This window comes from Pseudoalteromonas apostichopi, assembly GCF_030297135.1.
GTDB lineage: Bacteria > Pseudomonadota > Gammaproteobacteria > Enterobacterales > Alteromonadaceae > Pseudoalteromonas > Pseudoalteromonas apostichopi.
Map to the genome: position 1 here is coordinate 1,557,126 of NZ_AP028065.1, position 115,343 is coordinate 1,672,468.

The window sequence follows — 115,343 nt, forward strand, 5'->3', positions numbered from 1 at the left end:
ACAAGATGTTGTCATAATTGAACGAGGTATTTTCAATTCTTTCCTCCTAAAAGTTAAAGGTCAAAACCGTTCGATTCGTGTAAAACGTACTAACTAATGAGCACTTCGCTAGTTGATGCTGGTGTCAACTTAAGCAATCATCAATTTGATGATATTCATGACGCTGTGTTACAACGTGCCGCTGAGGCAGATGTAACACAAATGCTGCTTATTGGCTGCGATCTTCAGAGCAGCCAAACTTCTTTGAAACTCGCCAAACAGTTCAATCAGTATTGCACAGCAGGGGTTCATCCTCACGATGCAAAAACAGCAGATAAACACCTTGAAGAACACTTAATGACTCTTAGCCAAAACATGGAAGTGGTTGCCATTGGTGAGTGTGGTTTAGATTACAATCGTGACTTTTCTCCTCGAGATGTGCAGCGTAGCGTGTTTAGACGCCAACTGAAGCTTGCTGAACAGCTTGATATGCCAGTGTACTTGCATGAACGAGATGCCTGCGAAGATATGCTCGCAATTTTGAGTGACTATAAGGTGCGAGGTGTATTGCACTGCTTTACTGGTGACCAAGATGCATTACAAAACTACCTAGCTATGGGGCTTTATATTGGTGTCACGGGCTGGGTATGCGATGAGCGCAGAGGTGAGCAACTACAGGCCTTGGTACCGTCAATTCCTTTGAATCGTTTGTTAATTGAGACCGATGCCCCCTTTTTGATGCCGAGAAATATCAGACCAAGACCGAAATCTCGCCGCAATGAGCCTCAGAACCTTCCTTATATATGCCAGCAAATTGCTGATTTGAAAGGATGCGAATTTACTGATGTTGCAAAACACACTACACTAAACTTTTGGCAATTATTTACCACTAAGGGTTAAGATGAAGCGCCTATGGTCACTGTGTGGCGTACTCTTCGTTGTTTTATTTACTCCTTACTTGCAGGCTAACTCCATTGTTGTTAGTTCACAATTCAAATCTCAACATACGCTTAATGTTGAGTACACTCTTGATCCTATTACTCAACAACAAGCATTTAGCAATGCTAATGTAAAATGGCAGACAATCGGAGGTGAAACCTTAAATCTAGGCATGATCTTAAAGCCCATGTGGCTCAAGCTATCGATAAAAAACACCTCATTAGATGATGTCCCTCTGATATTATCGATAGATAACCCTTTGCTCGATGAAGTAAGTGTCTTTCATCTGCAAGGTGGGCATGTATTATTTAACACCAAAATAGGTGACGCCGTTCCTTTAGCCAATCGTCAAATTAAGAATGAATCGCTGTTAGCCTCATTAACTATCCCAAAAGCCAGCCATTCCGAAATCTACCTTAAAGTTAAAAACAACGGTGGCTTAAGAGTGCCTCTAAGCCTTTGGAGCCCCGCTGAATACCTAAAACACAAAAGTAAGTTCAATTTATTGTACGGTTTATTAGTCGGTTTTATTTTATCGCTCGCACTCACTAATTTAGTACTTTATGGCTTTTCTAGGCGCCGCTATTTCGCCTACACAGGATTATTACTTACCTTACTTTGGTTGTCGTTAGTGTACCTTTATGGCTTTGGTTATCGTTACTTACAACCGAGCGGTTCATCGTTTCAACAATTGACTATTCCGACCCTATTTTTTATCTGTGGTGCGTTATTTGTGCCATTGCAAGGGTATATATTTGGCTTTGCCAAATCTCGCTTAAATCGCTTTAAGAATTGGTTAGCGTGGGTCGTAGTGCTTGTCACTGTAATAATGTGGTTCTTACCAATTCATATTGCAATTACACTTTGCTTATTAAGTTTACCTGTGGTGCTTATCATCTTTGCAAGTATTGCTCTAAAGCAGTTTAACCGTGAGTATAAACAGCCTTGTAGCGCTTTTCTAATCGCCCTATTCGCTTTTTTCTGCGCCATTATTTACAGCGCACTAGGAGTATTTAACCCATTTAATTTAAATATCGGCGTGCTTTCACTCACCTTCATTTGCTTTTTGGTTTGTAGCTTGAGCTTGAGTTATGCAGTCATAAAATTGTTTTTGATGCAGCGCGATGCTGAAGTCGCAGCACAACAAAATGCATTAGCAGAAAGCAAAGCTAAAGATACCTTAATGCGCGAACGCCTTGAACTGCAAGAACAAGCGCGCCAAGACCTTGAAGCAAATATCGAGGAGCGTACCTTTGAGTTACAAGTGACGTTACGCGAGCTTGAAGAGAAAAACCGAGAGCTTGAACAACTCAATATGGAAGACGCGCTGACAAAAACCAAGAACCGCCGTTACTTCGATAAAAAGCTACTGATGGATATTCGTCGCTCGCGACGTGAACAAACACCTTTAGCCATAATCATGTTAGATATTGACCATTTCAAAGCAATTAATGACACCTACGGTCATTTAAGTGGTGATCAAACCATTCAATCTGCTGCCGATGTCATTAAACAGCACTTGAAACGACCTCTCGATGAAGTGGCCCGCTACGGCGGCGAAGAATTTGTCGTGCTATTGCCTAATACGCCACTGACAGGTGCATTAGAAATTGCCGAACAAATACGCAAAGCCGCAGAAAAGACTGATATAATAGTTGCCGGAACAACGATTAAATTTACTTTGAGTGCAGGTGTTTACAGCGCAATTGCTGAAGACATTAATAACCCAAGTTTATTCACTGACTATGCCGACAAAGCCTTATATCATGCTAAGCAATCAGGTCGAAATCGCGTAGTGAGTTATCCTCTACCAAACTAGGAGTATACAAGCATGGCCCAATCAGGACTCGACCTTTTCCCTTATACACGTATGCGCCGCATGCGTCGTGATGGCTTCTCTCGTCGCCTAATGGCTGAAAACCAACTGACCGTTAATGACCTTATTTTTCCTGTATTTGTTTTAGAAGGTAAAAACCGCCGCGAAGCTATTGAGTCTATGCCAGGCGTAGAGCGCCTTTCTATTGATTTACTACTTGAAGAAGCAAAAGAACTCGTTGAATTAGGTGTACCTGCCGTTGCTCTTTTCCCCGTAACACCTAGCGATAAAAAATCTTTACTAGCTGAAGAAGCCTACAACCCTGATGCATTAGCACAGCGTACAGTTCGCGCATTAAAAGAAGCGCTTCCTGAGCTTGGTGTGATCACTGATGTTGCACTTGACCCGTTCACAGTACATGGCCAAGATGGCATAATTGATGAAGATGGTTACGTGATTAATGATGTAACAACTGAAATCTTAGTTAAGCAAGCGCTATCACATGCCGAAGCAGGTGCCGATATAGTCGCACCTTCAGATATGATGGATGGACGCATTGGTGCAATTCGTGAAGCACTCGAAGCCGAAGGCCATATCCACACTCGTATTATGGCTTACTCTGCAAAATACGCTTCAAGCTACTACGGTCCGTTCCGTGATGCAGTGGGCTCTGCAGGTAACTTGAAAGGCGCCGATAAAAAGACCTATCAAATGGACCCTGCCAACTCTGATGAAGCTATTCGTGAAGTAGCCCTTGACCTTCAAGAAGGTGCAGACATGGTAATGGTGAAACCTGGCATGCCATATTTAGATGTTGTACGTCGCGTAAAAGATGAATTTGGTGTACCAACATTTGCTTACCAAGTCAGTGGTGAATATGCCATGCATAAAGCAGCCATTGATAACGGTTGGCTTGCAGAAGAAGCAATAATCATGGAGTCATTATTAGCATTTAAGCGTGCTGGCGCAGATGGCATCCTAACTTATTTTGCAAAACAAGCAGCAGTTTGGTTAAAAAATAACTAATCTAAAGTAAATGTTCTAAAAATTGGAAATTATTCCTATTTTATTAACATTTTGTATTTAATTTGTCATAGATTTTTCTTAAAGTACTGTGTCCCATATTGGGACTTTAAAAATACATACACGGGAAAAATAATGATAAATACAAAATTAACGCCGCTCGCGCTTGTTATTGCAAGCCTGAGCGCGCCTGCTTCTGCCAACCTAATCATCTCTGAATACGTTGAAGGAAGCTCTAATAATAAAGCGGTAGAACTTTACAACAACTCTGGCGCTGAACTATCGCTTGATGGTTACACTATCTCTTTATACTCAAATGGTAATGGAGACCTAGCAGATCCAAACAACAGCTTAGCTTTAACAGGTACACTTGCAGCAAATGCGACCTACGTTATTGTTAACGCTGGTTCTGTTGATGAATTGAAGACAAAAGCCGATATAGAATCAACTATTACTTACTTCAACGGTGATGACGCACTAGTCCTAACTAAAGACGGTGAAATAGTTGATAGCTTTGGTCAACTAGGTGTTGATCCTGGTTCAGCATGGGATGAAGGTGGTGTAACAACAGCCAATAAAACACTACGTCGTAAAACGACTGTGACTTCAGGTCGTACTGATGCAACATCAGCATTTAACCCTAGCGAAGAATGGGAACAATTCGACCAAAATGATTTTAGCAATATTGGTCAATACGGTGAAAGCACAGAACCAACTCCTGAGCCAGAGCCAGTTACTCCGCTTGAGTGTGGAGCAACAAAAACATTAATCAACGCAATTCAAGGTGAAGGCGGCGACAGCCCACTTATTGACACTGAAGTTGAAGTTGAAGGTGTAGTGACCGCAGACTTCCAAGGTGATGATCAGCTAAAAGGCTTCTTTATTAGCTCACTTGCTGCGGATGCTGATACAAACCCACTTACCTCTGAAGGTGTATTTGTTTATTTCGCAGATACTGATGTTGCCGTTGGTGATCATGTACGTGTTAAAGGTAGCGTAGCTGAATACTACAGCGCGACACAGCTAGGTGATGTAAGCCAAGTTGAAATCTGTGCTACAGGCCTATCTACAGATCCAACCGTTGTTACTTTACCAGTTGCTGAAGTTGCAGACCTTGAAGCCTATGAAGGTATGTTAGTAACCATAGATCAACCTTTAGTTGTCAATAACAACTACGGTCTTGGCCGTTATGGTGAGGTTGACTTAGGTACTGAGCGTTTATACCAAGGTACTCAAATTGCACTACCGGGTGATGCAGCAAATGCTGTTGAAGCTGAAAACCTGAAAAAACAAATCTTACTCGACGATGGTTCAACAAAACAAAACCTTGATCCAATCGCCTACCCAGGCACAGGTCTTGATGCATATAACACATTACGTTTGGGTGACACAGTAAACACTGTTACTGGTGTGATGGGTTACAGTTTCAACCGTTACCGCATTCACCCTACAGTGCAACCTGAGTTTACAGCAACAAACCCACGTACCGATGCGCCAGAGCTTAACGAAGATTCAGATCTTCGTGTAGCGAGCTTCAACGTATTAAACTATTTCAATGGTGATGGCCAAGGCGCAGGTTTCCCAACTAGCCGTGGTGCAGACAGCGCAGAAGAGTTTATTCGTCAGCAAGCAAAAATTGTCAGTGCAATTACAGCTATCAATGCTGATGTCATTGGCTTAATGGAAATCGAAAACGATGGTTTCGGTGAAAACAGTGCTATTGCAAGCCTAGTTTCAGCACTTAATGACGAAGATGCAGAAAACACTTACGCATTTGTTGATTTTGATGTTGAAAAAATTGGTACTGATCAAATCACAACAGCTTTAATTTATCGCTCAAATAAAGTATCAGAAGTAGGTAAGGCAGCTCATACAACTGCTGAACCTTTTGATTACAGCAATCGTCCGCCTATTGCCCAAAGCTTCCAATCTCTTGAAAGCGAAGAAATCTTCACAGTTGCAGTTGCCCACTTAAAATCTAAAGGTGGCTGTGGCAGCGCTGAGGGTAATAATGCTGACTTAGGCGATGGTCAAGCCTGTTGGAATGAAATCCGTGTTGCGGGTGCTAATGCTTATGCAGATTGGTTAGCAACTTACCCAACTGAAGTTGAAGATGAAGATATCATCCTAGTGGGTGACATGAACTCTTACGCGATGGAAGATCCTATTCGTGCATTTGCAGACAAAGGTCTTAAGAGTGCGGTTGCTGAACTAGACGGTGATACATTAGGTTACTCTTATAGCTTCTCTGGCCGTATTGGTAGTCTTGACCACGCGCTAGTAACTGAATCTATGCTTGATAAAGTTGTTGCTGCGACTGATTGGCATATCAATGCCGATGAGCCAATCAGCCTAGACTACAACCTTGAGTATAAGTCAGCAACACAACAAGCAGGCCTTTATGCAGATAATGCATATCGTGCATCTGATCACGATCCTGTGATTATTGATATTCAATCTGCAGAGCCTATTCCTGAGCAACAAGCACCTATAATCGAAGCAGATCAAACATTCGAAATCGTAGAAAACAGTGAAATTGGCGCAGTTATAGGCCAATTAGTTTTCTCTGATGGCGATGCTGATTACACACCTGTAGTAAGTTTTAGTATTGTTGGTGAGCATGCAGATGCGATTGCAATCAGTGCCGCAGGTGAAATCACAGTTGCTAAAGAGCTAGATTTCGAAGAAGAAGACAAGCTTACGCTGATGATCCGTGCACAGGATAGCGCAGGCAACTTATCAGAAGCGCAACTGCTATACATCAACATTACTAACGATGAAGCAGATGATGTAACTGAAGAAGATGAAGCAGAGAAAGAGTCTAAAGATGATGATTCTGGTTCACTTGCTTGGTTAAGCTTACTAGCTTTACCATTTGCACTGCGTCGTCGTCTAAAGAAATAAACGACACAATATGAATAAATGGCCGCTTTCGCGGCCATTTTATTTGTATCGTTAAGCGATTTGTTCTTCTTTATTGTCAAGTTGGTAAAGTGCTGTTATCGAGCCCTGTTGCTGCTCATCAATTTGCCAATTAATAAACCTTAATACTTTGCCATTATTAAGGAAAACCCTAAAAACAGTCAAAAATGCCACCGATTTAAACTCAATTTCCTTAATGTCCTCAGCATTTATATAACGCTTTCCTAAGCCTAATGAGTAACATATCCCTGCCTTATAACAATATAAAGAGCGCATCCCTAAATAGCTCAGCACAAGAAATATAAGTAATACAGGCAAAATAATAATTAATAATGATGTTCCAAAGGAGTTGGCAACTAATGCAATAAGCATAGCCAACGCGATCTTGATTCCTTGTAAAATCCAGTTTGGACTTAACTTGATCATTTTCATAAATATAAATCTTAATTTGATAGCTTTAGAAAATTAATACTAAATAACTAAAAATGGTTGTTATCACGATTCTACATTGCTGAAAATAGGTACACAAGTGAATAAAAATACTTTATAAGTGCATTTCAATATTTGGATTGCAACCTGCTAAAAACACAGTCTTTTATGAAATATTAATTTTGTATGAAAATAACACTTAAAAAACCAACACCAAGACTTTAAGCTTAATGTTAGAGATATATAGATACTAAAGAATGAGATTATTGGATTGCGACAATTAATACCAATCCGCTTAATTAAGTAGTCTATTTTGAGGCAATTAAACCTCGTTGATAACAAGGCAAAAATTTCGTTATTTAGTTGTTCTAAATGAGAAATTTTTAACGCAGTTAGCGACAGGTTTAATCCCTCAAAATGATTAAGTATTATTGCGGGTTGGTATAAAAAGGACTGAACAAAAATCAACCATTTACATTGAATAGTTTTGTTTATATCAATTAAATATCTTTTTAGAATATAAAAAACCCGCAACTAGTGCGGGTTTTTTCAAAGAATTAAAAGGCTAATTACTTAGCAGCTTTTTTCTCTTTTTCTGCAGCGATTACTGTTTCAGCAACGTTTGCAGGACATGGTGCGTAGTGTGAGAACTCCATAGAGAACTGACCACGACCTGACGTGATTGTACGTAAGTGGCCGATGTAACCGAACATTTCAGAAAGTGGTACATCACCCTTGATGCGAACGCCCATTGCGCCAGCTTCTTGGTCTTTGATCATACCACGACGACGGTTAAGGTCACCGATTACGTCACCTACGTTGTCTTCCGGAGTGAATACGTCAACTTTCATGATTGGCTCAAGAAGTTGTGCACCCGCTTTAGGGATAGACTGACGGAAAGCGCCTTTAGCAGCGATTTCGAACGCGATTGCTGATGAGTCAACTGCGTGGAAAGCACCGTCGAAAAGTTCAACTTCAACGTCTAATACTGGGAAGCCAGCTAGAACACCTTCTTGCATCATTGATGCGAAGCCTTTCTCAACTGCAGGCCAGAATTCTTTAGGTACGTTACCACCAACAACTGATGAAGAGAACGTGAAGCCTGAGTTTTGCTCGCCTGGCTTGATGCGGTAATCGATCTTACCGAATTGACCAGAACCACCAGATTGTTTCTTATGCGTGTAGCTATCTTCGATTTCTTTCGTGATAGTTTCACGGTAAGCAACCTGAGGTTGACCAACAACTAGGTCTACGCCGTAAGTACGCTTAAGGATATCTACTTTGATATCTAAGTGAAGCTCACCCATACCTTTAAGGATGGTTTCGCCTGAATCTTCGTCAGTTTCAACTTGGAATGAAGGATCTTCTGCAACCATCTTACCGATCGCGATACCCATCTTCTCGTTACCGCCTTTGTCTTTAGGAGCAACAGCGATTGAGATTACTGGATCAGGGAAGATCATCGCTTCAAGTGTACATTCGTGCTTAGGATCACAAAGAGTGTGACCAGTTTGAACGTTCTTCATACCAACAACAGCGATGATGTCACCCGCTTGTGCTTCAGTAAGTTCGTTACGCTCGTCAGCTTGCATCTCAACCATACGGCCGATACGCTCTGTTTTACCAGTTGCTGAGTTAAGGATTGTGTCACCTTTCTTCATGCGACCAGCGTAGATACGGATGAACGTAAGTGCACCGAAACGGTCGTCCATGATTTTGAACGCTAACGCTTTAAGTGGCTCATCTGCAGAAACAGTTGCTACTTCACCAGTAGGCTCACCTGTTTCAGGATCAGTTAGAGGTTGTGGGTCAACTTCTGTAGGCGAAGGTAGGTAATCTACAACCGCGTCTAGTACTAACTGCATACCTTTGTTTTTGAATGCAGAACCACAGTATGTTGGGAAGAACGCAAGATCACGAGTACCTTTACGGATACAACGTTTGATATCTTCTAGAGAAGGCTCTTCACCTTCCATGTAAGCCATCATTAGGTCTTCGTCTTGCTCAACAGCAGACTCAACAAGCATTTCATGGTATTCATCAACTTTGTCTACCATGTCAGCTGGAACGTCTTGTACTTCGTAGTTTTCAGGAAGACCAGTCTCGTCCCAAACGTATGCTTTTTTCTCAAGTACGTCTACAACACCACAAAATTGGTCTTCGATACCGATTGGTAAAGTCATAACTAGTGGGTTAGCACCTAGTACTTTCTCAACTTGACCTACAACGCGGTAGAAATCAGCACCCATACGGTCTAATTTGTTTACGAAGATTACACGTGCAACTTCTGATTCGTTCGCATAACGCCAGTTAGTTTCTGACTGCGGCTCAACACCACCAGAACCACAGAATACACCGATACCACCGTCTAGCACTTTAAGTGAACGGTATACTTCTACTGTGAAGTCAACGTGTCCCGGAGTATCGATAACGTTTAAGCGGTGGCCTTTCCACTCACAAGTTACAGCTGCTGATTGGATTGTAATACCGCGCTCAGCTTCTTGTTCCATGAAGTCAGTAGTAGACTCACCGTCGTGTACCTCACCAGTCTTATGAATTTTACCCGTAAGCTTAAGGATACGCTCAGTGGTGGTAGTTTTACCCGCGTCAACGTGGGCGAAAATACCAATATTTCTGTACTTCGATAAATCTGCCATTATTTTACTCTTAATAAAGTCGAAAAATTATTCGGCGGGAGTATAGCATTACTTAAAGCGAACATCACCATCGAAGTCGCTTAAAATGCAATCAATTTTATAAAATTTTTCTATGCTCAGGATAAGCGGCACTTTTTAACGTGCTGAACAGTAAGTTTATGCTACTAAAATCGCTAATTTAGCGGTAATTTGGCAATTAAATGATGCGATTTAACTGCTTGTCATTTTATAACAGCGTTCGGGTCGACCGATACTCCCGTAGCTCTGATCAGCACTGACTTGCTCAGCTTCAAGCAAGTATTCGAGGTAACGGCGGGCTGTTGAGCGACTTACGCCCACTAAATCCCCCATTTGCTGAGCAGTAAAAGCCGTGCCAATATTCGCTTTAAAAGCTTTTAAGATCTTTTGCAAAGTAAGCTGATCCACCCCTTTTGGTAGCCTAACTGGCGTTTTTAACTGTTCTTGCGATCCAAATAAAGTATCGACCATAGATTGGGTTACTTCATCGGCATCTGAGAAACATTGTTGTCTTGCTTCGAATCGTGCCAATGCTTGATCTAAGCGATTTAGCATTAATGGCTTAACCAAGAAGTCACAAGCGCCAAGCTGCATGGCTTTTTCTAGTGTTTCTACTTCTTTTGCTGCGGTTAAAAGCATTACTTCGCTTTTCATTTCCTCGCGGCGCAACTCATTAAGTAAATCAAGACCATTGCCATCGGGTAAATGAATATCGAGCAAAATTAAATCGGCATTAACGGCCGATAATAACGCTTTCGCAGTGGCAAGATTGCCTGCAATACCAACAACCTGATATTGCCCTTGACGCAGTGTTTGCCGCGCCCCTTGTTGACCAGCTACGCCATGAGGAAGTAATAAATATTGCGCCAATAATTGGGCAACTTCTACTTCATCTTCAACAATGACAACTGAGTAAGTCATGTTCTTTACCTTTTATTTATAGGCTGATCATTTTTATTATTTTGGAATGTAGACACTTAAACGTGCCCCCATCAGATCAGACTCACCTATTTCTAAACTACCACGACACGAATCTAAGTTGGTTTTGACTAAATAAAGGCCAATACCATGCTCAGCCCCTGACTTAGAACTGTATTGTGGTGTAAATATCACATCCTTGTCATCGCCTAAACCAAAACCGCTGTCTTCGACATCAAACAATAATGTTTTACTGGTTTCATCAACCGTAACACGAACCTTAGGGGTACGTGTATCGCTAGCTCGAATAGCGGCTTCAATTGCGTTATCAATCAAATTGCCAAGTATCGAGACAACCCGTTCCAGCATATCTTTACGGGTGATTGATCCCAATAGGCTATCTGGATTAAGCTCAAGTATTACGTTTAATTCACGGGCTTTATGGTATTTACCAACAAGTAACCCAGCAAGTACCGGATCTTGGATCCTTTCGAGTAAATGATGGATCTGTGCTTGCGAGCCCTTGCTTTCTTGTCCAATTAACTCAATAGCCTGCTCAGTTTGTCCCATTTGAATTAATGCACCAATCAAGTTTAGCTTGTTTGAGTAATCATGAGTTTGTACTCGTAATAGCTCAGCAAAAGCTTGCACTTTAGTTAATTGCTGCGATAAATACTCAAGCTCATCCGCTGGGCGCATACTCAATAAAATCCCATCAGCCTGATCTTGCACTTGCAGTGCATATCGCGACAACACAATGCGTTTATCTGCAGCAAATAATTCAAAACCTACAATCGGACGCTGTTGGTTATGCATCAAAAACTCAGTATGTTCAGGAAGTAAATCTTCAAGCTTAAGTGGCTGATGAATGCAGCTGATCGGTTTACCAAGGATTTCGCAAGCACGTTGGTTTAAGTTACGCACGTTACCTTCTGGATCGAGGGCGATAATGCCGCTACGAACAGTATTCAAAATAGCATCTTGCTCTGAGAACAGCCTTGCAATTTCGTCAGGTTGTAAACCAAAAATAGCATTACGAACCCGTTGCCCGATATACACCGCAGCCAAAATACTTAAACCGACTAACAACAAGCCCCAAAGCATGATTTCAGCACTACGAGCACGAATGAGCGGTTCAATTGATTGTACTAAAAAGCCAACCGATACCAAGCCGATGACTTCGCCTTGTTCTGAGAGTACAGGGACTTTGCCACGGATAGACTCGCCCAAACTCCCCTTTGCAATCGACACATAACGCTCACCACGTAGCGCCGCTTTACTATCCCCACCCACCATAGGTTTACCCAGCTTGTCAGAGTCGGGGTGAACAATGCGACGGGTATTCCTATCACCGATAACAATAAAACTAGCTGCGGTTAGTTCACGAATATGCTCTATTTGCTTATTTAACTCATTAAGCCCTTGCTTCGTTTGTAATGCGTTTAGCACGTCATCTCGTGAAGCAATACTGGTTGCTAGCGAAAGCGCTTTATCACCCATGTGGTTATGTAAGCTTTCTGCAGTGATCTGATACACCAAAGCGCCAAACAACACAGCCTGTAAAACACATAGACCGGTAACCCAAATGATGAGCCGCGTTTCTAAGCGCTTTGGTTTTTTAACCACATGCTGAAATGGGTTTAGCTTATTGGTGTATCTCATATCAGTGCCTTGTACTACGCATGTTGCCCTGTTTGCGTAGCTGCTTTGTCTTTACGACGTTGGACAATATAGTCTTTCAGTGGGAACAACAACACTAAGATCGAAATCACAAAAATACTCAGTGTTAATGGGCGGTCCCATAAAAAGCTCAGCGAGCCATCTGAAATCATCATCGCACGGCGGAAATTTCGCTCAATCATATCACCGAGGATAAAGCCAAGTAATAAAGGCGCCATCGGGAAAGCTAACAATCTAAGCACCAAGGCCACCAGCGCAAAGCCCACCATCATAAATAAATCAAAGGTGTTAAATGACACTAAATACACGCCAATTAAGCTGAAGAATAAAATCATTACTGTCAGCACAGATTTAGGCATTGCCAGCACTTTGGCAAAATACGGGATCAACGGCAAATTCAAAATAAGCAGTACAATATTGCCAAAGTACATACTGACAATTACCGCCCAAAACACACTTGGGTTTTCTTGCATTAGCATAGGACCCGGCTGAATACCGTAGGCAATTAATGCACCTAGCATAATCGCAGTAGTGCCCGAACCCGGAATACCTAAAGTCAGTAATGGTACAAATGAGCCCGTACAAGCAGCATTATTAGCAGACTCAGGTGCGGCTAAGCCACGCATTGAGCCCTTACCAAATTTATCTTTCAGTGCCTTTGGAGCAAGGTTCCGCTCAGTGGCATAGGCCATAAAGCTGGCAATGGTTGCCCCTGCGCCCGGTAAAACACCGACAATAAAGCCAAGTAAAGATGAGCGGCCAACCACAGGAGCCATGTCTTTTACTTCTTCTTTAGTCAGTTTTGTTGAGCCAATTTTTGGCGTATCAGGATCATCAATTTTTTTATCTGGTTCAGCTTCAGGGCGTGCCACATTAATCAGAGCTTCAGCCAACGCGAACGTTGCCATTGCTACTAATAAAAAGCTAATACCATCTAATAAATCAGCTTGGCCAAAGGTAAAGCGCTCGGTACCTGAAGAGGGATCAATCCCTACTGTTGCCAGCATTAAACCAAATACCGTCATCATCATGGCTTTTAGAAATTGCCCTTTATTAGAGAACGCGGCAATGGCCGTTAAGCCTAAAAACATCAGTACAACATAATCAGGCGATTGGAAACTTAATGACACTTTTGCTAATAAAGGCGCAGCCACCATCAGTAAAATGGCCCCAATCGTACCGCCTATAAAGGATGAATAAGCTGCAATCGCAAGGGCTTTACCTGCCTTACCCTGCTTTGCTAGCGGGTAGCCATCAAACGATGACGCTACCGTCCCCGCCACACCCGGCGCATTAATCAAAATAGAAGAAGTAGAGCCACCGAATATAGCCCCGTAGTAAACACCGGCCATTAAAATCATGCCCGAATCAGCACCGATGCTGTAAGTGATCGGGATCATCAACGCAATCGCAGTAATTGGACCTAGACCAGGTAACATACCGATGAACGTGCCAACAAAGCAGCCTACAATCACATATAACAAGTTGTTCCAGTCGAGTACGGTCGACAAACCTAACATAATTCCATCAAGCATAACTTAACTCCACAAATTGCCAGGTACTAAGTAGATGCCCAGTACTTGTGTCATTAAAAACCAAAAAACCACGGCCACAGGCACTGAAGCAAACAACAACACCTTCTTACGGCGTTCACCCATAATAAAAAAGCCAGCAATTAAAAATGCACTGGTGGCAATTAAAAAACCAAACGGTTCAAGCATGGCGCTATAAGCAACCATTAAAACCAACAGTGCAAAGGTACGTAGTAAGTTGCCTTTACTGAGTAGCTCTGCTTTTCCTGCAGGCGCCTGCTTTAATAAGTTGGCACCAATCGAAAGTACACACACCACGATACCGAATACTGCATACACTTTTGGTAAGGTTGCTGAAGTAACACTTTCGTACTCTTCAAATGGCATAAGTGGAATTTGCCAAGCCACAAGGGCGTAGAGGGTAAAGAGGACCAAGAATAAACTTGGTCCAATTAGTTCACGGTTTAACATTGTCTAACCTTAGCCTCGGATAAAACCAAGTTCTTTCATTACAACGCGTAATTGCGCTTCTTGCTGCTCAAGCGATTTAATAAACGCGTCTTTTTCTTGAAACAGATTTAGCCAACCATTACGGGCACGAACCGCTTCCCATTCAGGGGTTTGTTGCAGCTTACGCAGCTTTTCTGTGTACTCTGCTAGCTTATCTGCAGGTAAATCTGGGGTCGCAAAAAAGCCGCGCCAGTTTACGAACTCCATGTCGTAACCTAGCGACTTTAAGGTTGGAATTGCTGGGTAATCTGGCAATTTATCTGCAGAAGTCACCGCTAAAATCCGTGCCTGACCGCCATTAGCGACTTCGAGTGCCTCACTTAAGCCTGTCGAAAGTAAGTTGACCTCACCCGACAATAAACCTGCTTTCGCTTTACCACCGGCATCGTAAGGAATGTAACGTAATCGACGACCATCAATACCCGCTGCTTTCACCGCTTGTGCTGCTACTAAGTGATCCATGCTGCCGCGCGCTGAGCCACCCGCTACTTTTACAGAGCCAGAGTCTTTTTTCATTGCATCAATAACGTCTTGCCATGTTTTAAAAGGTGAGTCATTACGGACAACAAACGCACCATAATCAGCAATCATGCTGGCAACTGGCGTTAAATCGCGATAACTGTAAGGGATTTTTCCTGATAATGCGCGCAGTACGATAGGCGTTGAGTTAACCATCAACATATCGCCTTTTTTAGTGCCCGACTCAATCAAATAAGCAATCGCACGGCCACCGCCGCCGCCCGACATATTCTGAAACGATGCATTATCTTCAATGCCCGCTTTCACCATTGCTTCACCGACACCACGTGCTGTGGTATCCCAACCGCCACCAGGGCCACCCGGTACCAAAAAGTGTAAGTTTGCCAATGCTAGCGGGCTGGTTACTAATAACGAAGCTGCTAAAAGAGAGCTTTTTAATGATTTAAACTTAGTCATAATGCACGACTCCTAAAATAAGTACTGCATACGAGCACTGATGCCCATACCTGAATCTTCATCACCTACCAGCGTAGAAGCACCGGCACCATCAACATCGCTGTAAATCAGGTTGCCCATAAATTTGATATCGCTGCTTAGGTAATATGATGTGCCTACTGTGTAAGTGGTTACGTCGGTACCTTGCTGTTTGCTGCTGGCGTTCATTTGTGACACACGTGCAACAAGCTCCCATGCATCTTTAATCCCTTTTGGTTGCACAAATAATGCTGAACCTGCTTTGTAACGGCGCTGCTCACCGCCTAAGAAATAACTTGCCGAAACATGAAAGCCATCAAAACGCTCTCCATCAAGTTCATTGCTGCTATCAACCGTATCGAGATAACGGCTGGCATATTCAGCCTCTAGAGTGAATGCATTCGCTTGGTAGGCAAATTCAAGACCGCTTTGCGACATGCTATCAAGCGCAGCCGTTTCACCACCGACCGCGTAATCCACTAAGCGAACATTGGTTTCACGCACTTCACCACGGGCAAAACGAGCGCTTAAATCATTACCACCCATATCACGATAAGAGTGCCAAGCACCTAAATGAATCACATCACCTGGTGCTGCACTAGACCACGTTAAGCGACCTGTTACAGCCAATGTCAGTTTGTCATCTTCGTCGTGGCCTGAGGCACCAAACGCATCGTTCTTGTAAACACCCACGGCATAACGTAAACCTGAGTCTTTAAAGTATTGATAAGCCGAGATACCCCAACGGAAGAAAGGTGAGAAAGAATTAGCAAGGGTGCTGCGCTCAATAGTATTAATATGTTTTGAACTGGTTAGTGCATTTAATGACATATCTTCGCGGATTTTACCGGCTTTTACTTTTAAGCCGTTGTCGAATGCATAACGTACACGCGCTAACACGATTTCAGCCGTGCCTTCAGCAAATTCGAGTAGTAGTTTGTGATCCCACTTGCCATGTTCACTTTCAACATAAGTACGGATACGACGAGGGAAGAATTCACTCCCCCCTGTACCTTCATTATTGGCATTGTAGGCACCATCAAAGTAGTTGTAGTCAAGTTGAACGCGACCGCCAAACTCTAAGTTAAAGCTACTTGATGCTTTCAATGAGTCCACTTCTTTTTGAAGTGCGTCGAGTTGTTGCTGTAATTGTTCAGTGTCGCTTTGTGCGAATGCTGATGTACTTGCTAACGCCGCTACAAAGGCTAAAGCGAGCTGTGTGTTACTTGCTTTCATGAATTACTCCACACCAGATTATAATTATTTGTTGTCGTTGATCGGCCTACTGCAAATGGCGATCTGGTTTGGAGCATAGTGTTAACGATAGATTAACGAAATGTTTAGGGGGTAAGTTGCATTGATGGTGATAAATGGCTTTTTGTTCATAAAAGTCATGAACAAAAAGCACATTATTGGGGTTTAGTATAAATTCTAGGCAAATTAACGGCTTAAAGTCGTAAAACTAGCTAAAAGTCATCTCAGGAATGTCGCCAGAGACAATAAGCTTGCCCTGTGTCTTAGCAATAATCTCATCAACCGAGACACCCGGGGCACGCTCTAATAAATGAAATGCACCGTCTTTAATTTCTAAAAGTGCCAAATCGGTGATCACTTTATTGATACAACCAACACCTGTTAACGGCAAACTACATTCGGTCAGCAGTTTTGATTCGCCATGCTTGTTGGCATGGGTCATGGTACAAATAATGTTTTTAGCACCGGCGACTAAATCCATCGCACCGCCCATTCCTTTAACCAACTTTTTCGGGATCATCCAACTGGCAATATTGCCGTTTTGGTCCACTTCAAACGCACCCAGCACGGTTAAATCAACGTGGCCGCCGCGGATCATGGCAAAGCTTTCAGCAGAGCTAAAAATAGCTGCCCCCGTTGCAGCGGTGACCGTTTCTTTGCCTGCGTTGATCATATCGGCATCAACTTGGTCTGCACTTGGGTATGGCCCCATACCGAGTAAACCATTTTCAGATTGCAGCATCACTTCGATGCCATCAGGGACATAATTAGCGACCAAGGTTGGAATACCTATACCCAAGTTAACGTAGTAACCATCCTGTAGTTCCATCGCCACGCGTTTAGCGATTTGTTCTCGTGATAATGCCATCAGCGTGCTCCTTATTGATTCTCTTGCTTAGTGGTAACTTTCTCGATGCGCTTTTCAAATTCACCCTTAATCACCCGATCAATATAGATACCCGGCGTGTGAATTTGGCTTGGCTCCAGCTCTCCTGGCTCAACAATTTCTTCAACTTCAAGAACCGTAACTTTGCCTGCGGTTGCTGCCATCGGATTAAAGTTCATCGCCGTATGACGATAAATGCAGTTACCGTAGCGATCTGCTTTCCACGCTTTAACTATCGCGAAATCGCCAGTAATGCTTGGCTCTAATAAATAATCGCGACCATTAATATTGCGGGTTTCTTTACCGTCAGCTACCGGGGTCCCCACCCCTGTTGCGGTATAAAATGCAGGGATGCCCGCCCCGCCAGCACGCATTTTTTCAGCTAAAGTGCCTTGCGGTGTTAGCTCAACTTCAAGTTCACCATTTAATAGCTGCTGCTCAAATAGTGCGTTTTCACCTACATAAGATGCAACCATCTTGCTGATCTGTTTGTCTTCAAGCAGCACACCTAAACCAAAACCATCAACGCCACAGTTATTCGATACCACAGTTAAATCACGGGTGCCTTGACGTTTAATTTGTGCAATCAGACCCTCAGGAATACCGCATAAACCAAAACCACCCGCTATCACTGTCATGCCATCTTCAAGGCCTGCCATCGCTTCGCTGTAACTTGTAACTACTTTATCAAAACCTGCCATTGGCTCCTCCTATTGTGCAGTCCAACCGCCATCAATGGCGATTGCTTGGGCGGTAATATTGCGTGCTGCATCGGCCATTAAAAAGCTAACGGTATGCAGGATCTCATCTAAACCGATAAATGCTTTTTTCGGCATTGGTGCCAGCATAATCGTGTCGATCACTTGTTGCTCTGAAATACCGTGTTCTTTTGCTTGTGAGGCAATTTGTTGCTCCACTAGCGGCGTTTTTACATACGCTGGGCACACAGTGTTAATAGTGATATTGGCATCGCCAGTTTCCAGTGCCATAGTTTTAGCAAAGCCGATTAAGCCATGCTTCGCAGCGATATAAGCTGACTTATATTTGGACGCCACCATGGCGTGGATTGAACCAATATTAATGATGCGACCAAAGTCTTGTTCACGCATTCGTGGTAGCACGGCTTTGGTCATCATCGCCGGGCCAACGAGCATAACTTGCTGTAAAAACTGCCACTTATCAGCCGGAAAATCTTCAAGCTTTGCAACGTGCTGAATACCCGCATTATTAATAAGCACATCAATCGGCTGATTAAGCTCATTGAAAAACTGCTCTATTGCATCACTATCTGCCACATTAAGTGCATACCCTTCAGCGCTACCACCTTGCTCAACAATACCTGCTGCCGCCTGTTTTGCAGCTTGCTGATTTAAATCAGTGACAATAATAGTGTGGCCTTGCATCGCTAGTTGCTGGGCAACATATAAACCAATACCACTGGCTGCACCAGTAATTAAAACTGTTTTGCTCATCGGGTTACTCCTCTAAAAACTCACTGATAAGCTGCGCTTTAGGGGCGATTGAGAAAATGCCATCAAGGTGTCCCCAGCCCCCTTCAATTTCTGAAATCTCAACGTCTTTACCTGCTGCTTTCATGGTGTCAAACACGGTGCGCATGTTTTCAGGGCGAAGCAGTAAGTCGTTCGTTGCGGGTAGTAATAATGTTTTGGCAGATACATTTTTAAGTGCAGTTGTTAAATCGCTTTGCATGCCAGCGGTAAATAGTTGTGATGCCCGGACCAAATAAAGTACATGATTTGCATCTTGGGTTTTCGCACGCGCCATTGCACGTTGTGCTAGTACTTGGTTTAACTTAGGCAAGGTACGAATGTCTTTTAACGCGCCTTCATCAAGCACGTTAAAGTCAGGGAAGCTCGCGTTATAAATAATTGGATGCATCGCATCTTGCGTAATATTAAGCATGGTTGCCGCTAAGCCATCTAACGGACGCTCTTTGCCGTAATAATTACCTTGCTGCCAGTTTTTATCTAAACGAATTGGTAACGCCCATTTTTCAAGTGCTGCGACTGTCCATGCATCCATCGTTGCAGCGCCAATCACATGAATTAAACGCTCAACTTTATCTGGGTAACGCGTTGCCCACTCAAGTGCTTGAAACGACCCCATTGATGCGCCCATCACAGCATGTAACTTAGTGATACCTAGGCTTTCAAGTAAACGCTTTTGCACATTCACAAAATCAGTAATCGTAACCACAGGAAAATCTAAACCATAAGGTTTGCCTGTTTTAGGATTAGTTGACGCAGGGCCTGTGGTGATTACATTTTCATCATGCCAGTTGGCATTCACTAACGTATCTGAACTAATCACATAATATTTATTCGTATCGATAGCTTTGCCTGGGCCGATAATCGCATCCCAATAACCCGGTAGGGCATCATCCGCTTTATATTTGCCTGCGGCATGAGAAGTGCCAGAGAAATAATGAGTAATTAAAATCACGTTATCTTTATTGGCGTTTAGTTTTCCGTAACTTTCCCAGCCAATATCCACTTGCTCCAAGGTCACGCCAGACACAGTGGTAAAATCCTTTGTCGTAAAATGCTGTTTTTCCACTAGCATGGTTTCGGCTTTGTTTTCGGCACCAAACGCAGTACTACTAAATACAACCAGCCATAGCAAAATTATTAATTTGGTTTTCATTGCTGTTCCTTAAAAGAAAATAAAGAGTCCAAGTGCCAATGCGACACCGATAAGCGGAACGACCGCAGTAAGTGCTGCCATTGACCAATACGCTCGTTGATGCGTTTCTTTACAGATAGCGCGTATTGTTGTCACTACATAGCCATTATGCGGCAAGGTATCGAGAGCTCCAGAACTAATTGCCACCACGCGGTGCAGCTGTTCAGGATTAACTCCCATATCTAAATAACCCGGTGCTACAAGTGGTAATGCAATAGCTTGCCCGCCAGAAGCAGAGCCCGTTAAACCAGCAATTACACTCACTGCCACTGCAGCGCCAACCAGCTCATTCCCAGGCATATGAGTCATCACATCTACTGCTGCGGTAAATGCCGGTGATACTTTCGCTACAGCTCCAAAACCAACCACTGCTGCAGTATTACCGATTGCCACTAAAGCGCCTGTTGTACCAACATTAATTGCATTTCCCATATCGTGAAAATGCTTGAAGTTGATAATCACAATACTCAATACGCCACCAAGCAAGGCTACAATAAGTGCTGTTTGCTGCAGTACATCATGTAGAGTAAATGATAAAAGTAACACCACGATTAGCGGGATCACACCAGTAATTGGGTGCGGACGACGACGCTCAATAATGACAGGATCATCATCACGAGCTTCAAAAGTTTCACCATTGGCAACGGCTTTTTTGATCATCTTGTTTAACCAAAAATAACCTACTGTTGCCATGAAAATGGCCACCACTAAGCTCACTTCCCATGCTGCATATGGCGACGTGCCAAGGTGCTTAACCGGGATCCAGTTTTGAATTTCTGGCGAGCCTGCCGAAGTCATGGTAAAGGTCACCGAGCCAAATGCCAGGGTTGCTGGAATAAAGCGGCGCGGTAAGTTTGCATCTTTAAACAAACTTAATGCCATTGGGTAAACAGAAAACGCAACAATAAAGACGCTCACGCCGCCGTAGGTTAAAACTGCACAGGCGATCACCACCGCAAGAACTGCGTGTTTCATACCTAGTTTGCCTACAATATAGCTCGCAACACTGTCTGCAGCACCGGTGTCTTCCATGAACTTACCGAATAAAGAACCCAGCAAGAACATAAAGAACCACGCACTTAAGAAACCAGCAAAGCCATCCATATAGGCGTTAATAAAGTTTGTATCTGCCGATACAGGGAAAATGGCCATGCCACTACTAAGTGCGACTAACAACGCACAGATTGGCGCGGCGATAAATAAATTTACCCCACGCAGCGTTAAAATGATCAGCAGTATTAAACCGCCTAACAGTCCTATCATGCTCAGCATAGACATTCCTATAATTATTGTTATTACACAGATGAGGTGACATCGGAATAATGCTATCAGTCTTACCTTAAGCGCCTAAAAAATACATAACACTAAGGTACTATCTGCTTTAAAAATAGCTTAATTGCTTGATAAATAAAGGGCTGTGGTGGGTATAGCACTATGGTACTAATTCAATTTTTGCAACTATCTTCTACATTAACTGACAGGTGACACGGGCAAACTTATTAAGTCTTCGGCAACATCAACGAGAGTGGCCATAAGACTAATGACAACAATAACAAGGAATACAACATGATAAAGCTTAACCCAAAAGTCGCGCCACTTACTCTGGCTGTATCACTTGCATTAGCAGGTGTCAGTGCTCAAGCGGCAGAACAAGCCGAACCTGCAGCAAAAAAAGGGGAACTAGAACGTATTCAGGTAACAGCGCGTAAAACCGTTGAAAACCTGCAAGAAGTTCCTGTTGCTGTAACTTCAGTTGGTGCTGAAGAGCTTGCAGAAAACGGTATCGTCGTTATGACCGAAGTTCAGCAGTTCTCGCCAAATACCACCTTGCAAGCAAGCCGTGGCACTAACTCTACAATTACTGCGTTTATTCGTGGTGTAGGTCAGCAAGACCCATTGTGGGGTTATGAGCCGGGTGTTGGTATCTATATTGATGATGTCTATCTTGCTCGCCCACAAGGTGCGGTGCTTGACCTTCTTGATGTGCAACAAATCGAAGTATTACGTGGTCCACAAGGTACGCTTTACGGTAAAAATACCATTGGTGGTGCAATTAAATACGTCACCAAAGAAATGAGCGGTGATGCAACTTTAAATATACAAGGCACTGTAGGTAGCTATAACCAAAAAGATTTAAAAATTACTGGTCAACTGCCAATTATTGACGAAAAACTCTATGTAGGTTTTGGTTTTGCAACACTTAATCGTGATGGTTTTGGTGAGTTTTTAACATCAGCTCTTGATAACCAAGACCGCGAAAACTACAACAAAGACGTTACCGCAGCTCGTGTTACTTTAGAATACACGCCTACTGATGACCTATTTTTCCGTTTTGCGTGGGATAAAACAGAAGATAAATCTAACGCGAAAGGTGGCTACCGCTTACTTCCTAGCCTACTAACAGATGCACCAGTTCCAGACAGTGTGTATGACTCATACACCAGCTTACCAACATGGAACAAAGTTGAACTAGAAGGCTACAGCTTAACTGCTCGTTGGGATATGACTGACAGCACGAGCATAAAATACATAGGCTCAAGCCGAGAGAGCTACTCACCAACTAATATCGACTTTGATAATACGTCGTTGCCGATTTTCGATGTACCTGCTATTTACGATGATGAACAAACTACTCACGAATTACAGCTAAACCATCAAGGTGATAACTACAAATTTGTATCTGGCCTTTACTATTACGATGGTGAATCATGTGGCCAGTTTGAGGCAATTTTAGGTATCTTAGGTCAAAGCTTAGGCGCTCCTGGCCTCACTCGTGAAGTTAGTGGTTGTAGTAACTCAAATAGTAAAGCTGCGTATATTCAAGGTAGCTATGACTTTAATGATCAATGGTCAATGACATTGGGTGCACGTTACACCAAAGACAAAAAAGAGGCGCTTGTTAACAACGGCCTAATTTTTGACATTGTATATCCAGAATCAGGTTGGATCCCTGGTTATACTCGCCCAGAAGGTCAACTCGTACCAACCGTACTAGATGATGAAGAAGAATGGTCACGCTTCACACCACGTGCTGGTGTTGAATATCAGTATTCAAACGACATCATGTTCTTTGCAAGTTATGCGCAAGGCTTTAAGTCAGGTACTTTCAACCCGCGAGCAACAACCGCAGAGCCTGCAGCAAAACCTGAAATCGTTGATTCATTCGAAATCGGTATGAAGAGTGAGTGGAATAATAACTTACGTGCGAACGTAACCTTGTTCACCCTTGATCATAAAGACCGTCAGTATATTTCGGTGTTACCGGGAGACAGTGCATCTGATCTAAACCAACGCTTAGGTAACATTGGTGAATCAACCTCAGATGGTATCGAACTTGAACTTAACTACGTAGCCACAGAATCACTAAGCTTTGATGCATCAATTGGCTATATAGACAGTAGCTTTGATAACGTAATTGATTACGACCCTGAAACAGGTGAGGCATTCGACAAATCAGATCGCTTCACAGTATCAAACACGCCAGATTTGACCTTCAATCTAGGTGCGACCTATCGCATGTACACAGAAATGGGTGATTTTGTAGTAAATGGTAACTACTACCACCGAGGCGACTACGCTCTATTCGAAGAAGATAGCCTACTCACTCAAGATGCTTACGGTATCTTTAACATGGGTATTACTTGGTACAGCACAGACGGTCACTGGACTGCTGGTCTTTACGGCAAAAACTTAACGGATGAAGAGTACATGATTGGTGGTTACCAATTCGTAGCACCTGATCCAACAGATCCAACTGATACGAGCAAATACACCCCTGGTTTAGGTGGTGATAATACGCTAATCGGTTACTACGGCGACCCTCGCACTGTTGCCTTCACTGTTGGTTACCGTTTCTAAAAAAGAACCTAAATCCTTGTGTGAGAAAGGTTTGTCTGAAACTTCCCTTCAGGCAAACCTTGTTTCAAAGCGCAAAATCACTTATAACATAACGCATTGGAGAATCGAGGGAATGTCTTTAGCTGTGAACACTATAATCGCCGATGATCACCCGTTATTTAGAAGTGCACTGCGTCAAGCCGCCGCGACATCAGTGCCCGAAGAACATATTAAAGAAACAAGTGACATTGATGGCTTGTTCGCACTATTAAATGCACATCCTGAAATTGAACTGATATTCTTAGACCTAACTATTCCAGGTGCAAATGGCCTACAAGCCCTTTCGCAATTACGAAATCACTACCCAGATATCTTAGTGATTATGGTCTCTGCCAATGAAACCCCCGCCATAATCAAACAAGCCATGAGTCTTGGCGCTGCAGGCTATATTCCTAAATCATCATCACTGGATGTGATAAGCGAAGCAATTAGCCATGTATTAAATGGCGACACTTGGCTACCACCCGAAGTTGATTTAACCGATGTAGTGATAAACGACGAACAAAGCGAATTTGCTCGCAATCTTGAAAAGCTTACACCACAGCAATATCGCGTATTGGCGATGATTGCCGACGGTTTATTGAATAAACAAATCGCTTTTGAAATGTCGATTCAAGAAACTACTATCAAACAGCATGTTTCAGCGATTTTACGCAAGCTTAATGTTTATAACCGCACCCAAGCAGGCATTTTGTTTAATCAACTTTCACAGGTTGGCAAAATCGAAGAAAGCTAATTTAAGCTTTCACTCCCAGTTTTAATTTGAAATTCCCATAAATGGGAATTCCTAAACCAATATACAAAATAAAAACTATAAATTTCAAAACGTTAAATATTGGCATACTCCTCGCTTTAGTGCTCACATCAAAACTATCTAAGTAAAAAGTAATAGATAAAAATGAACACTAAGGACAACATCGTGTACACAGCTTGCAAAAAACTAGCAAAAAAATTAATTCTTCCGACCATAACACTGCTATCAGCCAGTTTCTGCGCCTTTTCTGCACATGCAGATGAGCTTGACCAATGGGTGGTTGAGTTAATGCAAAAAAGAAATATTCCAGGGCTACAACTCGCCGTCGTTCGAGATAATAAAGTAACTAAAGTTGCCAGCTACGGAGTTGCAAATATTGAAGATAATATCGCCGTTGATGGCAACACTTTATTTGCCATTAATTCTGCAACAAAAGCTTTTGTTGGTGTGGCGCTGATGCAGCTTGTTGAGCAAAAGAAATTAGATCTTAATGCGCCTATTGGCACTTATCTGCCAGAATTGCCAACTGAGTGGCACGCTATATCAACCAGAGAGTTAATGAGCCATATATCAGGCTTACCTGACATAATAAAAGGTGAAGTTGCTGATTTAATCTCAGATCAAGGACCCGATGATGCATGGCAACTAGTTCAAACCAAGCCATTAGAATTCGAAACAGGCACTCGCTTTAAATACAACCAAACAAATTACGTTATTATTGGTAAGTTAATTAACAAACTATCGGGGATGCCATTTCAGCAATTTATCGAAAGAAACCAATTACAGCAGGCTGAAATGAGCAGAACACTTGAAGCGGGCTTTAATAATCTCAACAATGCTGTAAAGCACTCAGCAAGACGATACGAAAATCAAGGCGATGAACTGTTCAACTCAAGAGAAGCCATTTTTTCTGAAATGTTACAAACCGCCGCAGGCATGGCATCAACAGCAGCAGAATTGGCAAATTGGCTAATCGCTTTACAAACAAATCAATTTATTAGTGAAGACAGTATACAGCAAATGTGGACTCCGACTCGCCTAAAAAGCGGTCACACTCAAGGCTTCAATCAACGTTTAAACGGCTACAGTCTTGGCTGGCCTGTTATGGACCGAGAAGAGCATCCTGCATTAGCCGCTGTGGGTGGTAACAGGGCTGGTATCTTTGTTTACCCAGAAGATAATATGTCAATTGTGATCTTAACCAACTTAATGGGTGCAATGCCATCGCAATTTGTAGATGAAATTGCTGGCTTTTATATTCCAGAAATGAAACAAGAGAATGGCTTTGGCCTGCCCAAAAATATAAAACGCTTATGGCAAGTTCTTGAAGTACAAGGCTACGAAAATGCAATTGTGGCTGCGGATCAATTAAGTAAAGAAAAGAAGATTCAATTTGCTGAAAACGATATTAACTTATGGGGTTATTCGCTTATCAACCAAGACAAACTCAATGAAGCATTAGCGGTTTTTAAGCTTAACACACACCTTTACCCTAATAGTTATAATACCTTTGATAGCCTAGCAGAAGCGTACTGGTATCTCGGTAACCTTAAACAAGCAATAGCCAACTATAACCAAGTACTCAAGCTTAAACCTGATAACGCACATGCTAAAAAGCAACTGGCTAAACTTGCAGAATTAACCCAGTAAACACTGCATTATAGTTTGTCCCACTTTTGATTTTATTAATCCCAAAAGTGGGAAAGCCCACCTAATCACAAAATTAAAAAACGATAAAAATCAATAAATTAAACCTTGGCACGTTACTCGCTTTTGTGTTGCTAAACTTACAACGCAATGAAATATAGCCAATGGATTTAGACAGCACTCTAAAACGTAAACCTCAGCAATCAAAAGCTAAAAAATGGCTTATTGGTGCAGCTATTAGCGTGTCAGCGCTTGGCGCTATAATGGTTTATCAATGGGCGACACCCACCGTGGTTTCTGCAAGCCAATTGCAAATAGCAACCGTAGAACAAGCCGATTTTGTAGTAAAAATACGTGGCTTTGGCCGTTTAAAACCGAAGTATCAACGCTATTTAACCAATACTGACACCGCAATGGTCGAAGCTATCCACGTTTACCCCGGCACTATTGTTAACAAAAACACGGTGATTTTAAGCCTAGTAAACCCTCAGCAAGCGCAGCGTTTATCGGTCGCTCGGCTAGAACTCGCTCGCCAAAAAGCCAGTGTTAATGAGCAAAAAATTAACCAGCAAAGTGAGCTACTTGAACGCCAAGCGAATCTCGCCATTTTAAAAAGTGAGCTACAAAGCGCAGAGCTTAGAGTCGATGCCGAAAGTAAACTGATCGAACAAGGAATTGTTTCAAGCCTAGATTATAAACGAAGCATGCTAAACGTTGCACAGCTTACAGAGCGCGTAAGTATCGAGCAGCAACGCCTCGCTCAGCTCAAAGAAATGCACTTACAACGTAGCAAAATACAGCAAGAGCTATTAAGCCAATTTGAGCTTAATTATCAAGTTGAGCAACATGCTTTTGATCAGCTGCAAATAACGGCAGGTATCGATGGCATGCTACAAGAATTGAATGTTGAACTTGGTCAGAACCTAGTGCCGGGCACCCGCCTTGCTGTGGTTGGCTCAAACAAAGCACTAAAAGCAGAGCTGAGTGTGAAGCAAGCTGATGCCGAAAAAGTGGCACTCAATATGGCAGCAAAAGTAAACACCTTTAGCCAAGCAAGCCACGGTGAAGTTGATGCCAAAGTTACCCGAATTGACCCTATCGTTACCGATGGTCGGGTTATTATTGAACTTGATTTACAAGGCACACTGCCTGCCAATGCCCGCCCAGATTTAAGCATTGAAGGTTATGTTGTTAGCAACATTATTCCCGATGCGTTAACCATTAACGTGCCGCAAAAAGCGCAAGCACACAGCGAAGCCACGCTATTTAAACTTAATCCAAATACCCAGTTAGCAACGCCAACTAATATCGAATTTGGTACACTCAGTGACAATCAAATTCAACTTTTGAGCGGTGCCACCGTGGGCGAACAGCTGATCATTTCTGACCTTTCTAAATGGCAGCATTTGGCAACAATAAAAATCGAACAGGACAGCTTATGAAAACCAACACGCTTATCTCATTAAACAAAATCGCCAAAGTTTATCGCGGCCAAAATGTTGAAACCTATGCATTAAAAGACATCAGCCTGAATATTAACCAGGGTGACTATATTTGCATTAGCGGCCCATCTGGCTGTGGTAAATCGACGTTGCTGTCATTACTAGGCTTACTCGATAGCCCAACTGCTGGCGACTATTTCATTAAAGAAGTCGACACAAAAACCCTCGATATGGATCAGCAAGCTGAACTTAGAAACCTTCACATTGGTTTTATATTTCAGTCGTTTAACCTAATTGATGAATTATCGGTGTTTGACAACGTGGCACTGCCGCTCACTTACCGAGAGCCAGCCATGAGCCCGAGCGAAATAGAGCTTGCGGTAAAACAAGCCCTTGATGAAGTTGAAATGGGCCACCGTGCTCAGCATAAACCAAACCAATTATCTGGTGGTCAACAACAGCGTATTGCCATTGCCCGCGCATTGGCTGGCAAGCCAAGCATTTTATTGGTGGATGAGCCAACCGGTAACTTAGATTCAAAAAATGGTGATGCTGTCATGGACTTGCTCGATGAGCTAAATAAAAAAGGCACCACGATTTGTATGGTAACCCATGACTTACGTTATGCCGGGCGCGCTAAAACGCAACTTAAATTGTTAGATGGTGAAATTGTTTCCTACTCTGAAGCTCGCCAAGCACCTAGCAGCGACACTGCTGAGCAAGTTCTCGAAAGCGCCGAGGTGATGTAATGAAATTAACCAAAACACGCGCCCAATTAAGCTTAGCGTGGGCATCATTAATGAATGCACCGGGCTTTGTCACTGCGGTTATCGCAACGCTTGCTTTAACACTGGCCACCTTGTTTGTGGTGCTTAGCCTTGTTAACAGCTACTTTTTAAAGCCCCTTGATGTGTACGATGAAAGCCGCATGGTGGTGGTTGAGCAATCACTTACCTATGATGACTATGATGCTACTGGCTTTCAAAGCTATCAGTCGATGGTGCATTGGCTTAAGCATAATCAAAGCTTTGAACAAAGTATGATGATCAATGCAGGTGAGCAAATTTTTGCAAACCTTGATGGCGAACCGAAAGAGCCTGTGCTGTATGTTGGCGGCAACTATTTTGACTTATTAAACACGCCATTTTTAATGGGACAAGGTTTTGACCTTGGAGAAACGCTAGAAACTCCTGATGACCGGGTTGTTATATCTGCTAACTTCTGGCGCAAACATTACAACAGCGACCCGAACATTATTGGTAAAACACTCTCAGTCATGGCTGGTGAAACCGATTATGTTCACCGTATCGTCGGTGTTGTTGATGACTCATTCAGCCCACCTTACATGTTTAAAGCAAGTGATGTTGAAGTGTGGTTTCCATCCAGTGCTGACCGCCGTTTCTTTCACAATGACGATTGGCAAAGCCCATGGACAAACACGTTCAAAAACCTAAAACTAATTGCTGTTTTAAAGCCTGGGGTCACCATAGATCAAGTTAAAGTCGATTTAAAACAGCAAATTGATACGGTTAAATCAGAATGGCTAAACAACGGGGGGATCACCGATGTAAAACCTGAAGTAACCCCTTATCGTGACGTTGAGCTGGGTAATAACGATGACTTAAGCTTGATGATGTTAGCCGGTGCGGTAGGGCTACTGATTATTGCAGTACTTAATGTAAGCACTTTGTTCTTCTCACGCGCTCTTGCGCAACATAAAACCCTCGCCTTGCAGGCGGTGTTAGGTGCAAAACGCAGCACGCTATTTAAAAGTATCTTTTTACAATCACTGATTTTAATGACCTTATCAGTAAGCATTGCGCTGTTTTTATCGGTATGGGGCATACGTTTATTTAAAGTATTGGCAGAAGGGCGTTTACCACTGGTGAATAGCTTAGCCGTTGATACCACGTTAGTTATTGTTGCCATTATACTGTGTATTGCTCTTGCTTATATTTTCTCTGTAATTACAGCACGTTTGGTAAATTACAAAACCCTAAATACGCAAATGCAAAACAGTGGTAAAGGCGGTGTTTCGCAGGTATCTGGCCGTACAGTGCGTATTTTAATTGGCTCACAAATGTTTGTTGCCGCGCTGCTTGTTAGTTTTTCTGTGATGGTAGTCAGTAAAGCCATGGGCACGATTAACCGCCCACTCGGTAGTGATACCGAAAACCTGTATTTTGCTAACCTTTTCCAGCCAAATAATCAAATGTCATTGGCTGAGCGCTACGAACACATGCTGCAATACAAGCAGGTTTTGCTTGATAGCCAAGGCATTGATGATGTTGCCCTGGGTCACAGCCCTGTTTCGCAAAGGCAAAACGCCAACACCTTGACTGATGTAAACGGCAAAAGCTCAGTTTTCTTCCCTAGTCAGTGGGTAGGGCCTGATTACTTTGCTTTAGTTAACACCAAAATTCTCGCCGGCCGCACCTTTAGTAAACAAGCAATACGTGGTGAAACCAACGAGATACTGGTATCAGTCAGCGTGGCAGAGAACTTATTACCAGGCCAAGACTATAGAAATATTATCGGCAAGAGCTACCAAGGCTTAGAAGAAAAGATGTATGAAGTGGTGGGTGTAACCGAAGATTTTAATCACCCTAAATACTACGATGAATCGTTTGGTCGTCACATTTGGTGGCCTGCAACACCGTATAGCTACATGTTTACTATCAAAGCTTCTGAAGGCGTTAAGCTGACTAATAAACAAATACTTAATACGCTAAAAGAAAAGAACAGCGACTTAACCATGTGGCAGTTTAATGACCTGCAACAAGAGTACGACAATTTACTGTATATGAGCCGACTGACAGTGGTTCTGTGTAGTACCTTAGCGCTATTTACTCTATTATTAGCAGCAATCGGTATTTTTGGGGTACTGAGCTACAACCTGGGTCTACGCCGTTATGAGTTTGGTATTCGTATGGCATTAGGTGCGAAAAAAGCGCGCTTATTCAAGCTGATGAGTGTTGAAGCTATTATCCCTGTGCTCATTGGCTTTGCGGTTGCTCTCGCCGCGGTAATGGTGGGTTTTTACATGTTACAAGGACAGCTAATGTCATGGCTGATACTTGATGTAAGACTGCAATTACTCGCTTGGAGTATTACCTTATGTATTGCGCTATTCGCTTGCTTTAGACCTTTGGTTTTACTGCTTAAAGCAAAACCTATGGCCGCACTACGTAACGATTAACAGCACAAAATGGTGGCTTAAATTTAAGCCACCTCAACAGGATAATAAGAAAACATCATGGACAAAATCTTAGTCATAGACGATCAAGCTGATGTACGTCTGGCTGCTACTGTTGCATTACAACAACTGGGCTTACATTGCCTTGAGGCCGAAGGCCCTGAACATGCCCTTGAGTTATTAAAATCAGAGCACATTAGCCTGATTTTGCTCGATATGAACTACAAGCTCGACACCACCTCAGGTGAAGAAGGGTTACGCTTTTTAAAGCAACTAAATCAATTAGGATCGACCATACCTGTCATTGTGATGACCGCTTGGGCTAGCATTGATGTTGCCGTTAAAGCCATGCAATTAGGGGCTGTCGACTTTGTTGAAAAGCCATGGAATAACTTACGCTTAACCGCCGTTGTGCAACAACAACTCAAGCTCAAGCAAAGTAATCACGACAACGCGTGCTTAAAGGCGCTTACCAGTGACACACAAGCACATTACATAGCTAAATCAAAAATCATGCAACTGTTGCTTGCCAAAGCTGAGCGCGCAGCAAAAACCGATGCCAGCATTTTAATTACCGGCGAAAATGGTACAGGCAAAAGCTTATTAGCACATTATATTCATAAGCATTCTCTCAGATGTGATAAGCGCTATGTAAGCGTGAATATTGGCGCTATTGCGCCAACGCTATTCGAAAGTGAATTATTTGGCCATAAAAAAGGCTCTTTTACTGATGCCAAAGAAGACCGCTTAGGGCGTTTTGAAATTGCCGAAGGCGGCACCTTATTTTTAGACGAAATTGCGACTTTAAGCCTTGAGCTGCAAAGTAAAATGCTCCGCGTGCTAGAAAGCAAAGAGTTTGAAGTGCTAGGCTCAAGCCAAACCAAAACCGCCGATGTTCGCATTATTTCTGCCACCAATAGTGAATTAGCTACGGCAATTGAGCAGGGTGAGTTCCGCCGTGACTTATTATTTAGACTCAATACCATTGAACTGCACATTCCACCGCTTCGCGACAGAAAAGACGACATCGCCCCCTTGGCAGAACACTTATTATTGGTGCATGGTAAAAAATACCAACGTGCAAATATGGCGCTAAGTCCTGATGCTCTAAACGCGCTAAAAAACTACAGCTGGCCTGGTAATATTCGTGAGCTAAGCCACTGCATTGAACGCGCGGTGATCATGAGCGATAACAACAATATTCAAGCCAATGACCTCATTTTAGATCAACCAAGTTGCGAGCAAACGAATAGTAATGCTGAACAAGCCTTGCCACTATTGCCCCTTGAAGAGCTTGAGAAACAAATGATTCAAAAAGCGCTGCTGCAATTTAATGGTAATGTTATCGCCGCAGGAGAATTTTTAGGATTAAGTAAATCGGCGATTTATCGTCGCATTGATAAACATCAGCTCGATTTAAAAGAAGTAGAACGCTAAATGAGTAGCAAGTTGTCGTTAGAGCAGCGTATTCGACGCTATTTTTTTATGGTTATAGCGGTGCTATTTACGCTTGGTATTGCCCTTTCGCTCAGCTTAAAACTAGATTGGTTTGCCAGTATTAGCCTATTATTGCCGTTTATCGGGATAAGCGCTTTTGCTTTAATTAAAAGCTACCGCGTGATCATCGATGTGATTGAACGCTTTGGTCTGCAACTAGAAGCACTGGCAAATGACGAAAGTAATAGTTGGCATTTAGCGTCTTATCAAAGTGGACGAGTCGCAGCGCTTAAGCAAGATTTTGCCAAGCTCAGCAATAAAATAGCCAAAAATAAGCGCCATTATATGCAAACAGAAGAGTTTGTGTTTGAGTTTGCCAGCATGCTGGACTTACCCATCGTTATACTAGACCCCCATGGCTTGATTTACTTTAGTAATAAGGCGTTTAAAAACAGTATTATCCATCGCCAGATTGAAGGTAAATCGGCCTGCGACTTAGGCATTGCCCTGCATGGTGGCGAATGGCAACAAAACAACGACTCACTGTTTAAACAACGCTTTCAAATCTCATCGCAGACTTTTTGGCGGACCGGCAGAAACTTTGAATTACTGACCTTCTTTTCAATTGAGCAACAGCTTCGCGATAATGAACAACTTGTTTGGCAACGGTTAATTCGAGTGTTAAATCATGAAGTGCGTAACTCACTCACGCCGATTTATTCAATGAGTCAATCATTGCAAACCCTTAAGCGCCAAGGACAAATTAGCAGTCACGATGATCTCGCCCAAGATATGCTGCAAGTTATAGAAAAACGCGCTCAGCACTTGCTTGATTTTGTAGCCAGTTACAGTGCGTTTGCCAAGCTACCCCCCGCACAAAAACAGACAATCAGTAGCGAGCAACTAAACACACGTTTAAGCGCTATATTTCCTGAACTAGTGATAAATAGCAGTGAAGAATTATATGTTGATGCCGACTTAGGCCAGCTAGAACAAGCATTGATCAACCTGATAAAAAATGCCTTTGAAGCAGGCAGCAATTCAGCCCCTAGCCTCACTTGGTCAAGGCAAGGTGATAGCTTAAATATTGCAATTAGCGACCAAGGTTGTGGTATTCAAAACCCTGATAACTTGTTCGTGCCATTTTACTCAACCAAAGCAAATGGCACAGGTATAGGGCTTGTGATCACCCGAGAACTTGTGCGCAACCAAGGTTTTGAGTTATCGATAAACTCAAAACCCCAGCAAGGCACAGAAGCTAACATCACCGTACCTACTTAAGCAACGAAAAAGGTTAGTACTTTAAACAAAAACAACAGATTGTTGCGCTTATAAAAAAACCACGCTATGTTTATTTTTTAAACTACGGAAGGTCATAAAAATGAAAAACGCCATAAAACCCATCGTATTAGCAACATCACTTATTCTAGTTACAGCCTGTAATTCAACGGCCCCTATTAATAAAACAGCAACGACAGCTATTAACCAAGAAAAATTTAGCCAATTTCATCAGTACGATGAAAAATCAAATATCACCCTTGAGTACACTGACTACGGACAAATATTAAATGCCTCAGTGATTGATTTAGGTATGTCAGACCGCTATCGCATTTCAAATAATACGAGCAAAATAGGCACGCGGTTGTCGTCGAACCCAAAACCGTCGACTGCAACAGAAGCAAACCGCTTTTATTATGATTCGTACAAAAAGAATCCTCAGATGAAGCAAGACTTGCAAATAGTGCAAGAAAATATGGCCGACCTGCCAAACAAAATTAATTTAAGTAACTTACCAAAATCAGAGTTACTCGCTTACTGGCTCAACCTCTATAACGTGACGGTACTCAATGAATTAGTGCAGCAGTACCCTGTTAAAAACCTGACCAAGTTATTAAACGAAGAACCAAATTTTTTTGATAAGCCACGCTTTAACTTTAATGGTAACCAGTATTCATTAAACGATATTGAGTACAACATTGTTGCACCGCTATTTAACAATGACCCGCTATTAATATATGGCTACTACCGTGGCTACATTGGCAGCCCAAACTTGCTTGACCACCCATATACAGCAAAAAATGTGTTTACCGCCCTGACCACCAATGCAGTGCAATTTGTAAATTCAAACCGCGGTAGTGTGATAGGTAACCATAGCACTCGTGTTTCTTCTTTATACCTTGAAAAGAAAAACTATTTTCCTAACTTTGAAGAAGATTTAGCTGACCACCTTCAATCGTTAGTAATTCAAGAGCCAGATAAAGACCAAGTTGTGCAAAACCTCTCTTTTAGTATCGATAACTACGATATTACCGACATTCTAGGTAGCGATGTTGAATATGGTGGAGGTAACGCGACTGTCGCCGATCCGAGTATAGTAGCAGAGGGCTTCGATACTAATTTTGTTACTTATGGTGAAAACTTAACCAAAGAAGTCGGCCATGTAAGCCCGTTACGCCGCGAGATTTTGCAAAAAATCACGCAAAAATACTATGAAGCAAATACTCGCGTTGAAATAAAAGACTTACCAACTAAAGAGTCTGAAGATAAATAATATAAACCTAAAGCGGCTCGCTCTGAGCCGCTTTAATCCCCCTGAAATACCCAACTAAAACACTTAGCAAAACCGCAATAGCCAACTTTAAGTCTTGTTTTTTCTGTGTTAATTACCTGGATATTGCCAATTTAAAGTAAAAGTAATATGTTTGTTTTTTGTACTAAGGAAGGTGGTAAAAATGAAAAGCGCTATAAAGACCATCGCATTAACAACATCACTTATTTTGGTAACGGCCTGTAATTCAACGGCTCCTATTAATAAAACAGCCATCACAGCAATTAACCAAGAAAAATTTAGCCAATTTCATCAGTATGATGAAAACTCAAACATTACTCTTGATTACGCTGGCTATGGGCAAATATTAAGTGCTTCGGTCATTGATTTAGGCATGTCTGACCGCTACCGCATCACCTCACACACCACGACGATTGGTACACATTTATCATCCAACCCTAAACCTTCAACAGCAACAGAAGCAAACCGCTTTTATTATGATTCATATAAAGACAATCCTAAAATGAGGCAAGCCTTGCAGGTCATACAAAAAAATATGGCCGACCTGCCAAATAAGATTAACTTGAGTAACTTGCCAAAGTCTGAACTGCTCGCTTACTGGTTCAATCTTTATAACGTGACGGTACTCAATGAGTTAGTCCAGCAGTACCCAGTAAAAAACTTATCTAAGCTAATAAACGAAGAGCCAAGTTTTTTTGATAAGCCACGCTTTAACTTTAACGGTAACCAGTATTCATTAAACGATATAGAGTACAACATTGTTGCACCGCTATTTAACAATGACCCGCTATTAATATATGGCTATTACCGTGGTTATATTGGTAGCCCAAATTTACTTAACTACCCATATACAGCGAAAAATGTATTTACCGCCCTGACTAACAATGCAGTGCAATTTGTAAATTCAAATCGAGGCAGTGTTATTGATACTCATAGCACAAGTGTTTCTTCGTTATACCTTGAAAAGAAAAACTATTTCCCTAACTTTGAAGAAGACTTAGCTGACCATCTTCAATCATTAGTTATTCAAGAACCAGATAAAGACCAAGTTGTGCAAAACCTCTCTTTTAGTATCGATAATTACGATATTACCGATATTTTAGGTACCGATGTTGCTTATGGTGGAGGTAATGCAATTGTTGTCGATCCTAGTATTGTGGCAATGGGCTGGGATAAAACATTTACTACCTATGGTAACCACTTAACTAAAGCTGGCACCGTAAGCACATTACGCCGCGAGATTTTGAAAAAAATCACGCAAAAATACTATGAAGTAAATAGTCGCGTTGAAATAAAAGACTTACCAGCTAAAGAGTCTGAAGATAAATAATATAACCCTAAAGCGGCTCGCCATGGGCCGCTTAGACTCACCTCTTCCTACGAGACCTACCTATAAATATTTAATTTTTATTTGGCTCATGCCGTGAAATTCAGTAATTTGTCATATAAAACTAAACGTAATTAGAAAACAACAATGAAATGGATGCACTTACAACTTAAGGTACTGGCTGTTTTTTTATTCTTTGTGAGCTGCTTTGCAGCCGCTGAAGATTATCAGGTTGCACCTGCAGCTAACTGGGTAAAACAACATAAGTTACTAACCCCTGAGATTCCTCAAGACCAAATAAAAGACGGGACTTTCTACCTGATGCTCGACACTCAGCTTCAGGTATCTGAACAAGCCCCACAACAACGCTTTAATCGTACTGTAATGCAAGCGGTCAATCAGTCTGGAGTTGATTATATTAGCCAACTGAATATTGATTTTGACCCAAATTATCAATCTCTTACGCTCAATAGTTTAGGCATTATTCGTGACGGCCAATATATAGATAAACTAAATAGTGCCGAGCTTCAGGTGTTACAGCGCGAGACCGACTTAGCAAGTCGTATATACAATGGCACCTTAAGCCTAAATGTCATTATTGATGATATGCGGGTCATGGATATTTTAGATTACAGCTATACGGTTTCGGGCAGTAACCCGGTTTATCAGCACTTCAGCACCATGCGTACACTTAATTGGTCTGTGCCGATAGTGCAGCAATTTATGCGGGTAAAGTGGCAAAAGCCTACGCCCTTATATATCAACTTTATGAATGGCGAGTCGCCAGTTACTAAAACCAAGTTAGATACGGGTTTTGACTACCAAATTAGCCAACACAATGAGCCGACCCTTAGCTCTGCAAGCGAAGTACCGCATTGGTATTCGCCTTACAAGGAAGTGTATTTTTCTGAAGTAAATAATTGGCAAGAGGTAGTCAATTGGTCGTTACCTTTGTACCAATCTGCCATCGAAGTTAGCCCTGCTATTGAAACAATTGCCCGTCAAATTAAGTTTCAACATGCCGATTTAGAGTCTCAAATTGTCGCAGCCCTGCGCTTTAGCCAAGACGAAGTACGTTATTTGGGCCTAGAAATGGGCACCAACTCGCACCAGCCTACTCCTGCATCAGAAACCTTGGCACTGCGCTATGGCGACTGTAAAGACAAAACCGTCTTGCTCATTTCTTTACTTAAAGCGCTCGGCGTAGAGGCTCACCCTGCTTTAGTTAACACTGAAGACAGAAAACGTACTGCTAGCTTACCGGTCTCCCCTAGTTTATTTGACCATGTCATTGTCACCTTAGAGCACCAAGGTAAACGCTATTGGCTTGATCCAACCATTTCGTATCAGCGCGGCGATTTAGAACATTTAGCTCAACCGAACTATGATGTCGCGTTAATAATAAAGCAAGGTGAAACAGGCTTTACAGATATGTTCACAGAACCTGCCCTAAAACGCGTTCAGGTTTTTGATAATTATCAGATCCCAGAAGGTATTAATGAGCCAGTTAGTTTTTCAACTCAATATAAATACGGCGACTTTGAAGCAATTAACCGCCGCAGTTCAATCGCTAAAAACAGCTTAAAAAGCGTAGAAGATGATTACCGCGAATATTATCAAGATACCTACAAAGGCTTACAAACAGCCAAACCTATGCTGGTTGAATCTCCAAAGGACACCGGTCAGCTAATTACCAATGAGTACTATACTATCGATGACTTTTGGCGACCTGAGGGTAATGATTTTCAAAACGACTTTTACGCCAGTGAAATTCAAAACTCAGTTTATAAGCCAGAACAGCGAGAGCGTAACAATGCACCAATGTGGTTTCGTTACCCAAATAATATCGAAACAACCATAAAGGTTACGTTTACGGACTCTAATTGGCAGTTTGATGATGAGCAGGTCACAGTCGACAACCCATTTTTTCATCTCGAAAAACGCGTGACATTTAAAGACTCGGTGTTGACCTTATACTTTGATTACAGTGCGAAACAAGATCATATTCCAGCCGATCAAATAGACCTTTACCTAAGCGAGCGCAAAAAACTCAATAACGCGACCCATTTCGGCATCATTAAATACGGCACAAATAGCGCCACAACCACACCAGCGGATGACGAAGCCAATTGGTATAGCATTTTTATTTTAAGTTACTTGGCGGCAATCATCTTTTTCATCGCGGCTTGGCGTATAGAAGCAAGTAACCGCCCAGTTTTTGCTGAGCAACAGTTCTACCCTGTCAGTAACAGTAAGTTTGTTATTTACAGCTTATTGAGCTTAGGAATATTCATTAACTACTGGAGCTATCGCAACTGGAAAGCGATAAAAGAGCAGCAACAAAGCCATATTATGCCGATTGCTCGAGGGATATTCGCACCACTGTTTTTTATTCCGTTGTTACTTGAACTTTGCAAGCACAGCGAACAAACCTTTGGCAAAAATAAGATCATGCCCGTCGCGGTTGGGTTCGTGTTATGGCTGGCGATTATCATTTCTGAAATCGTAAGCTATAACTGGGAATATGGTACTTGGCTGTTTTTAGTTATACCTATTCTATGGTTGCCACTGGTTAATTACATTCAAAACCTCAAGCAACCACAGCAGGCTCTTGAGTACCACTCTCATTGGCGAGCGAGGCAGGTTATCATTTCGATATTCATGTTGCCTTGGTTATTTTATGGCTTAATTTATGAGCTATATTTGTTGCCAAGTTCAACCATAGTAACCGGTGATAAGCTTTGGTCTTATCAAGTTAACTTTTTAAAAAGAAAAGAAATTATTCCTGCTAACGAGAATGTACATTATTTTTATAGTGACGCATTTTTCGATTTTAAAACTGATGGAAACGGCATCACAGAAAACACCATTTTTAGTTACTGGGAAAATGAGCAAGGTGTGCTCGAAAAAGATCAACGCCGCTTTAGTGACATTAAAGAGCTCAACGTTGATTATGCTAAAAGCGCCCTACTAACCTCTACGCTAACTGTCATTGACCACAATGGCGATGAAATGCTGTTATTTTTGAGCCATGAAGATGACTTAGATAAGAAGTTTGTCGCTGAGGTAGAGCGCTTAATTAAAGCTAATACCCCAGCAACTGAGCAAAACGCAGATTAAGTCAGTCGCTTAATCATGCGTTTTAAAGCGGGCGCTTTCAGAGGCTTATAAAGCAATGGATAGCCCGCATCGAGCACTAACTCGCGTATTCCTTCGTCATGATTCGCGGTATTAACGATGGCAGGTAAGCGTGTTAGTGCAGCTTGCTCAATCACTTCAAGGCCCGTTACCCCATCATCAAGCTGATAATCAATAATCAACAATTGCGGCAGGGCTTGGCTTGCCTTTAACTGCTCAAGCTCCGCTAAGTTAGTGGCCGTTGATATTTCGCAGCCCCAATTTTCGAGTAACTGCTTTAGTGCCTCTAACACGTTGCGGTCGTTATCAAGCAACCAAATACGCAATTGCCCCAGCTCTGTTTCTTGTGATGCCTCAGCACCTTTCGCTTGCGCTGGCGCAGCACTCACTTTACAAGGTAGAGTGAGGGTAAATTGCGTGCCTTTACCAAGCTCAGACCCCATCACTAGGGGGATTTTAAGTAAGTCACATATACGTTTAGTGATTGCCAGCCCTAAGCCTAAACCCTCGGCGCTTGGTTTTGCACCAAGCTGTTTAAACTCTTGGAAAATAGTTTGTTGATCGCTCGATGCAATACCGATCCCTGTGTCTTCAACAATAAAGGATACATGGTCGTCGTCGTACTGCATTTTTAAGCGCACTTCACCTTGCTCGGTATAACGAATCGCATTACTCAAAAGGTTACGCAGCACTCGTCGCAGCAGCGCTTTGTCGGTATGCAAGCGCACATCGCAGGTTTCAATAATAAACTTTAAGCCTTTTTCGCGGGCAAGGGCTTCGTAGTCATTACGCAGCGGCTCAACCAACGAGCTGGCAGCAAACTCACTCATTTGTACTTTAAACGAGCCCGAATCGAGCTTGGTTAACTCTAAAATACTCGATAACAACTCTTCGGCGCTGCCCAATGAATTCTTAATATTCATCGCCAGCTCTTTAAGTTCGGTATCTTGGGCTTTTTCATTCATTAAAGAACAAAACAAGCTCGCAGCATTGAAAGGTTGCAGCAAATCATGGCTAGCAGCAGCAAAAAAGCGCGTTTTACTGACCGTTGCTTGCTCCGCCACTTGCTTTGCCATCGACAACTCTTGGTTTGCTTGGGTCAGAGCTAAGGTGCGTGCCGCTACTTTTTCTTCAAGGCTAACATTTGCTTCGGTTAACGCTTTTTGTTGTTTTACGAACTCGGTGATGTCGGTATAGGTTGTTACAAAGCCGCCACCAGGCAGTGGGTTACCTTGCATTTCAAACACACGGCCATCATTGTGCGAGCGCTGATATTTATAAGCACTACCTTGACGTAAATAAGCTAAGCGTTTTTCGACTTCGCTGGTCATACTCTCACCGCTAAATAAGCCGCGCTCGGCATTAAATCGAATAATATCAGCTACTGGGCGGCCAATGTATAAAGCATCGTCAGGATAAGCGAACATGCTTTTATAACCCTGGTTCCAAGCAACAAGACGCAGCTCACTATCAACCACACTAATCCCTTGTTGAATATTTTCGATTGTTGACTGCAATAAATCACGATTAAACTTAAGTACTTGGCTCGCTTCATCAACAAATTCAGCAACCTGCTCTAAAGGCTGACGCTGCTCATTTTTAGCCACATCTAAAATAAGCCGTGCTGATGCTCCCCCAATCACCGCTGACATCTCGCGCTCAACTAATAGCTCTAACTCAACATTGGCAGGACGCTTCCACTTACTTTTATCATCCGGAAAGTAATGATTTACCAAAGACTGTGCAGCTTCTTTTTCGGCAAATCGCTGCATTAGCGCGCCTAAGTCATGGTAACTCAAAGGCTGTAGATGATTACTCACTCGAGAATCACTAAGCTGAGAAACAAACTTATTGCTCTGCAAACGCTCAGCCAAAGTTGCACGACTAAATAACGGCACTAGGAAATACACTAAACAGTTCGCACCTAACGATAACAGTAGCGCCTGGCTGATGCTTTCCATACCTAAAGAGAATAAATCAGTAGGTGCTAACCAGCTTATTCCCCAAGGTCCATTCTCAAGCCATAAGCTATCGCTACCTAAACCTCCAGCGATATTCGGCAGTAAAAGTGTGTAACCCCAAATAATAAAGCCGCTCAAAATCCCCAGTTGCGCACCACGACACGATGCTTGTCGCCACCATAAGCCAATGATCATGGCCGGTGAAAATTGCGCGACTAAGGTAAACGACATCAAACCCACATTTGCAAGGGTTGTGCTTTCACCCAGCACTCGGTGAGTAAAATAACTAAGCAATAAAATCAATACGATAACGATTTTACGAGCATGTAATAGATTGTTTTTATCAAGCCCGCGGCTACTCGATGTAAGTTGAGAGCGGCGTAAAATAAACTGGTTAATAAAGTCATTGGTGATCATCACTGAAAGCACAATTGATGACACTATCACCATACTGGTTGCCGCTGAAAAGCCACCTAAAAAGGCTAATAACGCCACAAAGGCATCATCAGCAGCCATAGGTAAAGCTAATACAAAGGTGTCGTAACCTACTTCTTGGCCTTGAAAGTAAATTAATCCGGCGTATGCAATCGGTAGAATAAACAGATTAATGAGTAATAGATAAATCGGAAATAGCCAACGTGCCGAGGCCAGTTCTTTATCGTTATTTTTTTCGATAAAGCTCATGTGGAATTGTCTTGGCAAACATAAGGTCGCCAAAATACCGAGTAAAGTATGGGCAACATACACATAGGTTGGACTTTGCGTGGCAGCCACTTGCTGATCAATATTTAGATCTCGGGCTTTTTCAAACAGTGCTACAGGACTGTCGAACAAAGCAAAACAAACATACAAACCCACCGCTAAAAACGCCAATAACTTAACCACTGACTCAAAAGCAATACTGGCTATCAGGCCTGGGTTATGCTCACTGGGTTTTAAGCGCCGAGCTCCGAACAAAATAGCAAAAAGTGCCAACACGATGGTGATATAAAAAGTACTATCGGCCCACACTTCGTGGCTTTGCATCATTGAGCGGTTAGTTAGTAAATTAATACTTTGTGCAGTTGCACTTAGCTGTAAAGAGATATAGGGCACAATCGCAATCACTGAAATAAGTGAAATTAGCCCAGATAAGCTAGACGACTGACCATATCGCGTAGCGATAAAATCAGCCATCGAGGTTATTTTTTGTTGCCTACAAATATGCGCTATACGGCAATACACTTGCCAACCAAAAATAAATAGCAAAATGGTGCCGGCATAGGTCGGTGCCAACCACCAGCCGTTATACGCAGCTTGTGCGGTAGTACCAAAAAACGCCCATGAAGTGCAATACACCCCAAGAGACAAACCATAGGTTAACCCTTTGAAGGGTAATACTTTTCTTTTATCAGCCCACCCAGCAACCGCAAATAAAATTGCCAGATACACAATTGCAAGAAGGCTTATTGACCAAATTGAGAACATCGTATGTGATTATTTTAATTGTTATAGCCCCCAGCATAGTTTTTATTGCTAGTAATTTACAGCCTAACTTTAGTGCTAATGCACTGTATTACAGAAGTTTAAAAAACAGACACAAAGAAATGAGAATTATTTTCAATTGAGTGTTGACAGACATGCAAATCTAATTGATAATCAATATCAACAAGACAACGAAGTACTTGTTCGGAATAAACTGATTTGTTTCTCGACCCTGAAACACGTGTGGCCCACGATAAAGCTAAGATCGCCTGTTGCTAATCGCAACGCCCCTTGATGTTGGCAACAGGTGGTCGCCCTACTATTTTACTTGCTACATTGCTCATATCGGTGACGGTAGATATGAAACTAAAAAAGCCCTTATAGGGCTTTTTTTATGTCTAAAACAAAACGACGAGTTATTAACGGCGGTTTTTACGCGCACGCGCTCGGCGTTGCTTTTTTTCTTCTTCTTTAGCTGCTTTTTTAGCCTCAGCAGCAGCGCGAAGCTGAGCAACCATTTGCTCTTCTTCTTCTCGCATAGCCGGGGTTTCCATGGTAATACGGCCAATAATGCCATCGCGTAATTCATTAATAAGAATTTCAGACATTTTGTAAGTATCGATTTGATTACCACCGCGGATACAGCCACGCTTTTTACCTGCCATTTCAACAAACTCCCAGTCAGACTCTGGTAGCTCATCAATTTTATAACGGCTTTTTAAAAGCTCTGGGTATGCATGCAATAAATATTCAGCGGTGTAACTTGCCACTTCTTCATAATCGATAGCGGTATCACGAATTGCACCGGTTGCACCTAAACGATAACCTGAGTTTTCGTTCTCTACTTTCGGCCATAACATACCCGGCGTGTCGTAAAGCATAATACCATCGTCAAGCTTAATACGTTGCTGCGCTTTTGTTACCGCAGGCTCATTGCCTGTTTTTGCCACAATACGGCCAGCTAAAGTATTAATAAGTGTTGATTTACCAACATTTGGAATACCCATGATCATGGCTTTAATTTGTTTATCGGCACCCACTTTATGCGGCACTAATTTTTTACAAAGCTCATTAATACGGTGCACTTCACCTGCTTTATCATTACCAAAATCAATCGCTTTCACACCACTTTGCTGCTCAAAGTAGTCTTTCCAAGCTTGCGTTAACTTAGGATCAGCCAAGTCCGCCTTATTCATGATTTTGATCACCGGCTTATCGCCACGCAGCGCAGTAACCATTGGGTTTTCACTACTATAAGGAATACGGGCATCAAGTACCTCAATGATCACATCCATCTGTGGCATGATTTCTTTAATTTCGTTGCGGGCTTTGTTCATGTGACCCGGGAACCACTGTATTCCTGCTCTACTCATTTAATTATTAAGCTCTTATTTTAAAGGCTAACGCCATGGGGATTTTGCTGATAGGTATAGTTTACTACATCAAGCAGGATTGTTTAAAAATAAAATCACGCCTTCCATCACCACGAAAGACGAGCGACTACATGCGCTGTATCTGCATGCAGTGAGAATGACCAACCATTGCGCTCACATAAGCGTTGCACAATACCTAAACCTAAGCCATAGCCGTGAGAAGCTGTTTCAGTCGCCGTATGCTGGGCATCACCGCCACTGAACTGATTGGTGATTAATAATTCATGCTCTTTAATCAAAATTGCAATCGGTACCTGTCCTGCAAGGGTATGCTCAAACGCATTTCGCACCAGGTTATTAACCGCAATAGAAAATGCCTGTGCATGCCCATAAATTATGGGGTTGGCAAGCTCATCAAGTTCAACACCAACGAGTTTACCGTTTAACAAATAGCGTTGCTGCTCTACTGCTTTTCTTACCAGTGGCATTACTAAAAACTGCTCATCATACAAGCCATCATCAGTTTCACGAGCAAGACACAAAAACATTTCGATCATTTTATTCATGTCGTATGTTGCCCGCCTTACACGATCTATCACCTTCATATCGGCAGGAGTCAATTGGCTTTGTTCTAAAAGCTCTAGGGCGCCGGTAATGACTGTCACTGGCGTGCGCAATTCATGGCTTGCTGAGTCTGTAAAATAGCGTTCTCTTGCGATGAATGCACTAACTCGCTCAAAAGCCTGCTCTATTGTACTTGCGAGCATGCCAACTTCATCATTTGTATATCGGTTAGCATCTATACGCTTGTAATCTTCGTTTGATAATTGCTCAGGATCAATGTCGGCCACAGCTTTAGCAAGTTGAGTTACGGGAGCCAAAGCTCGACGCATCACAACAATTCCAAGCCCAAAGCCTAGTAACCCCAATGTTCCTACAAGGCTGCTAATAATGAATAATAACCACCAATCCTCTGACGAAGAAGCCTCAATCTGCGCGACATCAAACACTACAAACCCATGTGACTGCTCATTACCTGTATCAATAACGGCAACATGTAATTCTTCGCTATCAAATTCATACAACCCAACTGCTGGATTTGTTTGCGCCCACGTTTGAAGTGATTGAGGTAAGTTATCTACTTTATCGTACGCCTTAAGATTTGTAGTAATGGCAGGGTAGTTATCTGATGCAACTTGCAATTGCTGGGTTAGCACTCGATCTTCACTCAATCTTATTGCAGCAAAGAAAGCAAAACCCCATGCAATACTCAGCACAGCCACACACATTGCAAATGCGATAGCGACACGTTTGTGCAAACTATGCCGATACATTATTGGAAGTCCTTTGCAATTCGATAGCCGATACGGTGCACAGTATGAATCAATGGCGTATCAAATGGTTTATCAATTGCCTGTCTTAACTTGTACATGTGCGAACGAAGCGCATCACCATCAGGAGGCTCATCTGCCCATAATAAAGTTTCGAGACTATCGCGTGTAACAACAGAAGGAGATACCTCCATTAACCGCTGCAATAACTTCATACTTGCAGGATTAAGCTCAATAAGCTGGCCAGCACGATATACTTGCAAGGTGGACTTATTCATCGTTAGATCAGACACAGTCAATACTTTGTTGGTATTGCCGTGACTCCGCTTATAAAGAGCTTGCAGGCGCACATGTAACTCTTGCAATGCGAATGGCTTTACCAAATAATCGTCGGCTCCTACTGCAAATCCTCTCAGTTTATCATCAAGCGTGTCTCTCGCAGTGAGCATAAGTACAGGTGTTTCAACGTCAGCTTCAGCTCGCAACTTTTGACAAAAGTGTAAGCCATCCATCCCTGGAAGCATTAGGTCTAAAACAATGACATCAAACTTGTTGTTCATCGCTAGTTGCATTGCACTTATACCGTCATAAGCAAAGTCCAAGATATAACTGTGCCTTTCTAGATACGCAGCAATATTCGCACTAATGTCACGGTTATCTTCAACAATCAAAGCTCTGATCGGCTCAGTATTCAAAGCATCTAGCATTTTTATTCCTTACCAAGCGTAATCAAATCGCAACCCGATCAGCGGTTCAGCTTCGCTATCGTCAACGACTTCAATTCCTCGGCGGTAATCAAACTCAGTGTCATCAGCTGATGAAGCTGCCGTGACATTTATAACATCAAGAAAGGCGGTAACATCAATAGGACCAAAGGCACGTCGGTAATCTACACGAACATTCAATGAGCCTGATCCTTCTTTGCGGCCAACATTACGCTCTGTAATTTCCTTAGAGTAACGTAAAGGCTGTCCTGGCCCCAAAACATCTTCATGTACAATAAATATGTCATCTGGTCTGCCAGAAAGGTATTTATATCGTCCAGCAAGCTTCCAACGGTCACTTATCTCCCATGTCAGCCCTAACGTGGCAACATGTTCACGACTAAATTCAGCAGCTACGTCGCCAAAACCATCCTTTCGGTCTACGACCGCATCATTGTAAGAATAGGTTGCACTGGCGTAAAGACCTTCGAAAATAGTAGCATTAAGCACAAAATCAGCACCATATGAAGTACCATCACCATCATTTGCATAAGTTCCACTGGTACGGTCTAGGTCAACCACTAAGTTGCTAAGCTGCTGATAATAAACTTCCGTTAGTAATGACCAGTTGGCATTAGGGAAATATTTAAAGCCAACACTCGTATGGGTTATTTTTTCAGTTTTAAGATTATTAGTCTCGTTAGCCGCGAGTTCTAAATATCGCGGTGACTGATGAAATAACCCCGCCGTTGCAAAATACCTTATCTTTTGACTTGGCATCCAGTTAATGCTGAATCGAGGTGATATAAAACTTTCATCAGCAAACCCATCTCGTTCAAATCGTAAACCTGTACCAAAATCCCAATCACCCATTTCAAAAATTTGTTCTATATAGCCTGCATAGTTTACTTCTTTCAAAGACGTGACTGAATTAAGGCTTTCAGGTGTTAGTACAATAAACTTTTGCTGTGAGTCAGGTCTATAATCGTCACTATCATAAACAAACCGATTCCATTCACCATCTAAAAATGTGCTGTAATCTAGTTCAATTTGCGTAATTCGGGCACCGACGCTCAACATCCCTAATTGATTTTCTACCTCAAAATCACTTCTCCAACCAATTTCTGTTTCACCTTCAGATATAGTAATAATGTCTTCTCGACTAGGGTATTCAGAAGCTGGCGTTCCCTCGGGCACAAGATCTGGATAAGCCTCACCTTCAGAGCTCAATTTATCACTTTTTCGGTAGTAAACTTTATTAGTTAAAACAGCGGTTTCACCAAGCAACGTGGTCAATGTTAAACCATACAGGTCACTATCTTGCTCGGCATTTTGCAATGCAGTATCTTCAAAATTAGGTGATTCAGAAACATGCTCAACGCCACGAGTATATTTCTCATGCGTATCCATGAGTAACACTTCAAAAGTGTTATTTTGATTAATGGGTATCACTGATTTAAAAATAATATCCCTTAAAACAGGTTCACCAATATCTAGCTCTTCGATAGTTTCAAACAAGGCACCAAAATCTAGCCGCCTTGCAGAAAAAAGCATAGTTGCTTCATCAGTGATATTTATAGGGCCGTCATAACCAACTTCATAACCAGCAAGGTCGTAGCGAAAACTTGCAGATGGGCTAGGGTTACCATCGGCCACTTCTAGCTTCAGCAAAGATCCTGCACGACCACCATAAGCTGCTTGCCACCCGCCGGGGGAAAATTCTGCTCCATTTATTACATTTGGGGCAAATATAGAAAAGCGACCACCGCCTCCTACATCTTCCTCTTCACCTAACGTCGCATCAAAGTGAATAGCTTTATCAAAAGGAAAATCATCAACAAAGAGTAAATTATCTCTTGGGCCTCGACCACGCACACTAAAACTTGCAAATTCACTGTCAGATGCGACACCTGGCAATCCATCTAGAGAAAGTAGTGGATCTGCACCTCCTCCCACGGCACTTCGCAGAGATTCTCTGTCGAGATAGGTGCTAGAACCTGAAGTAAATGTATCAGCTTGTTGGGCTCTTACTTCAACTACCTCTATGGCTTGTTCTCTAAGGTCAAATTCAACCTTCGTATTTTTTCGTGTTACAACGCGAATACTTGGTTCGTATAAAGCCGCAAAACCACTTTTTGTAATCTTTATTGAGTAAAGGCCCGGATCGAGTTGTTCAACAACAATACGCCCTTGTAGATCAGTTTGTAAGGTTTGTATTGCAGAGGTTTCTCGTTTCTTAAGTATGACTTGTGCGTTTGGAAGTGGTCGATCTGTAGTCTGATTTTTGACAATAACCGTTATTGCCCCCGGCTCTTCTACTGCGTAAGAGTAAAATGCCAAACTACTCAACAATAGCCATGCAAGTGACCAGAGTATCTGTCTAAATTGTTCTCTCATAATTGCGTCCCTCTTGGCATCAACCATGATCTTGATTTCAATAACTTGCACATACTTTCATCCTCCCAAATAGCCCTAATTATTGAATTCGAGTTAATCAACTTTAGACGTTAGCAAAGTAAATGTGACTAAAATGTCACCGAAGTAATTTAGGTTTACGAATACCGCTTGTGATAATAAATAAGGATTAACCTAGAGTTTCGCTGGAGATATTTAAGTGTCGGTAAGATTAATTGCGCTATAATGACGCAAATTTTTTCAAGTAAGCAATTATGGCTCTTAAATCAACCATTATTAAAGCGCAATTATCGCTAAGCGATATGGACCGCCACATTTATCAAGATTTCAATTTAACACTGGCACAACACCCATCAGAAACCGAACAACGCTTGATGATCCGCTTGTTAGCTTTTGCACTTAATGCTCGTGAAGGCTTAGAGTTTACGAAAGGCTTATGCGCAGATGACGAGCCTGAGCTTTGGCACATTAACTACAGCGAAGAAATTGAATTATGGATTGAGCTTGGACTACCTGACGAAAAGCGCTTGAAAAAAGCCTGCAATAAAGCCAAGCAAGTTGTTTTGTATACTTACGGTGAAAATAACCAAGCAATTTGGTGGCAAAAACATCAGCCTAAGTTGTATGATTTTAAAAACTTGAGTATTTTTAGTCTCGATTATGCTGCTACTCAGGCATTAGCAGAGTTAGCCGATCGCAATATTAAGCTCACCATCACAGTTCAAGATGGCGAAGTATGGGTTAGCTCAGATACAGCAAATATCGAAATTAAACCGCAACAGTTAATGTAAGGAATGCGATGGCAATTAGGCAGGTTGTAGTATTACACGGACTTTATATGTCGGGCTTTGTGATGCGCCCACTGTGCGCGCGCCTTGAAAAGTCAGGTCTAAAAATACTCAATTTGACCTATAACACGCTCTCTCCCGATAGAGCGGCAATTTTCGATAAGATTGATCGCTTTATCGGTGGTAAACCTACCGCCTTAGTCTGCCATTCTATGGGCGGCTTAGTTGCTCGCGCTTACTTAGAGGCCAATTCTCTTCAAAGCCGCCATGTTGAAAAGGTGATCACCTTAGGCACCCCGCATAAAGGCAGCCATATTGCTAAGCAAATGCAGCAAAAGGGCTTTGAAATGCTATTAAAAAATAGCGTGGAGTTTTTATTATCTGAGAATGGGGATTGGCCGTTTGATGCCAAGCTTTATAGTATTGCAGGCGATTTACCAATAGGTCTAATGCCGCTTATTGCCAAAGGTAGTATCTCTGATGGTACGGTGTTGATGGATGAAACTAAGCTCCATGGCATGGCAGAACACAAGGTGTTTCATTTAAGTCACACCAGTATGATCTACTCACGCCAAGTGATGGATTACATTATTAAGCTTATAAATCAAAGTGAGTGATACTTTAATCTTCAGCACTTGCAGCCACTTTATATGAGATTAAAACGATGATCCCTAAGATCAGTGGCACAGGTGCAGCAATGTAGCCAAAGGTATCAAAGTTTGCGAAGCTAGCCCCAGCTAGATGACCTACCAAACCGATAACAAATGCAAGTAATGCAATCACTACAACAACTATTTCAGCTTTGCTTTCTTTAACTGTTTTACCGTCCATTTTTCTTCTCCTGGTTAAATGCGGTAAAGTCATTATGCGCTTCTGGTTCGTTGATTTTTTGACCCAAATCAAATTCTAAATCAGCGTGTTTGTAAGCAGATGCAAACCTTGTTTTAGATCATACTTTCTGCCTAATTTTTGGATATTTATTAAATAAGGTAGATTTTTTGCTCAGTTGCCCCAAGTCTATATAAAAGTAATTCAAAGTTATGTTGATAGTGCATAAATGGACAAAACAAACCTTTGATAGTTAAAACCTATCACTGTGTTCGAATTAAACCATTTTACAGATTAATCAAGATGACTAATACTTAACGTCAAGCACTAGCAAGTTAACACTTAACGGTTTTTTAAGGAGCAATCTATGTCACAGGTAAATGCAATTGGTTTAAACAGCGCAAAAAGTGAAGACATCGTAAATTCACTAAACTCTTTACTAAGCTGCTACCAAATTCAATATATGAACGCACGCGGCTTTCATTGGAATATCAAAGGTCGTAACTTTTTTGAATTACACCTTAAATTTGAAGAAATTTATAACTTACTACTTGAGAAAGTAGATGAAATTGCAGAGCGTATTTTAACTTTAGGTGGTACACCTGTACATGCATTCTCTGAGTACATCGAAGATAGCAAGATTAGTGAAGCAAAAAACATCACTGAAGGCACTGCTGCAGTAGAAAATCTATTAGCAGGTTACAGCACGCTTATCCAAATGCAGCGTGAAATTTTAGCACAAGCAGGTGATGCAGACGACGAAGGTACAGCATCATTAATGGGAGATTACATCAAAGAACAAGAGAAACTTGTTTGGATGCTAAAAGCTTACCTTGATTAATATTCAGAATTGACACGAAAAAGCCCTCAAATGAGGGCTTTTTTATATTCAGAAGGTATTACTTTAACCACTTTCTTAAATTATCGTACTCGGGTCTTGCTTGAAAAAAGCTTTCAGCATCTGGGTGAAAATTAATATCCATCTCTACACCTGACCAAACGGTTTCTAACAAATTGCGAGCAATAATATTTGCTTTAATATAGTCAACACGTTTGTAACCCCGCGCTTTTACAGCCTGAAAGTAAGCCCTTGCAATCTCAATACTATCAGCAGTCGCTAATTCAAATTGCTCCAAATTAACCACGGCATACTGAATTGAATGTTCAGGGTATTTCATGATTTCTTGACCAACTTCGATACTAAATGAAGCAACAGCTTCTTTGTTAAAGCTGCCACTAATTTCCACATAAATCACCGGCGGCTCAACAAAATAACGCCAATCACCATGGGCTTTAAACATGCTCACCCCTTTGAAATACAACTTAAGTTTTATGCTTATAACATCTATTCACTTATTTATCTAAGTCTTAATTTGGTAATAAAGCAATAAAAAATGCCATTTCTAATGCCTTTTCTTCAAGACTTTTAAAGCGACCCGATGCACCACCATGACCTGCATCCATGTCGGTTTTGAACACCAAGATGTTGTCATCGGTTTTAAATTCACGCAGCTTTGCGACCCACTTCATTGGCTCCCAATATTGTACTTGAGAGTCATGGAATCCGGTGGTGACGAGAATATTAGGATAAGCCTGGGGCTCGATATTATCGTAGGGCGAATAGGCTTTAATCACATCATAAAACGCCGGGTCATTTGGATCCCCCCACTCGTCATACTCATTCGTTGTAAGTGGAATACTCTCATCAAGCATAGTGGTTAACACATCTAAAAATGGCACATGGCAACCTATCCCTAAATAAAGCTCAGGCGCTTGGTTGACCACAGCTCCCATTAGCAAACCACCAGCACTACCGCCCGATGCAAATACTTTATGCGGATGTGCATAGCCTTGCTCAGTAAGCGCACGAGTAACATCAATAAAGTCACTAAAGCTATTTTGCTTATGTTGCTTCTTTCCTTGCTCATACCAATGGCGACCTAGCATTTCTCCACCACGAATATGGGCAATCGCATAAACAAAGCCACGGTCTAGTAAGCTTAATGAGCTACTTGAAAAGCTAGGATCAATGGTAATACCGTAGGCACCATAGCCATACTGTAACAGCGGGTTCGTGCCATTTTTATTAAATTGATCAATACGGTAAACCAATGACACTGGCACTTGCTCGCCATCTCTTGCTCTAACCATTAAACGTTCTGAGCGATAATGCTCTGGGTTAAAATCCCCAAGCACTTGCTGTTGTTTTAATAAGGTTTTGTTTCCTGTTTTTAAATCAACATCATACAAAGAGCCCGGTGTTGTTAAGCTTGAATAATAAATACGTGCAGAGCTCACATTCGGCTCAGGGTTCATTGCAATTGCAGCATAATAACAAGGGTCATCAAACTCTAACGTTAAGCGCTGAGCATGCTGATTGACCACCACAAAACGTGTTTGACCTAGCTCTCGTTCTGTAAGAATAAGGAAATTATCAAAAATCTCGACCCCTTCTAACAACACGTTTTCACGATGTGGAGTATGCTCTTGCCAACGCGTTTTATCGGCAATAGTGCTTTGCGTTGCAGTCATTAAGCGAAAGTTTTTCGCTTGCCAGTTCGTCACAATATAGAAGGTATCACCCAGTTTATCGACATCAAATTCATGGCCTTCTTCGCGTGGCATTAATGCGCTGAATTCACGCTCTGGGTTATTAGCGTCAAGCACCCACATATCATTTGTTTCTGTGGTCGCAAGATCAATAATAATTAGGCTTTCATCACGGCTTTTTCCTAGTCCCATAAAGAAGCTTTTATCTTGCTCTTCGTATACAAGTACGTCATTTGCTTGTGGCGTACCTAAAACATGGCGGTAAACTTGAAAACCCAACAGGGTTTGTAAGTCCTTTTTCACATAAAAAACTGTTTTATTATCATTAGCCCACACCACTTGACCTTCGGTATTTTCGAGAACATCGCTAAACATTTCACCACTGGCGATATTTTTAAAACGCACAGTATAAATACGGCGGCCCTCAGTATCTTCAGAATAGGCAAGTAGCTGCTCGTCAGGGCTAATTGCAACCTCGCCTAGTTCATAAAATTCGTAGTCAGCGGCTAATTGGTTTACATCTAACAATAACTGCTTATCACGCGCTTCAATTGAACTGCTGCGATAATGACGTGCATATTCATCATCGCCACGTACTTCTGAGTGATACCAATATTTGCCATCTTTCACGGGTACCGTGTTGTCATCTTTTACAATACGGCCTTTTAACTCATTGAATAACTGCTCACGAAGTGGTTTTATGTCGGCTAGTTGCTTATCGCAATAGTCATTTTCAGCATTTAAATGCGCTAATACATCTGTATTTTCACGTTCATCATCACGCATCCAATAATAATTATCGGTGCGCGTCAGTTGGTGAGTAGTTAATTGGTGTGGCTGTTTTTTTGCAACAGGAGGGTGCGCTAATAAAGACAAAGAATACGAATTTGACGACACAAGAAAAAACCAAAATAAAAAACGAATTGCTGGCAGTTTACCACAGAACTATACCAATCAGCTTAATTAAGTAGTCTATTTTGAGGCAATAAAACCTCGTTGATAACAAGGCAAAAATTTCGTTATTTAGTTGTTCTAAATGAGAAATTTTTAACGCAGTTAGCGGCAGGTTTAATCCCTCAAAATGATTAAGTATTATTGCGGGTTGGTATTAAAAAAGCCCACTCAAATTGAGTGGGCTAAGCAATGCTAAAATAGCATTTAGGGGGAAACTTTTAATGCGCTACTTGCTAATGCGATACTTGTTGCCAAGCCATAGCCCAGCTTTTTCCTACACCCGGTTCAAATAGCGGATTGTGTGAATCTTTAACACGACAAAACTCGCTAAATGGCCATGGTTTACACATATAAATATGGCCTGTTTTGGGCTGTAGAACTTTAACACCCGCACTGTAATCGCTGCATGCTTGTGGGTATACATAGTCGTAATCTTGTAGACTATCTTGCACTCGCTCTTTACATTTTGCGATGCAATTAAACGCCACTTTCACATGCGTAATGCCCGAGCCTTCAAGGGCATAAATTTGGTTTGAACGGTACGCAACCACTAAACCTTGTTCAGTCATTTTGCCCGCTTTTACTAGCGGAATATGCACGTTTATATGCTCAGCAACAGAACGTGGCCAATTATGAGGCTCACCCTGATCGGAACTGCTGATCGGGTATTCGAATGATAAATCGACTAGCTCTCCTTGCATGTCATAAAAGGTCACAATCACCCTATCACCAACAAACAGTTGGGTATGATGATTCAAGCAACCAATCGGCAACCACTTCCCGGAGGCCATTGACGTATGCATAAACAAAATATCACCCTAAGAACAACTAATAGGTATTATCCAACAACCGAACAAAAAATACTTTTAGTTTGAGGCAAGTGAACCAAAGCACTAGATTATGTGCTTATCAGCGGCCCCGCTATCATAGTATAAAACCTTAGACCGGAAACTTTGCGTCCTAACCTTTCAGTTAGTTTGCCAAAAACAAGATTGAGTATAATCGTGACCGAATCACAAATCAAACAAAAGAATGTAACCAAACATCTTATATAGCAAATAGTTACTAGAAATGCATGAGATACAAAAAAGCCAACCGCTTGGTTGGCTTTTAAACTGATGAGACTTTTAATCTCTTGCTAGATTTCTTCTGGTCACTACTCTGTGGCCTGCACGGAATATATTCAAGAAGCCATTACCTATATCACTCATAACAATATACAAACAAGGTACTAGTACTAAAGTGATTAGGGTTGCAAACATAACCGCAAAACCAAGTGCGACAGCCATCGGAATTACAAATTTAGCTTGCAGACTAGTTTCGAACATAATTGGTAAGACACCGGCAAAGGTTGTAATTGAAGTCAGGGTGATTGCCCTAAAACGCGCACAACCTGCTTCAATAACCGCTTGGCGAGTTGAAATACCTTCGCGGCGTGCTTGGTTCACAAAGTCGGTCATAACTAACGAGTCATTAATTACAACACCCGCTGCAGCAATCAAGCCAAAGCCTGACATCAAGCTAATATCTAAGCCAAACCAGAAGTGCCCCCAAATAGCACCAGTTAAGCTAAATGGAATAACCGACATAACAATAAGAGGTTGTGAATAGCTTTTAAGCGGCACTGCAAGCAAGATATACACTAAAATCATACCGCCTATGAAGAACATGATTTGCTCGTTAGCTTGCGCTTGTTGTTCTTCAATAGAACCACCTAGCTCAGTTTTAACTGATGGGTATTCTTCTTTTAACTGCGGTAATAAGTTCTCATCAACTTGCTTAACAACTTCACCCGGTTCAATCGCTTCTTCATCGATACTGCCGTAGATATACACAGTACGATAGCCACCTTCACGGCGAATATAGCTAATACCAGGTTTTTCGTTCAGTTCAACAACATCACCTAGCATCACCTCTTGGCCGGCTGGCGTTGTAATCACGGCATGCTTTAATGATGCAAACGCTTCACGGGTTAGTTTAGGGTAACGAACCATGACACGCACTTCTTCGCCGCGACGAATAACACGTTGTGCTTCACCACCATAGAAGCTTGCGCCTACTTGGTTAGCAATGTTGGCAAGGTCTAAACCTAGATCGTATGCCACAGGTTTTAAGCTTAATTGTACTTCTTTGCTCGCCGGATCGATGGTCGAACTAATATCAAACAAGCCTTTTTGCTGTTGTAATAGTTGGATAAAACGACGACCAGCATCATTTAAGGTATCGATATCTGGGCCGTACAGTAAATAACCAAACTCACCATCCATACCACCACCATTCACGTCATCGTAAATTTGCAGTGATTTCACGCCAGGGATACTTGGCATTTGTTCACGCCAACGACGAGATAATTCAAACGCGTTGTACGGACGCAACTCTTCGTCTACCAACGGAGCAAGTAACTGTGCTTCAGTACGACCTTGGTTGAACACTAAGATATCGCGAATAAGCTTTTGACCAAATTCTCGCTCTGTCTCTTGATCTACTTTTTGCACCATGGCTTCTATGTCACGAATAGCATTGATTGTTTGTATATCAGATGCATTTTCATTCATTTCTAGGCGAATTTGCGGGAAGTCATGAGGTACTTTTGGTGTTGGCACCACTCGCACTTGGTTTGATGAAATTAAGCCAAACGTCAAAATCAATAAACCGATAAATGCAAATAGAACAAACCAACGCCACTCTACACAAAGCTCAATAAAACGTTTATATGGACCATTAACAAAGCTAAAGAAACGTTTGTTAAAACGAGCTCGCCAGCTATTGGGGTTAATTGGTGGAAACTTAGTATGAGCAATGTGAGCGGGTAAAATAAGTTTCGATTCAATCAAACTAAATACTAGGCACAAAATTACCACAACCGCGATACCGAAGAAGAATGCGCTCTCTGGTCCACTTGATAATGTAAATGGTGCGAATACGGCAATTGTTGTTAAAACACCAAATGTTGCCGGGGTAGCAACACGCTTTGCGCCATTTACCACGTTCACAACACCACCGCCTTTTTTCTCAATTTCGGTATAGGCGCTCTCTCCTATTACTATGGCATCGTCGACCACGATCCCGAGTACCATAATAAAGGCAAATAACGACACGATATTAATACTGATACCAAATAATGGCATCATCATCATTGCACCTAAGAAACACACAGGTAAACCAATCATTACCCAAAGTGCTAGCTTAAAGCGTAAAAAGATAGACAACATAATGGCAACCAAGATAGCACCTTGAATTAGGTTGGTTTTCATCATGTCTAAACGTGCGTTAAGGTAGTAGGTCATGTCCATTAATGGCTCTAGACGTAGACCCGCTGGTAACTCTTTATTCTTTTGTTCGATAAACGCTTTAACCGAATCAGCAACCGGGATCATATTTTGTTCTTTGGTTGCTTTTACTGATAAATAAACGGCATTTTCACCATTAAATTTAAAGTAACGCTCACCTTCAATGAATTGGTCTTTGATTACAGCAATATCGTTTAAAAGCACTTTAGCGCCATTAGCACCAATTTTTACTGGGATCTGGCGGAACTCATCACCGTTATAATATTGGTTTTCAACGCGCACCGAGATAATACCTGCGTCAGTACGTAATTGACCTGCTGAAATATTAGCAGAGTAACGACGCACAGCACTGGCCACATCACTCAGTGTAAGGTTGTATTGACGCAGAGAGTCAGGATCGATTTCTATCGCAATTTCATCGAGTGGTACATCATTTTGTACAAGTGATACATTTGATAATTGCAGTAATTCATCTTCAATTCTGTTTGCAACTGGCTTTAGCTCAGTAAGCGGAATATCACCAACGAGCGTCATACCGATCACGTCCTGGCGAAATTCAACCTGGCTGATGGTGACAGGCTCCATTCCCGCAGGGAAAGTAGCAATACTGTCTACACGTAGTTTCACTTTATCGAGAACATCAGTAAGTTCTGCGTCCGTGTTGATCTCTAAACTCGCACGGCCACTATTTCGAAACGAGCGATATACACCACGCTTAATCTCGGTAACGTCTTTTAGTGACTCTTCAATTTTGATCAGAATACTTTCTTCAATTTCCTGTGGCGAAGCACCCGGATAATTGGCCTGTACTTCAATATAGTTAATTTCAACATTCGGGAACATCTGGCGTTGAATAGTGAAATAACTAATAATCCCCATGATGATGATAAACACCATCATTAAGTTCGCAGCGACCGAGTTATTGGCAAAATAGGCAATAAGGCCAGACTGTTTTTCTGTGTTTGTATCAGTCATAATGCTACCTTAAAGCTTTTCAACCGCTGCAGTTTCTGCATCGCTTGTCATTTCTTTCATACCAGCAATCTTCACTTCCATACCCTCTTGAGGATACTCAGGTAAAGTAAGAACCAACTGGTCATTCACTTCAAGGCCATCACTAATATAAAAGTACTCACCTTCTTCACGCACTACGGTTACTTTGCGTGGTTCAAGTTTATTCTCATCGTTAACAATCCACACTGTTTGGTTGTTCACCAAAGACTGAGGTAAACGGTAGATGTTTTGTAACGTTGCACCAGCAAAGTTAACTTGTACGTAAGCACCAAATTTAATTGGTTGCACGTCGTGCTTTAAGCCATATGGGTCATCAACACGAACTACTAGGTTGCTCATACGAGTCGCGTTATCAACAACACCTAAGTCACGATCAATTTCAGCTTCACGAGTAAAGCTGTTTAATCCTTTATTGATAATGGTCGCTTTTACGCCTTTTAAGCGTTTTGGTAAAAATACACTATCGAAGCCAGCGATTGGTACGATGATTTCTGCGCTTTCAATATTATTAATTTCAGCAACTTGGCTGCCCACATTAATGTATTGACCGACACCTATTTCACGGCTAATCACAAGTGCATCATAAGGTGCTTTCACTTCGCAGCGAGCAAGGTCACGCTCGGCACGTTTTAATGCAGCTTGCGCTGATTTAACAGCGGCTTGCGCGCTTAACACTTGAGGTTTACGTAGGAATAAGTCAGTGCGCTCACGTTCTGGGTAACGTCTTGCTTCATCTTCTGCTACTTTAGCTTGTGCTTGCTCTTCAATCAGTGCCGCTTGAGCACTGGCAAGTGCTGCTTCAGCTTGTAGTACAGCCGCTTCGTAGTTATCTTTTTCGATGGTGAATAACACTTCACCGCGAGCTACGATACCACCAGCAACAAAGTTTGGATGCCAGCTCGTTACTTCACCTGCCACTTGCGAGGCAATCAAAGTACTTTCTAGCGGTTTAACTTCGCCGTAACTGTTAATGATCACTTGATGATCATCGCTTGCTACTGGCTCAACCTGCACCAAAGGACGCACATCAACTACATCCTTGTCTTTAGGCTCTTGAGCAATAGCGTTGATTGCCATAAAACCAGCAACACCAACAATTAATGCAACAAATGGTAAGATCCATTTTAATAAACTTGTGCGCATAACTTACACCTATAATATTTTAACTGGCTCTATCATACCAAAGCTGACAGAAACATTAATGCGACATTTGTAAGGAACTGTTACAAAAACGGTTAAATAAAAAATATAAATCAGAAAAATGACTTAAGAACAATTTGTTACAAACAAAACAAAAGAAATATCAAAAGCTTACAACCATACTTTCACACTTGTTAACAAATGACCTTTTATCAAAGAGTTAATTCATTAAACTTGATTGAGAAATAATTAAAGGAACGAGTTAACAATGAAAATAACAAACATTGCGCTGGCACTAAGCCTAGCACTTGCCATGAATGGCCACGCAGCCGAAGCTAAAAAAGAAGAAAAAAAGCCAAAGACGCTGGCTGAAATGATCAAAGATAAAAGCGAGTTTGCTGGTGTTTTCAGCATTTACCAAGATGCGAAAACGGGCGACAACTTAATGGTGATCGACCAATCACAACTAGATACCCCGTTTGTGTATTTTGCTCACACGGTCGATGGTGTTACTGATGCAGGTCACTTCAGAGGGGCATACCGCGAGACAAAGCTCATTGAGTTTCGTAAGTATTTTGACCGTATCGACATTATTAGCAAAACGCCACGCTATAAATTTGATGAAAGCTCTGCCCTAGCACGCTCTGCTGATGCCAATATTAGCGAAGCTGTACTTGCTAGTATCAAAATTGAAAAAGAAGAAGATGGTAAAATCGCATTTAATGTTGATAAGCTATTTTTAAGTGAAGCACTTCATAAAGTGTCACCTTGGTCGAACCCAAAAGATAAAAATGCCAGCAAACGCTTTAAACTTGGTAAATTAGATGACAAAAAATCACGAATTGTTAAGCAACGACCTTATCCAAATAATCTAGATGTTGTGGTTGATTACGTATTTTCTAATGCCAACCCAACAGTACGAGGTTCAAACGCCGTAAGCGATCCTCGTAATGTTTCAATTAAAGTACAGCATTCATTTGTCGCGTTACCAAAAAATGATTATCAAGCTCGCCAAGATGACGCGCGTATTGGTTATTTCACTAACGAATTCGACAATATGACATCCGCTGATTGGGCACCTTATGAAGATGTAATCAAACGCTGGGACTTACAAAAGAAAGACCCAACAGCGGCACTTTCTGAGCCAGTTAAACCTATTACTTGGTGGATTGAAAATACCACGCCAGTTGAGTGGCGAGACACTATTCGTGATGCAGTGCTCGCGTGGAATAGCTCATTTGAAAAAGCGGGCTTTAAAAACGCCATTGAAGTAAAAGTACAACCTGATGACGCTGATTGGGATGCAGGCGATATTAACTACAACGTATTACGTTGGACTGCATCACCACGCCCACCATTTGGCGGTTATGGTCCTGCCCTTGCGAACCCATTAACCGGTGAAATCTTAGGTTCTGACATCATGTTAGAGTATGTTTTCATGAAAAACCGTTGGATGTACGACACCTTATATACCCAAGGTGCAGCCACGCTTGAAACTAGCCAAAGCAGCACAGAATTACATTGCTCACTAGGTCACAGCATTCAAGAAAACATGTTACTTGCAAAAGGCTTAGGCACAGGTGCAAGCATTGAAGACAAAGAGATTTTACGTCAAGGTTTAACTCAGCTTGTTTTACACGAAGTGGGTCATACCCTTGGTCTTAACCACAATATGAAATCATCTATCTTGTGGGATGAAAAAGAAGTTCACGATAAGAGTAAAACTCAAGGTATCGTAACTGGGTCAGTTATGGACTATGCCCCAGCAAATATCGCCCCTATTGGCATGCAGCAAGGTGATATCTTCCAAACAAAACCAGGCCCTTATGATGATTGGGCAATTGAATATGGCTATAGCCAAGCTTTAGCTGATAAAGCCGCTGAGCAGCAGCGCCTTGAAAAAATTCTCGCTCGCTCATCAGAGCATGCTTTAGCTTTTGGTAATGATGCTGATGATATGCGTGCCCCAGGCCGCCATATCGACCCACGTGTAATGATTGGTGATATGTCATCTAATCCGGCCGCTTATGCTGATGATCGCATGGAGCTTATCAATAAGTTGTTTACTGAGCTTAAAGACAAAGCCACTGTTAATGGTGAGTCATACCAACAGCTTGTTACCTCCGCGAACATTTTATTTAGAAGCTACAGAACACAAGCCGGCGTAGTATCTCGTCAAATTGGTGGTGTTTATGTAGAACGTAATGTGGTGGGCGATGACAAAAATGGCGCACCATTTACGCCAGTGCCACTTGAGCGCCAGCAACATGCAATGCAAGTGTTAGCCGACAAAGTATTCTCGCCTAATGTACTTGCTAACATGCAACCGCTTTATAACTACCTGCTACAGCAACGTCGTGGTTTTAATCATTACGGTAAAAATGAAGACCCTAAACCACATGGCATGATTTTAGGCATGCAAAAGCTGGTACTGGCTCAGTTATTACACCCGGCTGTAATGCTGCGAATTTCAGACAGTGCAATGTATGGCAACGAGTACTCACTTAATCAATTTATGAATGACTTAACGGCAAGCATTTTTGTAGATAGCAAAAAAGCAAATACTCTAAGTCACAATCTACAAGTTGAATATGTGAATCAGCTAATCGCGATTGCTGGTTTAGGTAAAGCGAGTAAGCACGACAACCTAGCCAAAGCTGCCGCGCTTTATCAGTTAAATCAAATTGCTGATATGAGCGTGCCATGGGGTGCAGACACCGCAGCAAAAGCGCATAAGCAATATATCGATCGCTTAATTAGTAAAGCCCTCGAAGCATAAGTAAAACAACATAAAAAAGGCTGCCAATTGGCAGCCTTTTGTTTTTTAGGTAATTTAAGCCATTGCTGGGCGCGACTTATAATACTGAATACAACCTAATTGAGCGGCATTAGTTAGTAAAATCATTACAAAGGTCAGTATGTGAGACACGCTCGGTGTGGCCATTGAAAGCTCGGCAGCGAGGCCGCAGCTACCTGCAACAAATTGCAGACTAAAATAACGAGCACTTAAATTACTAATATTACCGCTTTTGATGGTTTTATAAGTTTGCGGCATAACACGAATAGAGCTCATCACTAAACCCACATAGGTTAGCCAGTTCAGCACCGTTGCTGTTTCATAATGAGGGTTAAGCAACAAACTAAAAGGCACGACCGACATGGCTAATAACCCGGCTAGTTGCATACGTTGCTTTCGCGCAGCATTGTAACGAACAAAGTAATAAAGAATCACACCACTTAGCATGCCTGTTACAACAAACGGCATGGCCATGTAAAAACGCTGGAAATACAGGTTAAAGGTGATGAAATACAAGCTTTGCGCGACACCAAAGCTCATCATTAACAGCGAAACGCCCGACACACTGCGATTTTTACGGATCTTATTTAAAAGCGGATAAAAGCTAAACGCCAAAATAAAGCATGAAATAATCGGCAAAAAGTGCGCCAAAACAGACCTCTCTCGTTACAATTTAGTTAATAAGTTAGCAGTTTATAAATCGCCCATAAAATCAAGGTAAATATTTGTTTTTTAAGCAATTTAAAAGAGTGCGGCATTGTAATGAGAGAATATTAGAATGCAATTAAGAATAAAAAATAAACAACAGTCTATTGGCAAGATATCCATACAGGCTGTTTAGAACTGATGACATTAATTACTAACTTGAATAATCAAAGTTAACTGGGTAAATTGATTAAATAGCACTCAATAGGGTAAAGCCATGAAGTCAGTTTTATATGCACTTGTTTTGAGTGCCTTTTTAGTTGGATGTAAGAGTACGAAACAACCTACGCCACCGCCTAGTGTGGGCAGCTTACTTAACGCCGCACATTTTACCCAAGTTGAACTAAGCGACCCTGAGCTATTTACACTCCCTGCGGATGAGCAAAAACGTTTTCTTGATTATTTTACCAAACGTCAAGGTGGTGATTTTAGAGATGACCAAATCCTTTATCACTATTTAGAAAAGAAGCTCACCAATTTTAATTACTTTAGTGCCACACTCAATGCCCAGCAGACTCTTCAAGGTCATCAAGGTAACTGTATTAGCTTGGCAATTTTGACCCATGCATATGCTCAACTAGCAGGACTTCAAACGGGCTTTCAAGCGGTCTCAAGTGAGCCTGTTTATAGCAAACAAAATAACATAGTGTATGTGTCAGGGCACTTTCGCACCAAAGTCTACGCCCCTTTAAATGAGGACGATAATTACTTGGTGCCGCCAGGTACTGTCATTGATTACTTTCCTGCTCGCGGCAGTTTTTACTCTGGCCGAGCTGAGTTAAAAGACTTAATTAGCCGTTATTACAGCAACTTGGCTGCAAAAGCATTGGCCTTGCAACAATTCGATTTAAGCTACAGCTATATATTAAAAGCCAATGAATACACCCCAAATGCTGCATCACTTTATAATCTAGCTGCCGTATTACATCGTCAATCGGGTGATTTAGCTGGAGCAAAACATATTTATCAAACAGCAATGCAGTATGGCTTTAGCGATACGAATTTACTACATAATTACGCAGTTCTGGCCGAGCAACTTAATGATCAGGTTTTGGCAGAGCAACTCAATTCACAGTTAGCGATGCTTGAACAAGATCCATTCGAGTTACTGGCAACGGCAATTAACGCCCGTAACAATGGTAAGCTTTACAAGGCAAAACAACAGCTCGAAGACGCGATTGCATTAGCCCCTTATTTATCTGAACCCTATATAGAGTTAGCGATTATTAGTTATCAGCAAGGAAATGAACAAAGCAGTAAAGAATGGCTAGAAAAAGCCATTGAGATAGAAAATAAAGACGAAAAGCTAGCGCTATACCACGCCAAGCTTTTCGCCTTAAAAGACCAACACTAGGCTATAACGAGTAATAGAAGCTTAGCCAAGCCCGTAAATCATTTTCAAAGTCGTCGCCTTCTACCCGGGCGACGCCAAAATCAAGGTTTACATCGTTCAAACCTGCAGGCCCCATACCAAAGCTAAAGTCTCCTCGCCATTTTAGCCCGTAACTTTGTGCATAAACTCGGTTATCGACTTGATGCTGTTGGTAGTAAAGCCAAGGTAATGAATCTTTGTAACTAATACCCCCGCCATAGCCTTTATAGCGGTTACCTAATTGGCTAATAAACGGCAGCTCAGGGGCAACAACAAAGCCGCTTTGCGTGTCTTTATTAATTAAGTTTGACTCATATCCTCCAAGCGTAAGGTTACTGTCATCGCGATATTGCTGAGCAAAATTAACATAAACAGGAATATCAAAGGCATAACCGCTCAATACTGTGGCAAAGTTATAGCCCTGCCAATTATTCGAGTCAGCATCACCGGATAGCCACTCGGCACTTACAGACTGAGCAAAACCATATCGTTGTCTGTCATGTTGCCATTTTTGTTCAAGTCCAAACTTTAACCATTGATCATCACCTTTACTAAAATCACTGTAGTTATAGCTCAAACTCGGTGTAATACTGAACTGCTGAAACTGCAACGGGTAGCTCATGGCAAAATGTGCCCCTGTATTACTTATGTTCAGCGACGTTTGTGAATGGTACTGTTTTGCTGATTCGAGGTCGTAATCAAATAGCAGCGCTTTAAATTTTAAATCAAACGCAGAATACTTAGCGGTCGCGAACATCCCTTCTAGTGCTTTGTCATGTAAATCAGCACTATAGCCGGCTTGTAAATCGAGCTGTTTCAAGAAATCACTACTTTTCAGGCCAAGGGTAAGAAGCGATGATGAAGCCGAATAATACTGAGATGCCAACGAAAAGGTTGGTTTTTGCTGCCATATATCATAATTGATTGGCTCAGTTGGGCTTTGCGGGTAGATTTTCGCCTCAGGTAATACTTCGCTCGTTACCTGTCCTCGCGGTGGCGCTGCACTTTTAGCAAATTCAACAACCTCTAATCCTTGTGGTTGCTCAGCAAAATGCTTGATATTCGGCCCTTGTGCAGTGATCGATAAATACAAAAGTTCACCATTATGCATTGCCATTGGGTGCGCAACAGCTTCTTGGCCTTGTGTTAATTGGCGTAGTGAATTGCTATTAAGATCATAATGATACAAATCGAGAGCTTTATTTTTACCCGCGACAAAATAAATCCCTTTGCCATCTGCTTGCCAATTAGGTTGTGACACATATTGATAGCCTGCGGGCATAGGCACAGCAAGTGATTGCTGAGAGCTCACATCTTGTATATACAACTGCCAATTGGCATTCAATGTCGCTTTTAAATAAGCAAGTTGAGTTTTATTAGGGCTTAGTAATGGGTAGTCATAAACCGTTTCTAGGCTTTTCTCAAATAAAGGCGTAGCGACACCCGTATTGAGGTCAAGGCGCACTAGCTCAGAGAAGCCATGCTTAGTTTGCTCAGCATAAACAGTTTGCCCGTTATCACTGATACTAAAGCGGCGAAGCCCTGCATGATGCGTTAATGCGCTCACTTTTCCTGTGTCGATATCATAGCGGTATAGATCAGAAATACCTTGAATGGAGCCTTTAGCAACGGTTGTTGTGGCTGTGAAAAACAGTGTATTTTCATCTAACCACTGCGGGTTTTTTATACCCTGCCTATTAATTTGGTGAAGCACGTGTTTTTGCTTACGCTTAAAAACACTGGGGGCTTGATCAGCAATATCGACGGGATCATCATCAAGTAACGCTTGTTGCTGCTTTGCAAAATCATCGGCAGCCTGTTGATTGTCACCAGTACTGTAAATAACTAAACGCGTTTCACCATCTTTGTTTCGCTCAACGATGGCAAGCTTACTGTTATCTAAACTTAAAACAGGGTTCGAAGCATAAAATTCAAGCTCTAACCAAAGCTTGCTTGTAAGTGCTTGCTCACTCACTTCTTTAGCCATTGCTTTATAGGTATACTCGGCAATAAAACGACGATAGAGACGCTCAGGAGAATTACCAAATACACCGCTGAAGGCTTCATTAAAATCACGCGATTTAACTGCTTGCATACGCGTCCAAACTGCATCAAGGGTTTGCGGTGAATGATTCTCTTCAAGCCAAGCAAGAAAGCGAGAGCCTATTAAATAAGCCATTGAGCCAGCTAAAAAACCGCCTTCGGTACTATTTAACTGGCTATATCGGGGCAATGCACCCTGCTGTGCAAATTCAACTAGTATTGCCTCTGATAGATTATCGTATAAACGGCCTCGGCCTGTCATTTTCGACTCAAGTAAGGTTGCATATCCTTCTGCAGCCCAGCGCGGCATGTCACTTTCGATTAAATCATAAATATCCCAACTATCGCGAATAGCTTGGCGCAAATCGCTACGAGTCGGTTGAGCAAGGTGAACTAAATGAATATATTCGTGCAAAATCAATAACTGCTGCCAGCTATCGGTGTTAGAAATCACGGTGTCAGATTGCGGAGGCGTTGTAAACAAGGCCATTAAAGGCTTATTCGTCACCGGCAAAGCGAACCCATTAGAAGCATTAAACGGGTCGAAAACCAGCACATCGACCACTTCATCAAGGGCACGGTTTTGCTGCTTTAATACCTTATCGCGAACAATTTCAAGCTCTGTAGCAGCAGAGCGTGCCCATTGTTGATTCTCAGTACTAAAATGCACGTTAAAGTGTTCAGTATGAATAGTTTGCCAAGTCTCTTGGCTTGAGGCATGGCCAGCGGCAAGTAACGCCACTGATAACAGAGCTTTTTTCATCACAATCCTTGATTAGCAAGTTGCTTAATTTAAGAATTAGTATGCGATGCTTTTTTAAAAGGCTGAAGTTAAAAAGTGTAAGAAATTACTCGATTTTAATCGGGCGAACCAAGTCTAACAATTGATAAATAATAAAAATAGTCACGGCAAACATCAGGCTGCTTCTTAATGCACCGATCCCCGCGATGACTAAAGCTGCGGTTACAAGTAACGCTATTACTGTAACAGCGACACTCACACACAAGCCTTTACACTCTTGCTGAGAACGTGCATAAAACAATAAGGCAACAACACCTGAAATAGCTAAAATAGGTAGAAAATAAATCATTGAGCACCGTAGTTATTAACGTTGCGTTAGTATACCTCAATAACAATACGAATCAACGGTATTGATAATTATTTTCATTTAGAACCAGTTACGCTCGACACCTTCGATTTCATATAGCGCAAAATCAGTAAACCGCTCAGCCAACTCAGCTTTTAAGTAAGGCATTGATACTGAACCAGAAGCCAGTTGTATATACAAGCTCTTAAGCTGCGATCTTCGCATTAAGTAAGTACTAGTTGTTGTGACGCTTTGCGCTTTGTAGATTTCAAAAACACGATATTGAACACCCAACATGCCCGTTTTAAATACAGCGAAGAAACGACCGTCGTGTTGATACATTGCCATACCGGTTTTTTGATAACTTAAAAACACACCGAGCATCAAAGTTAGTCCAACCGCAACACTCCAAAGCATCGTAGCAGCATCAAATAAGCTATTGAGAATTAGTGCTGAAAGTATGGTTGGCAACATAACATATAAAAGCGTATTTTTATAAAGTAAAGCCCGCTCAGGCTTAATAAAGTTAAGCGCCGTTAAATCAACAAACCAAGGAAATAACCAACGACACACAACTTGTATTTGCTCTTTAGTTAATACCGGCATTACTAAAGTTTGTTTACTTTTATGTGCGGCAACCCCTGCGGCCATACCGCCACTACTCACTTGCGGGCAAATTAAGGTAAAGCGATTAAGTAGCCGAGCAATAATATTTTGTTTAATTTGCACACTTTGAATTTTCGAAACACTTATCGAGAGTTGCTGACGCTCAAATAAACCAGCTACACGCTTAAATTTATCATCCTGAAAATAGAGCTGAAAATTAAAAAAGCGCACTAAAGCCATAACAACAGACAGTAAAATGGCACACAAAACAATTGTGATAACCATAATTAACACGGCTATTGCAGCAGCACTACCAACAAAGGCAGCTTGCTCATTCAGTATGGCCTCTAGGCGATTTATAATGGTTTTTTCGAGATACTCAAAAATCACATTCATAAATGGGGCAAGTGCAGCCAATGCTAAAATTGCCATGTTCGACATCAAACCAAATTTAGCAATTTCACCATTGCTGATCGTTAAGCTTTGCTGCTTGTCTGTTGCTTCACTCTGCTCAATAGGCTGCAGATCTTCTTGTTGTAACTGAGCTTTAAATGCCATGACTTGTTCGCGCACTTGCTCGGCATAGCTAAGCTTTACTCCCGGGATCACAGCTTCTTGAGCACTACTCCCAGCTGCATCAAAAATACAATTAACTAAATTAACCGGCTGAAAATAAAAAGGCTCAGCAATATTTACGTTTTGCACTCGAGCAAACTTTAAGGTTAATCGCTCTTTTTTAAACACTCCTTTATTTAGCAGTATTTCGTTGTCATCAGTAATTCGGTATTTAAAATTACGGTAATAAGCAAAGGCATACAGCACTAAAACTACAGAGGCTGCGGCAACTGCTATTTGCCCCCAAAACAGCTTTTGCTCAACTTGCGTGACAAATAACACTAAAATTGGCAGTAAGTTAAGTAAGCCATCTTTTATAAAGCGCAGTGCAAAATGAACAATAAAATACAGTAGTGCCCATGGCGACACGCGTTGCCATTGTTGATTACTCATCGGCAAGCTCATTATCTTGAGTTGTTGTATTATCACCATAACTTTGCACGAACTGTCGGACATCATTACATTGTTCGTCAGTTAAACCACTGATATGTAAATCAGCACTCATGCCACCGGCACTGTAGAGTCTAAGTGTTGCCAAGCCTAACTTTCGTTCAATTGGACCGCGATGAATTTCGGTGTGTTGCACGCGAGAAATAGGTAATAAGGTGATTTGTTGCCAAATTAAACCTCGCTTAAAAGCGATATCGTGCTCTCTTACTGCAACTCCTTTGGCGCGTATACTGTAGAGGTTGTAAACCATTGATAGGATTACCAGCAATGGCAAAGCCAGCAGCCAAGGTGTAGCAATAGCTTCGCTAACGGCTGGATTAAAATGCCTTACAGCTATAATCACAGCCATGAGAGGCACATAAAACAGCAACCAATTTAGTTGTACATGCCATATCGCATTATCTGCAAGTGGTTGGAATTGAATAGTTTGATGCTTTGGGAGGGTTTCTATTTGTTGATTACTAAACACGGTAATTCCTTGTAAAGGCCAGCGGTGCCGACCTTACGTGCTAACACTGAGTTGTTATATGTTATAAATTATACCCAGCGTAGTTTTGTTGCAAGTGTGTGGCTTGCTCCAGGTGCAAGTTCAACACTGTCATCAAGGACATTAGCCGCTTCTAAACACAGCATTACGTGGTATTCGTCATCAGCAAAATTAGAAAGGCGTTTTGATTTATCAATCCAAGGATTCCAAAGCACACACGATGTTGAGTTTTCGCGTCCCACTTCAATAATGCCATCAGGCGTGATGATACGCTGAGTATCTTTCGCTTCGGTGTAAACCATGTCTGTTTCACGAGCGAACGACACTAATTCATTCTGCTCAAATGGACCTTCAGCAAATTCAATGTATTTCGCACCTTGCAAACCATCCACTTTTGTTTCTTCAATTGCAGGTGTTGGGAAATACGTGTGCAGTGCTTGAGTAAACTGTACAGTTTGATTATCTAAGTTAGTGGTTGTTAAACGCAGTTCTAAACTAGAGGTTAATATAAACTCAGCTAACAACTTAGTTTTGTAAGGCCAATACTTTTCATCAACTTGCGTCATCGGCAGCGACAAACTGATATAAATAGAATCGTCTTGCTCTTTCACTTCTTCTGCGCGCCACAAACTTGTGCGAGCAACACCATGAGCAGGCCATCCTTCATTTTGGCTTACTCCGAACCATGGCCAACAAATCGGAATACCACCTCGCACACCTTTGCCTTCTTGGTAATCTTCTAGTTCAGAGACCCATAATAATGGCTTTTTATTGGTTGGCGTGAACTCAGTGATCTGCGCACCTTGCAGAAAAATAGTTGCGCTACAAAACTCACTAGCAACTTTAATAAATTCAAGCCCGGTTTCACTTTGCTCAATCGTAACTGATGGCGATAACTTCATAATTCGTCCCATTTAATGAAAGAAAAATCCACCATACCCAATGCAGTGGCTATTAGTAAATAATATTTAGTTATTTGTATGAATTGTTTTACTACAAAGTGATGATGTCACCTCGAGTAGCATTTTAAGTATTAACAACAATTACTCCATCTAATTTTTAAACTTTACCTTTTAATTTCTACTCTAATTAATCATCAAACACGATAATAAGCATTATCGCCGAAAATTATAAGCTACATAGTTATTATTTATTTGAACTCAATTTATTAGATGTGTAATATTTCGCGATTGCGGTTGCCTCATGCCGCCTTTTTTAAGAGACAGAAACATGCAAAAGTATGACGAGTTATTAGTGTCGCTGCGTAAAGTGATCAGAGCCATCGACCTTCATTCAAAACAGCTCAACAAAACCTCAGGCCTAACCGGCCCACAATTACTTATCATGAATGAGGTTGCACAAACCGATGGTATTACCGCCAGCCGCATCGCACAAAATGTAAACTTAAGCCCGGCTACGGTTACCAATATATTAGATCGTATAGAAAACCGTAATCTGATCACTCGTGTGCGTAGCCAATTAGACAAGCGTCGAGTTAGTTTGCATCTAACAGAAGCGGGAGAACAGCTACTAGAGCAAGCACCTCAACCATTGCAAGAGCACTTCATCGAAAAGTTCTCAGCACTAGAAGAGTGGGAGCAAAGTTTACTACTATCATCAATGCAACGCATTGCTGCAATGATGGATGCGGATCAACTCGATGCTTCACCGCTGCTTGAGGTTGGCGCAATCACCAAGACATTAGAAGCACAGTAAAAATTAAAACTGATTGATTAATATTAATTTTCTGTGTCTAGGCTTGGGTTCAGCCTGAATATCAACTATTCTTAACAGTACCCATTCCAACACTAGCGAAAATTCATGCTTAAACTATCAAAGTTAGCCCTTGCTATAGCCTTGGGCACAACTTCAAGTCTTAGTCAGGCATCTGAAATTGATGACCTTCAAGAACAACTGCAATTACTGAAACAGCAAATGCAGCAACTGCAAAGCAAACTTGATGCTGCCGAAGCAAAATCGCAGCAACAAGCCGAGAAACAAGCGCAAATTGATGCACAAGTAGCAAAACAACAAAAGCAACTTGAGCAGCAAACAGCGGCCGTAGAAGCACCTAAAAAAGAATCTGGCATTAAAGTCGGTGGGGCTGTACGTACCAACTTCAGCCATACGTCGTATAACGATGGCAATAAAAACCGCGGTGGTGACTTCGATTTTGACATCTTCAGGCTAAATTTTGCAGGCGATGTCGGTGATGTACAGCTTAACGCTGAGATCCGTTTTTTCGATTACATGACCGCAGTTAAGTATGCCTATGCAGCCTATGACTTTGCCGAAGACTGGCAGGTGCAGGCAGGTATTACCAAAGTGCCTTTTGGTAACTGGCCTTATAACTCACACAACTACTTCTTTGGCACCACTTATTATATTGGTCTTGAAGATGACCATGACCTGGGTGTGCTATTCAAACGCAAAATTGCTGACAACTGGCAAATTGACCTTGGCTTTTTCAAAAATGATGAACTAGGTGGCGTTGACGGCTATGTGGACGACAGAAGCGACCGTTACTCATACGACGTAGTGGGTTTCCGCTCTGCAGGTGAAGGTGTATACGCCGAACCAACCAATGCGATTGGTGAGTACAACACCTTCTCTGGTCGTTATGGTTATCACTTTGAGCATGATGGCGGCACCACCGAGCTAGGTGTTTCAGCCTTATCTGGCGGCTTACATGATGGTGAAGATAAAGCTGGCGACTACTACGCTTGGGCTGTGCACTTAAACAGCACAATTGGTCCATGGAATTTCCAACTTCAGCATGGTGAATATAACTACGATATCGACAACGTCGATCGCATGGCTGTTGGCGCTTATGCTTTTTACGATAGTATCGCTGCAGAAGCGACCATGACTAATGCCAACATTGCTTACAGCCTTCCTGTAGAATGGGGTCCGGTAACAAACCTACAGTTTTACAATGACTACGGCATTATTTATGACAAGTCAGACAACAGCGAAGATACATGGATGAATGTAACCGGTGTATCTGTTGCTGCAGGCGGCTTATTCACTTACTTTGATTTTGTACAAGCGAAAAACCAACCATTCGTTGGTGGTTCAATTGCTGGCGACAGCGATGAGACTGAAACCCGCTTCAATATCAATATAGGTTATTATTTCTAATAGTAATATACCCGCTTAATTTAGCGAGCTATTTAGAGGCAAGGAGATGTTCTCCTTGCCTTTCTTTACTTTACTCAAAAACTCACAATAATTTCACGATCTTCTTAGCTTGAGTAATAACTAGCTTAATTTATACCTTACTCCTTGATAGCCACTATGCTCATATTTCAGGTCCGTTCTGTACCTTTGCAAGCACGTTTTTCTGGCTATACAAATGTAAATCATTATTATATTGCGCCATTCTAAACATGGTTTATTGACAAAAGCTGTATGTAATTGAAGGATCGCAATTTTCTGCACTACATTAGGCAAAGAAGTTGAAGCTGAGCTAAAGTTAAATAATCAATGTGGTGCAAGCTACCTTGCTAAAGCCAGTGTGTACAAAAAGGGCTGTCAACTAAGTCATCTTATTGATAGCCTTGAGCTCTGTGAACAGCAACAAGCCACTTTGATAGAGGGTGGCGAGCAAGCACTGCAACGATTTAAGTTTTATCAGGCCCAACTTTATTGATGAATGTGAAAGCGGCGTTTACCGCCTATAGAAATGGCTGCTATCAATTACTCGGGTTATTGATGGTGGGTTTAGGTATCATAGGTATTGCATTACCTGTGATGCCTACAACTATCTTTTTTATACTAGCATTGGCGTGCTTTACCCGCTCATCACCTAAGCTCTCTGCCTGGCTGCTACACCATCCAAGGTACGGCCAGCCTTTAAGGTTTTGGCAAGAATATAAGGTCGTTCCTACTCGCGCTAAGTTCTTAGCTGGTTTGGGCATGGCTATCGGGTATGCTTTTTTACTACAAAGTGCCGCGCCAATTTGGGTTATGTATTTGGTGGCGGTGATTGAATTAAGCGTTTTAGCCTATTTAATTAACCGCCCATCAGCGCCAAATAAACCAACCCTAATTCAAGTTAATATAACCACACACACCCGCTTAATGTTACTTGCTTGTTTTCTCAGCTCGCAACTTGCGGTAATGGCTTATCTTGCTATTCATTTCTAACGCAAAGAAATGTAAAGAACGTAAACTTGCTTGTTATCACTAATGCAAATCATTATCATATGCGTATAACAAACAAATACACCTAATTATGTTTTCTTTAAATAAACGCAGCTTTTATAGTGTAAGCCGCGCCTTACATATATACCTTTCAACTGCCCTATTCTTTTTACTTATTTTATTTTGTGTCAGCGGCATTATTCTGAATCACGTTAGTTGGCTCGAAAATGATAAACATAATGGTCAGAACCAACTACTTGTTTCTGCAAAGTTATTCGAAAAAGCACAAGCTAATCTCGACACGTTACCGAGCCTATACCCTGAAATAGAACAGTACATGCAGCAGCAATTTTCACTTAGTAATGTAAAAAGTATTGAGTGGGAAAAAGAAGATGCTTTGGTGATGCTCGACTATCCGCTGCCAGCAGGCTTTGCTTACGCCGAAATCGATTTTCAAACGGGCGAGCTCAATATTGATTATCAAACCGGCGGCTTTATGAGTCTGATTGGCGACCTACACAAAGGCCGCCATACAGGTAAAGCATGGAGCTGGGTCATTGATATCTCGGCTGTTTTGATGATTCTGTTTGCCATCACCGGATTAATTATTCTCTTTCAAAACCGTAAAAAACGGGCCGCAGGCCTTTGGTTAACGCTTCTTGGTGTTGCCACGCCTTTGGTCATTTATCTAGTTTGGGTGCCTCAACTTAAAGGAGTATCTTAATGAAAAAAGCCCACTTAATCGCAGCTCTACTAATTGGCTGTTTATTCAGCCCACTGAGCTTTGCAAAAGATCCCAACCTCACCGTTGAATTTACCTTACCTGAGCTAGATGTTTCTCCATATCATCGCCCTTACGTGGCGCTATGGCTAGAAACACCTGAACGTAAACACGTTACCACTATTGCACTTTGGGTCGAAAAAGCTGAATGGTTTAAAGACTTACGTCAGTGGTGGCGAAAAGCAGGTCGTAGCAACGACAGCTTTGATGGTGTAACAGGTGCAACAAAACGCCCAGGCACTTACACCATTGAGTGGCAAGGTAAAGATTTAAAAGGTAATCCAGTTAAACCTGGTAGCTACCTGCTTAATGTTGAAGTTGTACGTGAGGAAGGTGGCCGAGATTACACCCGCGTTGAAATCGACTTAACGAAAGACGGCAAAGTCACAATTAAAGGCGAAAAAGAGTTCGCGACTAGCTTTGTTACCATTACCAGTAATTAAGGACAAACAATGAAATTAAAATTATTAAAAACGGCGCTGATCGGCGCAGTAACCTTCACAGCACTTGCCTCTGGCTATGCACAAGCACACGCCCGTTGGTTAATGCCATCTCACACTTCTTTATCTGGTGAGAAAACTCACTATGTGATGATCGATGCCAGTATTTCGAATGAGTTGTTTAGCCCAGATAAAGCATACCGCCCGAAAGAAAAAGGCGCAGAGTATGACGACAACTTATTAATTGCCCTTGCTCCAAATGGTAAGCCGGTTGAAGAAACTATCCGCGCATACTACTTAAAACGCAAAAACTCAGCGGCAGTGAGCTTAACGCAAGACGGTACTTACCATATTGCTATGCAGCAAAAACCAATGCTAATGACTTTCTATAAAGACAAAGATGGCAACCGTGGCCGTGTGTTCGCAGGTAAAAAAGAAGCAGACCTACCAGCAGGCGCAACCGATGTACGCACTGTAAAATCAATCGCAACGGTTGATACTTTTGTAAGCCGTAATGGTACTTCTAAGCCAACATTGCTTGGTCAAGGTTTAGAAATTTCAGGCCCAACTCACCCGAACGATCTATTTGCTGGTGAAGAAGCTAAGTTCCAATTATTAATGGATGGCAAACCAGCCGCTGACGTTGAGCTTGCTATTGTTCGTGGTAGTGCACGCTACCGTAATGAGCGTGACGAAGTGAAAGTAACAACCGATAAAAAAGGCTTCTTTACTGTGACATTCGCTCATGCCGATATGTATCTGATTGAAGCATCTGTTGATCAAAAACCAACAGAGGCTGATATCGATAACGTACGCTATTCATTATTCACAACGCTTGAAGTGGCGCCTGAGTAGTTTGCTAATTAGGCCTTAAAATTGGCCTAATTCGACTTTCGAGGAAGGCGGTAGTCAACAGTGTGATCGCAGCTACCGTCTTTCTCGCAATCATTAACCCCATCACCATCGACATCCCAGCTTGGCTGCATGCCTTTTAATGTACTTTTTACGACGCTAATATCGGCAGTAAATTCACTTTGCTCATCACGGCGCGCGGCATTGCGCATCAAAAAGACCCGAATCACATAATCGCCATCATCAGAGATTTTAATCTCAGCATGATCACCTTTTACCGGGCCAACAAACAAAGCAGTTGGGTTGCCTTTTGGTAAAATATTAAAGTAGTTGCTTGAATTTGATGGAGCAAAATCAACCGTTAAGGTAGTGCCTTTATTAAGGTTAATTTGATATTCCAGCATCTCATAACCTTTAATTGTGTCTTTAACTTGCCAGCTTTGCTGCACCGCAATATCTGAAGCTAGCAACTCATAATGACGACTATTTGGTAAATTTTGTTCAGCAAACACCAAGCTACTTGTAGCCACCGAAAAACAAAACCCTATCAATAACAACAACTTCATATTCAACCTCTTTTTGGATTCTTTTTTAGAGAATGATAAATGCTGATTTTACAATTTTTAATTCTTTTAAAGTGAACTTATAGTTACTCCATCGCAGACACACTGCTTAACGAAACAGGATACCTACTATGAAACTTTTTACTTTAATCTCAGCTCAACCACACTTACAAAATATTAGCACTTTATTGGCACGTATTGGTTTATCGGCCATCTTTTTACTAACCGGCTTTAGCAAAATAGAGTTTTTCGATGCTACAGCGCAATATATGAGTAGTGTCGGTTTACCAGAGTTCTTACTGCCGTTTGTGATTGCCTTTGAAATTGTTGGCGGATTATTTATTTTACTAGGCTTTTTAACACAACTAACCGCTGTCGCTTTTGCTGGTTTCAGCCTAGTTAGTGCTTTGTTATTCCACTTTCAACTTGATGATCAAATGCAATTTTTAATGTTCTACAAAAACATTGCAATGGCAGGCGGCTTTTTAGCATTAGCCAGTGTTGGTGCAGGCAAAATCAGCCTAGATCAACTAGTGTTAAAACGTAGTCAGGCTTAACATTTATCCCAGCCAATAACCTAGGTTGTTGGCTGAATTTGTTTTTAAGAGGGCGCGAATATGGCAACGTTATTAACAGCAACCAGCCATGATATTGGTGGGCTCGATGTAAAACGCATCTTGCCTCATTTTGACAAAAAAATGGTTGGCCCATTTATCTTTTTTGACCACATGGGACCAAATCACTTTCCTCGCGGTGAGGGCATAAATGTGAAGCCTCACCCTCATATTGGCCTATCAACGCTCACTTATTTATTTACGGGCAGTATTTACCATCGCGATTCGCTAGGTAATAGCCTGCAAATAGAACCCGGCGATGTTAACTGGATGACCGCAGGTCGCGGGATAGTGCACTCAGAAAGAGAAAGCCTTGAAGTGCGGGCGAGCGAGCACGACATCAATGGTCTGCAATGCTGGGTTGCTTTACCTGAGAGTATAACCGAAATAGCACCGCGTTTTGAACATATCAAAAAACAGCAATTGCCTGAGAAAATCGAAAAAGGCGTGCTGATGAGACTCATTGTCGGTGATGCCTATGGCTTAAGCTCCCCTGTGAAAAGCTACTCACCGATGTTTTATGTCGATACGGTAGCAGAGCAAGGTAGCCATATAACTAAACCGCATCCTCATCATGAAACCGCAGTGTATGTTATTTATGGTGAAATTAGTGTGGGTGATACGCGCTATACCCAAGGCGACTTTGTACTACTTGATGACAGCGAACACGAAATAACGACTCTGGTGCACAGCCGCTTTATTTTACTCGGTGGCAGTAAATTCAATAAAGTCCCGTATTTACACTGGAATTTTGTTGCTTACAGCAAAGAGCGCATCGAGCAAGCAAAACAAGATTGGCAAGCACAGCGTTTTGCTAGAATCCCCGGTGATGAGCTTGAGTATATTGAGTTGCCCTCACCTAAAAAGTAAACTTTTTCAGTATTTACAGGTACTATTAGGTAGTTAAGTAAGCAAAGGAACATCATGCTAAGAATTACGCTAGAACAGTGGCGCATGTTTCGTGCTGTTGTTGAATTTGGAGGCTTTAACCAAGCCTCACAAGGTATTCATAAAAGCCAATCGAGTATTCATAATGCAGTTGGCAAAATTGAATCTGCACTCGATGTAAAGTTATTCAGCATTCAAGGCCGCAAAACCGTGCTCACTGAAGCTGGCGAAATGATGCTGCGCCGTGCTAATTACTTACTCGATGAAGCCGCAAAAGTTGAGGCAATAGGCCAGACGTTAGGTGAAGGCATCGAAAGCAAATTACGAATTGCTGTTGATGCTATTTTCCCACAGCAATTGCTTTATAAAGTGCTTAACGATACCTCGTCACAATACCCGCAACTGCGTATTGAACTCCATGAGTCTGTGCTGATGGGGGGGAATGAACTGCTCGAAAACGATCAGGTTGATATTGCTATTACCGGCTTTCCAATTGCGGCAAACTTTCACGAAGAATTATGTGATATTGAGTTTATTGCCGTTGCACACCCAGATCACCCTTTGCATGCAATAGAGCGTGAAATAACCCTCGAAGATTTAAAATCACACCGCCAAATTGTTGTCCGCGATTCAGCCAATAAGCACAAGCAAGATGGTGGATGGTTAGGTGCCGATCAGCGCTGGACGGTAACTCATTTGCGCACTTCTATTGATATGATCAGTAATGGACTTGGCTTTGCGTGGTTGCCAAAAATAGCAATAGAAAAACACCTTGCGGCGAGGCAAATGAAAGCACTTAATTTAACCCATAACAGTAGTCGCAGCGCTAAGTTACACTTGCTCTTTAAAGATGGTGATAAGCTTGGTCCAGCAGCACGCGCTTTCCTTGGAGAATTGCGTTACCAAGTGATGGAGAACCTATAGTTTCAGGGGCGTTTCAGCAATGCCTTTAACGCCCGGCTCGAGAATAAACACGCCACCACTGTGCGGGTAATCAGCGAGAACTGAGTCCTCCAGACCCACTGCAGCGGTAGTCACAGCTAAATGCATTAGCTCCTCGCCAACAAATGCGACACTCGTAACACGCGGTGCGGGCAAGCGAATAAACTGCACCTGCTCGCCGCTTGGTGAAAAACGATAAACGCCATAGCCATTCCAAGCGGCAACCCATAAATGGTCTTCGTTATCAACGGTCATGCCATCTGGAAAGCCCATACTTTCACTAAAGCGAATAAACTCTTGTTTATCAGAAAGCTCGCCCTGCTTATTCAGAACAAAACGATAGATAGTTTGTTTATCTGAGTCAGTAGAATATAGAAAATAGCCATTTTTACTCACCGCAGGGCCATTGCTGATGGTGTAGTTATGATCAACAGAAATCGGAGCTTGCCCATGTCCAAAACGATATAACTTACCACTATTGGTTTGCTCTTGAGAGTCCATAGAGCCAAAAAAACCAAAGCCTTGGCGAGACGTTTTGCCATCGTTTAAACGATTTTTTGAGGGTTCATGGTCTATTGAATAAAGTAGTTCGCGGCTGAAATTTTCACTACAAAGTTTATAAATACCTTTGGCAAAGCCTGCAACTAGTTCACCCTGCTCGGTTTCCATAACCCAGCAAATAGGCTCTGGCATGGAAAACTGGCTAACTCGCATTGATTGGCAATCTAAGCGAAACAAGCGCTGCCCTAAAATATCTACCCAAAATAAGCAGTTATGTGCTTTTGCAAAATAGGCCCCTTCGCCTAATTGGCACTGGCTAGAAATAATCATTTTGATGGTGTCATCGAGCATTGGCTTCACTACACGAACAGCTGAACTATTCTCATTCTATCTATGTATGAAAATAAGTGCTAGGCCAGATAACCCCGCAACGAGTAAGATTATGCCGCGAATGGCCTTCTCGTTGAGGTTATTGTTAATCACAAACGACAAGCCCCAGCCAATTAAAATTGCTGGCAAACAAAAAAAGAATAGCTTTACATCAGTCATATCGGCGGAACCTGTAAGCATCAATACGATAATGCCAAACAGGTTTATAAACACGAAAAATGCACTCAAGTTAGCTTTAATTTTTTCTTTATCTTCAGCTTGGTAGAGTAGCCCCATTGGAGCACCTCCTGCAGAAGTTGTGGTACCCAAAAAGCCCGACGACATTGATGCTAGTAAACTAGTAATTGTTGAGATTTTCGGTTTCATACCTATGATAGACAAAGCCACCACCACCAAAATACTCACCCCTAGCAGAAGCTGATACTGCTTCGCATTGACATACCACATCACGACAGCAGCTAAAATGACACCTATAGCACCGCCAATAATAGATATACCAGTTTGCTTCATGTCTATCGCGCCACGGTGCTTAATCATTAATACCGACGTTAAAAACAGCGCATTCAAAATCATTGGCCCAGGCACCAGATCTGGCATTAGCCAGTAAAGCACAGGCACACATAACATTCCTAAACCAAAGCCAATAACACTTTGTAGGCAAGCACCAATAATCAGAATTAAATAAACAAGTACAAAGTCGGTCAAACTTTCTTACCACCTTCCTAAGTATGAGCTCTGCTGAGCCTAAATCGTATATTTTATTATTATAGTATCATTTTAATTATGTAAAATTTTTATTTCACGCTAGTCATTTTGTTATCGTTTCGCAAGATTATGTCCAACCCGCATCCACTATCAATGATTGTGCAGTCATCATACAGCTGTCATCTGCGGCCAAAAATAGCGCGGCATTCACTACATGGTCTGGTTGAATAGTTTCGTTAATACACTGACTTAAACGAACATCTTCAATCATTTCTGGGGTTAGCCAATGCGTAATCTGGCGCTCTGTCATCACCCAACCTGGTACCAGTGAGTTCACACGAATATTATCTTTACCATATGAAGCAGCTAATGAACGGGTTAAACCTTCAATACCCGCTTTTGCGGTTGTGTAGGCTGGCATGCCGGTCTGCTTAATACGCCAGCTTACCGACCCCATATTGATAATGCTACCACCGCCTAAACGCTGCATCTGCTCAACCACTGCTTGAGATGAAAAGAAACACGGGCGTAAGTTAACTGCAAACTTGTCTTCCCAATATTTCACATCCATATTCTCTGCAGCATGACGAGTGTCATCGGCTGCGTTATTAATTAACACACCAATATCACCTTGCTGCTGGCGAGTTTGCTCAATGGCCGCTTTTAAAGCTTCAACATCACGTATATCACAATGGATAAATTGTGGGTCAAATTCATATTTACCAGCTAATTTTGCGCACAACGCATCGCTTTGCTCAGTTGCAATATCAACAAAGGTGACTTTCGCGCCCTGCTCGCAGAACCGCCTTACCATTACTTCACCAATTCCCGATGCACCGCCAGTAATAAACACACTCTTACCAGCAAGGCTTGGGTAAACTGTTTTTAGCTCGTTTGAATTTGGCATGATAACCTTATGTTTTAAAAGTCATTACAACGTAAAGAAGCGATACTTATTGAGCCGCTTCTTTATCAGCGATTTCTTTTTCAATAAACGCCATTGCTTCATCAATCATGTACGTCATCATGTTTTTAGCACGCTCAGGATCGCCGCTCGCAATTGCGTTATACACTTTAAAGTGCTCCTCAGCGATGGCCTTTTTATTGCCTTTAGCTGGCGTAGTATGCTGAATACTCACGTGCAGCGCTGTGCGAATAAAATCACGTAATTGGTAGAAAAAACGGTTACCACTGGCATGTAAAATTGCCGTGTGAAATGCAAGATCAGGCTCATGCATCACGCCTTCAGGCTCTTCTGCCGCAGCTTGCATTTTATCTAGTGCCATTTTAATTTCTGCAATTGCCGCTTGGTCGCCTTTTCTTGCTGCAAGTGCTGCTGCTTGAGGTTCGATAGCCAAGCGCACTTGTAAGAATTCTTTAAGTACGTAAAGTGAAGGGCTGCTTTCTAGTAACCATTTTAATACGCTTGTGTCGTATAAGTTCCAGTTCTCCGCCGATTCAACACGAATACCTTGTCGTGGACGAGAAGAAATCAGTCCTTTTGCAGCAAGCATTTTCACTGCTTCACGGACAGCTGTGCGGCTAATACCATACACTTCACATAGTTGTGCTTCAGTTGGTAGCCCCGTTTCAGTGTTATAATCACCAACAATAATTGCTTTACCGAGCTCATTGGTAACTTGTTGTGATAAGTTTAAATTTTCTAAACGCGCCATGTGTGTTCCTCAAAAGATCTGAGTAATATGATACATCTATAAAGCTATTCCGTCATCCTGCAAATAATCTATTAAAATCAATAGCAAACAAAAAACAACCTAATACAAGTGTCTAAAATTCACACAGTATAGTCACCATTTAGAACACAGACTGTCACCTTATTTTAACAAATCTCTTTCACTCGGCCTATTTATAATATAATATTTTTATTCAACAATTATAAAGCTAAACTCTCTTTTCAAAATTAGGTGGAACACACGATGGTCGAACTAAGTACCTTAGACTGGGCAGTGCTAGCAGGATTTTTTGTCCTGTTACTTGGCGTTGTCGTGATGTCTATGCGACAAAAAGAAGAAGACACCGCTGATTACTTTTTAGCGGGTCGTAATGCAAGTTGGTTAGTGATTGGTGCCTCTATTTTCGCATCAAACATTGGCTCAGAACATTTAGTGGGTCTTTCAGGTTCAGGTGCACAATCGGGTATGGCACTAGCTCACTGGGAGATGCAATCGTGGATCATTCTACTACTCGGTTGGATTTTCGTGCCTTTCTATTGGAGTAGTAAAGTCTACACCATGCCTGAATTCTTAGAGCGCCGCTTTAACTCTAAATCACGTACTTTCTTATCTGTAATCTCATTGATTAGCTATGTATTAACCAAGGTCGCAGTAACGGTTTATGCCGGCGGTATCGCATTTAAAACAATCTTAGGTATTGAGAGTATTTGGGGTATCGATTTCTTCTGGATCTCAGCCATTGGCCTTGTAGTGATCACGGGTATTTATACGGTGCTTGGTGGTATGAAAGCCATTATGTGGACCTCTGTGTTGCAAACTCCGGTGCTCATTATTGGCTCCTTAGTCATACTCGTTGTTGGTCTAGATAAAGTAGGTGGCTGGGCAGAAGTTGAGCGTATCAACGATGCTAATATGCATCTTATTCGTAGTGCTTCAGATGCTGAGTTCCCTTGGCCTGGCATTGTATTTGGTTCATTCATTATTGGTTTTTGGTATTGGTGTACCGACCAATACATCGTACAACGTGTTTTATCTGCAAAAGGCATTAAAGAAGCACGTCGCGGTACCATGTTCGCCGGTTACTTAAAGCTACTTCCTGTATTTATCTTCTTAGTGCCGGGCATGATTGCATACGCATTGAATGTTAAAGGTATTATTAGCTATGACAGTGCTGACCAAGCATTCCCAACTCTCGTTGCTGAGCTATTACCAGCTGGTGTTAAGGGGATTGTAATTGGTGGTTTAGTAGCAGCCCTTATGAGTTCTTTAGCATCATTATTTAATTCGTCAGCGACCTTGTTCACGATTGATTTCTATAAAAAATTCAAACCTGAATCATCTGAGAGGCACCTTCTTAAAGTAGGCCGTATTGCCACTATCGTTATTGTTATATTAGGCTTGCTGTGGATACCCGTCATGAGTTTAATAGCCGATGTGCTTTATGAATACTTGCAAAGTGTGCAGTCTCTTATTGCACCGGGAATTGCAGCAGTATTCTTACTAGGTTTATGCAGTAAACGCATCACTCCAACTGCTGGTTTTGTGGGTTTAGTATCAGGTTTTGTGCTTGGTATGATCCGCTTAGTGTTGCTGCCATTTAAAGATGATTTAACAGGTTCATCATTTGCGTGGATCACCACGATGAACTGGTTATATTACTGTATTCTGCTATTTGTCGTGGTCGTTGCGATTATGATTGTGGTGAGTATTTTCACCAAGCAAGCAGACGAAGAACAATTGAAAGGTCTTACTTTCTCAAGCCTAGATAAAGCAACGATGAAAGAAGTAGCTGCCGGCCTAGATAAGTGGGATTACATTCATACCGCGGGTATTATTGGTATTACTGCCTTTATTTACTACCGCTTCTGGTAATCGTTCGTTCCCAAAGTTGTAGGGCGCCAATTGGCGCCCTTTTTTTAAAAGTTGTTAATCGGCGAGTTCTGGTGAGAACACTGGAAAACCGTTTTTATCCCACGTAATAATGCGTGCTCGCGCATGGCGATTTGGGTCTGTCAGTGGTGTGCCTTTCAGCTCTTTATAGTCACGACTGTGATAAATCATTAAATCGGTTACACCATCTTCAGCTTTTACAAAACTGTTGTGCCCAGGGCCAAAACGACCTAGCTCAGCATTGGTGGTGAACACCGGCTCAGCCTTTTTATGCCAACTAGCAGGATCAAGCAAATCAGCATTCACATCTGCCCATAGCAAGCCCATCGCATATCGATGATCGGTGGCACTGGCTGAATACGTGACAAATATTTTATCACCATGGGTGATGACTGCAGCACCTTCGTTTACCTTGTAGCCTTGCACTTCCCAATCAAGGGTTGGCTCTGTAATCGCGATAATGGGTTCTTTAATTGATGTTGGTGAGTCCATTTCAGCTAACCATAAAGCAGAGTTATAAGTTGCAGGCTGGTTCTGCTGCGCCCAAATCATATAACGCTTACCCTTGTGCGTGAAACTTGTGGCATCAAGCGAAAAACTATCAAGGTGGCTGGTTACTTGCCCCATTTCTTGCCACTCACCTTGCATCGGATTAGCACTGTCGTTTTTAAGCGCATACATACGAATACTGAACGGCTTTTCGATATCACCTGCGGCGAAGTAGATATACCAACTGCCATCAATCTGATGTAGCTCAGGGGCCCAAATATTGACACTCATTAGGCCTTTATCGCGCTTTTGCCAAATAACTTTCGGCTCTGCTAATTTTAAATCGTTTAAACGACAAGCTTGGCGCAGCTCAATTTCATCAAATTTCGGCGAACTACCAATAAACGTGTAACAACCACTTTTATCATCACGAACTAACCATGGATCAGCACGTTTGAGTACAATGGGGTTATCAATTGGCGCAAGAGTCTTGCTACTATTAGCATCAGCAAAGGCTGACAATGACGAGGCGCTTAACGCACTAACAAGCGTTAGCCGAGATATTTTTTTGAGCATAATGTGTCCTGTATTTCGTCTCGATTTTATTGTTAATATTGTATTACATATTATATAGTAGCTGAATGAACACAAGAGTTAAAACAACAAAAGGTATTCAAGCATGAGACTCGTAAGTAACGTGACACAAGCGATGAAGTGGCTTTCAACAGGGCTACTTTTTTCTGCCGCAGCCGTATCTGCAAAGCAAGTTGAAGTACACGATCCGGTCATGGCCAAAGAAGGCGACACGTATTATGTATTTAGCACAGGCCCTGGCATTACCTATTATGAATCGAAAGATTTAACCAACTGGAAACTCACAGGTCGCGTTTTTAAAGATGAGCCAAGTTGGGCAAAGCGTGTTTCCCCTAATTTCGGGGGCCACTTATGGGCACCCGATGTATACGAGAAAAATGGTAAATTTTACCTTTATTATTCAGTCTCTGCATTTGGCAAAAACACCTCTGCAATTGGTGTAACGGTTAACGAAACCCTTGACCCAGCCTCACCTGATTACAAGTGGATTGACTACGGTATTGTGGTTGAATCAGTGCCAGAGCGTGACGATTGGAACGCTATCGACCCTGCGATTATCGTAGATGACAAGGGTACACCGTGGATGAGCTTCGGTTCGTTTTGGGGGGGCTTAAAGCTAGTACAACTTGATGATGACATGGTTCGCTTAGCAAAGCCTGAAAAATGGCACCACATTGCGAGTCGTCCAAACACGGAGCATGGTCCGATTGAAGCACCTTATATCTTTAAAAAGAACGGCTATTACTACCTATTTGTATCATTTGATAAGTGCTGCCAAGGTGTAAAAAGTACTTACAATGTTCGCGTAGGTCGCAGCAAAAATGTTGAAGGCCCATATTTAGATAAGCAAGGTCGCTCAATGATTGATGGTGGTGGTAGCTTAGTTATTGAAGGTAACAAAGATTGGGCAGCCCTTGGTCACAATGCTGCATATACCTTTGATGGTAAAGACTATTTAGTATTACACGCCTACGAAACAGCAGATAATGGCGTGCAAAAGCTACGTATTTTACCTATGAGTTGGAAAAACGATTGGCCTGTTGTTAACCCAGCCGACCTAAATAAGCTTACAACCAAGCTTAAAAAGTAATTATTCAAACGTAAAAAACCTGCAAAATTGCAGGTTTTTTATTTACTTAAGTGACCTAGTTTGAGGTTCCAAGAAGGTACTATTAATTAAAATCAAGCAAGGTAATATCAACTAGCATGGGGCTTTGACAGCCTTGCTGATGCTTCTCGTCAATAAACGAGCTATACACATCACGTGCAAGGTGCGCAGGTATTAAAATCTCAAAGCGACTCCCTTTATTCATTAATTGCAGCGCCTCTTGTAAGCCCACTATCGCCTCTGCAATTTCGTACTCTACAGCAGCACCTTGCTTGCGAGTATCGAATAACACCCGACCATTTTTAAGTGTAACCCGTTGATGCACAACCACTGTGGCATCCCAACTAGGTTTATCCCCCTGACCTTGCTCAATTATTCGATAACCAAGCCCTGTGGGTGTGTGATAAAAACTGTGTTGCTCAGCGTTGTTATCTAAAAGCGACGGTAAGATTTGCTCTTTAGCCGTCGCAAACACATTGTTGCTTAACATAGCCAACTCTTTATTGTGTGTTGATTAAACGAATACCATAGATACCACCAGCAACAGAGTCTTTGTCGGCAGCAAAACGTAAGGTAAGCGTTTTCGACTTTTTCATTGCCTCTGTTAATGGGTAATCAATGGTGTAGAACTCATCAGTTGGCTTGCCTACGGGCAAACTAACTGCAGCTAATTGCTCACCATTTAAATTAATAGAGAAATGACGGTCCACATCGCCAATAAAATAGCGAACACGCAAAGCAACCGCTTTTTGTTCTGGGTTACTAAGCTGATACTCAAACCAACCTGTCGCATCGCGCCAGTGATGACCATTATTGACACCTGCACGGGTTCCTTCACCTTTAAAGTCGTGTTCAACTTCAGGTTGTTGCTCACCCGGCGTAATTTGATCAACGGTTAATAAACGAAGTTGCTCTTTCGCTTGTTCAACAGCTTTTGCATTGGCAACAAATTGCGTGAACTGAGCTTTGCTTTGCTGCGGCCAATACACTTGATAACGACTATCGTGTAAGCGGAAGAACGGAATTAGCTCAGTACTTTTGGTGTTATCGATACCTTGTTTAGCAATCGCCACATTTTTATCGGCGATAAATGCTAGCTCTTGACCCGGCTTACGAGTGAGGTCGGCAATAAATTTTTCTGGCTCACTCAGCATGATTGGTAGAGCTTCTGGCGGACAAGTTGGCCCTGCAGCGATGTGGCCCATGCGGCTATTGTCAGCAACAAAGTTAAGCTTTTCATTTGCAAAAGCGTGTACTTTAGTAGCCATTACAACAGGTCCGTACATCACAGAATAATAATGCTGACCATCAGGTAGCTGCTCAGTATAAAGCTTAGGGCTAAGTTCAAAAGCAAGCTTATCACCGCTTTGCCATGCATGGCTGATACTGTAATAACCGTCTTTTTCGGTTGCGCTTACAGCCTGTCCATTTAAAGTAAAGCTCAGCTCACCCTGCTGCCAAGACGGTTTACGAATATGAATTACCGACTCAGAGCTTTGCTCTTCAGACAAGCGATTCACAGTAAGTGAGACCTTGTTATCATCTGGGAATTGGCTGTCTTGCGTGATCTGTAAACCCTGCTGCTGCCAATTTAACGTGCTTGGAATAAACAAGTTTACCCATAACTCTTTACCGGTATTGCTATAAATCAGCTCACCATATTTGCTGTGATTTTCAATACCTGAGCCTACGCAACACCACATAGAATCTTGCACTGACGAATACATGCGGTAATGCCCAGGGCGCATTGAGGTAAAGTAAACAAGACCACCATGCTCTGGGTGTTGTGACGATAAAATATGGTTATATGTGGCGCGCTCATAATAGTCTAAATAGCGCGTATCACCGGTTTTTAAGAACAATAATTTACTCAGTTTCATCATGTTGTAAGTGTTGCAGGTTTCTGGGCCTTCAACATCTTCAACCATGGGCGTGAAGTCACTTTTATCATGAAAATGCTCACGTACCGAGTTACCGCCAATAGATACTGAGCGCTCTTGGCTTACTGTTTTCCAGAAAAAGTCAGCACCTTGCTGCCATGCTTTATCATCGCTGGCATTAGCCACTTTCAACATACCAATAATTTTTGGTATTTGTGTATTGGCATGCAGGCCAGTTAACTTATCTTCTTTATGTAACAACGGTTCAATAATGATGTTATGAGAGAACTGTCGGGCTAGTTTTAAGTAGCGCTCATCGTCACTGATAAAATACATATCAGCAAAAACATCATTTAAGCCACCATGCTCTGAATACAGCATTTGTTGAACTTGCTCATCAGTTAGCTTAGCAGTGATCGCTAAGAACCATTCGCCTAACTTAAATAGCATTTGTTTGGCTTTATCATTGCCTGCCACGTCGTATGCATCACGCAAGCCATGGAAAATTTTATCGATGTTATAAAGTGGTACCCAGCGGTCGTTTAAGCTGAATAAGTCGGCTTTGATTTCACCTCTTTCAATCTGCTGCCACATTTCATCGCCATTTGGGATACCGCCTAAGTAACCACCTGTGGCTTGTTGAGCGCGATCCAGCTCACTCAGCATATAATCTAAACGTTGCTTTAATTCTTCATCACCTGTGGCAGCCCACGCAAGGCTCAAGGCAGAAAGATAATGACCGCCAATATGACCATCAAGGCCTGTACTTTCCCAGTTGCCATAGTTTGGCGCTTTTGGCTCAAGGCCTGCTTCACGCAGATAAGGAGCAAGCAGCTGATCAGGATGAAGTGCTAATAAATAACGCACATTCGTTTGTTGTGCATGTAAAAACGGGCTGGCACTTAAACTTATTTGCTTGAGGGCAAATAAATGTTGTTCGCTGGTATGTTCAGCATGCTCAACAGAAGCAGCTTGTTTACTGTCAGTTGGCATTTCACTGCAACCGCTCACAGTTAATATTGCAGCGCAAACGCTTGCCAAATAGCTAACTTTGAATGTGTTCATACTGTTGTCTCCCAGCGAATTGTTATTTTAAAGAGCAAAGCGCACACACTTTTTAAGTGTGTGCGTTTAAAGAGTAGTTATTTTGGTAGGCGTTTATGAATAACCATATCCGTATAGTACTCATCGGTAATTTTGTATTTTTTCAAGATCAGACCTAGCAAGGCGTGGAATACACCAGGAATGATAGTTAGCATCAGTGCTAAGCCCATTAGGGTAAATTCGGTTTGCTCAACGTTAGGCTTGTACTCAAAAAATGCCAGTAATAAACCACCCGCTAAGCCAGCTAAACCGCCCCCTGCTTTTTGGCAGAATGAAATACCACCAAACGATAGGCCCGATGCACGGACGCCGTCTTTAATTTCACCGTAATCTACGGCTTCAGCAATAGCAGACCAGAACACAGGTGCATGTAAATCAACCACAAATGACAAGATGATATAAAGCACAAACGCCATCATTACATCGCCCGGTTGCACCACAAAGTACATTAGCAATGAGATGAATAGCACGGCAATTTGTGATTGACGGAATAGCTTCATTTTACAGTAACGCTGGGTGATCCACGTACTTGCCACCATTGAGACAATAGATGCTGCAATACCCGCACTGGTAAAGGCCCCCGCTAAATCTGGTACACCTAAATAATACGTTGCGTAATACATAGCAACACTGCCACGGATCGCATAGCCAAGCGTACCAAGCACACATGCTGCACACAGTAGTAACCATTGGTCGTTCTTAATAAGTACTTTTAATTGCGTAAGTACACCTTCGGTTTGTGGCTCATGAGTAATACGTTCGCGAGTAGTAAAGAAGCAAAACAAAAATAGTGCTACGGCACATGCCGATACCAATGCCATTGCCAGTTTATAACCATACGACAAGCTGCCATCACCCCAATATGAGGCAAGTAGCGGTACTGAAAATACGATTATTACATTAGCAATTTTTGCGAAGAACATACGGTAGCCGTTGGCTGACAAACGTTCTTTAGGATCAGCGGTTAATACACCAATGTAAGAAATATAAGGAATGGCAACACCGGTAAACATCAAGGTTGCAAACAGGTAAGTGGCATAAGCCCAAGCCAACTTCATGTTGTAGTCGAAATCAGGCGTAGTAAATAACAGTACGACCGACAAACCATATGGCACAGATAAAAATAAGAACCAGTGACGGAACTGACCCCAACGAGTTTTCACTTTGTCGGTGATCACTCCCATTAATGGATCGGTAAAGGCATCAACAAAACGCGCCACTAAAAACAACACCCCCATATCAACCGGATCAAGCCCGTAGATATCGGTGTAAAAGAAAGACATAAAATAGAATAACGCTGCAACCATGACATTCACTGCCATGTCACCGGCACCAAAGCCGACCTTTTCTACAACGGATAACTTTTGAGATTCCATACAACAACACCCTAATTGGTCAATAATGAGTCGCAACTCACTATTTCAAGCAATGTCGAAAACCATCAACATTGCGCATCAAATAAATTTACAGCCTTAGATATTACACAGCTTGGCCATAGCGTTCGTTATTTTTGTAAATTTAATGCTAATCTAATTAATAGTATTATCATACTTATTAAATCGCAACTCTTTTCGACCGATAGTTTGGTTTATAAAAACCAATAAAAAACCCCAGCAAAGCCGGGGTTTTGGGTCTATTTTAGAAATTTAGAAAGAATAACGTGCGCCAAGTGCAAACGTTCGTGAGTAGATACCATTACCAAAGTTAAATAGGTTGTCGTTACCTTCACCATAGTAATTTTGATATACGTCATCTAGGATGTTCGTTGCATCAAAAGTAACCACTAAATCATCATTCACATTGTAGCTAAATTGGAAGTCTAAGCTTTGCTCAGGACGACTCCAAAACTGAATTGGATTAGCAAAGATTGCCGCTTCGTTACCTGTGTAGAACTCAGAACGCCACACATAAGATAAACGCATGTCGAATGAATCACGCTCGTAGATACCTACGATGCTGTACGATTCATCAGAAACACCGGCCATTTGCGAATCAACATAACCAGAGATTTCACCTAGCTCATTGAATTCAGGTGTATCCTGTTCTGAATCAAGCATCGTGTAGCTTGCTTGCACACCAAAACCGTTTAAGTAATCTGGTAAATTTTCAGGGAAGTAAACTAAACCAATTTCTAAACCAGACAACTCACCGTTTGAAGCATTCACTGGTGCGCTTAATACATATGGACGTGTTACGCCGTCATCACCTTCGCGCACAACTTGCTTACGACCCGCAACAACTAAGCCTTCAATTTCACGTTTAAAATAAGCAGCATAAAGTGAGCTTGTATCTGCGAAGTACCACTCAAGTGATACGTCGTAGTTCTTTGATTCTGTAGGTTTAAGCTCTGGGTTACCACCATTACCTGTACCGTATGTTGCACCTTCTGTTAGAGGATCGTACCAGTATTGCAGCGCGTTTAAGTCAGCAAAGTTAGGCATACGTAATGTTTCTGTGTACGCAACACGACCCACTACATCATCTGTGATGTTCCAGTTAAGCACAAAGCTTGGTAGTAATGCGCTGCTATCAGCACTTGCTGAGCTTTCTTCAAAAACGTTTGAGTTCATTCCGCCAGATTCAGCGACAAAGTCCATATCTTGCTCGTAGCTTACATAACGTAAGCCAAATTCACCGCTAATATCTTCCGTTAAGAAGAAGTTAGTTGTTGCATAAAGCGCGTATGAATTTTCTTCGATATCAAATGTTTTGTATACGTCCTCAGCTTCAATGCCATAAACACTACGAACAGCATCGCCGTTATCTAGCATGTATCCACCATCAGCAGTTATAAAGCTGTTGAATACGTCAGCGCGGCCATCGAAATAATCATCAACCTGGAATACAACGCCTGTACCATCGCCGGATGCACCCGCAGCTGCTAGCTGTTCAATAAAACTTGCTAAAGAAGTGTTAGCAATGCCAGCATCTTGACCACGTGTGTATTCTTGCGCTGTACGTTTTTCGTAACGACCACCAAACTTCACTTTATCGAAGATAGCGCCGCCAATAAGATATTCTGCATCAAATGTGAAGGTTAGTGCATCACCGGCATTACCGCCGCCATTGTCATAAATAGTGCCGGCATTCCAGTTTTCGATAGCAGCCATATCTGCTTCGTTTACCGCTGTATTTGGGTTATCCCAAAACGCGATACCTGGTACACCGTCTTTATCGTTAAAGTCAACGTCTAAGCCATAAGCTCTACGGTCAAAGCGCATTGCAAAAAAATCTGTTTCGTACTCACTGTCTTGGTAAACAACTTCAGTGTTGATGGTGAGATAATCGCTTGCTTGCCACTCGGCTCCTAGAGCATATAAGTAGCTATCTGTTTTACCGTATGAAAAATCGCCACTTTGGAAGCCACCTGCTCCAATTGCTTGCTTTTCTTTAATTACGTTAGTGCCATCAAACACGGTTGGCGTTTCAATAAAGCCGTTGCCGTTTTCAAAAGTATTTGAGAACCACATCGCATTTTGCGATTCGTTTTCGTAACCTGTATAGAAACCTTCTGCTGTAATTTCGAGGGTTTCATCTGGTGCCCACTGTAAAGATACAGACGCCGCAGGACGTTTACGAAGACCTGTGTATGAAGCACCAAAAATTGCATCACGCGCTAGTAAATATTCAGTTGGCTCACCATTTACATCTAAAGTAGAACCTGATGCAGTAGGTAGGCCTAACTCAGTACCTTGAGTCCAAAATTCATTCGGTATACGTGAATACGGCGAATAATTAGCCTGCGGTTTATCAGTAAAGAATGGAAATGCAGCGCCCGCAGTCATAGAATCATCGCGGTAATGTGTTTCAGCGTATGAAATATTAACTAACGCACCAAACTCACCAGCACCGTCGATTTCCCAACGGTTAGAGAGTAATGCACTGATATTTGGATCAACTTCATCGGGTTGATCAGAGTAAATCGCACGTGCCGCTAAAACAACTTTTTCACCTTCGAAGTTGAAAGGACGGTGAGTTTTAATATCAATCGCACCTGCGATACCACGTTCGATTTGATCCGCCGAACGGGTTTTATAAACTGTTACGCCTGAAAGTAAACTTGCAGGAATGTCTTGCAGTGCCACATCACGACCCGCACCTGTAAAGATAGCACGACCATTAACTGTGGTATTAACATCAGTAAGACCACGGATTGAAACCGCGCTTACTTCACCAGCACCACGGCCCGTTGTTTGTACACCTGTTACACGTTGTAGTGCTTCAACTACGTTGTTATCAGGGAATTTGCCAATATCTTCAGCAACAATTGCATCCACGATTTGAACGCTTGCACGTTTTTCATCTAGCGCTTTGTTTAAACTGCCGCGAATACCTGATACTTGAATGACTTCCATCTCATCGACGTTATTATCAGGAGTTTTTGGTGTTTCCTCCTGCGCAAAAGCAAATTGACAGGTAAATGCCATAACTACAGCACTGGCTATGTGTGTTCTTTTAAACATAAGCGGTGTTCTCCAAATTATAGTTATATCGGTCCGCTGAACTTTCCCCATTCAGTTACCGAAGAGTGACCACTGCATTGTGCATCGTGTGTTGTCAAAACGGTGCGCGAGTGTGTCTATATTTTTTATGTTAATACATTGCTGCCTGAACTTTAATCATATTGTATGATTATTTAACAGTCAACTCAAAAAGCCAAATTAAAATAACTGTCATTATGTTTACAAAAAACGTTGCAATTATAACATGTTACAAACTCAAATCGTGCTGCGTTTTTGTTTTGGGAATTTATTAAGGCCCATTATTATCAGTAGCTTAGCGTTTACTGGTTTGCTTATTTAATTTGTCTTTCACTCATCTAGAGCAACAAAAAAGGGCTAACAAGTTATTTACTCGGCGTATTTTGGTGCTACTATGATTAAAATACAATAATACAATATAGAGCTATTTTTTGCTGCACTTTTGCTGATTTGTTTTGATGTAAACAATCAGTTACTCAGTATAATCAGGCGTACACTGTGTATTATCTGGTCACTTAGAGCGAGCCTTAAGTACAAAAGCAGCAGTTCGAACAACAATTATTAATCACAGAGGACACTCATGAAGAAATTGAAAGCGTTAGCGCTGCCATTGCTTTTTTCGAGCAGCTTAGCCGTTGCACAAAACCCATTATTCACCGATGTATTTACTGCAGATCCTGCAGCACTTGTTCATAACGACACCGTATACCTTTATACAGGTCATGATGAAGCACCTAATAATGACGTATTTTTTGAAATGCATGACTGGTTAGCCTTTTCATCAACAGATATGGTTAACTGGAAAAAACACGGTCCAATCATGAAAGCTACAGACTTTAAATGGGCAAAAGGTGAAGCATGGGCTTCACATATGATTGAGCGTGATGGCACTTTCTACTTCTTTACAACTGTTCGCCACAACGATACAAAACCAGGTTTTGCAATTGGTGTTGCTACTTCTAAATCACCAACGGGTCCATTTAAAGACGCGATTGGTCACGCGCTTGTTACTGATGACATGACCAAGCACACACCAAATGATTGGGACGACATTGATCCAGCTATTTTCACTGAAGAAAACGGTGATACTTACATGTTCTTTGGTAACTTAATGCCAAAATACGTAAAGCTAAGCGACGACTTACTGTCTCTAGATGGTGAAATTAAAACGCTAGACTTGCCTAACTTTACCGAAGCATTATGGGTTCATAAGAAAAACGACAACTACTATGTATCTTACGCATGTGAGTTCCCTGAGAAGATCTGTTATGCCATGAGTAAAAGCATTCATGGGCCATGGGAATATAAAGGTATCTTGAATGAGATCGCAGGTAACAGCGAAACCAACCACCAATCAATCATCGAATACAAAGGTAAAGACTACTTTATTTACCATACTGGCGCTGTACCACCGATTGATGGCAAACCAAGTGGCGGGCGTTTTCGCCGCTCAGTGGCGATTGAGCCGCTATATTACAATGAAGATGGCACACTTAAACGTATTATCATGACCACTGAAGGTCTAAGTAAACAAGACAACTAATCTCAAAAAGGGCTCTTTAAGAGCCCTTTTTAGTGGTCAAATGTAATACAAATAAACAAATTTACCGGAAAATCCTCACTTGCAGATAAGCAAAAAACTTCCCTAATAGAGCAAAAACATCGAAAAAAACGCCAAAACTGGCAACTTGAAAAAATTAAAATCACGCTGTACACATTGTAAACACTGACACTTCGTGTTTACATATCAATTACCTTTGCAAAAGTATTTGCACATTTTAAATCGTACTATAAAATTACAATACTACGTTCTTATTAGTTTGATATAGGCACGCGGCAATTTTATTGACAACAATCGAATAAAAAAATGAATCCCAGTTTCAAGAGGACACATAAAATGAAATTAAATAAATTAGCCATGGTCATAGCCTGCTCTTTGGCTGTTACAGGTTGTGGCAAAGAAGATGGTACTAAGCTTGACACAGCACCAGCGGTTGCCGACCCACAAAGTGCAAAACCGACAGTAAGCAGCAGTGTTGAATACACTGAATCAGGTAGCGTAATGGTTACCAATGTAAGCGTGCACGATCCTTCTGTCGTTAAAGTTGACGATACTTATTATATTTTTGGTTCACACCTTGCTGCCGCTAAATCAACTGATCTCTTGAACTGGGAAATGATTTCGAGTCTTTCAGCTAACGAAGCTGTTAATGAAAGTCCGCTATTTGATTACAACTACACAGCTGAAATTGCCGAAGGCATCGAATGGACAGACGGTTTCACTGGAAACTGGGCTGCTGATGTTATTCAGGCACCAAATGGCAAGTTTTGGTTCTACTATAACCACTGTGCACAAGACAACCCAGATACACCGGATGTTGTTGATGAAGTGTGCTGGAATCGCTCTTACCTTGGTTTAGCTGAAGCGGACAATATTGAAGGCCCGTATAAAAACAAAGGCATTTTCTTACGCAGCGGTTATCGCTCAGAAGCAGAATTTACAGCATACCCACTTGATAACGGCCAAACAACATGGAACGGTGCCGTTGATCCTAATGCCATTGATCCTGCTGCCTTCTACGATGCTGACGGCAAACTTTGGATGGTTTACGGCTCTTACTCTGGCGGTATTTTCGTGCTAGCAATGGACGAAGAAACGGGTATGCCAGAAGCAGGCCAAGGGTATGGTAAAAAGCTAGTAGGCGGTGACTTCCGCGCAATGGAAGGGGCATTTGTAATGTACAGCCCAGAAAGTGAATACTACTACCTATTCTTCTCAGTTGCAGGGTTTGATCTTAACGGTGGTTACAACATCCGTGTTGCTCGCTCTAAAACACCTGATGGCCCTTACTTAGATAACGCAGGTAATGACATTGCAGCTATAGGCGGCCTTGAGGTCGGCGAAAAACTAATGGGCGGCTTTGAGTACACGCAAGAACTTGGCGAAACAGCACCAGCGTGGGGCTACCAATCACCAGGCCATAACTCTGCTTACTATGATGAAGCGACAGGTCGTCATATCTTAGTAACGCATACACGTTTCCCACAAACGTCTACTGAGTTCCCTGAAAATACTGCAGCGCACCAAGTTCGTGTACATGAAATGTTTATTAACTCATTAGGTTGGCCAATGGCTTCACCGCAACGTTATGTGCCGCTTGAAGGCGACAACATGGTTGTTGCTGATGAACTTTATGGTTACTACAAATTTATCAACCATGGTAACGATGTAAACACAGATGCTATTCGTTCAATGCATATTGCATTAAACGAAGATCACTCAGTAACGGGTGATGATCCAGGTATCTGGTACATGATTGATGACTCAAATATTAAACTTGAGTTAGATTCTGGTACTTACTTTGGCGTAGCTAAATGGCAATGGGATGATGCAACTAAAGCGATGGCGGTCACTGTATCGGCCACATCAAGCGAAGGTGCTACCATTTGGGCAAGTAAACGTGATGAAATCACAGATACTGCTAACGTACTGGGTACTGTTCAAGAAGCGCTTGATATTAAAACGGAATTATCAATTGCAGACGAAGGCTATTCATTACCAACAAAAGGTAAAGATGGTGCTGCAATTAACTGGGAAAGTAGTGATGAATACTACATCACCAGTGAAGGCTCTGTATTTATTCCAACACCAGACCGCGGCGATAAAGCGGTTACTTTAACGGCTAATATCTCTTTAAATGGCGAGAGCACAACCAAGACTTTTAATGTAAACCTTGAGGCGCGCCCTGAGTTTAAAAATGCGATTGCACACTATGCGTTTGAAGATTCGTTAAGTGATGGCTTAGGTAACCTTGATGATGCTGGTGTAACAGATAACAACCTGTTAAATGTGGGTGCTGGTACAGCTGCATACGCAGAAGGTCAAACAGGTAAAGCCTTTAACTTTGATGGTGCAACCGGCGTACGCTTACCTGATGAAATCATTAACTCTGACAGTTTTACCGTTTCTTTTTGGTCAAAACCAGACACACTCACTCCTTACACACCACTATTCTTTGCAGCAGAAAATGCCAATCGTTGGATTAGCTACATACCTGGTGGAGCTGCTCATTTTACCGAAAACCCATTAATTTGGAGTTTTTATCTTGGTGATAATGGTGAAGAGCTATGGAATCAAATAGTTCATACACAAAAAGCAACTCAAAGCGAATGGACTCATGTGGCCATTAGCTATGATGAAGGGATTATGAACTATTACTCGGATGGGGTCTTAGTTGGCTCTATGCCTCGCCCAGATATGTTCAGCCATGAATCTAGTAACTTTGCTCTGGGTGTGAACTACGGCTGGGATTTACCTTTCCAAGGTCAAATTGATGAATTCATTGTATATGACTATGCCCTTAATAGTTTTAATATTAATGCTGCAGCAATGACAAACCAAACCAACCCAGATAACTTCCCTGCATTCATTAAGAGTGCACTTGATTTAGGTGACTTATCTGCAGTACGTGAAAGCTTTGAGTTACCACGTGTAGGTCCATTCGTGTCTGGTATTAGCTGGACGTCAAACAACGAAGAGTACTTAAAACCTGTTAATGGCACTGCTGTTGTGACACAACCTAGCGCGTCTGCTGGCGACCAAGTTGTGACATTAACTGCAACCATTAAGTACAAAGACTTTACTGATACTAAGTCATTCGATGTAACCTTAAAATCACTTGCGCCTGCTGAATACAGCTTTGAAGGTGACCTAAGTGCATTAAACGGCGCATACGCGGCAGGTAAATCAACCGGTGGTTTCATCAATAATACAGGCGGTAGCGTGAGCTATGTTGACGGTATTATTGGCCAAGCAGTATTCCTTGAAGGTTCAGGTGTTCGTCTACCGGATAACCTAATCACTACCAATGACTACTCTGTATCTATGTGGCTTAAACCTGAAAGCTTCACAGATTACACATCCGTATTTTTTGCCGGAGCAAGTGCTAACGCTTGGTTAAGTTATGTGCCATCTATGGCTGGTACAGGCCTAACTCGTTTATGGGCAAATAACGGGGCCTTCTTCGATAATGCAGAACTAGATAGCCGTATTCCTGCAAAAGAGTGGACTCACGTTGCATTCACTGTTGATGGTACCAACGGTGACGTGTTGAAGATGTATGTTAACGGTGAACTACAGCTAGAAACCGGTGGCTTCCCGCGCGTATTCACGGTTCCTGGTGAAACAAATGAGTTTGCACTCGGTGTTAACTACTGGGATACACCTTATAACGGTGCTATCGATGAACTGAAAATTTTCAACGGTGCGATTAGTGCTGAAGAAATAAAAGCACTCTACGATGCAGCTGCTGCACAAGAGTAACAAAGTGAGGTGAGCTGCCTCACCTCAACTATTTGTTGTCTGGAAAGGCCGGGTGAAAACCCGGCTTTTTTCTAAAGCTTTAGTACCCCTTGCCGATACGTACATATCATTCACTTTCATCGCTATCATTATGGCTATTAACTCATTAGCAAGTGCGTTAACTATCTCAAACGCAGATACAGCAAGCGGTAATACCAACCCAAAAGTAGGCTACAAACTCAGCAACCTAGAGATAAATAAACTCTCTGGTCGTGAAACAGAGCCCGCTCAAAAAGAAGAAATAACTAGCGAACTCCCTGCTCATATTCGCAAAATGGTTGAACAGCTAGAAAAGCTTAAAGAGCAACTTGAACTTGCCAAAGAGCAATTAGCCAAACTGCAAGCACTTAAAAACCAAGAAGATGAAGCTGTAAAAGTGCAAGTTGAAACGCAGACCAAAATGGTCATGGAAATTCAAACGCAAATAATGTCTCTTAGCCAATCAATTAGCGACGCGCTAAAAGAAGCAGGTATTAGCGACCCAGGAGTGCTAATGAGTGTGTTGGTTTGATGGAAGCTGTAAGTTTTGAGCTATAAGCTTTACTCTTGTCGCTTTCCCCTCGCTTATTTCTCCCATAAAACCCAAAAAAGGGGCAAAAACCCAGTAACTATGCGGGCTCTGAAATATCGAGCACGCAAATACGAAACTTCCTTAGCAGTAAAAATAAGAGTTATTTATGGTCATTGTCGTTACATTTAGCAGCTGTTAACACGACTTTTTTTGCTCAACAAATCAACAGTATAAACTTAATAATTTAATCTACATCGCCACTTTGAGGACTCAGTTGCAAAGATCGTTCAAATAAAAAACAACACTTAAATCTCACCAAAACACCTTTACTAACACTTTTTTAGTATAGAAATTAACCAACTCATTCGTATTATGAATTCACCCTATGAACGAAGTGAGGGCGTCTTATGCGTCAAATTTTATTACTTTCTGTAAATGGATTTACGCTACAAAAACTATTTTTACTGACATCATTATTGGTTTGTTTATTTGCCAATGCTGAAGAGGAAAACCCTATTGCAACTGCCAGAGCATGGTTAAACTTGGTTGATTCGGGTGAGTACCACGAGAGCTGGCAGCAAGCTGATCAGGTCTTTCAAAGCACCACGCCCAAAGCTCGCTGGCAAACGGCCTTAAATCAAATACGCGTTCCTTTAGGCCGAGTTATGTCTCGCACCTATTTTGGCACAGCAAAATATGACTCATTACCCGGTCTGCCAAATGGTGAGTATTTAGTGGTCAAGTTTCAAACCGAGTTCATGAATAAAGAAGCTGTGATTGAAACGCTAAGTCTTAGTAAAGCTGCTGACGGCTGGCATCCGCTGGGTTACTTGATCAATTAGTTTAAAACAGTACAAAGCACCTTGAGCTATGTGCTGTAAGATTTATCGGCAGTCAAAATGCTTATCTGCGGGAAAATAAACCGCACAATTGATGAATAGTATTTATTGTTCGTCGCCGTAACATAAAAACACTTCAAGACGAATTCAATAAACAACAAGTAAATGGAATTGCTATGAGAAAAACGCTCTTATTGATCACTTTTTTAAGCTGCTTTTGTGCAAACGCTGAAGAACTCGAGGTTATAAATCACGCTAAAAGCTGGCTCGTATTAATTGATAATGGTCAGTATCAGCAAAGCTGGCAGCAAACAGACTCATTGTTTAAACAAGCAATGCCGCAAAGTAACTGGAGTAACGTGTTAAAACAAGTTCGTGTCCCACTTGGCAAAGTGATTTTACGTAAGAATTTAAGCCTGATGAAGTACGATTCTTTACCCGGAACACCTGATGGCGAATACGTGATCATTCAATTTCAAAGCCAGTTCATGAATAAAGAGCAAGCGGTTGAAACAATTAGCCTAAGTAAAAATAGTGGCCAGTGGCAACCTTTGGGTTATTTTATTAATTAAAAGATTTGCAGAGGCTTAGATGGGGTATGTTGGGTTTCGCTTCGCTCAAACCAACCTACCCGAGAATGAGCAAGGCAAGTAGTGTGGTAGGCGTCACGCTTGCTTGGCGCGTCATGAAATCAACACCCATCAAGCAGACAAACATATCACCAACATACAACATCGCTCGGCTAAAAACTGACAGCTGAAGGCTGACAGCCACAAAAAAAGCCACTCATAAATGAAGTGGCTTTGGTTGAGTCGATTTTTTACTTATAACTTAATTTGGTTCACGCAGATGGAACACTTGGCACTTGTTACCTAAATCAGGTTGTTGTGCGAAGTTAGTGTTTTCAGCTAAACCACAGTTACTTAAACCAAGCGCTTGTTTTGTGTAGCGGTTGATTAGCATCACGCCACCGCCTTCTACCGGAGCAATACGCCACTGTGCTGTTTTCGCCGTACAAGAAGCCATTTCTACGTTGGCACCAGGTACTAAGGCGTTATCAGCTACCGCAGCACAGAACTCGCTGTCAGCGCTTTGTTTAAGGCTCACATAACCTGTATCTGTTGGTGTGAAGAACCATTGTTGTGCATCTTTATGCGTATAGGCTTGTTGCTCAACATTGGTACCCACTTTATCCGTACCGGCCACACTAAGTGCTTTACCGCTTTGTTGGCTTAATACTACAACACTACCCATAGGGCGTAATTGCCAGTCGCCACACGCTGTTGCGTCGCTTTGCTGTAAAACTGCTTGGTTTTGTGCAGCAGAACAGCCCGCAACCGCTAATGGCTTGCCTGTGTAACGGTTAGTAATAGATACATTACCATCTGTGCTTGGTGCTACTTTCCATTGCTGGCAGAAGTTATTGCGCCATGCTGCAGATTGCACTTTAGCGTTATCGGCATCATTACAGCTTTCAAGCTCTAAAAACTTGCTATCTTCACGGTTAGCTAAACGAACAAAACCAACTGTTGTTGCATCAATAACCCATTGACCATTGGTGCTCGCACACTGACGTTGCACAGCACGTGCATCTTGTGGATCAGCTGCAATATCTAAACATAAGCCGCTTGTTGCATTCACTAATTGGTAGCGCTGACCTTGCACTCGTGTTACCAGTGGACCGTATTCACCTGATGGCGGTGCTACTTCAACGCCTGGTGTTAATGGTTTACCAAAGCTTGGCGTGCCATCGTCATTCCAAGTAAATTTTTGTGCGCGTAATGAGCGAGTCGCACTACAACCGTGCTCTACCGAATCATTACCGTGATAAACTAACCAATCTTCTGTGCCGTCTGGCGATGTGAAAAAGCCGTTGTGGCCAGGGCCAAACACTTCTTCTGTACGCTCAAATACTGGCTTGTCGTATTTTTTCCAGCTGCTCGCTTTAAGCGGATCGTCACCAACAAGCTCAAGCATACCTAGTTTGTAATCTGGCGTATTACAGAAGCTTGCTGAGTACGTCATAAACGTACGGCCATTGTGCTGTAAAATTTCAGCGCCTTCAGTTACTTTACGACCACTGATTTCCCAATCTAGCTCAGGACGCGTGATCACCGTATGCGGTGAGTTCTCTTTCAATGTCCACGGGTTTTCCATTTCAGCAATAATGTTTAATTGCTGATCGCCTTGCCATTGTGAGTAGATCACATATAGCTTGTCTTTATACGTTAGGTAGTTACCGTCGATGTTCCATACGTTAGGCATTAATGCGCCCTTGTATTCATATGGGCCCATAGGATCATCACCAGCACTTTCTAATACATTTAAGTGTTGGTTATCTAGAGTGCCATCAGTACCAGCTGTGTACATCATGTACCAACGGTAACCGTTTGGCCCTTTTAGACGATGGAATTCAAACGCCCAGAAGTTACAACAACGCTCAGGGTTTGAATCAGACCAAACATTGACAGGGGTTGCATCAGCAAGGCCAGCTAGTGTTGGTGATTTACGCATCACTAACTCAGATGTCCATGTTGTTGTGGTCAGGTAATAGTTACCATCCCAGTACTCAAGCCATGGATCGGCGCCATTTGGAAAAAGTGGATTGGTAAAAATACCATTATCTTGGATTGGTGCTTTTGCTGCGGCTGCGACATCTGCTTTGGCTGTGTTGTCTTCAGCCGTAGTCTGACAGCCCGTCAGAGCACCAAACGACAAGGCAAATAGGCTAGCTAAACCAGCCTTTTGCATTGCGCTTTTAAGCTTTGTTGTTTTCACGATTGTGTTCCTTTATTTTGTACCAAATTCGTACACGATGCGTGTTGAATACACTTCACCCGGTAATAATGTTGTGCTTGGGAACGTTGGCTGATTTGGTGCATCAGGGAAATGCTGTGGCTCTAAACAAAAACCACTTCTAAAATTATGCACTAAGCCAGACGCTTGCACAGTACTACCGTCTAAGAAGTTACCTGAATAAAACTGTACTGCAGGCTCTTCTGTGTAAACTGTTAACGTACGGCCAGAGTTTGCTTCGTAAACCGTAGCAGCTTCAATAAGCTCATTGCTTGGCGTGTCTTTAAGCACAAAGTTATGGTCATAACCTTTACCAAGTTTCAGTTGTTCGTTGCTTGCTTTGATATCTTGACCGATTGCTTTAGCTGTACGGAAGTCAAACGGTGTGCCAGCCACATCCATCACCTCACCAGTTGGGATCAAGCCGCCATCCACAGGCGTAATTGCTTTTGCGTTAATTTGCATTTGGTGATCAAGAATGTCGCCTTTACCCGCTAGGTTGAAGTAGCTGTGCTGTGTCATATTGATGATAGTAGGCTTGCTTGTTGTAGCAATAAACTGCATATCTAGCGTGTTGTTGTTCGTTAGCGTGTAAGTCACTTCTGTCGTCACTTCACCCGGGTAGCCTTGGTCACCATCAGGGCTCACTAAGCTTAAGGTAACACCTGCGCTGTTTTGCGTCGTGAACGGTGTCATGTTCCACACTTTTTTATCGAAACCTTGCACACCACCGTGTAAATGGTTGTCACCATCGTTGGTTGCTAATTGGTATTCAGTGCCATTTAACGTGAATTTACCGTTTGCAATACGGTTACCAAAACGACCGATGATTGCACCGTAGTAAGTTGTCGCTTTTGTGTACGCTTCTAGGTTATCTAAACCGAGAACAATATTACCCATTTCACCTTTTGCATCAGGTGTTTCAATACGCGTGATAATGCCGCCGTAGTTGATTACATCAACACTAATACCATTGCTGTTAGTCAGCGTTACTTGATTAACTGGCGTTTGATCAGCGAGTACGCCATAGGCCGTCATTGATGCTGAAGGGGAAGTAGTCATATTGTCTCCTTGATGAGCACAAGCTGGTGTAAGGGCAATCCCACATGTCACCAACAATGCATAAAGCCCGCGCGACTTTTTCGTGTTCGAACTGGCTGTTTGATGAGTTGTTTTTAAACCTTGGAAAACACATTGCAATGACATATGAATAACCTTTTTGTAATTGTATTTATAGTTTTATAATACAAATAAGGGTGCCATTGCAAATTTAATCGCTAAAGTTGGATTTTTCCGTCTTTCACCATGATGCAATCCATTCCCGCACTTTTGGCAGCTTGATAGCCAATTTGCGTGTCTTCAAACACCACACACAGGCTTGGCTCAACACCTAATTGCTCTGCCACTTTTAAGAATGTTTCAGGGTTTGGCTTGCCTTTACTTACATCACTGGCAGTCACTAACGCTCCAATTTTATTTATTAAATTGGTATCAGTTAAATGATCAATTGCATGTTCGCGGTCAGCACCTGTGCCCACACCCATCGGTAATACACCATGGTACTTTTCAAGTACTGCGACGGTTTCGTCAATCACTAGCGGTTGGTGCTGTAAATCAACCCAAAATTGGTGTTTATCTTTTGCCACAACTAGAGGGTCATGATCTAAGCCAAATTTTTCATTAAGCATTTCAATTGTTTTAACGGTCGGAATGCCACCTAAGCTGTACATGTAGTCGTAATCGAATGGATAGCCATAGGCTTCGCAAGCTTTCTGCCATGCCTGTAAGTGACTGCCCATTGAGTCAATTAAGGTGCCATCCATATCAAAAATAATGCCTTGGTAGGCGCTTAAATCGATCATATCTACTCCTAAAAAGTTTCGCTTCACAATAGCATAAGCCAGCGAAGAGCGTGGCTCATCACTGGCTTAATCGACAACAAAATTTGGGGTGAACGTGCTCACACACAGCACGTTCTAGTACATAAAGTACTAATTCTTACAGGCCACGTTTTAGCATGTAGTAAGCTGCGTTATGACGAAGCTCTGTTTTGAAACCACGGATCGTCGTATCGTTATCGATGATCATCGTTTCAACGCCAGCCATTTCAGCAAAATCGACAATCATATCGGTTGTTACTGCTTGGCTGTATGCAGTGTGGTGTGCACCACCGGCGTGGATCCATGCAGCTGATGCTACAGATAGATTTGGTTTTGGTTCCCAAAGCGCTGAAGCAACCGGTAAGTGAGGTAAATCAGCTGGCGGAGCCACTGTATCTACTTCGTTAATTAGAATACGGAAACGGTTACCCATATCAATTGGTGATACGTTGATTGCAGCACCTGGTTTTGCAGTAAACAATAAACGACCTACATCACATTTCACACCGATCGTGTGCTGGTGAACTTCAAGGCGTGGTTTTTGCGCAGCAATTGAAGGACACACTTCTAACATGTGCGCGCCAAGTACTTGGTCAGTCTCACCCATGTTGTAAGTGTAATCTTCCATGAATGAACAACCGCCGTCACGGCCTTCACCCATTACTTTCATGATGCGAACCATAGCAGCTGTTTTCCAGTCACCCTCACCACCGTAACCATAGCCTTTCGACATTAGGCGCTGTGTAGCAAGACCCGGAAGACCAGAAAGACCTGATAAGTCTTCAAAACAGTTTGTGAATGCTTTAAAGCCGCCTTTCTCTAGGAAGCGCTCCATACCAAGCTCTAAACGCGCTTCGTTGCGTAGCATTTTCACTGCGTAATCGTCTTGTAGCGTTTCGTCAGCAATTACGTAGTCTTGCTTATAAAGCTCTAACTGTGCATCAACTTCTTCTTCAGTGATAGTATCAACCACTTTCACAAGCTCAGCGACACCAAACGCGTGTACTTCATAACCAAAAGTAATTTGCGCTGAAACTTTGTTACCTTCAGTCACCGCAACTTGACGCATGTTGTCGCCAAAACGCGCAACTTTTAGTGTTTGGCTTTCTGCCCAACCTTTCGCCGCACGACACCAGTCATCTAACTGCTGTTGTACATCAGCACGTTGCCAGTGACCCGCAACAACTTTACGCTCTTTACGCATGACAGTACCGATGAAACCGAACTCACGGTCACCGTGTGCACTTTGGTGCGTATTCATGTAATTCATGTTGATGTCAGACCAAGGAAGGGCTGCATTGAACTGAGTATGAAGGTGTAACCAAGGCTTACGTAATTCGCTTAGGCCAGCAATCCACATTTTCGCAGGTGAGAAAGTGTGCATCCATAATACTAAACCAACACAGTTAGGATCCGTATTTGCCGCCTGGCAAACAGCATGAATTTCTTCAGGTGACTTAACGGTAGGCTTACATACCAAGTTTACCGGTAGATTCGCTTCGCTGTTTAAGCCCGCTACAATTGCTTCGCTGTCTTTGGCAACCGTTTCTAACACCTTAGGACCATAAAGATGTTGTGAGCCGGTAACAAACCAGACTTCTTTCGTCATCGTCGTCATGTTAATAATCCTCTAAATTCTTGCTATTTGCTCTGACCGTAATACGCGTTTTTACCGTGCTTACGTAGATAATGTTTATCCATCACTGCTTTTTTAAGTTCAGCTGCGTGTGGATCTAAAGTGCGTGTTAAATACGCCATGCGTGCAATCTCTTCGAGTAGCGCTGCATGGTATACAGACTGAGCGGCATCTTTACCCCACGTGAAAGGCGCATGACCCGCAACAATCACCATAGGTGCAGCTTTCGGATCGCGGTCTTGATACGCATCAGTAATTTGAATACCGGTTTCTAATTCATAATCGCCATTCACTTGCTCATCAGTTAGCTCACGAGTACAGGTGATGTCACCGTGTACATAGTCAGCGTGAGTTGTGCCAAGGCAAGGAATGCTTTGTTTTGCTTGCGCCCATGCAGTTGCATAGGTCGAATGCGTGTGTGTTACACCGCCAATTGCATCGAAGTGACGATATAAATGAACATGCGTTTTAGTGTCAGAAGACGGACGCATAGACCCTTCAACAATGTTGTTTTCAAGGTCGACGATCACCATGTCTTCGGCTTTCATTTGGTCGTACGAAACACCACTTGGTTTAATCGCAATCACGCCTTTGTCGCGGTCGATTTGCGATACGTTACCAAAGGTATAAATTACTAAGCCACGACGTTGCAGCTCCATGTTCGCTTCATAGACTTCACGTTTTAGTTCAGTAAAACTCATGCCTTGTCTCCGTTTACATAGCTTGCAAGTGCTTGGTAGCTAGCATAAAGCTCGTCATACACAGCAACGCGCTCAGGGTTTGGTAAGTACTGATGACATACTGACGACGCCATCACTTTTTGAGCATCTGCCACGGTTGCGTGCTCACCCGCAGCAACCGCAGCCATAATTGCCGCACCTAATGCACAACTTTGCTCACTTTCTAAAACGTCAATTGGGCAGTTCCAAACATCAGCACACGTTTGCATTACGTAGTCTGATTTTTTAGAAATACCGCCGATAACAACTACTGACTCGATTGGCACGCCCTCGCTACGAAAGCGCTCAGTGATAGCACGTGCGCCAAAGGCTGTTGCTTCAACAAGCGCTTTGAAGAACTTAGGTGCATCAGTGCCCATTTTTAAGCCTGTTAATGCCATGGCAACGCTTTGGTCAGCATCTGGCGTACGACGACCATTTACCCAATCAAGCGCAGTTACGTCGCTGCTTGATACAGGCAGTGCTGCCGCCGCTTTTGATAAATCAACTAAGATTGAGTCTTCTAGCTTGTTAACTAACGCTTGCTCAGCGTCAGATAGATTTGTAAGTTGGCGAGTTGGCCAAAGTACTAAGTTCTTGAACCATGCGTATAAATCACCAAATGCAGATTGACCAGCTTCTAAGCCAATTAACCCTGGGATCACCGAGCCATCAACTTGACCACAAATACCCTTAACGCAAGTATCACCTAGCTGCTCTTGAGACGTTACTGTGATGTCACACGTTGAGGTACCCATTACTTTGGTTAGCACACCAGGGCGAACATTGGCTGCTACTGCGCCCATGTGACAGTCAAATGCACCGTAACCAACAACAATACCTTGTGGTAAACCAAGCTTCTCGGCCCACTCAGCAGTTAAGTTGCCAGCAACTTGGTCGCTTGGCTCTGTGGTTGCATTTAACGTATCAACAACACCATCTAATAGTGGATCGATATTGCTGAAGAAGCTGTTTGGTGGGAAACCGCCCCACTGCTCGTTCCACATTTGTTTGTGGCCCGTTGCACAACGACCTAACTTTAATGCTTCAGGGTGTGTTGTACCGCACATTAGCGCGGTCATCCAATCGCAGTGCTCAACCCATGAATAAGTGGCTGCTTTAACACTGCTATCAACGCGGAAAATATGTAATGCTTTGGCCCAGTACCACTCAGAAGAGTAGATACCGCCCATGTGTGAAAGGTAGTTCACATCGTTGTTAGTTGCAGCTTCAGTGATTTCATTTGCTTCTTTAATAGACGTATGGTCTTTCCACAAAATGAACATTGCATTTGGGTTTTCTGCAAATTCTTCAGTTAATGCCAGTGGTGTACCTTGGCTATTAATTGCTACAGGTGTTGAGCCAGTCGTATCAAAGCTCATACCCACTACTTTGTCTGCAGTACCTGCTGGAACTTGTGACCAAAGACCATTTACTACTTCTACAAGGCTATCGATATAGTCTTGTGGATGCTGACGAAACTGATCTTTACTTGGGTCACAATATAAACCTTGTGCCCAGCGCGGGTAGTTTACTAAATGGCTGGCAAGTTCTTCACCAGTCGCAACATCAACGAGTAATGCTCTTACCGAGTCCGACCCGTAGTCTAATCCCAACGTATAACGAGACATAATTACCTTTCACTAATTGCTTACTAACATTGTTAGTCATTATCTTTATTTGTATGATAATATCAACAATACCAGATTGTAAAGGTATTATAAAAATATTATTAACAGGATTATTTGCTGCTGGCGGGCGATTTTTTGCGCAGTTTCTCTGGAAGATTAGATTGTTTTTTCAGCACAAATAATAGGTTAAAGCCACTACATTAACTTTTGTATGATAAGAATGGGATAACTATGTCTAGTCAATTAGAACAACTTAAAGCAGTGACAACCGTTGTTGCTGACACGGGTGATTTTGAAGCAATCAACGAATATAAACCGCAAGATGCAACAACAAACCCATCACTCATCTTAAACGCGATTCAAATTGAGAAATATCGCCCACTCGCTGCAGAAGCCGTATCATGGGCAAAAGCACAAAGCAGTGACGCAGCTGAAGTTGTAACAAAAGCAGCTGACAAACTAGCGGTATTAATTGGCTCTAAATTAATGGAGCAAGTGCCAGGTTTAGTTTCAACAGAAGTTGATGCACGTTTATCATTTGATACTCAGGCAACCATTGATAAAGCACTTGAGCTTGTTGCTCTATATAAAGAGCAAGGCATCGACACATCGCGCGTGTTAATTAAAATTGCTTCAACATGGGAAGGTATTCAAGCGGCTAAAGTACTTGAAGCAAAAGGTATTCGTTGTAACCTAACGCTGGTATTTGCATTTGCTCAAGCACGTGCTTGTGCCGAGGTGGGCGCTTACCTAATTTCACCATTCGTTGGCCGTATTCTTGATTGGTACAAAGCACAAGATGCAAGCGCTGATTTCGACGGTGCTAACGATCCGGGCGTTAAGTCAGTTACGCATATCTACAACTACTTCAAAAAGCACGGCTACGACACGATTGTAATGGGCGCGAGTTTCCGTAACATCGGTGAAATCCAACAATTAGCAGGTTGTGACCGTTTAACTATCAGCCCTAAGCTACTTGCTGAACTAGCTGCAACTGACGCACCATTAACTCAAAAACTATTACCAGCAACAGAAAAAGCAGAAGCGCCAGCAGCAATGACTGAGCAGGCTTTCCGCTGGGGAATGAATGAAGATGCCATGGCAACTGAAAAACTAAGCCAAGGTATTCGTCAGTTCGCAATTGACCAAGAGAAACTAGAGTCAATCTTAAGCGAATTAGTTTAAACCGATTGTTTAAGCAGCAAAAAGCCCGCAAACCAAGGTTTGCGGGCTTTTTATTGCCTGCCTTTTAGTAAAAGCAGGCTTATCGTGTTGCGATTACGATAATTTTTTCGCCTGTCACATTATTCAGCAAGTAATGCGTTTGCTTTTGCAACTAGGTTTGCCACTGTGAAACCAAAATGCTCAAGCAATACGGCACCAGGCGCTGACTCACCAAATGTATCCATGCCTAGTACATCACCATCTTGGCCAACATACTTAAACCAGAAGTCACGGTGCGCAGCTTCAACAGCAATCTTTGGTGTACCAGTTGGTAGCACGCTTTGACGGTATGCTTTGTCTTGGCTGTCAAACTGATTCGTTGATGGCATAGATACCACGCGAACTTGCTTGCCTTGTGCTGTTAATTCAGCAGCGGCATTCACAGCTAGTTCAACCTCAGAACCCGTTGCAATAAGAATAAGCTCTGCAGCTTGTTCGCTATCAACAAGTACATAACCCCCTTTTGCAATGTCAGCAACTTGCTGTGCATCACGAGCCATTGCTTTTGTACCCTGACGGCTGAAGATCAGTGAACTTGGGCCGGTTTCTTTTAATAACGCTTGGCGCCAAGCTACCGCTGTTTCAGTTTCATCACATGGACGCCATGCAGTCATATTTGGTGTCATGCGAAGGTTAGCGATTTGCTCGATTGGTTGGTGAGTTGGACCATCTTCACCTTGACCGATTGAGTCATGGGTATACACAAAAATGCTCTGTGCTTTCATTAATGCTGCCATGCGTACTGCATTACGTGCGTATTCCATAAACATTAAGAAGGTTGCGCCAAATGGGATAAAGCCACCATGTAATGCAATACCATTCATGATTGCGCTCATACCAAACTCACGTACGCCATAGAATACGTAGTTACCATCAGCTGCATCTTGTAAGCCTTTTGCTTCTGGCCATAAGGTCAAGTTAGAACCTGCAAGGTCAGCAGAGCCACCCATTAGTTCAGGAAGCTGGTTAGCAAAGAAAGTGATCGCATTTTGTGATGCTTTACGTGTCGCAATGTTTTGCATGTCAGCTTGGCATTTAGCAATGTACTCATCAGCTAATTCAGCAAAGTTAGCTGGTAATGCTTTTTCCAAGACACGACGAGTATATTCTTTTGCAAGTTCAGGATGTGCTTTGCTATAAGCCGCAAATTTTTGCTGCCATGCACCTTCAAGCTCTTGTCCTTTCGCTTGATTATTCCACTCGTTATAAACCTCTTGTGGAACTTCAAATGCTGGGTGTGGCCAGTTTAGCTGTTCACGTACTGCGGCAATTTCGTCGTGACCAAGTGGTGCGCCGTGACAGTCGTGGCTACCTGATTTATTTGGCGAGCCAAAACCAATCACTGTTTTACAACAGATTAGTGTTGGTTGCGTGGTGTTGCTTTGTGCCGCTTCGATTGCATCAGCAATCGCATGCATATCGTGGCCATCAACATCTCGAATAACTTGCCAACCGTAAGATTCAAAACGTGCAGGTGTATCGTCGGTGAACCAACCTTCTACTTCACCATCGATAGAGATGCCATTGTCATCCCAGAATGCGATTAGCTTGCCTAGACCTAAAGTACCTGCCAGCGAACATGCTTCGTGCGAGATACCTTCCATTAAACAACCATCACCCATAAAGCAGTAAGTGAAGTGATCAACAATATCAAACTGTGGCTTATTAAATTGCGCTGCTAAGGTTTTTTCAGCGATGGCCATACCAACCGCGTTAGCAATACCTGAACCTAATGGACCTGTAGTTGTTTCAACACCTGGTGTGTAACCATATTCTGGGTGACCCGGTGTTTTAGAATGAAGCTGACGGAATTGCTTAATATCTTCGATGCTTACGTCGTAACCGCTTAGGTGTAACAATGCATATTGAAGCATTGAACCATGGCCATTTGATAACACAAAACGGTCACGGTTAGACCAGTCTGGGTTTAATGGGTTATGGCGGTTAAAGTTTTGCCACAATACCGCTGCAATATCAGCCATACCCATAGGCGCACCTGGGTGGCCAGAGTTAGCTTGTTGAACGGCATCGACAGCAAGTATGCGAATAGCATTTGCAGATTGAGAACTAGGCAGAGTCATCTTATTAGCTTCCTGTTAATATTATAATATAATTAATATCGCAAAAACTCACCCAAATAGCAACTTAATAAACCGCTATGCCAGTAATGACGTGTACTTAAGCCCGCTCTATAGCGCTAAACACAGGTTTAAACACCATTTACTTTTAACAACTTTTCCTAAGTAAATTCATTGCAGCTCTACCAAAAAAGCTAAGAAAAAAAGTAGAGTCTACATAAATATCAAACCAATTTACCTATCTAACTTAAATTACAAAAACCAGAGCTTGCTACAATTTGGTACATTATTTCATTGTTCAAGCAGTTAATAAAAACTTAATGTTAACAAGATTTTTCATTAAGGTTTTTTATTTGTGACTATTCTGGGTGGTTGCTCACTGGGGCTGCGAGTTCTATTTCTAATCAGTGCTACTTGCCTTTCATCAATGGCAAATAGTACTGACTCTGCCTATTTGGCTGATGAGGGAGTAAGTCTTGGTTTAAGCTTAGGTTATGGTCAACTCGACAACCCCGTATATAAAAAAGAAGACATAGCTCTGTTTGCTTTACCACGCATTGAGATATTCGCTGGTGACTTCTCATTTGCGAACACTCAGTTTGCTTGGACACCTATCTGGGGTGACAATTATCAAGTGTCATTTTTCACCCAACTCAATGAAGACGGGCTTTATTTTGCTAAACACTCAGCAGTACTGACTGCAATTAGAACAACCAGTGGTCGCCCTTCAATGACACCGCGACCACCTGGTTCAAGTTTTGAAGAACCTTTGGTGATAAAGCGCCGCGGTGATATTACTAAAATATCAAAACGTAAACTGTCTGCCATGAGCGGTATTGAAGCTATTGTTGACTGGCAAAGCTGGCGATTTAGCGCGTATTGGTCAATGGAGCTCACCAACTATCACAAAGGGTTACAAGGCGCATTGTCTGCACAGCGTTTGTTTTTGTTTGATCAGCATCTGGTTTTGCTCGGCGCAGAAATACAACATTTAAGTGCTGGTTTGGTGGATTACTACTATGGCAGTGCTTTACAAGAGATAGGAGCAGGGTTTAGCCCTTTTTTAGGCCACTCTAGTCAAAAGTACAATCTAAAAGCCAGTTACCAATACCAATTTAATGAACAATGGCAATTTATAAGCGATGTAAAATACCAACGCTTATCATCGGGTATAGCCAATAGCCCCCTTATTGATGACAGCAACTTACTGTCGTTTTATGCTGGCTTTGCATGGAATTACTGATGATGTTGCGCACCAAGCTCTTTTCAATCTTATTCATTTTTAGCATTGCGTTTGTTAGCAGCACATTCGCACAAGCAGCCTATATCGAAGCAACTCCCGAGAACTGCGTAACAGTAGAGCAAGACTGCATAATGGATGTCTCGATTAATTGGTATACCGAGGTAAGCGAGACTGTGTGTATACGCGTTACTGATCAACAAATTAGGTTATTTTGCCAAAAACCGAATAAAGGACAGAACTTTGCAATCACAGTACAAAACAATCGCAACATTGTGTTAGAGCTACTCAGCGAACAGCTCGAACCATTAGAAAGTACCGAAATTAGTTTATTCCACCAGCATGTTAAAAAACGCCGTCGTGATATCGCATGGAGTATTTTTTGATGAGCCAGCATACTATTTTATACATTGAAGATGATTTTAAACTTGCCCAACTAGTCTCTAATTATTTAAGTAGTCATGGCTATACCCTTGACCACTTTGATAGTGGTTGCCATGCCTGTTACCAAGCGAGCAGTAATAAATACGACTTAATTTTGCTGGATGTTGGATTAGGATCAGAAGATGGGTTTGAGGTATTTAAAGAGCTTAAACAATACCAAGATACGCCAATTATTTTTATGACTGCAAGGCAGAGCCAAGTCGATCATATTACTGGCCTTGAACTAGGAGCCGATGATTACCTAACCAAACCGGTTTCCCCATCTATATTATTAGCGCGAATTAATAATACCATTCGCCGCAGCCAAGCCGTCAAACCAATAAGTAACACCCATAATGCGTACAATATTCGCTTTGGTTCTTTAAGTATTAATACGATTCAGCGCGAGGCTTACCTGCATAGCCAGCCACTTGAACTGACCAGTGCTGAGTTCGAGATACTGGTCCAGCTTGCTAAATCACCAGGCCAGTTGGTCAGTCGAGACCAATTATTTGATGGCACCATAGGCCGTAAATACGATGGTCAAAGCCGCACCATCGATGGCCGCATTAGCCGCTTACGTAAAAAGCTCGGTGATGAAGCTGTACCTGCACAAAAAATCGTCACCGTTTGGGGTAAAGGATATATTTTCTCTCCACAAGCGTGGGGGTGATGAAGTTTGTTGCGGCTGTTTTGTTATTTGTATTTAACGCTGGCAGTTTGTCTAGGGAGTGCTGCTTGGTTACTAGAAACCTATTTTCCAAACCCACCGAGCCACAGCACTGAGCAGCAATTGGCAGAAAAAATCCTGAGCCTTGCGCCTAATAACTCAGGCATTAGTCAAACTCCTCTAGCGAACTTTTACCTTGGTGAGGAGTTACAGGCTTCGCTTTTAGCTGGACAAGTGATTAGCGTTAACGACGCGGACAACAACGTTTACTTTCATAAGCTTGCAGATGATAGAAACACCTTATTAAGCATTGGCCCCTATAGCCAACCGGCTGATTTGGGTTATCAATCTTTAGTTAGCCTTCTGTTTTATAGTAGCTTAGCCTTAGCTGTGGTGATTTTTACAGGCCCACTCCTGTTTGATTTAAATAAGCTACGTAAAGCCAGCAGTAAAATCTCCAATGCTGATTTTACAGCACAAGTGCACTTCACGCGCTTTAGCTTACTAAAAAGTATTGGTGATACCTTTGATAATATGGCTTTAGCGCTGCACAATCGTAATCAAAGCCAACGCGAATTAATCAATGCTGTCTCCCATGACTTTTTGACGCCTATTTCACGAGCTAAATTCGCCCTAGAAGCGGTTGTTGATAACAACAGTTATCGCCACA

General features: G+C 42.2%; 88 protein-coding genes, 1 pseudogene and 1 riboswitch (2 of these 90 cut by a window edge). Of the genes and pseudogenes, 42 read left to right on the forward strand and 47 right to left on the reverse strand.

Annotated features, from left to right (window positions below):
• The 5 genes from QUE86_RS07020 to QUE86_RS07040 all read left to right on the forward strand — a co-directional run.
• Positions 1 to 97: the 3' portion of a hypothetical protein gene (locus QUE86_RS07020; protein ID WP_130050246.1), read on the forward strand. It extends 437 nt beyond the left edge of the window; 97 of the gene's 534 nt are visible here — the last part of the coding sequence; its start codon lies beyond the left edge, outside the window; it ends in the stop codon at positions 95 to 97.
• On the forward strand, positions 97 to 879 hold the full coding sequence (locus QUE86_RS07025; protein ID WP_130050245.1) for a TatD family hydrolase: 783 nt from the start codon (positions 97 to 99) through the stop codon (positions 877 to 879). The genes QUE86_RS07020 and QUE86_RS07025 overlap by 1 nt, the downstream gene beginning before the upstream one ends.
• Before the next feature lies 1 nt (position 880).
• A complete protein-coding gene (locus QUE86_RS07030) occupies positions 881 to 2,737 on the forward strand; it encodes a sensor domain-containing diguanylate cyclase (RefSeq protein ID WP_286260117.1) in 1,857 nt (618 codons plus the stop codon).
• A gap of 12 nt (positions 2,738 to 2,749) precedes the next feature.
• On the forward strand, positions 2,750 to 3,760 hold the full coding sequence (gene hemB, locus QUE86_RS07035) for a porphobilinogen synthase (protein WP_286260119.1): 1,011 nt from the start codon (positions 2,750 to 2,752) through the stop codon (positions 3,758 to 3,760).
• Between the two features lie 132 nt (positions 3,761 to 3,892).
• Complete coding sequence (locus tag QUE86_RS07040) at positions 3,893 to 6,661, forward strand: ExeM/NucH family extracellular endonuclease (RefSeq protein WP_286260120.1); 2,769 nt, start codon at positions 3,893 to 3,895, stop codon at positions 6,659 to 6,661.
• Positions 6,662 to 6,712: 51 nt separating this feature from the next.
• On the opposite strand, the gene QUE86_RS07045 is transcribed toward QUE86_RS07040, so the two are convergent.
• The 13 genes from QUE86_RS07045 to QUE86_RS07105 form a co-directional block, all read right to left on the reverse strand.
• Entirely contained in the window at positions 6,713 to 7,111 is a 399-nt protein-coding gene (locus QUE86_RS07045; protein WP_286260122.1) for a hypothetical protein, read from the reverse strand.
• 566 nt (positions 7,112 to 7,677) lie between these two features.
• Complete coding sequence (gene fusA, locus QUE86_RS07050; RefSeq protein ID WP_130050239.1) at positions 7,678 to 9,765, reverse strand: elongation factor G; 2,088 nt, start codon at positions 9,763 to 9,765, stop codon at positions 7,678 to 7,680.
• Positions 9,766 to 9,975: 210 nt separating this feature from the next.
• Complete coding sequence (locus QUE86_RS07055; RefSeq protein ID WP_130050238.1) at positions 9,976 to 10,704, reverse strand: response regulator; 729 nt, start codon at positions 10,702 to 10,704, stop codon at positions 9,976 to 9,978.
• A 36-nt stretch (positions 10,705 to 10,740) separates the two neighbouring features.
• Positions 10,741 to 12,363 carry an ATP-binding protein gene (locus QUE86_RS07060; RefSeq protein WP_130050237.1) on the reverse strand — a complete coding sequence of 541 codons (1,623 nt, stop codon included), beginning with the start codon at positions 12,361 to 12,363 and terminating at the stop codon, positions 10,741 to 10,743.
• Positions 12,364 to 12,377: 14 nt separating this feature from the next.
• Positions 12,378 to 13,916 carry a tripartite tricarboxylate transporter permease gene (locus QUE86_RS07065; RefSeq protein WP_167658247.1) on the reverse strand — a complete coding sequence of 513 codons (1,539 nt, stop codon included), beginning with the start codon at positions 13,914 to 13,916 and terminating at the stop codon, positions 12,378 to 12,380.
• 3 nt (positions 13,917 to 13,919) lie between these two features.
• A complete protein-coding gene (locus tag QUE86_RS07070; RefSeq protein WP_178926383.1) occupies positions 13,920 to 14,384 on the reverse strand; it encodes a tripartite tricarboxylate transporter TctB family protein in 465 nt (154 codons plus the stop codon).
• Positions 14,385 to 14,393: 9 nt separating this feature from the next.
• The gene (locus QUE86_RS07075) at positions 14,394 to 15,359 is read right to left on the reverse strand and encodes a Bug family tripartite tricarboxylate transporter substrate binding protein (RefSeq protein ID WP_286260124.1); all 966 of its coding nucleotides are present in this window, start codon (positions 15,357 to 15,359) and stop codon (positions 14,394 to 14,396) included.
• Positions 15,360 to 15,371: 12 nt separating this feature from the next.
• Positions 15,372 to 16,613, reverse strand: coding sequence for an OprO/OprP family phosphate-selective porin (locus QUE86_RS07080; RefSeq protein WP_178926384.1), 1,242 nt, complete (start codon positions 16,611 to 16,613; stop codon positions 15,372 to 15,374).
• 226 nt (positions 16,614 to 16,839) lie between these two features.
• Complete coding sequence (locus QUE86_RS07085) at positions 16,840 to 17,499, reverse strand: 3-oxoacid CoA-transferase subunit B (protein WP_130050233.1); 660 nt, start codon at positions 17,497 to 17,499, stop codon at positions 16,840 to 16,842.
• An 11-nt stretch (positions 17,500 to 17,510) separates the two neighbouring features.
• Positions 17,511 to 18,218, reverse strand: a complete 708-nt coding sequence (locus QUE86_RS07090; RefSeq protein ID WP_130050232.1) for a CoA transferase subunit A — start codon at positions 18,216 to 18,218, stop codon at positions 17,511 to 17,513.
• A gap of 9 nt (positions 18,219 to 18,227) precedes the next feature.
• A complete protein-coding gene (locus tag QUE86_RS07095; protein WP_130050231.1) occupies positions 18,228 to 18,989 on the reverse strand; it encodes a 3-hydroxybutyrate dehydrogenase in 762 nt (253 codons plus the stop codon).
• A 4-nt stretch (positions 18,990 to 18,993) separates the two neighbouring features.
• A complete protein-coding gene (locus QUE86_RS07100; RefSeq protein WP_167658249.1) occupies positions 18,994 to 20,181 on the reverse strand; it encodes an E22 family MetX-like putative esterase in 1,188 nt (395 codons plus the stop codon).
• Between the two features lie 9 nt (positions 20,182 to 20,190).
• Positions 20,191 to 21,492, reverse strand: a complete 1,302-nt coding sequence (locus QUE86_RS07105) for a GntP family permease (protein ID WP_130050229.1) — start codon at positions 21,490 to 21,492, stop codon at positions 20,191 to 20,193.
• 294 nt (positions 21,493 to 21,786) lie between these two features.
• Between QUE86_RS07105 and QUE86_RS07110 the strand changes: the two genes are divergently transcribed.
• From QUE86_RS07110 to QUE86_RS07160, 11 genes are all read left to right on the forward strand, one after another.
• Positions 21,787 to 24,078, forward strand: a complete 2,292-nt coding sequence (locus QUE86_RS07110) for a TonB-dependent receptor (protein ID WP_130050228.1) — start codon at positions 21,787 to 21,789, stop codon at positions 24,076 to 24,078.
• A 112-nt stretch (positions 24,079 to 24,190) separates the two neighbouring features.
• Entirely contained in the window at positions 24,191 to 24,853 is a 663-nt protein-coding gene (locus tag QUE86_RS07115) for a response regulator transcription factor (protein ID WP_130050227.1), read from the forward strand.
• A gap of 162 nt (positions 24,854 to 25,015) precedes the next feature.
• The gene (locus QUE86_RS07120) at positions 25,016 to 26,521 is read left to right on the forward strand and encodes a serine hydrolase domain-containing protein (protein ID WP_286260125.1); all 1,506 of its coding nucleotides are present in this window, start codon (positions 25,016 to 25,018) and stop codon (positions 26,519 to 26,521) included.
• Between the two features lie 161 nt (positions 26,522 to 26,682).
• Entirely contained in the window at positions 26,683 to 27,960 is a 1,278-nt protein-coding gene (locus QUE86_RS07125) for an efflux RND transporter periplasmic adaptor subunit (RefSeq protein ID WP_178926386.1), read from the forward strand.
• On the forward strand, positions 27,957 to 28,709 hold the full coding sequence (locus QUE86_RS07130) for an ABC transporter ATP-binding protein (protein ID WP_130050224.1): 753 nt from the start codon (positions 27,957 to 27,959) through the stop codon (positions 28,707 to 28,709). The genes QUE86_RS07125 and QUE86_RS07130 overlap by 4 nt, the downstream gene beginning before the upstream one ends.
• Entirely contained in the window at positions 28,709 to 31,159 is a 2,451-nt protein-coding gene (locus QUE86_RS07135; protein ID WP_286260126.1) for an ABC transporter permease, read from the forward strand. Before QUE86_RS07130 ends, QUE86_RS07135 begins: the two co-directional genes overlap by 1 nt.
• Positions 31,160 to 31,216: 57 nt before the next feature.
• Complete coding sequence (locus QUE86_RS07140) at positions 31,217 to 32,593, forward strand: sigma-54-dependent transcriptional regulator (protein ID WP_239976653.1); 1,377 nt, start codon at positions 31,217 to 31,219, stop codon at positions 32,591 to 32,593.
• Entirely contained in the window at positions 32,594 to 33,874 is a 1,281-nt protein-coding gene (locus QUE86_RS07145) for a sensor histidine kinase (protein WP_286260127.1), read from the forward strand.
• A 100-nt stretch (positions 33,875 to 33,974) separates the two neighbouring features.
• Positions 33,975 to 35,144 carry a DUF547 domain-containing protein gene (locus QUE86_RS07150; RefSeq protein WP_130050220.1) on the forward strand — a complete coding sequence of 390 codons (1,170 nt, stop codon included), beginning with the start codon at positions 33,975 to 33,977 and terminating at the stop codon, positions 35,142 to 35,144.
• A 181-nt stretch (positions 35,145 to 35,325) separates the two neighbouring features.
• Entirely contained in the window at positions 35,326 to 36,492 is a 1,167-nt protein-coding gene (locus tag QUE86_RS07155; protein ID WP_286260128.1) for a DUF547 domain-containing protein, read from the forward strand.
• A gap of 144 nt (positions 36,493 to 36,636) precedes the next feature.
• Positions 36,637 to 39,609 carry a DUF3857 domain-containing transglutaminase family protein gene (locus QUE86_RS07160; protein WP_286260129.1) on the forward strand — a complete coding sequence of 991 codons (2,973 nt, stop codon included), beginning with the start codon at positions 36,637 to 36,639 and terminating at the stop codon, positions 39,607 to 39,609.
• Here the strand turns inward: QUE86_RS07160 and QUE86_RS07165 are convergent.
• From QUE86_RS07165 to QUE86_RS07185, 5 genes are all read right to left on the reverse strand, one after another.
• Positions 39,606 to 43,055 carry a PAS domain-containing hybrid sensor histidine kinase/response regulator gene (locus tag QUE86_RS07165; protein ID WP_130050218.1) on the reverse strand — a complete coding sequence of 1,150 codons (3,450 nt, stop codon included), beginning with the start codon at positions 43,053 to 43,055 and terminating at the stop codon, positions 39,606 to 39,608. The two genes, QUE86_RS07160 and QUE86_RS07165, sit on opposite strands and share 4 nt — an antisense overlap.
• 416 nt (positions 43,056 to 43,471) lie before the next feature.
• Entirely contained in the window at positions 43,472 to 44,425 is a 954-nt protein-coding gene (ylqF, locus tag QUE86_RS07170; protein ID WP_138558098.1) for a ribosome biogenesis GTPase YlqF, read from the reverse strand.
• Between the two features lie 107 nt (positions 44,426 to 44,532).
• Positions 44,533 to 45,759: a sensor histidine kinase gene (locus QUE86_RS07175; RefSeq protein ID WP_233786769.1), complete on the reverse strand. Its 1,227-nt coding sequence runs from the start codon at positions 45,757 to 45,759 to the stop codon at positions 44,533 to 44,535.
• Positions 45,759 to 46,463, reverse strand: a complete 705-nt coding sequence (locus QUE86_RS07180) for a response regulator transcription factor (protein WP_434784471.1) — start codon at positions 46,461 to 46,463, stop codon at positions 45,759 to 45,761. Before QUE86_RS07180 ends, QUE86_RS07175 begins: the two co-directional genes overlap by 1 nt.
• A gap of 9 nt (positions 46,464 to 46,472) precedes the next feature.
• Positions 46,473 to 48,857, reverse strand: coding sequence for a TonB-dependent receptor (locus QUE86_RS07185; RefSeq protein ID WP_286260134.1), 2,385 nt, complete (start codon positions 48,855 to 48,857; stop codon positions 46,473 to 46,475).
• A 272-nt stretch (positions 48,858 to 49,129) separates the two neighbouring features.
• Here QUE86_RS07185 and QUE86_RS07190 point away from each other — a divergent pair, with 272 nt between their 5' ends.
• The gene (locus tag QUE86_RS07190; RefSeq protein ID WP_138558096.1) at positions 49,130 to 49,666 is read left to right on the forward strand and encodes a YaeQ family protein; all 537 of its coding nucleotides are present in this window, start codon (positions 49,130 to 49,132) and stop codon (positions 49,664 to 49,666) included.
• A gap of 8 nt (positions 49,667 to 49,674) precedes the next feature.
• Positions 49,675 to 50,280 carry a PGAP1-like alpha/beta domain-containing protein gene (locus QUE86_RS07195; RefSeq protein WP_130050212.1) on the forward strand — a complete coding sequence of 202 codons (606 nt, stop codon included), beginning with the start codon at positions 49,675 to 49,677 and terminating at the stop codon, positions 50,278 to 50,280.
• A 4-nt stretch (positions 50,281 to 50,284) separates the two neighbouring features.
• On the opposite strand, the gene QUE86_RS07200 is transcribed toward QUE86_RS07195, so the two are convergent.
• A complete protein-coding gene (locus QUE86_RS07200) occupies positions 50,285 to 50,494 on the reverse strand; it encodes a hypothetical protein (RefSeq protein WP_054562952.1) in 210 nt (69 codons plus the stop codon).
• A 364-nt stretch (positions 50,495 to 50,858) separates the two neighbouring features.
• Between QUE86_RS07200 and QUE86_RS07205 the strand changes: the two genes are divergently transcribed.
• Positions 50,859 to 51,332 (forward strand): Dps family protein, encoded by a 474-nt coding sequence (locus QUE86_RS07205; protein WP_167658259.1) that lies wholly within the window; start codon positions 50,859 to 50,861, stop codon positions 51,330 to 51,332.
• A gap of 58 nt (positions 51,333 to 51,390) precedes the next feature.
• Here the strand turns inward: QUE86_RS07205 and QUE86_RS07210 are convergent, their stop codons facing one another.
• From QUE86_RS07210 to QUE86_RS07230, 5 genes are all read right to left on the reverse strand, one after another.
• Complete coding sequence (locus QUE86_RS07210; RefSeq protein WP_130050210.1) at positions 51,391 to 51,792, reverse strand: hypothetical protein; 402 nt, start codon at positions 51,790 to 51,792, stop codon at positions 51,391 to 51,393.
• A 67-nt stretch (positions 51,793 to 51,859) separates the two neighbouring features.
• Positions 51,860 to 53,938 (reverse strand): S9 family peptidase, encoded by a 2,079-nt coding sequence (locus QUE86_RS07215; RefSeq protein ID WP_286260143.1) that lies wholly within the window; start codon positions 53,936 to 53,938, stop codon positions 51,860 to 51,862.
• A gap of 290 nt (positions 53,939 to 54,228) precedes the next feature.
• Entirely contained in the window at positions 54,229 to 54,798 is a 570-nt protein-coding gene (locus QUE86_RS07220) for a chitin-binding protein (RefSeq protein ID WP_250661439.1), read from the reverse strand.
• Between the two features lie 105 nt (positions 54,799 to 54,903).
• Positions 54,904 to 54,987: riboswitch (cyclic di-GMP riboswitch) on the reverse strand.
• A gap of 135 nt (positions 54,988 to 55,122) precedes the next feature.
• A complete protein-coding gene (locus QUE86_RS07225) occupies positions 55,123 to 58,260 on the reverse strand; it encodes an efflux RND transporter permease subunit (protein ID WP_286260146.1) in 3,138 nt (1,045 codons plus the stop codon).
• Positions 58,261 to 58,269: 9 nt separating this feature from the next.
• Entirely contained in the window at positions 58,270 to 59,442 is a 1,173-nt protein-coding gene (locus QUE86_RS07230) for an efflux RND transporter periplasmic adaptor subunit (protein ID WP_130050206.1), read from the reverse strand.
• Between the two features lie 265 nt (positions 59,443 to 59,707).
• Here QUE86_RS07230 and QUE86_RS07235 point away from each other — a divergent pair, with 265 nt between their 5' ends.
• Complete coding sequence (locus QUE86_RS07235; RefSeq protein WP_178926397.1) at positions 59,708 to 62,218, forward strand: zinc-dependent metalloprotease; 2,511 nt, start codon at positions 59,708 to 59,710, stop codon at positions 62,216 to 62,218.
• Between the two features lie 54 nt (positions 62,219 to 62,272).
• Here QUE86_RS07235 and QUE86_RS07240 read toward each other — a convergent pair whose 3' ends face one another.
• Positions 62,273 to 62,887 (reverse strand): PQ-loop domain-containing transporter, encoded by a 615-nt coding sequence (locus QUE86_RS07240; RefSeq protein WP_130050202.1) that lies wholly within the window; start codon positions 62,885 to 62,887, stop codon positions 62,273 to 62,275.
• Between the two features lie 271 nt (positions 62,888 to 63,158).
• Between QUE86_RS07240 and QUE86_RS07245 the strand changes: the two genes are divergently transcribed.
• Positions 63,159 to 64,295, forward strand: a complete 1,137-nt coding sequence (locus QUE86_RS07245) for a tetratricopeptide repeat protein (RefSeq protein WP_130050201.1) — start codon at positions 63,159 to 63,161, stop codon at positions 64,293 to 64,295.
• A gap of 1 nt (position 64,296) precedes the next feature.
• On the opposite strand, the gene QUE86_RS07250 is transcribed toward QUE86_RS07245, so the two are convergent.
• From QUE86_RS07250 to QUE86_RS07270, 5 genes are all read right to left on the reverse strand, one after another.
• Complete coding sequence (locus QUE86_RS07250) at positions 64,297 to 67,119, reverse strand: TolB family protein (RefSeq protein ID WP_286260149.1); 2,823 nt, start codon at positions 67,117 to 67,119, stop codon at positions 64,297 to 64,299.
• A gap of 85 nt (positions 67,120 to 67,204) precedes the next feature.
• Positions 67,205 to 67,447 carry a hypothetical protein gene (locus tag QUE86_RS07255; RefSeq protein WP_286260151.1) on the reverse strand — a complete coding sequence of 81 codons (243 nt, stop codon included), beginning with the start codon at positions 67,445 to 67,447 and terminating at the stop codon, positions 67,205 to 67,207.
• Positions 67,448 to 67,525: 78 nt separating this feature from the next.
• A complete protein-coding gene (locus QUE86_RS07260) occupies positions 67,526 to 69,058 on the reverse strand; it encodes a PH domain-containing protein (protein WP_130050198.1) in 1,533 nt (510 codons plus the stop codon).
• The gene (locus QUE86_RS07265) at positions 69,051 to 69,584 is read right to left on the reverse strand and encodes a PH domain-containing protein (protein WP_286260154.1); all 534 of its coding nucleotides are present in this window, start codon (positions 69,582 to 69,584) and stop codon (positions 69,051 to 69,053) included. Before QUE86_RS07265 ends, QUE86_RS07260 begins: the two co-directional genes overlap by 8 nt.
• Before the next feature lie 68 nt (positions 69,585 to 69,652).
• Positions 69,653 to 70,504, reverse strand: coding sequence for a D-hexose-6-phosphate mutarotase (locus QUE86_RS07270; RefSeq protein WP_167658267.1), 852 nt, complete (start codon positions 70,502 to 70,504; stop codon positions 69,653 to 69,655).
• A gap of 328 nt (positions 70,505 to 70,832) precedes the next feature.
• On the opposite strand from QUE86_RS07270, the gene QUE86_RS07275 reads away from it, so the two are divergent.
• From QUE86_RS07275 to QUE86_RS07300, 6 genes and pseudogenes are all read left to right on the forward strand, one after another.
• Positions 70,833 to 71,318 carry a MarR family winged helix-turn-helix transcriptional regulator gene (locus QUE86_RS07275; protein WP_130050195.1) on the forward strand — a complete coding sequence of 162 codons (486 nt, stop codon included), beginning with the start codon at positions 70,833 to 70,835 and terminating at the stop codon, positions 71,316 to 71,318.
• Positions 71,319 to 71,423: 105 nt separating this feature from the next.
• Complete coding sequence (locus QUE86_RS07280; protein ID WP_130050194.1) at positions 71,424 to 72,743, forward strand: porin; 1,320 nt, start codon at positions 71,424 to 71,426, stop codon at positions 72,741 to 72,743.
• Between the two features lie 510 nt (positions 72,744 to 73,253).
• Positions 73,254 to 73,643 (forward strand): annotated as a pseudogene (locus QUE86_RS07285) (YbaN family protein); the annotation flags it as partial.
• Between the two features lie 196 nt (positions 73,644 to 73,839).
• Positions 73,840 to 74,472, forward strand: coding sequence for a PepSY-associated TM helix domain-containing protein (locus QUE86_RS07290; protein ID WP_286260159.1), 633 nt, complete (start codon positions 73,840 to 73,842; stop codon positions 74,470 to 74,472).
• Entirely contained in the window at positions 74,472 to 74,972 is a 501-nt protein-coding gene (locus tag QUE86_RS07295; RefSeq protein WP_286260161.1) for a DUF2271 domain-containing protein, read from the forward strand. Before QUE86_RS07290 ends, QUE86_RS07295 begins: the two co-directional genes overlap by 1 nt.
• A 9-nt stretch (positions 74,973 to 74,981) precedes the next feature.
• Complete coding sequence (locus QUE86_RS07300; RefSeq protein WP_286260163.1) at positions 74,982 to 75,824, forward strand: DUF4198 domain-containing protein; 843 nt, start codon at positions 74,982 to 74,984, stop codon at positions 75,822 to 75,824.
• Positions 75,825 to 75,850: 26 nt separating this feature from the next.
• Here the strand turns inward: QUE86_RS07300 and QUE86_RS07305 are convergent, their stop codons facing one another.
• On the reverse strand, positions 75,851 to 76,387 hold the full coding sequence (locus QUE86_RS07305; RefSeq protein ID WP_286260164.1) for a hypothetical protein: 537 nt from the start codon (positions 76,385 to 76,387) through the stop codon (positions 75,851 to 75,853).
• A gap of 128 nt (positions 76,388 to 76,515) precedes the next feature.
• On the opposite strand from QUE86_RS07305, the gene QUE86_RS07310 reads away from it, so the two are divergent.
• From QUE86_RS07310 to QUE86_RS07320, 3 genes are read left to right on the forward strand one after another with little or no spacing between them, the layout of a single operon-like run.
• Positions 76,516 to 76,941, forward strand: a complete 426-nt coding sequence (locus QUE86_RS07310; protein ID WP_105173868.1) for a DoxX family protein — start codon at positions 76,516 to 76,518, stop codon at positions 76,939 to 76,941.
• Positions 76,942 to 77,001: 60 nt separating this feature from the next.
• The gene (locus tag QUE86_RS07315) at positions 77,002 to 77,868 is read left to right on the forward strand and encodes a pirin family protein (protein WP_286260169.1); all 867 of its coding nucleotides are present in this window, start codon (positions 77,002 to 77,004) and stop codon (positions 77,866 to 77,868) included.
• Between the two features lie 54 nt (positions 77,869 to 77,922).
• A complete protein-coding gene (locus tag QUE86_RS07320; protein WP_130050188.1) occupies positions 77,923 to 78,810 on the forward strand; it encodes a LysR family transcriptional regulator in 888 nt (295 codons plus the stop codon).
• Here QUE86_RS07320 and QUE86_RS07325 read toward each other — a convergent pair.
• The 4 genes from QUE86_RS07325 to QUE86_RS07340 form a co-directional block, all read right to left on the reverse strand.
• Positions 78,805 to 79,680 (reverse strand): SMP-30/gluconolactonase/LRE family protein, encoded by an 876-nt coding sequence (locus tag QUE86_RS07325; protein ID WP_286260351.1) that lies wholly within the window; start codon positions 79,678 to 79,680, stop codon positions 78,805 to 78,807. The two genes, QUE86_RS07320 and QUE86_RS07325, sit on opposite strands and share 6 nt — an antisense overlap.
• 36 nt (positions 79,681 to 79,716) lie before the next feature.
• Entirely contained in the window at positions 79,717 to 80,424 is a 708-nt protein-coding gene (locus QUE86_RS07330) for a sulfite exporter TauE/SafE family protein (protein ID WP_130050187.1), read from the reverse strand.
• A 127-nt stretch (positions 80,425 to 80,551) separates the two neighbouring features.
• On the reverse strand, positions 80,552 to 81,331 hold the full coding sequence (locus tag QUE86_RS07335; protein WP_167658272.1) for an SDR family NAD(P)-dependent oxidoreductase: 780 nt from the start codon (positions 81,329 to 81,331) through the stop codon (positions 80,552 to 80,554).
• Positions 81,332 to 81,377: 46 nt separating this feature from the next.
• Complete coding sequence (locus QUE86_RS07340; protein WP_054552285.1) at positions 81,378 to 82,100, reverse strand: FadR/GntR family transcriptional regulator; 723 nt, start codon at positions 82,098 to 82,100, stop codon at positions 81,378 to 81,380.
• Between the two features lie 261 nt (positions 82,101 to 82,361).
• On the opposite strand from QUE86_RS07340, the gene QUE86_RS07345 reads away from it, so the two are divergent.
• Positions 82,362 to 83,990, forward strand: coding sequence for a sodium:solute symporter (locus QUE86_RS07345; protein WP_167658273.1), 1,629 nt, complete (start codon positions 82,362 to 82,364; stop codon positions 83,988 to 83,990).
• Between the two features lie 54 nt (positions 83,991 to 84,044).
• On the opposite strand, the gene QUE86_RS07350 is transcribed toward QUE86_RS07345, so the two are convergent.
• The gene (locus QUE86_RS07350; RefSeq protein WP_286260177.1) at positions 84,045 to 85,073 is read right to left on the reverse strand and encodes a glycoside hydrolase family 43 protein; all 1,029 of its coding nucleotides are present in this window, start codon (positions 85,071 to 85,073) and stop codon (positions 84,045 to 84,047) included.
• 103 nt (positions 85,074 to 85,176) lie between these two features.
• Between QUE86_RS07350 and QUE86_RS07355 the strand changes: the two genes are divergently transcribed.
• Complete coding sequence (locus tag QUE86_RS07355) at positions 85,177 to 86,181, forward strand: arabinan endo-1,5-alpha-L-arabinosidase (protein ID WP_434784472.1); 1,005 nt, start codon at positions 85,177 to 85,179, stop codon at positions 86,179 to 86,181.
• Between the two features lie 82 nt (positions 86,182 to 86,263).
• On the opposite strand, the gene QUE86_RS07360 is transcribed toward QUE86_RS07355, so the two are convergent.
• The 4 genes from QUE86_RS07360 to QUE86_RS07375 form a co-directional block, all read right to left on the reverse strand.
• A complete protein-coding gene (locus tag QUE86_RS07360; protein ID WP_178926405.1) occupies positions 86,264 to 86,689 on the reverse strand; it encodes an FKBP-type peptidyl-prolyl cis-trans isomerase in 426 nt (141 codons plus the stop codon).
• Positions 86,690 to 86,699: 10 nt separating this feature from the next.
• A complete protein-coding gene (locus QUE86_RS07365) occupies positions 86,700 to 89,144 on the reverse strand; it encodes a glycoside hydrolase family 127 protein (protein WP_286260180.1) in 2,445 nt (814 codons plus the stop codon).
• A gap of 77 nt (positions 89,145 to 89,221) precedes the next feature.
• Complete coding sequence (locus QUE86_RS07370; RefSeq protein WP_130050180.1) at positions 89,222 to 90,559, reverse strand: MFS transporter; 1,338 nt, start codon at positions 90,557 to 90,559, stop codon at positions 89,222 to 89,224.
• 270 nt (positions 90,560 to 90,829) lie between these two features.
• A complete protein-coding gene (locus tag QUE86_RS07375) occupies positions 90,830 to 93,646 on the reverse strand; it encodes a TonB-dependent receptor (RefSeq protein WP_130050179.1) in 2,817 nt (938 codons plus the stop codon).
• 598 nt (positions 93,647 to 94,244) lie between these two features.
• Here QUE86_RS07375 and QUE86_RS07380 point away from each other — a divergent pair.
• The 5 genes from QUE86_RS07380 (at position 94,245) to QUE86_RS07400 (ending at position 100,948) form a co-directional block, all read left to right on the forward strand.
• Complete coding sequence (locus QUE86_RS07380) at positions 94,245 to 95,207, forward strand: glycoside hydrolase family 43 protein (protein WP_239976786.1); 963 nt, start codon at positions 94,245 to 94,247, stop codon at positions 95,205 to 95,207.
• Positions 95,208 to 95,561: 354 nt separating this feature from the next.
• Complete coding sequence (locus QUE86_RS07385; RefSeq protein ID WP_250661455.1) at positions 95,562 to 98,987, forward strand: LamG-like jellyroll fold domain-containing protein; 3,426 nt, start codon at positions 95,562 to 95,564, stop codon at positions 98,985 to 98,987.
• Between the two features lie 52 nt (positions 98,988 to 99,039).
• Positions 99,040 to 99,537 (forward strand): hypothetical protein, encoded by a 498-nt coding sequence (locus tag QUE86_RS07390; protein ID WP_286260186.1) that lies wholly within the window; start codon positions 99,040 to 99,042, stop codon positions 99,535 to 99,537.
• Positions 99,538 to 99,944: 407 nt separating this feature from the next.
• On the forward strand, positions 99,945 to 100,379 hold the full coding sequence (locus tag QUE86_RS07395; protein ID WP_130050177.1) for a DUF4019 domain-containing protein: 435 nt from the start codon (positions 99,945 to 99,947) through the stop codon (positions 100,377 to 100,379).
• Between the two features lie 173 nt (positions 100,380 to 100,552).
• Entirely contained in the window at positions 100,553 to 100,948 is a 396-nt protein-coding gene (locus tag QUE86_RS07400) for a DUF4019 domain-containing protein (protein WP_286260189.1), read from the forward strand.
• Positions 100,949 to 101,207: 259 nt separating this feature from the next.
• Here the strand turns inward: QUE86_RS07400 and QUE86_RS07405 are convergent, their stop codons facing one another.
• The 6 genes from QUE86_RS07405 to QUE86_RS07430 form a co-directional block, all read right to left on the reverse strand.
• Positions 101,208 to 103,154, reverse strand: a complete 1,947-nt coding sequence (locus QUE86_RS07405) for an RICIN domain-containing protein (RefSeq protein ID WP_286260191.1) — start codon at positions 103,152 to 103,154, stop codon at positions 101,208 to 101,210.
• A 12-nt stretch (positions 103,155 to 103,166) separates the two neighbouring features.
• On the reverse strand, positions 103,167 to 104,378 hold the full coding sequence (locus QUE86_RS07410; protein ID WP_178926410.1) for an aldose epimerase family protein: 1,212 nt from the start codon (positions 104,376 to 104,378) through the stop codon (positions 103,167 to 103,169).
• Between the two features lie 71 nt (positions 104,379 to 104,449).
• The gene (locus tag QUE86_RS07415; protein ID WP_130050173.1) at positions 104,450 to 105,034 is read right to left on the reverse strand and encodes an HAD family hydrolase; all 585 of its coding nucleotides are present in this window, start codon (positions 105,032 to 105,034) and stop codon (positions 104,450 to 104,452) included.
• 136 nt (positions 105,035 to 105,170) lie between these two features.
• The gene (araA, locus tag QUE86_RS07420) at positions 105,171 to 106,670 is read right to left on the reverse strand and encodes an L-arabinose isomerase (RefSeq protein WP_130050172.1); all 1,500 of its coding nucleotides are present in this window, start codon (positions 106,668 to 106,670) and stop codon (positions 105,171 to 105,173) included.
• 23 nt (positions 106,671 to 106,693) lie between these two features.
• Positions 106,694 to 107,389: an L-ribulose-5-phosphate 4-epimerase gene (locus QUE86_RS07425; protein WP_286260193.1), complete on the reverse strand. Its 696-nt coding sequence runs from the start codon at positions 107,387 to 107,389 to the stop codon at positions 106,694 to 106,696.
• Positions 107,386 to 109,038, reverse strand: coding sequence for a ribulokinase (locus tag QUE86_RS07430; protein ID WP_286260195.1), 1,653 nt, complete (start codon positions 109,036 to 109,038; stop codon positions 107,386 to 107,388). Before QUE86_RS07430 ends, QUE86_RS07425 begins: the two co-directional genes overlap by 4 nt.
• Positions 109,039 to 109,269: 231 nt before the next feature.
• Between QUE86_RS07430 and tal the strand changes: the two genes are divergently transcribed.
• Entirely contained in the window at positions 109,270 to 110,223 is a 954-nt protein-coding gene (tal, locus tag QUE86_RS07435; RefSeq protein ID WP_286260196.1) for a transaldolase, read from the forward strand.
• Between the two features lie 119 nt (positions 110,224 to 110,342).
• Here the strand turns inward: tal and tkt are convergent, their stop codons facing one another.
• Positions 110,343 to 112,343: a transketolase gene (gene tkt / locus QUE86_RS07440; RefSeq protein ID WP_286260198.1), complete on the reverse strand. Its 2,001-nt coding sequence runs from the start codon at positions 112,341 to 112,343 to the stop codon at positions 110,343 to 110,345.
• A 424-nt stretch (positions 112,344 to 112,767) separates the two neighbouring features.
• On the opposite strand from tkt, the gene QUE86_RS07445 reads away from it, so the two are divergent.
• The 4 genes in view from QUE86_RS07445 to QUE86_RS07460 are tightly spaced (at most 6 nt apart) and all read left to right on the forward strand, a layout consistent with a single transcriptional unit that may run on beyond the window.
• Positions 112,768 to 113,583 carry a MipA/OmpV family protein gene (locus QUE86_RS07445; RefSeq protein WP_286260200.1) on the forward strand — a complete coding sequence of 272 codons (816 nt, stop codon included), beginning with the start codon at positions 112,768 to 112,770 and terminating at the stop codon, positions 113,581 to 113,583.
• Positions 113,583 to 113,966 carry a DUF3019 domain-containing protein gene (locus tag QUE86_RS07450; protein ID WP_167658287.1) on the forward strand — a complete coding sequence of 128 codons (384 nt, stop codon included), beginning with the start codon at positions 113,583 to 113,585 and terminating at the stop codon, positions 113,964 to 113,966. Before QUE86_RS07445 ends, QUE86_RS07450 begins: the two co-directional genes overlap by 1 nt.
• The gene (locus QUE86_RS07455; RefSeq protein ID WP_286260203.1) at positions 113,966 to 114,676 is read left to right on the forward strand and encodes a response regulator transcription factor; all 711 of its coding nucleotides are present in this window, start codon (positions 113,966 to 113,968) and stop codon (positions 114,674 to 114,676) included. The genes QUE86_RS07450 and QUE86_RS07455 overlap by 1 nt, the downstream gene beginning before the upstream one ends.
• Positions 114,677 to 114,682: 6 nt before the next feature.
• Positions 114,683 to 115,343, forward strand: the 5' portion of a protein-coding gene (locus QUE86_RS07460) for an ATP-binding protein (RefSeq protein ID WP_286260204.1). Its footprint extends 524 nt past the window's final position; only the first 661 of its 1,185 coding nucleotides appear in the window; it begins with the start codon at positions 114,683 to 114,685; its stop codon lies off the right edge, out of view.

Bases quoted from the DNA above. Each gene is read 5' to 3' on its own strand.
- QUE86_RS07250 (WP_286260149.1), bottom strand. From the start codon at position 67,119: ATGAAAAAAGCTCTGTTATCAGTGGCGTTACTTGCCGCTGGCCATGCC.
- QUE86_RS07225 (WP_286260146.1), bottom strand. From the start codon at position 58,260: ATGACTGATACAAACACAGAAAAACAGTCTGGCCTTATTGCCTATTTT.
- QUE86_RS07290 (WP_286260159.1), top strand. From the start codon at position 73,840: ATGTTTTCTTTAAATAAACGCAGCTTTTATAGTGTAAGCCGCGCCTTA.
- QUE86_RS07150 (WP_130050220.1), top strand. From the start codon at position 33,975: ATGAAAAACGCCATAAAACCCATCGTATTAGCAACATCACTTATTCTA.
- fusA (WP_130050239.1), bottom strand. From the start codon at position 9,765: ATGGCAGATTTATCGAAGTACAGAAATATTGGTATTTTCGCCCACGTT.
- QUE86_RS07365 (WP_286260180.1), bottom strand. From the start codon at position 89,144: ATGAACACATTCAAAGTTAGCTATTTGGCAAGCGTTTGCGCTGCAATA.
- QUE86_RS07235 (WP_178926397.1), top strand. From the start codon at position 59,708: ATGAAAATAACAAACATTGCGCTGGCACTAAGCCTAGCACTTGCCATG.
- QUE86_RS07395 (WP_130050177.1), top strand. From the start codon at position 99,945: ATGCGTCAAATTTTATTACTTTCTGTAAATGGATTTACGCTACAAAAA.
- QUE86_RS07355 (WP_434784472.1), top strand. From the start codon at position 85,177: ATGAGACTCGTAAGTAACGTGACACAAGCGATGAAGTGGCTTTCAACA.
- QUE86_RS07105 (WP_130050229.1), bottom strand. From the start codon at position 21,492: ATGCTGAGCATGATAGGACTGTTAGGCGGTTTAATACTGCTGATCATT.
- QUE86_RS07375 (WP_130050179.1), bottom strand. From the start codon at position 93,646: ATGTTTAAAAGAACACACATAGCCAGTGCTGTAGTTATGGCATTTACC.
- QUE86_RS07335 (WP_167658272.1), bottom strand. From the start codon at position 81,331: ATGCCAAATTCAAACGAGCTAAAAACAGTTTACCCAAGCCTTGCTGGT.
- QUE86_RS07380 (WP_239976786.1), top strand. From the start codon at position 94,245: ATGAAGAAATTGAAAGCGTTAGCGCTGCCATTGCTTTTTTCGAGCAGC.
- QUE86_RS07025 (WP_130050245.1), top strand. From the start codon at position 97: ATGAGCACTTCGCTAGTTGATGCTGGTGTCAACTTAAGCAATCATCAA.
- QUE86_RS07180 (WP_434784471.1), bottom strand. From the start codon at position 46,463: ATGCTAGATGCTTTGAATACTGAGCCGATCAGAGCTTTGATTGTTGAA.
- QUE86_RS07120 (WP_286260125.1), top strand. From the start codon at position 25,016: ATGAACACTAAGGACAACATCGTGTACACAGCTTGCAAAAAACTAGCA.
- QUE86_RS07245 (WP_130050201.1), top strand. From the start codon at position 63,159: ATGAAGTCAGTTTTATATGCACTTGTTTTGAGTGCCTTTTTAGTTGGA.
- QUE86_RS07070 (WP_178926383.1), bottom strand. From the start codon at position 14,384: ATGTTAAACCGTGAACTAATTGGACCAAGTTTATTCTTGGTCCTCTTT.
- QUE86_RS07360 (WP_178926405.1), bottom strand. From the start codon at position 86,689: ATGTTAAGCAACAATGTGTTTGCGACGGCTAAAGAGCAAATCTTACCG.
- QUE86_RS07455 (WP_286260203.1), top strand. From the start codon at position 113,966: ATGAGCCAGCATACTATTTTATACATTGAAGATGATTTTAAACTTGCC.
- QUE86_RS07260 (WP_130050198.1), bottom strand. From the start codon at position 69,058: ATGAGTAATCAACAATGGCAACGCGTGTCGCCATGGGCACTACTGTAT.
- QUE86_RS07130 (WP_130050224.1), top strand. From the start codon at position 27,957: ATGAAAACCAACACGCTTATCTCATTAAACAAAATCGCCAAAGTTTAT.
- QUE86_RS07165 (WP_130050218.1), bottom strand. From the start codon at position 43,055: ATGTTCTCAATTTGGTCAATAAGCCTTCTTGCAATTGTGTATCTGGCA.
- QUE86_RS07075 (WP_286260124.1), bottom strand. From the start codon at position 15,359: ATGACTAAGTTTAAATCATTAAAAAGCTCTCTTTTAGCAGCTTCGTTA.
- QUE86_RS07445 (WP_286260200.1), top strand. From the start codon at position 112,768: ATGGCAAATAGTACTGACTCTGCCTATTTGGCTGATGAGGGAGTAAGT.
- QUE86_RS07185 (WP_286260134.1), bottom strand. From the start codon at position 48,857: ATGAGAGAACAATTTAGACAGATACTCTGGTCACTTGCATGGCTATTG.
- QUE86_RS07350 (WP_286260177.1), bottom strand. From the start codon at position 85,073: ATGCTCAAAAAAATATCTCGGCTAACGCTTGTTAGTGCGTTAAGCGCC.
- QUE86_RS07110 (WP_130050228.1), top strand. From the start codon at position 21,787: ATGATAAAGCTTAACCCAAAAGTCGCGCCACTTACTCTGGCTGTATCA.
- QUE86_RS07300 (WP_286260163.1), top strand. From the start codon at position 74,982: ATGAAATTAAAATTATTAAAAACGGCGCTGATCGGCGCAGTAACCTTC.
- QUE86_RS07220 (WP_250661439.1), bottom strand. From the start codon at position 54,798: ATGCATACGTCAATGGCCTCCGGGAAGTGGTTGCCGATTGGTTGCTTG.
- QUE86_RS07140 (WP_239976653.1), top strand. From the start codon at position 31,217: ATGGACAAAATCTTAGTCATAGACGATCAAGCTGATGTACGTCTGGCT.
- QUE86_RS07385 (WP_250661455.1), top strand. From the start codon at position 95,562: ATGAAATTAAATAAATTAGCCATGGTCATAGCCTGCTCTTTGGCTGTT.
- QUE86_RS07320 (WP_130050188.1), top strand. From the start codon at position 77,923: ATGCTAAGAATTACGCTAGAACAGTGGCGCATGTTTCGTGCTGTTGTT.
- QUE86_RS07190 (WP_138558096.1), top strand. From the start codon at position 49,130: ATGGCTCTTAAATCAACCATTATTAAAGCGCAATTATCGCTAAGCGAT.
- QUE86_RS07430 (WP_286260195.1), bottom strand. From the start codon at position 109,038: ATGTCTCGTTATACGTTGGGATTAGACTACGGGTCGGACTCGGTAAGA.
- QUE86_RS07045 (WP_286260122.1), bottom strand. From the start codon at position 7,111: ATGAAAATGATCAAGTTAAGTCCAAACTGGATTTTACAAGGAATCAAG.
- QUE86_RS07030 (WP_286260117.1), top strand. From the start codon at position 881: ATGAAGCGCCTATGGTCACTGTGTGGCGTACTCTTCGTTGTTTTATTT.
- QUE86_RS07370 (WP_130050180.1), bottom strand. From the start codon at position 90,559: ATGGAATCTCAAAAGTTATCCGTTGTAGAAAAGGTCGGCTTTGGTGCC.
- QUE86_RS07415 (WP_130050173.1), bottom strand. From the start codon at position 105,034: ATGATCGATTTAAGCGCCTACCAAGGCATTATTTTTGATATGGATGGC.
- QUE86_RS07145 (WP_286260127.1), top strand. From the start codon at position 32,594: ATGAGTAGCAAGTTGTCGTTAGAGCAGCGTATTCGACGCTATTTTTTT.
- QUE86_RS07345 (WP_167658273.1), top strand. From the start codon at position 82,362: ATGGTCGAACTAAGTACCTTAGACTGGGCAGTGCTAGCAGGATTTTTT.
- QUE86_RS07085 (WP_130050233.1), bottom strand. From the start codon at position 17,499: ATGGCATTATCACGAGAACAAATCGCTAAACGCGTGGCGATGGAACTA.
- QUE86_RS07080 (WP_178926384.1), bottom strand. From the start codon at position 16,613: ATGAAAGCAAGTAACACACAGCTCGCTTTAGCCTTTGTAGCGGCGTTA.
- QUE86_RS07340 (WP_054552285.1), bottom strand. From the start codon at position 82,100: ATGGCGCGTTTAGAAAATTTAAACTTATCACAACAAGTTACCAATGAG.
- QUE86_RS07155 (WP_286260128.1), top strand. From the start codon at position 35,326: ATGAAAAGCGCTATAAAGACCATCGCATTAACAACATCACTTATTTTG.
- QUE86_RS07275 (WP_130050195.1), top strand. From the start codon at position 70,833: ATGCAAAAGTATGACGAGTTATTAGTGTCGCTGCGTAAAGTGATCAGA.
- tal (WP_286260196.1), top strand. From the start codon at position 109,270: ATGTCTAGTCAATTAGAACAACTTAAAGCAGTGACAACCGTTGTTGCT.
- QUE86_RS07195 (WP_130050212.1), top strand. From the start codon at position 49,675: ATGGCAATTAGGCAGGTTGTAGTATTACACGGACTTTATATGTCGGGC.
- QUE86_RS07135 (WP_286260126.1), top strand. From the start codon at position 28,709: ATGAAATTAACCAAAACACGCGCCCAATTAAGCTTAGCGTGGGCATCA.
- QUE86_RS07095 (WP_130050231.1), bottom strand. From the start codon at position 18,989: ATGAGCAAAACAGTTTTAATTACTGGTGCAGCCAGTGGTATTGGTTTA.
- QUE86_RS07205 (WP_167658259.1), top strand. From the start codon at position 50,859: ATGTCACAGGTAAATGCAATTGGTTTAAACAGCGCAAAAAGTGAAGAC.
- QUE86_RS07315 (WP_286260169.1), top strand. From the start codon at position 77,002: ATGGCAACGTTATTAACAGCAACCAGCCATGATATTGGTGGGCTCGAT.
- araA (WP_130050172.1), bottom strand. From the start codon at position 106,670: ATGACGACGATGACGAAAGAAGTCTGGTTTGTTACCGGCTCACAACAT.
- QUE86_RS07255 (WP_286260151.1), bottom strand. From the start codon at position 67,447: ATGATTTATTTTCTACCTATTTTAGCTATTTCAGGTGTTGTTGCCTTA.
- hemB (WP_286260119.1), top strand. From the start codon at position 2,750: ATGGCCCAATCAGGACTCGACCTTTTCCCTTATACACGTATGCGCCGC.
- QUE86_RS07090 (WP_130050232.1), bottom strand. From the start codon at position 18,218: ATGGCAGGTTTTGATAAAGTAGTTACAAGTTACAGCGAAGCGATGGCA.
- tkt (WP_286260198.1), bottom strand. From the start codon at position 112,343: ATGACTCTGCCTAGTTCTCAATCTGCAAATGCTATTCGCATACTTGCT.
- QUE86_RS07230 (WP_130050206.1), bottom strand. From the start codon at position 59,442: ATGCGCACAAGTTTATTAAAATGGATCTTACCATTTGTTGCATTAATT.
- QUE86_RS07270 (WP_167658267.1), bottom strand. From the start codon at position 70,504: ATGAAGTTATCGCCATCAGTTACGATTGAGCAAAGTGAAACCGGGCTT.
- QUE86_RS07055 (WP_130050238.1), bottom strand. From the start codon at position 10,704: ATGACTTACTCAGTTGTCATTGTTGAAGATGAAGTAGAAGTTGCCCAA.
- QUE86_RS07410 (WP_178926410.1), bottom strand. From the start codon at position 104,378: ATGTCATTGCAATGTGTTTTCCAAGGTTTAAAAACAACTCATCAAACA.
- QUE86_RS07280 (WP_130050194.1), top strand. From the start codon at position 71,424: ATGCTTAAACTATCAAAGTTAGCCCTTGCTATAGCCTTGGGCACAACT.
- QUE86_RS07450 (WP_167658287.1), top strand. From the start codon at position 113,583: ATGATGTTGCGCACCAAGCTCTTTTCAATCTTATTCATTTTTAGCATT.
- QUE86_RS07175 (WP_233786769.1), bottom strand. From the start codon at position 45,759: ATGTATCGGCATAGTTTGCACAAACGTGTCGCTATCGCATTTGCAATG.
- QUE86_RS07125 (WP_178926386.1), top strand. From the start codon at position 26,683: ATGGATTTAGACAGCACTCTAAAACGTAAACCTCAGCAATCAAAAGCT.
- ylqF (WP_138558098.1), bottom strand. From the start codon at position 44,425: ATGAGTAGAGCAGGAATACAGTGGTTCCCGGGTCACATGAACAAAGCC.
- QUE86_RS07100 (WP_167658249.1), bottom strand. From the start codon at position 20,181: ATGAAAACCAAATTAATAATTTTGCTATGGCTGGTTGTATTTAGTAGT.
- QUE86_RS07425 (WP_286260193.1), bottom strand. From the start codon at position 107,389: ATGAGTTTTACTGAACTAAAACGTGAAGTCTATGAAGCGAACATGGAG.
- QUE86_RS07060 (WP_130050237.1), bottom strand. From the start codon at position 12,363: ATGAGATACACCAATAAGCTAAACCCATTTCAGCATGTGGTTAAAAAA.
- QUE86_RS07200 (WP_054562952.1), bottom strand. From the start codon at position 50,494: ATGGACGGTAAAACAGTTAAAGAAAGCAAAGCTGAAATAGTTGTTGTA.
- QUE86_RS07065 (WP_167658247.1), bottom strand. From the start codon at position 13,916: ATGCTTGATGGAATTATGTTAGGTTTGTCGACCGTACTCGACTGGAAC.
- QUE86_RS07295 (WP_286260161.1), top strand. From the start codon at position 74,472: ATGAAAAAAGCCCACTTAATCGCAGCTCTACTAATTGGCTGTTTATTC.
- QUE86_RS07115 (WP_130050227.1), top strand. From the start codon at position 24,191: ATGTCTTTAGCTGTGAACACTATAATCGCCGATGATCACCCGTTATTT.
- QUE86_RS07160 (WP_286260129.1), top strand. From the start codon at position 36,637: ATGAAATGGATGCACTTACAACTTAAGGTACTGGCTGTTTTTTTATTC.
- QUE86_RS07325 (WP_286260351.1), bottom strand. From the start codon at position 79,680: ATGCTCGATGACACCATCAAAATGATTATTTCTAGCCAGTGCCAATTA.
- QUE86_RS07210 (WP_130050210.1), bottom strand. From the start codon at position 51,792: ATGTTTAAAGCCCATGGTGATTGGCGTTATTTTGTTGAGCCGCCGGTG.
- QUE86_RS07310 (WP_105173868.1), top strand. From the start codon at position 76,516: ATGAAACTTTTTACTTTAATCTCAGCTCAACCACACTTACAAAATATT.
- QUE86_RS07040 (WP_286260120.1), top strand. From the start codon at position 3,893: ATGATAAATACAAAATTAACGCCGCTCGCGCTTGTTATTGCAAGCCTG.
- QUE86_RS07305 (WP_286260164.1), bottom strand. From the start codon at position 76,387: ATGAAGTTGTTGTTATTGATAGGGTTTTGTTTTTCGGTGGCTACAAGT.
- QUE86_RS07400 (WP_286260189.1), top strand. From the start codon at position 100,553: ATGAGAAAAACGCTCTTATTGATCACTTTTTTAAGCTGCTTTTGTGCA.